Source organism: Methylocapsa sp. S129 (assembly GCF_009765995.1).
In the GTDB taxonomy this organism is placed as follows: domain Bacteria; phylum Pseudomonadota; class Alphaproteobacteria; order Rhizobiales; family Beijerinckiaceae; genus Roseiarcus.
This window is the reverse complement of sequence record NZ_LMUI01000046.1, coordinates 1-112,207: the sequence shown is the minus strand read 5'-3', so window position 1 is coordinate 112,207 and position 112,207 is coordinate 1. Positions and strand designations below refer to the sequence as shown.

General features: G+C 60.8%; 112 protein-coding genes and 4 pseudogenes (1 of these 116 cut by a window edge). 56 read left to right on the top strand and 60 right to left on the bottom strand.

What is annotated here, in order from left to right; all coding sequences use genetic code 11:
- On the top strand, positions 1-370 hold the 3' portion of the coding sequence (locus tag GSQ90_RS23945; RefSeq protein ID WP_158817483.1) for an SDR family oxidoreductase. The gene continues 362 nt to the left of window position 1, outside the view; 370 of the gene's 732 nt are visible here — the last part of the coding sequence; the start codon falls outside the window, past its left edge; its stop codon occupies positions 368-370.
- An 89-nt stretch (positions 371-459) separates the two neighbouring features.
- The gene (locus GSQ90_RS23940; protein ID WP_158817482.1) at positions 460-1,452 is read left to right on the top strand and encodes a zinc-dependent alcohol dehydrogenase family protein; all 993 of its coding nucleotides are present in this window, start codon (positions 460-462) and stop codon (positions 1,450-1,452) included.
- On the opposite strand, the gene GSQ90_RS32730 is transcribed toward GSQ90_RS23940, so the two are convergent.
- Positions 1,370-1,948 (bottom strand): AMP-binding protein, encoded by a 579-nt coding sequence (locus tag GSQ90_RS32730; protein WP_158817541.1) that lies wholly within the window; start codon positions 1,946-1,948, stop codon positions 1,370-1,372. The genes GSQ90_RS23940 and GSQ90_RS32730 overlap by 83 nt on opposite strands.
- Before the next feature lie 37 nt (positions 1,949-1,985).
- Positions 1,986-2,282, bottom strand: a complete 297-nt coding sequence (locus GSQ90_RS32725) for an AMP-binding protein (protein ID WP_158817481.1) — start codon at positions 2,280-2,282, stop codon at positions 1,986-1,988.
- Between the two features lie 208 nt (positions 2,283-2,490).
- Here GSQ90_RS32725 and GSQ90_RS23925 point away from each other — a divergent pair, with 208 nt between their 5' ends.
- Positions 2,491-3,489: a nitronate monooxygenase family protein gene (locus GSQ90_RS23925; RefSeq protein ID WP_158817480.1), complete on the top strand. Its 999-nt coding sequence runs from the start codon at positions 2,491-2,493 to the stop codon at positions 3,487-3,489.
- 231 nt (positions 3,490-3,720) lie between these two features.
- Complete coding sequence (locus GSQ90_RS23920; RefSeq protein ID WP_158817479.1) at positions 3,721-4,284, top strand: helix-turn-helix domain-containing protein; 564 nt, start codon at positions 3,721-3,723, stop codon at positions 4,282-4,284.
- 276 nt (positions 4,285-4,560) lie between these two features.
- Here the strand turns inward: GSQ90_RS23920 and GSQ90_RS23915 are convergent, their stop codons facing one another.
- Both GSQ90_RS23915 and GSQ90_RS23910 read right to left on the bottom strand, forming a co-directional pair.
- Positions 4,561-4,932, bottom strand: a complete 372-nt coding sequence (locus tag GSQ90_RS23915) for a tautomerase family protein (protein WP_158817478.1) — start codon at positions 4,930-4,932, stop codon at positions 4,561-4,563.
- A gap of 182 nt (positions 4,933-5,114) precedes the next feature.
- Complete coding sequence (locus GSQ90_RS23910; protein WP_158817477.1) at positions 5,115-5,990, bottom strand: AraC family transcriptional regulator; 876 nt, start codon at positions 5,988-5,990, stop codon at positions 5,115-5,117.
- Positions 5,991-6,059: 69 nt separating this feature from the next.
- Here GSQ90_RS23910 and GSQ90_RS32515 point away from each other — a divergent pair.
- From GSQ90_RS32515 to GSQ90_RS23900, 4 genes and pseudogenes are all read left to right on the top strand, one after another.
- Positions 6,060-6,397, top strand: a pseudogene (locus GSQ90_RS32515) (DDE-type integrase/transposase/recombinase); the annotation flags it as partial.
- Positions 6,398-6,702: 305 nt separating this feature from the next.
- Positions 6,703-7,419: pseudogene (locus GSQ90_RS23905) on the top strand (aldehyde dehydrogenase family protein); the annotation flags it as partial.
- The gene (locus GSQ90_RS32920; RefSeq protein ID WP_371418439.1) at positions 7,385-7,783 is read left to right on the top strand and encodes an aldehyde dehydrogenase family protein; all 399 of its coding nucleotides are present in this window, start codon (positions 7,385-7,387) and stop codon (positions 7,781-7,783) included. The pseudogene GSQ90_RS23905 and the gene GSQ90_RS32920, both read left to right, overlap by 35 nt.
- Positions 7,784-7,904: 121 nt before the next feature.
- A complete protein-coding gene (locus GSQ90_RS23900; protein WP_210254960.1) occupies positions 7,905-8,816 on the top strand; it encodes an IclR family transcriptional regulator in 912 nt (303 codons plus the stop codon).
- 611 nt (positions 8,817-9,427) lie between these two features.
- Here the strand turns inward: GSQ90_RS23900 and GSQ90_RS23895 are convergent.
- From GSQ90_RS23895 to GSQ90_RS23855, 9 genes are all read right to left on the bottom strand, one after another.
- Positions 9,428-10,171 carry an amino acid ABC transporter ATP-binding protein gene (locus tag GSQ90_RS23895; protein WP_158817476.1) on the bottom strand — a complete coding sequence of 248 codons (744 nt, stop codon included), beginning with the start codon at positions 10,169-10,171 and terminating at the stop codon, positions 9,428-9,430.
- Positions 10,168-11,142, bottom strand: coding sequence for an amino acid ABC transporter permease (locus tag GSQ90_RS23890; RefSeq protein WP_158817475.1), 975 nt, complete (start codon positions 11,140-11,142; stop codon positions 10,168-10,170). Before GSQ90_RS23890 ends, GSQ90_RS23895 begins: the two co-directional genes overlap by 4 nt.
- A gap of 58 nt (positions 11,143-11,200) precedes the next feature.
- Entirely contained in the window at positions 11,201-12,034 is an 834-nt protein-coding gene (locus tag GSQ90_RS23885; protein ID WP_158817474.1) for a transporter substrate-binding domain-containing protein, read from the bottom strand.
- A gap of 239 nt (positions 12,035-12,273) precedes the next feature.
- A complete protein-coding gene (locus GSQ90_RS23880) occupies positions 12,274-12,663 on the bottom strand; it encodes a carboxymuconolactone decarboxylase family protein (RefSeq protein ID WP_158817473.1) in 390 nt (129 codons plus the stop codon).
- Complete coding sequence (locus GSQ90_RS23875; protein ID WP_158817472.1) at positions 12,656-13,468, bottom strand: alpha/beta fold hydrolase; 813 nt, start codon at positions 13,466-13,468, stop codon at positions 12,656-12,658. Before GSQ90_RS23875 ends, GSQ90_RS23880 begins: the two co-directional genes overlap by 8 nt.
- Positions 13,465-14,547, bottom strand: a complete 1,083-nt coding sequence (locus GSQ90_RS23870) for an LLM class flavin-dependent oxidoreductase (protein ID WP_158817471.1) — start codon at positions 14,545-14,547, stop codon at positions 13,465-13,467. The genes GSQ90_RS23875 and GSQ90_RS23870 overlap by 4 nt, the downstream gene beginning before the upstream one ends.
- 45 nt (positions 14,548-14,592) lie before the next feature.
- A complete protein-coding gene (locus GSQ90_RS23865; protein WP_158817470.1) occupies positions 14,593-16,104 on the bottom strand; it encodes an aldehyde dehydrogenase in 1,512 nt (503 codons plus the stop codon).
- Between the two features lie 21 nt (positions 16,105-16,125).
- Positions 16,126-17,106: a flavin reductase gene (locus GSQ90_RS23860; RefSeq protein WP_158817469.1), complete on the bottom strand. Its 981-nt coding sequence runs from the start codon at positions 17,104-17,106 to the stop codon at positions 16,126-16,128.
- Positions 17,107-17,441: 335 nt separating this feature from the next.
- Positions 17,442-19,232 carry a helix-turn-helix domain-containing protein gene (locus GSQ90_RS23855; protein WP_158817468.1) on the bottom strand — a complete coding sequence of 597 codons (1,791 nt, stop codon included), beginning with the start codon at positions 19,230-19,232 and terminating at the stop codon, positions 17,442-17,444.
- Between the two features lie 273 nt (positions 19,233-19,505).
- Between GSQ90_RS23855 and GSQ90_RS23850 the strand changes: the two genes are divergently transcribed.
- The 4 genes from GSQ90_RS23850 (at position 19,506) to GSQ90_RS23835 (ending at position 24,787) form a co-directional block, all read left to right on the top strand.
- Positions 19,506-20,108, top strand: coding sequence for an amino acid synthesis family protein (locus tag GSQ90_RS23850; protein ID WP_158817467.1), 603 nt, complete (start codon positions 19,506-19,508; stop codon positions 20,106-20,108).
- A 41-nt stretch (positions 20,109-20,149) separates the two neighbouring features.
- Entirely contained in the window at positions 20,150-21,643 is a 1,494-nt protein-coding gene (locus GSQ90_RS23845) for an NAD-dependent succinate-semialdehyde dehydrogenase (RefSeq protein ID WP_158817466.1), read from the top strand.
- A gap of 13 nt (positions 21,644-21,656) precedes the next feature.
- Positions 21,657-23,036 (top strand): aspartate aminotransferase family protein, encoded by a 1,380-nt coding sequence (locus tag GSQ90_RS23840; protein ID WP_158817465.1) that lies wholly within the window; start codon positions 21,657-21,659, stop codon positions 23,034-23,036.
- A 680-nt stretch (positions 23,037-23,716) separates the two neighbouring features.
- Complete coding sequence (locus GSQ90_RS23835) at positions 23,717-24,787, top strand: IS630 family transposase (protein WP_158817540.1); 1,071 nt, start codon at positions 23,717-23,719, stop codon at positions 24,785-24,787.
- A 151-nt stretch (positions 24,788-24,938) separates the two neighbouring features.
- Here GSQ90_RS23835 and GSQ90_RS23830 read toward each other — a convergent pair whose 3' ends face one another.
- Entirely contained in the window at positions 24,939-25,223 is a 285-nt protein-coding gene (locus GSQ90_RS23830) for a hypothetical protein (protein ID WP_158817464.1), read from the bottom strand.
- 174 nt (positions 25,224-25,397) lie between these two features.
- Complete coding sequence (locus tag GSQ90_RS23825; protein WP_158817463.1) at positions 25,398-26,147, bottom strand: DJ-1/PfpI family protein; 750 nt, start codon at positions 26,145-26,147, stop codon at positions 25,398-25,400.
- A 199-nt stretch (positions 26,148-26,346) separates the two neighbouring features.
- Between GSQ90_RS23825 and GSQ90_RS23820 the strand changes: the two genes are divergently transcribed.
- Positions 26,347-27,309 carry a GlxA family transcriptional regulator gene (locus GSQ90_RS23820; protein WP_158817462.1) on the top strand — a complete coding sequence of 321 codons (963 nt, stop codon included), beginning with the start codon at positions 26,347-26,349 and terminating at the stop codon, positions 27,307-27,309.
- 242 nt (positions 27,310-27,551) lie between these two features.
- Positions 27,552-28,337, top strand: a complete 786-nt coding sequence (locus tag GSQ90_RS23815) for an alpha/beta fold hydrolase (protein ID WP_158817461.1) — start codon at positions 27,552-27,554, stop codon at positions 28,335-28,337.
- 236 nt (positions 28,338-28,573) lie between these two features.
- On the opposite strand, the gene GSQ90_RS23810 is transcribed toward GSQ90_RS23815, so the two are convergent.
- Positions 28,574-29,509, bottom strand: a complete 936-nt coding sequence (locus GSQ90_RS23810) for a LysR family transcriptional regulator (RefSeq protein WP_158817460.1) — start codon at positions 29,507-29,509, stop codon at positions 28,574-28,576.
- A gap of 136 nt (positions 29,510-29,645) precedes the next feature.
- Here GSQ90_RS23810 and GSQ90_RS23805 point away from each other — a divergent pair, with 136 nt between their 5' ends.
- From GSQ90_RS23805 to GSQ90_RS23795, 3 genes are all read left to right on the top strand, one after another.
- Positions 29,646-30,824, top strand: a complete 1,179-nt coding sequence (locus GSQ90_RS23805; RefSeq protein ID WP_158817459.1) for an alpha/beta fold hydrolase — start codon at positions 29,646-29,648, stop codon at positions 30,822-30,824.
- 34 nt (positions 30,825-30,858) lie between these two features.
- The gene (locus GSQ90_RS23800) at positions 30,859-31,617 is read left to right on the top strand and encodes an SDR family oxidoreductase (protein ID WP_158817458.1); all 759 of its coding nucleotides are present in this window, start codon (positions 30,859-30,861) and stop codon (positions 31,615-31,617) included.
- 231 nt (positions 31,618-31,848) lie between these two features.
- The gene (locus tag GSQ90_RS23795; RefSeq protein WP_158817457.1) at positions 31,849-32,724 is read left to right on the top strand and encodes an MBL fold metallo-hydrolase; all 876 of its coding nucleotides are present in this window, start codon (positions 31,849-31,851) and stop codon (positions 32,722-32,724) included.
- Positions 32,725-33,024: 300 nt separating this feature from the next.
- On the opposite strand, the gene fahA is transcribed toward GSQ90_RS23795, so the two are convergent.
- On the bottom strand, positions 33,025-34,350 hold the full coding sequence (gene fahA / locus GSQ90_RS23790; RefSeq protein WP_210254959.1) for a fumarylacetoacetase: 1,326 nt from the start codon (positions 34,348-34,350) through the stop codon (positions 33,025-33,027).
- Positions 34,347-35,672 carry a homogentisate 1,2-dioxygenase gene (hmgA, locus tag GSQ90_RS23785; RefSeq protein ID WP_246731750.1) on the bottom strand — a complete coding sequence of 442 codons (1,326 nt, stop codon included), beginning with the start codon at positions 35,670-35,672 and terminating at the stop codon, positions 34,347-34,349. The genes fahA and hmgA overlap by 4 nt, the downstream gene beginning before the upstream one ends.
- Before the next feature lie 195 nt (positions 35,673-35,867).
- On the opposite strand from hmgA, the gene GSQ90_RS23780 reads away from it, so the two are divergent.
- The gene (locus GSQ90_RS23780; RefSeq protein ID WP_246731744.1) at positions 35,868-36,293 is read left to right on the top strand and encodes a MarR family winged helix-turn-helix transcriptional regulator; all 426 of its coding nucleotides are present in this window, start codon (positions 35,868-35,870) and stop codon (positions 36,291-36,293) included.
- Between the two features lie 154 nt (positions 36,294-36,447).
- On the opposite strand, the gene GSQ90_RS23775 is transcribed toward GSQ90_RS23780, so the two are convergent.
- Positions 36,448-37,284 carry an alpha/beta fold hydrolase gene (locus tag GSQ90_RS23775; protein WP_158817455.1) on the bottom strand — a complete coding sequence of 279 codons (837 nt, stop codon included), beginning with the start codon at positions 37,282-37,284 and terminating at the stop codon, positions 36,448-36,450.
- A 152-nt stretch (positions 37,285-37,436) separates the two neighbouring features.
- On the opposite strand from GSQ90_RS23775, the gene GSQ90_RS23770 reads away from it, so the two are divergent.
- Both GSQ90_RS23770 and GSQ90_RS23765 read left to right on the top strand, forming a co-directional pair.
- Positions 37,437-38,348: an AraC family transcriptional regulator gene (locus GSQ90_RS23770; RefSeq protein WP_210254958.1), complete on the top strand. Its 912-nt coding sequence runs from the start codon at positions 37,437-37,439 to the stop codon at positions 38,346-38,348.
- Between the two features lie 108 nt (positions 38,349-38,456).
- Positions 38,457-38,909 carry a hypothetical protein gene (locus tag GSQ90_RS23765; RefSeq protein ID WP_371418438.1) on the top strand — a complete coding sequence of 151 codons (453 nt, stop codon included), beginning with the start codon at positions 38,457-38,459 and terminating at the stop codon, positions 38,907-38,909.
- A 271-nt stretch (positions 38,910-39,180) separates the two neighbouring features.
- Here GSQ90_RS23765 and istB read toward each other — a convergent pair whose 3' ends face one another.
- Positions 39,181-39,915 (bottom strand): IS21-like element helper ATPase IstB, encoded by a 735-nt coding sequence (gene istB / locus GSQ90_RS23760; RefSeq protein WP_158817453.1) that lies wholly within the window; start codon positions 39,913-39,915, stop codon positions 39,181-39,183.
- Between the two features lie 13 nt (positions 39,916-39,928).
- Positions 39,929-41,446 carry an IS21 family transposase gene (istA, locus tag GSQ90_RS23755; protein ID WP_174247530.1) on the bottom strand — a complete coding sequence of 506 codons (1,518 nt, stop codon included), beginning with the start codon at positions 41,444-41,446 and terminating at the stop codon, positions 39,929-39,931.
- Positions 41,447-41,503: 57 nt separating this feature from the next.
- On the opposite strand from istA, the gene GSQ90_RS23750 reads away from it, so the two are divergent.
- The 4 genes from GSQ90_RS23750 to GSQ90_RS23735 all read left to right on the top strand — a co-directional run bounded on the left by GSQ90_RS23750 (position 41,504) and on the right by GSQ90_RS23735 (position 44,723).
- Positions 41,504-42,349, top strand: a complete 846-nt coding sequence (locus GSQ90_RS23750) for an NADP-dependent oxidoreductase (RefSeq protein ID WP_158817451.1) — start codon at positions 41,504-41,506, stop codon at positions 42,347-42,349.
- Positions 42,346-43,089: an SDR family NAD(P)-dependent oxidoreductase gene (locus GSQ90_RS23745; RefSeq protein ID WP_158817450.1), complete on the top strand. Its 744-nt coding sequence runs from the start codon at positions 42,346-42,348 to the stop codon at positions 43,087-43,089. Before GSQ90_RS23750 ends, GSQ90_RS23745 begins: the two co-directional genes overlap by 4 nt.
- 43 nt (positions 43,090-43,132) lie before the next feature.
- Positions 43,133-43,936, top strand: coding sequence for a glutathione S-transferase (locus GSQ90_RS23740; RefSeq protein WP_158817449.1), 804 nt, complete (start codon positions 43,133-43,135; stop codon positions 43,934-43,936).
- A 421-nt stretch (positions 43,937-44,357) separates the two neighbouring features.
- Positions 44,358-44,723 (top strand): nuclear transport factor 2 family protein, encoded by a 366-nt coding sequence (locus GSQ90_RS23735; RefSeq protein WP_210254957.1) that lies wholly within the window; start codon positions 44,358-44,360, stop codon positions 44,721-44,723.
- A gap of 410 nt (positions 44,724-45,133) precedes the next feature.
- Here GSQ90_RS23735 and GSQ90_RS23730 read toward each other — a convergent pair whose 3' ends face one another.
- Positions 45,134-45,418: a hypothetical protein gene (locus GSQ90_RS23730; protein WP_158817448.1), complete on the bottom strand. Its 285-nt coding sequence runs from the start codon at positions 45,416-45,418 to the stop codon at positions 45,134-45,136.
- A 177-nt stretch (positions 45,419-45,595) separates the two neighbouring features.
- On the opposite strand from GSQ90_RS23730, the gene GSQ90_RS23725 reads away from it, so the two are divergent.
- The gene (locus GSQ90_RS23725) at positions 45,596-46,561 is read left to right on the top strand and encodes a GlxA family transcriptional regulator (RefSeq protein ID WP_158817447.1); all 966 of its coding nucleotides are present in this window, start codon (positions 45,596-45,598) and stop codon (positions 46,559-46,561) included.
- 115 nt (positions 46,562-46,676) lie between these two features.
- Here GSQ90_RS23725 and GSQ90_RS23720 read toward each other — a convergent pair whose 3' ends face one another.
- Positions 46,677-47,789, bottom strand: a complete 1,113-nt coding sequence (locus GSQ90_RS23720) for an alkene reductase (protein ID WP_158817446.1) — start codon at positions 47,787-47,789, stop codon at positions 46,677-46,679.
- Between the two features lie 173 nt (positions 47,790-47,962).
- Here GSQ90_RS23720 and GSQ90_RS23715 point away from each other — a divergent pair, with 173 nt between their 5' ends.
- The 6 genes from GSQ90_RS23715 (at position 47,963) to GSQ90_RS23690 (ending at position 53,204) form a co-directional block, all read left to right on the top strand.
- A complete protein-coding gene (locus tag GSQ90_RS23715) occupies positions 47,963-48,175 on the top strand; it encodes a hypothetical protein (protein WP_158817445.1) in 213 nt (70 codons plus the stop codon).
- Between the two features lie 208 nt (positions 48,176-48,383).
- Positions 48,384-48,998: a nitrile hydratase subunit alpha gene (gene nthA, locus GSQ90_RS23710; RefSeq protein WP_246731743.1), complete on the top strand. Its 615-nt coding sequence runs from the start codon at positions 48,384-48,386 to the stop codon at positions 48,996-48,998.
- Between the two features lie 17 nt (positions 48,999-49,015).
- Positions 49,016-49,639 carry a nitrile hydratase subunit beta gene (gene nthB, locus GSQ90_RS23705; protein WP_158817443.1) on the top strand — a complete coding sequence of 208 codons (624 nt, stop codon included), beginning with the start codon at positions 49,016-49,018 and terminating at the stop codon, positions 49,637-49,639.
- Positions 49,640-49,697: 58 nt separating this feature from the next.
- Complete coding sequence (locus GSQ90_RS23700; protein ID WP_158817442.1) at positions 49,698-50,885, top strand: GTP-binding protein; 1,188 nt, start codon at positions 49,698-49,700, stop codon at positions 50,883-50,885.
- Positions 50,886-50,932: 47 nt separating this feature from the next.
- Positions 50,933-52,021: a GlxA family transcriptional regulator gene (locus GSQ90_RS23695; protein WP_158817441.1), complete on the top strand. Its 1,089-nt coding sequence runs from the start codon at positions 50,933-50,935 to the stop codon at positions 52,019-52,021.
- 400 nt (positions 52,022-52,421) lie between these two features.
- Positions 52,422-53,204, top strand: coding sequence for a hypothetical protein (locus tag GSQ90_RS23690; RefSeq protein WP_158817440.1), 783 nt, complete (start codon positions 52,422-52,424; stop codon positions 53,202-53,204).
- A 559-nt stretch (positions 53,205-53,763) separates the two neighbouring features.
- On the opposite strand, the gene GSQ90_RS23685 is transcribed toward GSQ90_RS23690, so the two are convergent.
- A complete protein-coding gene (locus GSQ90_RS23685; RefSeq protein WP_158817439.1) occupies positions 53,764-54,513 on the bottom strand; it encodes an SDR family NAD(P)-dependent oxidoreductase in 750 nt (249 codons plus the stop codon).
- 141 nt (positions 54,514-54,654) lie between these two features.
- Between GSQ90_RS23685 and GSQ90_RS23680 the strand changes: the two genes are divergently transcribed.
- The 6 genes and pseudogenes from GSQ90_RS23680 to yghU all read left to right on the top strand — a co-directional run bounded on the left by GSQ90_RS23680 (position 54,655) and on the right by yghU (position 59,058).
- Positions 54,655-54,906 (top strand): hypothetical protein, encoded by a 252-nt coding sequence (locus tag GSQ90_RS23680; protein ID WP_158817438.1) that lies wholly within the window; start codon positions 54,655-54,657, stop codon positions 54,904-54,906.
- Positions 54,907-55,164: 258 nt separating this feature from the next.
- A complete protein-coding gene (locus tag GSQ90_RS23675; RefSeq protein ID WP_158817437.1) occupies positions 55,165-55,653 on the top strand; it encodes a carboxymuconolactone decarboxylase family protein in 489 nt (162 codons plus the stop codon).
- 172 nt (positions 55,654-55,825) lie between these two features.
- A complete protein-coding gene (locus GSQ90_RS23670; protein WP_158817436.1) occupies positions 55,826-56,245 on the top strand; it encodes an EthD family reductase in 420 nt (139 codons plus the stop codon).
- Positions 56,246-56,310: 65 nt separating this feature from the next.
- Positions 56,311-57,072, top strand: coding sequence for an SDR family NAD(P)-dependent oxidoreductase (locus GSQ90_RS23665; RefSeq protein ID WP_158817435.1), 762 nt, complete (start codon positions 56,311-56,313; stop codon positions 57,070-57,072).
- Between the two features lie 292 nt (positions 57,073-57,364).
- Positions 57,365-58,126 (top strand): glutathione S-transferase family protein, encoded by a 762-nt coding sequence (locus GSQ90_RS23660; protein ID WP_158817434.1) that lies wholly within the window; start codon positions 57,365-57,367, stop codon positions 58,124-58,126.
- Between the two features lie 7 nt (positions 58,127-58,133).
- Positions 58,134-59,058 (top strand): annotated as a pseudogene (gene yghU / locus GSQ90_RS23655) (glutathione-dependent disulfide-bond oxidoreductase).
- Between the two features lie 338 nt (positions 59,059-59,396).
- On the opposite strand, the gene GSQ90_RS23650 reads toward yghU, so the two are convergent.
- The 6 genes from GSQ90_RS23650 to GSQ90_RS23625 form a co-directional block, all read right to left on the bottom strand.
- Entirely contained in the window at positions 59,397-60,788 is a 1,392-nt protein-coding gene (locus GSQ90_RS23650; RefSeq protein WP_158817433.1) for an amidase, read from the bottom strand.
- Between the two features lie 84 nt (positions 60,789-60,872).
- Positions 60,873-61,256 (bottom strand): nitrile hydratase accessory protein, encoded by a 384-nt coding sequence (locus GSQ90_RS23645; RefSeq protein ID WP_158817432.1) that lies wholly within the window; start codon positions 61,254-61,256, stop codon positions 60,873-60,875.
- Complete coding sequence (gene nthB / locus GSQ90_RS23640) at positions 61,253-61,939, bottom strand: nitrile hydratase subunit beta (RefSeq protein WP_158817431.1); 687 nt, start codon at positions 61,937-61,939, stop codon at positions 61,253-61,255. Before nthB (GSQ90_RS23640) ends, GSQ90_RS23645 begins: the two co-directional genes overlap by 4 nt.
- 9 nt (positions 61,940-61,948) lie before the next feature.
- Positions 61,949-62,590: a nitrile hydratase subunit alpha gene (nthA, locus tag GSQ90_RS23635; protein ID WP_158817430.1), complete on the bottom strand. Its 642-nt coding sequence runs from the start codon at positions 62,588-62,590 to the stop codon at positions 61,949-61,951.
- A 284-nt stretch (positions 62,591-62,874) separates the two neighbouring features.
- Entirely contained in the window at positions 62,875-63,696 is an 822-nt protein-coding gene (locus GSQ90_RS23630) for an IclR family transcriptional regulator (RefSeq protein WP_210254955.1), read from the bottom strand.
- A gap of 232 nt (positions 63,697-63,928) precedes the next feature.
- Positions 63,929-64,690 (bottom strand): IclR family transcriptional regulator, encoded by a 762-nt coding sequence (locus tag GSQ90_RS23625; RefSeq protein WP_158817429.1) that lies wholly within the window; start codon positions 64,688-64,690, stop codon positions 63,929-63,931.
- 300 nt (positions 64,691-64,990) lie between these two features.
- Between GSQ90_RS23625 and GSQ90_RS23620 the strand changes: the two genes are divergently transcribed.
- From GSQ90_RS23620 to maiA, 6 genes are all read left to right on the top strand, one after another.
- Complete coding sequence (locus GSQ90_RS23620; RefSeq protein ID WP_158817428.1) at positions 64,991-66,103, top strand: substrate-binding domain-containing protein; 1,113 nt, start codon at positions 64,991-64,993, stop codon at positions 66,101-66,103.
- Positions 66,104-66,117: 14 nt separating this feature from the next.
- Entirely contained in the window at positions 66,118-68,592 is a 2,475-nt protein-coding gene (locus tag GSQ90_RS23615; RefSeq protein ID WP_158817427.1) for an ATP-binding cassette domain-containing protein, read from the top strand.
- On the top strand, positions 68,589-69,590 hold the full coding sequence (locus GSQ90_RS23610; protein WP_246731741.1) for an ABC transporter permease: 1,002 nt from the start codon (positions 68,589-68,591) through the stop codon (positions 69,588-69,590). Before GSQ90_RS23615 ends, GSQ90_RS23610 begins: the two co-directional genes overlap by 4 nt.
- 77 nt (positions 69,591-69,667) lie before the next feature.
- The gene (locus GSQ90_RS32915; RefSeq protein WP_158817426.1) at positions 69,668-69,892 is read left to right on the top strand and encodes a hypothetical protein; all 225 of its coding nucleotides are present in this window, start codon (positions 69,668-69,670) and stop codon (positions 69,890-69,892) included.
- A gap of 306 nt (positions 69,893-70,198) precedes the next feature.
- Entirely contained in the window at positions 70,199-71,149 is a 951-nt protein-coding gene (locus GSQ90_RS23600) for an MBL fold metallo-hydrolase (protein WP_158817425.1), read from the top strand.
- A 12-nt stretch (positions 71,150-71,161) separates the two neighbouring features.
- The gene (gene maiA, locus GSQ90_RS23595) at positions 71,162-71,806 is read left to right on the top strand and encodes a maleylacetoacetate isomerase (protein ID WP_158817424.1); all 645 of its coding nucleotides are present in this window, start codon (positions 71,162-71,164) and stop codon (positions 71,804-71,806) included.
- Positions 71,807-72,338: 532 nt separating this feature from the next.
- On the opposite strand, the gene GSQ90_RS23590 is transcribed toward maiA, so the two are convergent.
- From GSQ90_RS23590 to GSQ90_RS23580, 3 genes are all read right to left on the bottom strand, one after another.
- Positions 72,339-72,503, bottom strand: coding sequence for an ATP-binding cassette domain-containing protein (locus tag GSQ90_RS23590; RefSeq protein ID WP_158817423.1), 165 nt, complete (start codon positions 72,501-72,503; stop codon positions 72,339-72,341).
- A gap of 202 nt (positions 72,504-72,705) precedes the next feature.
- A complete protein-coding gene (locus GSQ90_RS23585) occupies positions 72,706-73,605 on the bottom strand; it encodes an alpha/beta fold hydrolase (protein ID WP_210254954.1) in 900 nt (299 codons plus the stop codon).
- A 695-nt stretch (positions 73,606-74,300) separates the two neighbouring features.
- Positions 74,301-74,768, bottom strand: coding sequence for a nuclear transport factor 2 family protein (locus GSQ90_RS23580; RefSeq protein ID WP_158817422.1), 468 nt, complete (start codon positions 74,766-74,768; stop codon positions 74,301-74,303).
- Between the two features lie 310 nt (positions 74,769-75,078).
- Here GSQ90_RS23580 and GSQ90_RS23575 point away from each other — a divergent pair, with 310 nt between their 5' ends.
- From GSQ90_RS23575 to GSQ90_RS23560, 4 genes are all read left to right on the top strand, one after another.
- The gene (locus GSQ90_RS23575) at positions 75,079-76,800 is read left to right on the top strand and encodes an FAD-dependent oxidoreductase (protein WP_158817421.1); all 1,722 of its coding nucleotides are present in this window, start codon (positions 75,079-75,081) and stop codon (positions 76,798-76,800) included.
- A 498-nt stretch (positions 76,801-77,298) separates the two neighbouring features.
- Entirely contained in the window at positions 77,299-78,300 is a 1,002-nt protein-coding gene (locus GSQ90_RS23570; protein ID WP_158817420.1) for a GlxA family transcriptional regulator, read from the top strand.
- Positions 78,301-78,432: 132 nt separating this feature from the next.
- The gene (locus GSQ90_RS23565) at positions 78,433-79,074 is read left to right on the top strand and encodes an HD domain-containing protein (RefSeq protein ID WP_158817419.1); all 642 of its coding nucleotides are present in this window, start codon (positions 78,433-78,435) and stop codon (positions 79,072-79,074) included.
- A gap of 518 nt (positions 79,075-79,592) precedes the next feature.
- Entirely contained in the window at positions 79,593-80,552 is a 960-nt protein-coding gene (locus GSQ90_RS23560; RefSeq protein ID WP_158817418.1) for a LysR family transcriptional regulator, read from the top strand.
- On the opposite strand, the gene GSQ90_RS23555 is transcribed toward GSQ90_RS23560, so the two are convergent.
- From GSQ90_RS23555 to GSQ90_RS23495, 13 genes are all read right to left on the bottom strand, one after another.
- Positions 80,525-80,773, bottom strand: coding sequence for a DUF2274 domain-containing protein (locus GSQ90_RS23555; RefSeq protein ID WP_158817417.1), 249 nt, complete (start codon positions 80,771-80,773; stop codon positions 80,525-80,527). The two genes, GSQ90_RS23560 and GSQ90_RS23555, sit on opposite strands and share 28 nt — an antisense overlap.
- A gap of 4 nt (positions 80,774-80,777) precedes the next feature.
- Complete coding sequence (locus GSQ90_RS23550) at positions 80,778-81,944, bottom strand: TrbI/VirB10 family protein (protein ID WP_246731739.1); 1,167 nt, start codon at positions 81,942-81,944, stop codon at positions 80,778-80,780.
- Positions 81,941-82,930, bottom strand: a complete 990-nt coding sequence (gene trbG, locus GSQ90_RS23545; RefSeq protein ID WP_158817416.1) for a P-type conjugative transfer protein TrbG — start codon at positions 82,928-82,930, stop codon at positions 81,941-81,943. Before trbG ends, GSQ90_RS23550 begins: the two co-directional genes overlap by 4 nt.
- Positions 82,930-83,610, bottom strand: coding sequence for a conjugal transfer protein TrbF (gene trbF, locus GSQ90_RS23540; RefSeq protein WP_158817415.1), 681 nt, complete (start codon positions 83,608-83,610; stop codon positions 82,930-82,932). Before trbF ends, trbG begins: the two co-directional genes overlap by 1 nt.
- A gap of 3 nt (positions 83,611-83,613) precedes the next feature.
- Entirely contained in the window at positions 83,614-84,876 is a 1,263-nt protein-coding gene (trbL, locus tag GSQ90_RS23535; RefSeq protein ID WP_158817414.1) for a P-type conjugative transfer protein TrbL, read from the bottom strand.
- Between the two features lie 2 nt (positions 84,877-84,878).
- Positions 84,879-85,208: a putative entry exclusion protein TrbK-alt gene (gene trbK-alt, locus GSQ90_RS23530; RefSeq protein ID WP_158817413.1), complete on the bottom strand. Its 330-nt coding sequence runs from the start codon at positions 85,206-85,208 to the stop codon at positions 84,879-84,881.
- Positions 85,208-85,948: a P-type conjugative transfer protein TrbJ gene (gene trbJ / locus GSQ90_RS23525; protein ID WP_158817412.1), complete on the bottom strand. Its 741-nt coding sequence runs from the start codon at positions 85,946-85,948 to the stop codon at positions 85,208-85,210. The genes trbK-alt and trbJ overlap by 1 nt, the downstream gene beginning before the upstream one ends.
- Entirely contained in the window at positions 85,945-88,380 is a 2,436-nt protein-coding gene (gene trbE / locus GSQ90_RS23520) for a conjugal transfer protein TrbE (protein WP_158817411.1), read from the bottom strand. Before trbE ends, trbJ begins: the two co-directional genes overlap by 4 nt.
- Positions 88,381-88,389: 9 nt before the next feature.
- A complete protein-coding gene (locus tag GSQ90_RS23515) occupies positions 88,390-88,659 on the bottom strand; it encodes a VirB3 family type IV secretion system protein (RefSeq protein ID WP_158817410.1) in 270 nt (89 codons plus the stop codon).
- Complete coding sequence (locus tag GSQ90_RS23510; protein WP_246731748.1) at positions 88,659-88,955, bottom strand: TrbC/VirB2 family protein; 297 nt, start codon at positions 88,953-88,955, stop codon at positions 88,659-88,661. The genes GSQ90_RS23515 and GSQ90_RS23510 overlap by 1 nt, the downstream gene beginning before the upstream one ends.
- Before the next feature lie 29 nt (positions 88,956-88,984).
- Complete coding sequence (gene trbB, locus GSQ90_RS23505) at positions 88,985-89,902, bottom strand: P-type conjugative transfer ATPase TrbB (protein WP_158817408.1); 918 nt, start codon at positions 89,900-89,902, stop codon at positions 88,985-88,987.
- A gap of 186 nt (positions 89,903-90,088) precedes the next feature.
- Complete coding sequence (locus GSQ90_RS23500) at positions 90,089-90,529, bottom strand: CopG family transcriptional regulator (protein WP_158817407.1); 441 nt, start codon at positions 90,527-90,529, stop codon at positions 90,089-90,091.
- A 6-nt stretch (positions 90,530-90,535) separates the two neighbouring features.
- A complete protein-coding gene (locus tag GSQ90_RS23495; RefSeq protein ID WP_158817406.1) occupies positions 90,536-92,521 on the bottom strand; it encodes a conjugal transfer protein TraG in 1,986 nt (661 codons plus the stop codon).
- Positions 92,522-92,775: 254 nt separating this feature from the next.
- Between GSQ90_RS23495 and GSQ90_RS23490 the strand changes: the two genes are divergently transcribed.
- Positions 92,776-93,165 (top strand): HU family DNA-binding protein, encoded by a 390-nt coding sequence (locus GSQ90_RS23490; protein WP_158817405.1) that lies wholly within the window; start codon positions 92,776-92,778, stop codon positions 93,163-93,165.
- Positions 93,166-93,360: 195 nt separating this feature from the next.
- On the opposite strand, the gene GSQ90_RS23485 is transcribed toward GSQ90_RS23490, so the two are convergent.
- The 9 genes from GSQ90_RS23485 to GSQ90_RS23445 form a co-directional block, all read right to left on the bottom strand.
- The gene (locus GSQ90_RS23485; protein WP_158817404.1) at positions 93,361-95,109 is read right to left on the bottom strand and encodes a DUF3363 domain-containing protein; all 1,749 of its coding nucleotides are present in this window, start codon (positions 95,107-95,109) and stop codon (positions 93,361-93,363) included.
- A 247-nt stretch (positions 95,110-95,356) separates the two neighbouring features.
- Complete coding sequence (locus GSQ90_RS23480; protein ID WP_246731738.1) at positions 95,357-96,265, bottom strand: lytic transglycosylase domain-containing protein; 909 nt, start codon at positions 96,263-96,265, stop codon at positions 95,357-95,359.
- Between the two features lie 2 nt (positions 96,266-96,267).
- Positions 96,268-96,780 carry a S26 family signal peptidase gene (locus GSQ90_RS23475; RefSeq protein WP_158817403.1) on the bottom strand — a complete coding sequence of 171 codons (513 nt, stop codon included), beginning with the start codon at positions 96,778-96,780 and terminating at the stop codon, positions 96,268-96,270.
- Positions 96,777-97,259 (bottom strand): DUF2840 domain-containing protein, encoded by a 483-nt coding sequence (locus GSQ90_RS23470; protein ID WP_158817402.1) that lies wholly within the window; start codon positions 97,257-97,259, stop codon positions 96,777-96,779. The genes GSQ90_RS23475 and GSQ90_RS23470 overlap by 4 nt, the downstream gene beginning before the upstream one ends.
- A complete protein-coding gene (locus tag GSQ90_RS32165; protein ID WP_158817401.1) occupies positions 97,256-97,510 on the bottom strand; it encodes a hypothetical protein in 255 nt (84 codons plus the stop codon). The genes GSQ90_RS23470 and GSQ90_RS32165 overlap by 4 nt, the downstream gene beginning before the upstream one ends.
- Positions 97,507-98,145: a ParA family partition ATPase gene (gene parA, locus GSQ90_RS23460; protein WP_158817400.1), complete on the bottom strand. Its 639-nt coding sequence runs from the start codon at positions 98,143-98,145 to the stop codon at positions 97,507-97,509. Before parA ends, GSQ90_RS32165 begins: the two co-directional genes overlap by 4 nt.
- Positions 98,146-98,356: 211 nt before the next feature.
- Positions 98,357-99,259: a replication initiator protein A gene (locus GSQ90_RS23455; RefSeq protein ID WP_158817399.1), complete on the bottom strand. Its 903-nt coding sequence runs from the start codon at positions 99,257-99,259 to the stop codon at positions 98,357-98,359.
- Between the two features lie 5 nt (positions 99,260-99,264).
- On the bottom strand, positions 99,265-99,543 hold the full coding sequence (locus tag GSQ90_RS23450) for an AlpA family transcriptional regulator (RefSeq protein WP_158817398.1): 279 nt from the start codon (positions 99,541-99,543) through the stop codon (positions 99,265-99,267).
- A gap of 139 nt (positions 99,544-99,682) precedes the next feature.
- A complete protein-coding gene (locus GSQ90_RS23445) occupies positions 99,683-99,808 on the bottom strand; it encodes a DNA -binding domain-containing protein (protein ID WP_371418440.1) in 126 nt (41 codons plus the stop codon).
- Between the two features lie 55 nt (positions 99,809-99,863).
- Here GSQ90_RS23445 and GSQ90_RS23440 point away from each other — a divergent pair, with 55 nt between their 5' ends.
- From GSQ90_RS23440 to GSQ90_RS32035, 3 genes and pseudogenes are all read left to right on the top strand, one after another.
- The gene (locus tag GSQ90_RS23440) at positions 99,864-100,724 is read left to right on the top strand and encodes a tyrosine-type recombinase/integrase (RefSeq protein WP_246731737.1); all 861 of its coding nucleotides are present in this window, start codon (positions 99,864-99,866) and stop codon (positions 100,722-100,724) included.
- A 27-nt stretch (positions 100,725-100,751) separates the two neighbouring features.
- Positions 100,752-101,531 (top strand): transposase, encoded by a 780-nt coding sequence (locus tag GSQ90_RS23435; protein WP_371418437.1) that lies wholly within the window; start codon positions 100,752-100,754, stop codon positions 101,529-101,531.
- A 413-nt stretch (positions 101,532-101,944) separates the two neighbouring features.
- A pseudogene (locus tag GSQ90_RS32035) lies at positions 101,945-102,079 on the top strand (IS630 family transposase); the annotation flags it as partial.
- A gap of 303 nt (positions 102,080-102,382) precedes the next feature.
- On the opposite strand, the gene GSQ90_RS23430 reads toward GSQ90_RS32035, so the two are convergent.
- Positions 102,383-104,425 carry an SIR2 family protein gene (locus GSQ90_RS23430; protein ID WP_158817395.1) on the bottom strand — a complete coding sequence of 681 codons (2,043 nt, stop codon included), beginning with the start codon at positions 104,423-104,425 and terminating at the stop codon, positions 102,383-102,385.
- A gap of 573 nt (positions 104,426-104,998) precedes the next feature.
- Between GSQ90_RS23430 and yhhA the strand changes: the two genes are divergently transcribed.
- The 4 genes from yhhA to GSQ90_RS23410 are packed head-to-tail and all read left to right on the top strand — an operon-like array spanning position 104,999 to position 107,772.
- Positions 104,999-105,178: a YhhA family cyclophane-containing RiPP gene (gene yhhA, locus GSQ90_RS23425; protein WP_158817394.1), complete on the top strand. Its 180-nt coding sequence runs from the start codon at positions 104,999-105,001 to the stop codon at positions 105,176-105,178.
- A 22-nt stretch (positions 105,179-105,200) separates the two neighbouring features.
- Positions 105,201-106,334, top strand: coding sequence for a cyclophane-forming radical SAM/SPASM peptide maturase YhhB (gene yhhB / locus GSQ90_RS23420; RefSeq protein WP_158817393.1), 1,134 nt, complete (start codon positions 105,201-105,203; stop codon positions 106,332-106,334).
- Positions 106,334-106,921 carry a cyclophane-containing peptide 2OG-Fe(II) oxygenase YhhC gene (gene yhhC / locus GSQ90_RS23415; protein WP_158817392.1) on the top strand — a complete coding sequence of 196 codons (588 nt, stop codon included), beginning with the start codon at positions 106,334-106,336 and terminating at the stop codon, positions 106,919-106,921. Before yhhB ends, yhhC begins: the two co-directional genes overlap by 1 nt.
- Positions 106,918-107,772 carry an HEXXH motif-containing putative peptide modification protein gene (locus tag GSQ90_RS23410; protein ID WP_158817391.1) on the top strand — a complete coding sequence of 285 codons (855 nt, stop codon included), beginning with the start codon at positions 106,918-106,920 and terminating at the stop codon, positions 107,770-107,772. The genes yhhC and GSQ90_RS23410 overlap by 4 nt, the downstream gene beginning before the upstream one ends.
- 381 nt (positions 107,773-108,153) lie before the next feature.
- Here the strand turns inward: GSQ90_RS23410 and GSQ90_RS23405 are convergent, their stop codons facing one another.
- Both GSQ90_RS23405 and GSQ90_RS23400 read right to left on the bottom strand, forming a co-directional pair.
- Positions 108,154-108,477 carry a DUF736 domain-containing protein gene (locus GSQ90_RS23405; protein WP_158817390.1) on the bottom strand — a complete coding sequence of 108 codons (324 nt, stop codon included), beginning with the start codon at positions 108,475-108,477 and terminating at the stop codon, positions 108,154-108,156.
- Positions 108,478-109,022: 545 nt separating this feature from the next.
- Complete coding sequence (locus tag GSQ90_RS23400) at positions 109,023-109,511, bottom strand: hypothetical protein (RefSeq protein WP_158817389.1); 489 nt, start codon at positions 109,509-109,511, stop codon at positions 109,023-109,025.
- Between the two features lie 169 nt (positions 109,512-109,680).
- On the opposite strand from GSQ90_RS23400, the gene GSQ90_RS23395 reads away from it, so the two are divergent.
- Positions 109,681-109,890, top strand: a complete 210-nt coding sequence (locus GSQ90_RS23395; RefSeq protein WP_158817388.1) for a hypothetical protein — start codon at positions 109,681-109,683, stop codon at positions 109,888-109,890.
- A 74-nt stretch (positions 109,891-109,964) separates the two neighbouring features.
- Here GSQ90_RS23395 and GSQ90_RS23390 read toward each other — a convergent pair whose 3' ends face one another.
- Together GSQ90_RS23390 and GSQ90_RS23385 are read right to left on the bottom strand one after the other, a co-directional pair.
- Positions 109,965-110,903 carry a DUF2493 domain-containing protein gene (locus tag GSQ90_RS23390; RefSeq protein ID WP_158817387.1) on the bottom strand — a complete coding sequence of 313 codons (939 nt, stop codon included), beginning with the start codon at positions 110,901-110,903 and terminating at the stop codon, positions 109,965-109,967.
- Between the two features lie 332 nt (positions 110,904-111,235).
- The coding region (locus tag GSQ90_RS23385) for a toprim domain-containing protein (RefSeq protein WP_158817386.1) at positions 111,236-112,207 on the bottom strand (972 nt) is incomplete at its 5' end.

Sequence of the window (112,207 nt, the reverse complement as noted above, 5' to 3'; positions counted from 1 at the left end):
GGTTCTAGCTCATATGCTGCAACGCGGCGATGGTCATATCGTGTCGATCTCTTCCATCGCCGGACACGTCGTGTCGCCCGGCGGCGCCGTCTATTCCGGCACCAAGTTCGCCGTGCGCGCGATCATGGAAGGCCTGCGACAGGAAACGGTTGGAAAGATTCGAACCACAATCATTTGCCCTGGCGCCGTAGCGACCGAGTTGATCGACAGCATCACAGATCCAAACGTGAAACAGCGCGTCGCCGCAGGTCTCTTCACGTTGGCGATTCCCCCCGACGTCATTGCTGGCGCGATCGCGTGCGCGCTGGGCCAGCCAAAAGAGGTCGCGGTGAACGAGATTATCGTTCGGCCGACGGCGCAGTCCATTTAGTCAATGCAATCGTGCTGTCTTTTGGAGTGAGTGTCAGCTTTTCAGCAGATCGGGCCCGCGACAAAGTGGCTGAAAGATTGGGGTAAGACATGGTCCGCAGCATTCGTATCCATACCTTCGGGGGTCCGGAAGCGCTCGAAATCGAAGACATTCCCAATCCGGAGCCTGGGCCCGGCGAAGTGCGTCTTCGAATACGTGCGATCGGCTTGAACCGGACGGAAGCAACGTTCAGATCTGGCCGCATTCCGCTCAGGCCAGCCCTTCCGACTCAACTGGGCTTTGAGGCGGCCGGAGAGATAGAAAAGCTCGGCCCGGGTGTCATAGGATTTGCCGTGGGCGACCGCGTAAGCGTAATCCCATCCTTTGCTATCACTGAGTACGGTCTCTACGGCGAGGTGTCGCTTGCGCCGGCGCGGGCGTTGGCGAAGGTCGCGGACGATCTGAGTTGGGAGGACGCCGCGGCCATCTGGTCTGCCTTCGGCACAGCTTGGTGTGGCCTGATCGACATTGCTCAGATAGCTCAAGAACAGGTGGTGCTCATTTCAGCTGCGTCAAGCAGCGTGGGCCTTGCCGCAATTCAGACGGCCCGGGCGGTCGGAGCCGTGCCGGTGGCGCTCACGAGAACCGCGGCGAAGGCCGACTCACTTCGCGGGGCCGGCGCGGCCCATATCATCATCACCCAAGAGCAGAACATCACCTCTGAAGTGATGAAGTTGACCGCAGGCAAGGGCGCTGACGTCATTTTCGACGCAGTCGCGGGCCCTGCCTTCGAGCAACTAGCTATGGCAGCTACTTCTGGGGCAATCGCTGTTGTCTATGGAGCGATGAGCCCTGAGATAACGCCGCTGCCGATCTTGGCTCTGTTAACCCGTCAGTTGACGATCCGCGGTTTCGCGATCAACGCGGTGACGAAAGATGACGCCAAGCTAAAGTCTCTCGCGCACTTTATTGAGATGAGAATTGCCTCAGGCGTCCTGAAGCCGACGATCGCTAAGACGTTTACATTCTCTGAAATTGTTGCTGCCCACCGATTTCTTGAATCTGGTAAGCAAGTCGGCAAAGTCGTCGTAACCGTGCCATGATGTAGCGCAACCGACCCCGCGCCAGTTTCGTCTTGCCCGTGGCCTTCATGTGCTCCAGCAGACGCTGATAGGTCGCCGGCACGCCATAGAGGACGGACACACCGTCCTCGACGAGGGCGCGCTCGAGGTCTTCCGGCGCATAGCGCGGGGCAACCTGGATTGAAGCGCCGAACATCAGCGCGCCGATGAGAATATTGGACAGCCCGACGATATGCGACATCGGCAGCACGCCGTAGAGACGGTCGTCGCTCGAAATTCGACGCATCCGGCCCGACACGGCGGCGTTGTAGAGAAGGTTTTGATGCGTAAGCATAACGCCCTTCGGATTGCCGGTCGTTCCCGACGTGTACATGAGCGCAGCGACTTGATGCGCGCCTTCGGCCTGCGCCGGTTCGGGCGTAGCCGCCGCATTGAGGGGGCCGACGGCAAGCCTTCCCACTTGCCCGAGGGATGTCGCCTCGGCGCCATGCCGGGCGGCGTGCTCCGCGGCGGCCATGGAGCCCTGCGTTACGAAGAAGACCCGTCGCGCGCCGCTATGGTCGCGTATTTTGATCGACTTCCCGCGCCGATAGTCGGGGATTCACCACCACCGCCCAGGCGTCGATCTCGCTCGCCGCGAGAACCAACCCGGCCAGGGGGAGGCTGTTCTCGCTGACGATCATCACGCGATCGCCCGCGCAGACGCCGAGACTGCGTAGCGCCGCCGCCAATTCTGCGACGACGGCCGCGAGGTCGCCGTAGGTCCAGAGATTCGTTGCATCGACCAGCGCGGGAAGCTGCGGTCGGCGCTGGGCTGTAGCGCGGATCACATGGCTGATGCGCTCTGGCAAGCCGGAAAATCTCCGCCGCTTCCGCCCTGATCGCTCCAGCGTCCATAGGCCTCCCCAAATCTCTTCGTCAGCACGATAGGTTCTATTATAGAACTCGTCAAGCTGATGGAGCGAGGATCGACGTCGCCCGGTCGACTTGACGAATTCCAAAACAGAACTCACTGTCCCATAAGGGAGCGTCGCATGCTTCCGTCACAGGAGGTCGCAATTGAACCTGGCCGCCAATCTTCGAGAACGGCTTTCGGTTCCCATCATCGCGGCGCCGCTGTTCATCATTTCGAATCCTGACCTGGTCCTCGCGCAATGCAAGGCGGGCGTGGTCGGCAGTTTCCCGGCGCTCAACGCCCGGCCGGCGACCATGCTCGACGAATGGCTCGCGCGCATTCGTGAGGAGATCGACGCGCACGATCGCGCCCATCCGGACCGTCCGGCGGCGCCTTTCGCCGTCAACCAGATCGTGCACCGAACGAACGCTCGACTGGAGCGCGACCTGGAGCTTTGCGTGAAGCATCGGGCGCCGATCGTCATCACCTCGCTTGGCGCGCGTGAAGACGTGAACCAGGCGGTGCATTCCTACGGCGGCATCGTTCTGCACGATGTGATCAACGACCGGTTCGCGCGAAAGGCGATCGAGAAAGGCGCCGACGGACCGATCGCCGTCGCCGCGGGCGGGCACGCTGGCGGCTTATCGCCGTTCGCTTTCGTCCAACAATTGCGGACCTGGTGGGACGGGCCGCTCGCGCTGTCCGGCGCCATCGCCACTGGCGCCAACGTCCTCGCCGCCCAGATCATGGGCGCCGATTTCGCCTATATCGGCTCGCCCTTCATCGCGACTGAAGAAGCCAACGCGCACGCCGATTATAAGAAAATGATCGTGGACAGCGACGCGGACGATATCGTTTACACCAACCTGTTTACAGGCGTGCACGGTAATGATCTCAGACCCTCTGTCGTACGTTCCGGATTGGATCCGGACAATCTGCCAACTTCCGATCCGTCGGCGATGAATTTCGCAGAGCCGCGCGAAGGGGCCAACGTGAAGCCCTGGCGCGACATTTGGGGATCTGGTCAAGGCATTGGTGCGGTAACGCATATCACGCCGACTGCCGATTTGGTCGCCCGCCTGGTTGCTGAATATGGCGCTGCGGGTGCGCGAACCGTCCAATTTTCCAGCTCGCGCGCCGCGCCGTCGGAAACACGGGCGTAGGCATGGCCTGACGCGCCGGGGGGAGACCGTGCGCTCTCCCGGTCGCGGATGAGCGGCGTTATCTTTCGGACCTCCGGATGATGGAGAGCCCGCCATCGGCAGCCCCGGCCGCGGGTCGCGTACACGGGGTCCTCCAGCGTTGCCGGTTCGCCATTCGTCCTGCTGACTAGCCCCAATTATGACGGCTCGATATGATTCAGAGCGATTTTTGCAATTTCCAATGAGGCGTCAATGCGCTGGAGTGAGTTGGCGAGTGAGCGATGCTCCATATCTCGCACTGTTTCGGTGATCGGGGATCGGTGGACGCTGTTGATTCTCCGAGACTGCTTTCTTCGTATCCGTCGATTCGATGAATTTCAGGCACGGCTTGGCGTCACGCGGCACATTCTCGCGGATCGGTTGAAGAAGCTGGTCGATGAAGGCGTGCTCGCGAAGACGCCATATCAGGTCCGTCAGACACGCTACGAATACAGGTTGACCAAAAAAGGGCTCGACCTCTACCCCGTATTGATGGGTCTGGTGCATTGGGGCGACACTTACAGCGCGGGCAAGGCCGGTCGCCCCATGCTGCATCGGCACCTCGGTTGCGGCCATTTGTTTGACCCGGTGTTGACCTGTTCCGAGTGCGGCGAACAGCTCGATCCTCGACAAGTGCGCGTGATGCCGGGACCCGGTGCGGGCAAGAGGCAGTCCCGGATCAAAGCGGCGTTGGGGCGCGCGCACGTCGACGCTGCCCCTGCGGCTTCCGCGACGCGCATGGCAGGGCGCGCTCGACCGCGTCAGAACTCCGTCTAAAATGGGCTAAAAAAGGATGGTCGTACTCGTGGTTGTGACCGTGGCCCGTTCCGGTTGGTCGCCGTGCTGACGTGAATATCGCCGGCTCTGGTCCTGGGCGAAAATTCAGGAGACAACACCACGCAATCCGGCATGGCCTCTTGACCGATGCGGTCGTCGAAAACGTGGTCGCTTGCATCTTCGTTGACGTCATGTGTCTGGTTCGCACTGAGGTCACGTAAACTCGCCGACAATGGATGCGCGCTGAGAGATCTCGATCCTCATCAATTCGCCTGTTCAGACGTACGGAGGCTCCGGCAGTCTTTCGCCCCCACGGAAGGTGAATTTAGCAGGATACTCCTCGATGGCGATTTCGATCTCGCTTTCGGGGACGCCGGTAATGCGGCTCCAGGTCTCGCTGATGGCGAGTCCGAGTTTCTGTATCGTAGCGTCCGTTCTGCCCTGGCGGATGTGACCGAAGATCAGCGTGTCCATCGTCCGATCGCCCGCCCGATAAGTGTCTTCCGCTCGAAGATCGTGGAAAACGACGCTGATGAGATCGAAGGGGGACTGTATGATGTCGTTAACGACGTCGGTGATCGCCCTGGCAAGCGTGGCCTTGGTGTTCGGATTGAGTCCGGCTCGGGTCTCGCAAATGAAAGCCGGCATGGAGCACTCCCGTTGTAGCTGATGTGGTTATCGGCAGTCATCTTGGCCGTAGGTCGGGCCTGCGACTTCCAAAGAAGCGACGAGACATGCGGAGAAACGCCACAATCGAATCTGCGACGCCGCGGTCCGAAAAGGGGCGCACGCCGGCGACCGATGGGGGCTTGGTCTGCCGAGGGATCAAATCAGGAAAGCAGCAGCCGACGGAACGCCGAAGGCGTAACCCCGGTCGCCGCCCGGAAGCTTGTCGCGAAATGTTGTGCGTGCCTGAAGCCGCACTCGATCGCCACTTGCGTAATGCTCGAGCGGCGATCGGACAGGCGCTGCTTGGCCTCGTCGATCCTCATGGCGCGGACGTGGCCCAGCAGCGTCGCGCCGACGCTGTCCTGAAAGGCGCGCAGGAAGTGCCGAGGGCTGAGTCCTGCGATTTCCGACAAATCGGTCAGAGTGACGGTATTGGACAGATTGGCGCGGATATAGTCCTCGACGCGGCGCAAGCTGATCGGCGGCAATCCGCCACGCGCCTCGGCATGTTTCGGACTGGTCGTCCGGCTGATCTGAGCCAATTGCGCGAGCGTCTGCAGCGCCCATCCTTCCGCGAAGAGATCGAAGAGATTGTCCGGCTCGGTCGCCTCGCGGCACAATCCAGCAAAGCCCTGCTTAATAGGATCGTGGCTGAAAGCAACGAGCGGACGTTGAAATTCCAATTCGCACCGGGCCGCGAGGACGCCCCAGTCCAAGAAAGCGACGGCGTATTCGCAGCACCGATCGACTTCGAACTCGCCGGTTATTCCCACATCGGCGGGAAACAGTCCAAGGCTAGACGTTGGCGAGATTTGGGCGCGGATCGGGGAGCCGTCGATCTCCAACCGAAATCGCCCCAAGCCATGACGAAACCAGAAGAGCGCCAATCGCGGCTGGCGAAATCGCCACGCTATCCGGCCGCTAGAACGGCGACGAAGCATTTCGACGCGCACGCTCATCGTCTGCGCAACGATTGACGAGACAAGCTCCCCGCCGACCAGACGGCAATAGTCTGCGGCGACCCGATCCTCCTTCATCTTCCTTCCTTCCGAGCATGCGCGAGCGTTTCCGGTGTCCCCACTCGTAGCGTCCCGATGATTTATCGTGTCATGCGGCTCTTGCGGAAGCAAGGACGTCCGCCGAAGCGGATCATAACCGACAAACTCTGCTCTCATACCGCCGCCGAGCGAGGTCATGCCGGAGGTCGAACACCGCTCCCAGCAGGGACTCGAAAGTGGGGCGCAGAATTCTCATGCCCATCCGAAAACGAGAGAGGATGATGCGAGGATTTCGATCCCGGCCTGAGTTGCAGCGATTCGTTTCAATCTTCTCCGCCGTCCGCAATCATTTCGTTTCGCGCCGTTCCCATCGGTCCGCCCCATCTACACACCTTCACCGCCTGAGTGCCATGGCGAAACGGAAATCCGTCACTCCTGCGGCCTGAAACTTGACCGCGTCGGGACCCTTTCGTCCGTTGCGACCTAGCATAACATGCTGAGGCCGCTCTCCCTCGGGTGGAGCGCTCGTGACGACGACCCACGATCCTCGAAGCCAGCGTGCGGCGATCATTCGCAGATACGCCAGGTTTTCTCTATCACATATGTGCTAATTGCCGCTGCCGGCTCGACACCCAAAGTTGCGACTTTTACAACAGATCATACTTGGTCGGCGGTAGGTGCGTGTGATGCAATCACTTCGCATCGCGATATCTGAGTTCTGATTTACCTGCATCATGGCGTCTTCGCGTGAATGGTACTCTGTAGCAGCGTCGCGAGAATGATCGGAAAGCAATCGATCAGGAAACAATCAGTAGGGAACGTCAAGGCAGTGGCAGAGAATCAACTGGATCACTTCATCAACGGGCGAACCGCATTGCCCAGCAATGGGCTTTATCTCGATGGAAGCAACCCGAAAAACGGTCGGGTCATTTCTCGGGTGGCGCGTGGGAATGCCGCCGATGTCGATGCGGCCGTCAGAGCCGCCGAATTCGCGCTTACCGCATGGCGAAATATGCGACCGAGTGCGCGGGGTCGAATCCTCAACGAGATAGCGCGGAAGATCAGGGAACGCATCAACGATTTCACTGTGATCGAATGTCGTGAAACGGGGAAATCGGCCTCAATGGCAAAAGCCGAAATCGAGGCAACCGCCCAGTATTTTGAGTTCTATGGCGGTCTGGTCAACGCGATTCAGGGAAATACGATCGATATCGGTGTTGGTTATCATTCGTACACCCGCCGCGAGCCGTTTGGGGTCGTGGGCGCAATCCTCCCGTGGAACGCACCGCTCAATCAGGCGGGTCGGGCCTGCGCTCCGGCCCTTGCCGCAGGCAATACGGTTGTGGCCAAGCCGTCGGAGGCCACCTCCGGGTCCCTGTTGGAATTGGCGCGGATGGCTGTGGAGGAGTGCGGTCTGGAGGCCGGCGTATTCAATGTGGTCACAGGACTTGGGAAGGAAGCTGGAGAGAGCATGGTTCAGGGGCGTGCGCAAGCTGACCTTCACCGGTTCTCTACGCGCTGGCCGAGAGATCGGCCGAATCGCCGCCGAACGGATTTTACCACTGACCTTGGAACTCGGCGGGAAATCGCCGGACATCGTATTTGCCGATGCGGATCTGGCGGCGGCGGTGCCGGGGGTCCTAAAAGGCTTTCTCCTTCACGCCGGACAAATCTGCCTGACGGGCGCCCAGGGTCTCGGCGCGATCACCTATGATGGAACGATGATCGACGTGGCCACGGTTCGATTGTTGCGCAATGGTATCCTTCAGCGCGGTGACTTGTACGGGATGGCCGCTCCGGACTCCGATCCAACGCATTCGCCCATGGGGTAGCGATCTATTCGAAGAGCTGGTCCGGGCTCACTCGCGCTCGGTAGTCCGAACGGGCGCCATAGCGAGTTGCTTCCCCCAACGAACGAACGAGGATATCAAAGTGGCGGACTTACCTACGACGATGAACGAAGTGGGAGCGGCCGGCGAGAAGCGGAGACTATATATGCTTGATCGGAGCGCGAGGGATGTGGGGTCCGCCAAGAACCCGTACGGGGCGGAAGTCGCCGGTGCGATCAAATCGGCAAAGCGCGTTCTTGAATTGCTCGAGTATCTCGCCGAACGCCGTCGTCCTCTCGGGGTCAGCGATATCGTGCGGGGGCTCAATTACCCTCAATCGAGCGTCTCGGCTCTCCTGACGAGCCTCGTGAAGCTCGGTTACCTGGATCACGACCGTCACAAGCGACAATTCATGCCTACCATGCGGGTCGCCCTGCTCGGGGGTTGGGTGCAGGACGAACTCTACAGCGAGGCCAGCCTGTCACGCGTTGTGGACGAACTCCACGCGATCACAGGTCAAACCGTGATCCTGGGCATGCAGAATGGCATCCACGTTCAATATGTTCATCTTGTTCAGGCTCTCAAGCCGCAAGTCCCACACTGGTACATCAAGAACGGCTCGTTGCGTCCCCTGTGCCGCTCTGCCGTCGGCAAGGTCTTGCTCAGCCTGAAGAGCGACACGGAAGTCGTGCATTTGCTGCGACGAATCAATGCGGAAGAGCCCGATCCGAGTAAGCGGGTCACCAGCACGGCATTACTGCGTGAACTCGATCATATTCGAACGTGTGGCTACGCGGTCACGGAAGGCTCCGTCAATCCCCATGCGGGCGTCGTCGCAATTGAAATGCAGACGTCGAACAGACAAACGCCGATGGCGATAGGAATCGGCGCGACCGTCGCGGAAATCCGGGCTCATCGAGATTCCTTTCTGAAAGCTGAGGGCAGCCGTGGAACCCTTCAAGGGCGGCAGGCGCAAATAGTCGACGGCGGCCGTGCTGATATTTCCGATTTCGCTGGCATAACTCAACTCTTGTGAACTTGGGCAACTGCTTGGGAGACCCCGGTATCGATTTTCTTGGGCCCCCTCGTCCATATCGGCAAAGTCGGCCTTATCAGAGCAAACTCCGCCGTCGCTCAGAAGATATTGACCGCCGTCGTAGCCACGACCTAGTTCAAGTCCCCGAGGCGGTGAACGCGGCCGGATGAATGGGATCGGCGGACGGTCGGTCGCTTTCGCTGCTGAGCGGCAGCGAGATCGAGTCTTTAGGCACGCGCTCATGGAACGTCGAAAGCACAAGCGGATAGTGACCGATCCAGCCTCTGTATTTGAGCTCATCTCGACCTTCACGACCCTCCAGTGGAAGGGTGCCGCTCGGGACGAGATTCCTCGTCGTCGCGAAGCTGAGCGGTCAATGACGTCCGCCAGCAGCACACTTCTTTCATGCATCGCGGTGGGCACGTTCGCGGCGTACAACTCTCGATCAAGCAGAGGCAGGCAGGAGACGGCGCGTGATTGGGTGCGTCCGGACCTATCGGCATGAGTAAGCCGCCATCGTCCTGAACGCGTATTGAACGAAGAGCGTGGGACTGGAGCGTAGTCTAAGATCGGGAAACTCGCCAAGAAAAGTGTCCAGACCCACGTTCGCTTCAATGTTTGAGAATTTGGCTGAGGAACAGCTTCGTACGCTCGTGTTGTGGATTGGTGAAGAAGTCGTGCGGCTTGCCTTCCTCGATGATCTGACCCGAATTCATGAAGATCACCCTGTCGGCGACCGCGCGGGCGAAACCCATTTCGTGGGTGACGCAGACCATGGTCATTCCGTCGCGGGCCAGACTCGTCATCGTCTCCAGAACTTCCGACACCATCTCCGGATCGAGCGCCGAGGTTGGTTCGTCGAACAGCATCACGGCCGGCTGCATGCAGAGGCTGCGGGCGATGGCGACGCGCTGCTGCTGGCCGCCCGAGAGCTGCACCGGGAACTTGTTAGCTTGATCGGGAATGCGCACGCGCTCCAAGAACTGCAGCGCCGTCTTCTTTGCCGCCTCGGGCTTGATCCCTTTGATCCACATCGGGCCAACCATGCAGTTCATCAATACAGTCATATGCGGAAAGAGGTTGAAGTGCTGGAACACCATGCCGACGTTGCGGCGTACGGAGGCGACGTTTCTCATCTTGTCGTGAAGGACGACGCCGGTGACGGTGATGTCGCCCTCCTGATGCGCTTCGAGCCGATTGAAGCAGCGGATCAGGGTCGACTTGCCCGAGCCGGAGGGTCCACATATGACGATGCGCTCGCCCTTGCGAACGGTGAGGTTGATGTCCTTGAGCACCTGGAAGGCGCCGTACCATTTGGCGACATTCGTGGCCTGGATGATCGTGTCAGGACTCATCGCACTTTGCTCCTGGCATAATGGTGTTCGATGCGGGATTGGATGAGTTCGAGACAGATCGACATGATCCAGTAGAGCATGGCGGCGGAGATCAGCATTTCCATATGCTGGAAGGTTTTCTGCCCCAGCGTACGGGCAAGAAACATCAATTCCCACACGCCGATCACCGAGACGAGCGAAGAATCCTTCAGCATCGAGATGAACTGGTTGCCGGTGGGCGGGATAATCACCGGCAGGGCTTGGGGCAGGATGACCTTGCGCATGGTGAGGCCGAAGCCGAAGCCCATCGAGCGCGAGGCCTCCCACTGCCCGCGATCGATGCTCTGGATGCCCGAGCGGAAGATCTCGGTCATGTAGGCGCCGTAGCACAGCGACAGCGCCAAGATGCCTGCAGGCACCGCGTCGATGACGAAGCCGAGTTGCGGCAGGCCGAGATAGATCAAGTAGACCTGCATCAGCAAAGGCAGGCCGCGGAAGAAGGAGGTGTAGAAGGTTGCGATCGCATAGGCGAAGCCGTTGGTCGAGAGCTTGGCCACAGCGCCGAGAATGGCGATGGCCGAGGCGATGACGATCGAAATCGCCGAGACATAGAGCGTGGTCACCACGCCCTGCGTGATCATGAACGGCAGCTTTTCCCGAATGAAGGGCAGGCTGAGATGGAAGGTCTCGAAGAAGGCGAGGAACAGCAGCAGCAATTCGAGCCAGACGATAGCGATCTGCAGTTTCAGCGGGGCAAAGCCGATCAGCACGACATTTAGGCAGAAGATCACCGCAATAGTGAAGGCGATGGCGAAGCGACCGTAGAACCCGCTCTGCACGGGATCGCCGATGACGGGGCGCATCAATTCGCCCATCGTCGTGCCGGTCAGGTTCAAAGCCAGAAAACACGCCAAGATCGCGGCAAACATCGCCGTGATGAACCACGGCTTGTGGACAATGACTTCAGATTCCACCGTATCGGGATAGAGCATTTGTGGTTCCCCTCGAACGGCAAAGCGGCCCTGCATGCAGGGCCGCCAGGGACGTGAACTATTTCACCACGGTGTAGTCGGTCCCGTACCATTTCACGGAGAGCTTGCTCAGCGTGCCATCCGTTTTCATGCCCTGTACAGCATCGGCGATCTTGGCCTTGAACTCCGGATCGCCACGCTCGACGGCGACGGCGAGGGGTTCGTAGAATACGGGCTCGCCGAGCTGCTTAATAGGATAGCCGGCCTTTTTTGCATCGTTGATGCTCGGCTGGGAGGACACCACCGCGTCGAGGCGGACGCCAGCCCCCAGGCGCAGATCATCGAAGGCGGTGGTCGAATTGGAATAGGACTTCACCACCTTCGGCTTGAACTCATATTTGAATGGCGGCGCGCCGGCGGCGTCGAGCACCAGGTCCTGGTTGGCATAGGCTTCAAAAGTCGAGGTCGTGGTGGCGCCAACCACCTTGCCGTCGAGATCGGACAGCTTGGTGGCCTTGCTGTCATTGTGCACGGCGACGGCGGCGGGCGTGTAGTAATAGACGGCCGGGAAATCGAAGATCTCGGCGCGCTTCTTGGTCGGGGTCATCGACCCCGCATGCATGTCCCAGCGGCCTGCCCAATTGCCGGCGGTGATGATGTCCCAGCCGGGCGTGACGAAAACGACCTTCACGCCCATGCGCTTGCCGATTTCCTTGGCGACATCGACGTCGAAGCCGTCAAGTTCGTTCTTGTCGTTCATGAAGGATTGCGGCGCCCAATTGGCGTCGGTGGCGACCTTGAGCGCGCCGGCCGCCGTCACGCGGTCGAGCACGGCGCCAGCCTGCGCCGGGACCACGGCGAGCGCCATGGCGAGCGAAGCCGCCAGGGCCGTCAGTTTCGAGAAATGTCTCATGCGATCAGTCCCCCTCTGTTGTCTGAGCTGCTGGCGCTGCCTTTTTTATTGCATTCAGCGACGGCATCCGGATGTCGATGGATCGTGCGGACAGTGCTTTCTGGAGCATTGCCGATGCTCATGATTTAGAAGACAGAGGGTCGTTCTCGTCTTCCCGCGAAAAAGCGCAGGATTGCGAGGCCTTTTCCTCGATTCGGCGGAAGCCGAGCACCGGAAATCGGCCCCAACGACTGGCCCCATCAGATCTCGCCCTTCTGTTTCATCTCGTCCCGCACGTTGCGCGCCACCCGGAGGGCCTCAACGCCGGCGGGAATACCGCAATAGACGGCGATCTGGGTGAGCACCGCGCGAAGTTCGTCCTCCGTCAGCCCGTTACGTACGGCGCCGCGGAAATGGATGCCGAACTCATGCATGCGATCGAGGGCCGCCAGCATGCCGAGATTGAGAAGGCTGCGTTGCTTGAGGTCGAGGCTCTTGTCTGTCCAGGCTGTGCCCCAGCAATATTCGTTGAGAATATCCTGGAAGGGGCGAGAGAAATCATCGGCATTGGTGAAAGCGCGATCGACATAGTCGTTGCCGAGAACCTGGCGGCGGACTGCTTCTCCTGCCTGCTGCAGCGTCTTATCCATGGGCTTCTACCTTTTCGGCGAGGAAATCTCGCATCAGCGTCGCCACGACATCGGGCGCCTCGATCAGGATGGAATGCCGCAGACCAGCCAGGATCGCTAGTCTGGAGCCGGGAATTCGCTCGTGCATGTAGACGGCCATGCGCGGGCTCGAGCCGAGGTCTTCCGCGCCCGTCGCGATTAGGGTCGGGCAACGGATTTGGTCGAGGAAGCCGCCAAAATCGGTCTCTGCGAGCACCCGATAGGCAGACGCATAGCAATCCCGGTCGTTTTCGGCGTCGCGGGCGCGCAACCTGGCGATCACCTCTGGATTTGCCCTTTGGAACGCCTCGGTGAGCCAACGCGAGAGCGAGGCCTCGTGGTGGGCGGCAGGCGTGCCCAGGCGCAGCGCCGCGAGGCGGCCGAGGACTTGTTCGCGCTCTTCCGGCGTGCGGCCGGCCACCGTCGAGAGCAGCACCAGCCTGCGTAGACGGCGCTGATGCGTCAGAGCCAGACGCTGAGCAATTAGGCCACCAAGCGAAAAGCCGGCGAGGTTGAAGGCGTCGAAGCCAACATGATCGGCGAGCGCGAGGGTCTCGTTGACGAAATCGTCGATCTCGTAACGGCCCTTGATTCGGCTGGATCGGCCATGGCCGCGCAGGTCGAAGGAGAGGATGGTGAAGCGATCCTTAAGTCGCTCGACCAAGCCGCTCCAAGCTTCCAGATAGGAGCCGACGCCGTGGATGCAGACCAATGGCTCGGGCCCGCTGCCATCGATGCGATAGTTGAGCGTCGTCTCGCCGACGGTATGGCTCAGCGCCGCCGTCATGCCAGCGCTCTCGCGGCGACGCTCCCGGCTTTCTTCTCGCGAGCGGCGAAGACGGGCATCACCTCGTCCACGAAGAGGCGGATCGTCTTCTTCTGCAATTCGAAGGGCAGGTTGAAAGTCAGGCCAAGGCAATATTGGTCGACCCCGGCTGCCTCATAGGCGATCAGCTTCTCGATCACCTCGTCCGGCGTGCCGAACATCAGATTCCGGCGCACGCTTTCGGGGTTGTAGTTGTCCTTGCCCTTAACTGCCTCATAGGGCACGGCCTCGGGAAAGCCGTTGCTGACGGCGCCGATGTTCTGGAACAGGTTCTCGAAGGCGCGGCCATAATCGATACTGTGCTGCACGGCGAGTTGCCAGTCCTCCGGCCGATCGTAGACGCAAGTGCGGCGCTGCATCATGAAACGCGGCCGCGGCACCTCGGGATGATCGGCCACCGCCTTGTGGAACTTGTCGGAGAGCACCTGGATCTCGGCGGGAGGCGCCGACAGCGGCGTGGAGAGAATGTTGGCGCCCAGGGCGATGGCCCAGTCGAAGGTGCCGGGATCGCGTGCCGCCACCCAGATCGGCGGATGCGGCTGCTGCAGGGGCTTGGGCACTGACGTGGCGACGGGAAACTTCCAGTAGTGGCCGTCATGGGCATAGTCACCTTGCCATAGCCGCTTCACCGCCGGTGCCAGCTCCTTTAGATAGGCGACGCCCTCCTGCTGCGGCATGCCGCCGGCCATACGGTCGAACTCATATTGGTACGAGCCTCGCGCAATGCCGAATTCGAGACGTCCATCGGTGAGATGGTCGCATAGCGCCGCCTCGCCAGCGAGGCGAATAGGGCTCCAGTAGGGCGCAACCAGGGTTGAAGTGCCGAGGCGGATCCGCTGCGTATGTTGGGCGAGCCAGGTCAGTGTCTGGAACGGGTTCGGCGAGATCGTGCATTCGATAGTGTGATGCTCGGCCGTCCATAAGGTCTCAAACCCACCCTCGTCGGCCAGCCGGGCAAGCTCGAGCAGATTACTCTTCGCCCGCGACATCGGCACATCTGCCGAGAAACGCTCCATGGTGAGCGAGACCGCGAATTTCATGGCTTTTCCTCCCTTTCGGGCCTTGGTTTTTCGATTTTGAATGGATCACTTCAGGCGGATGACAAAGGGGTCCTGCATGGCGCCGGAGTAATCGAGGATGATGTTTTTCAGTCGCGAGAATTCCCGCATCACCTCGAAGCCGCCGCGCCGGCCGTAGCCACTTTCCTTGAAGCCGCCATTCGCCGACATAAAGGAGGAGGAGCGGTAGGTGTTGATCCAAACTGTGCCGGCCTCGATCTGATTTGCGAAGCGCATGGCGCGGTCGATATTCTGGGTCCAGATACCGGAAGCCAGGCCGTAGCGCGTGTCGTTGGCCAGCGAAATCATCTCCTCTTCCGAGGAGAAGGGCATAATGCCGACGACCGGGCCGAAGAGCTCGTCGCGCATGAAGGCCATGTCGTTCTGGGCTTCCACCATCACGGTCGGCTCGAAATACCAGCCGCGCGAGAGTTCATCCGTCTGCGGCCGCTTGCCGCCCGCCGCGATCCTGGCGCCTTCGCGCAAGCCGGAAGCAACATAAGATTCCACCTTGGTGAGCTGCGCCGACAGAGCGAGCGGACCGATATCGGTATCGTCAAGCATCGGATGGCCAACCTTGATGCGGCCGGTGCGGGCAACCAGCGCCTCGACGAATCGGTCATGGATACTGGCTTCGACAAAGCAGCGCGAACCAGCCACGCAAGTCTGTCCCGCAGCGGCGAAGACGCCGGAGACAACGCCGTTCACCGCACGTTCGATATCTACATCGGCGAACACGACATGGGGCGACTTGCCGCCGAGTTCCATCGAGCATGGCGTTAGGTTGGAAGCGGCATTGGCTGCGATGCGCCGGCCCGTCTCGGTGCTGCCGGTGAAAACATATTTGGCGACGCCCGGATGGCGTGTCAGCGCCTCACCGGCGCTACGGCCGGCGCCGGTGACGACATTGACGACGCCGGCGGGAAAGCCGGCTTCCGTGATCAACTCGGCCAGGGCCAGGGTCGAGGCTGTGGCGTGCTCGGACGGCTTGATCACCACGGTGTTGCCGATGGCGAGGCAAGGCGCCAGCGTGCCGGTGAGCAGCATCAGCGGCGAGTTCCACGGCGTGATCATGCCGACGACGCCGAGCGGCTCGCGGACGTTGAAGTTCAGCATGTCGAGTTTGTTGACCGGGATGGTGTCGCCCTGCAGCTTGTCGGCCATGCCGGCAAAGTAATGATAGGAGTCCGGCATGGCGCGCATCTGCGCCCGCATCTCCTTGATCAGCTTACCATTGTCGCGTGTCTCGATCGCTGCGAGTTCGTCGGCACGCTCCAGCGCGAGATCGGCAAGCTTGCGGACCAGGCGGCCACGGTCGGTCTGCGTCATGCGCCGCCAGGCCGGATTGCGGAAGGCGCTATTGGCGGCCGCAACAGCGGCGTCGACATCGGCGGCCTCGGCCTCGGCGAATTCGTACCAACTCTCGCCAGTCGTGGGATCGTAGCTGGCTGAGTAATTGCCGCTCTTCGGTTCGACGAAGCGGCCGCCAATGAAGAGATTCTGGCGCGAGCGTTCGAGGGATTTCACAGTCGTCTTCATCATCGCGGTCCTGGTGTCGGATTAATCGTGGCTGGCCTGCATCCAGGCCTGGGCTTGGCCTTCAATCATGGCGACGCGGCCGCCATCGCCGGTGTCCATGTAGATGCCGAAGCGTTTCTCCCGCCGCTCGCGCATATAGCGGCGCAGCATGGAGCGCAGTTCGTGGGTGGGGATTTGGTCGTAGGGCAGGTCATCGACCGGAAAGAATTTGAGATCGGCCGGCAGCGCCATGGCCGAGCCTTCGTCCGAGAGACGGGCGCGGTAGATCAGGTAACCGGGATCGCTGTCGGCAACGTCGAAGACCGAATAGAGGAAGGTGTCTTCAGGCACGAGGCTGAGCTCGCCGCCATCCAACATCAGCCGCTTGTCGGCCTTGCGGCGTCTGGCGGTGGGCAGCACCCAGCCGTCCTTGCCGTCGGCGCGAAACAGCAGACGGTCCTCGGCCTCGATGAGGTAGCCGATGACTATGCCATGCGAGGCGAGCCAGCCGGCGGGCAGCGGGTCGTTTACGCTGGCATAACGGCCGCGGCAAAAGCCGAGCGGCGCCGAGGGGCTGGCGCCGAAGGCGCGAACCTGGCCGATCAGGATGACGTGATCGCCGGCTTCGATCCGGTTGTGGACCGAGCAATCGAACCAGGTCATGCTGTCGGTGAGGATAGGCGCGCCGGTGTGGATGCGGTCATGGCTGACCGACTGGAACTTGTCCGGCGACTTCGAGGCGAAAATCGCGGAGATGTCGATCTGGCCTTCATGCAGGAAATTGACCGCGAAACTGTCGGCGCCGTTGAAAGCCTGGAAGCTCGATGCCGACTTGCCGACACAGACCAGCAGCAAGGGCGGGTCGAGCGAAACCGAGGCGAAGGAATTAGCCGTCATGCCACGCGGCGTGCCGTCCTCGTCGCGCGTGGTGACCACGGTGACGCCGGTAACGAAGGTGCCGAAAGCCCGACGCAGCGCGATGGGGTCGATCGAGGCGTCTGCCTGCGCCACTGTATCCACCATGGCCTTGCCGCCTCCTCTCCGTCTTCGGTTAGAAGAAGGTTAGCGGGAGGATAGGGGGGCTTCTTCCTCCGGTTGGCAGGAGAGGTAAGGGAAGTTCTGCTGCGATCCGGAGAGATGCGCAGCAATCGATGCCGGACTTCGGGGCAGGTTGCTCACAAGCCATGTGAGTCGGGGCGGGCGGATGCGAGGTTGGGTGGGGGCAGGGTGGCGCGACTGGGCAGAAAGTGAGCTCCCCACAGGGCTTTCCCTCTTCTGTCATCTCTGCGAAATGCCCGGCTTCTCCAGGTAAGAATTCGGTGCGTTCGCGCTTGCTCGCAATGTGAAGGAGCTCCCGCTCACCGACTGTCGATCACGCCGTGCAAGCGGATCGCCAATTCCACGGCAAACCGCTTCTCCGGCGTTTCCACGTCGACGCCGAACAGCTCCTGAATGCGAGTGAGCCGGTAGCGCAACGTGGTGACGTGCAGGCCCATGGTGTCGGCGCAGGCTTGGCTGCGGCAGCCTTCGCGCAGATAGGCCGACAGTGTCTCCAGATAGGGCGTGTTGTGCTCGCGGTCATGGTCGGCAATGGCGCCGACGCTGTCCTGCACGAAGCTCCTGACATCGCTGACCTCCGAGGCGGCGACCAACATCGGCAGTGGGCCAAAATCCCGGCCTGATAGCGCGCCCGTGCGTCCGAAGGAACGGCCGATGCGGATCATGCGGTTGCAGCGATCCCAGGCGTCGGGGTAGTCGGCGAGGGCGGTGCAGCGATTGCCGGCGACAACGATAGGTTCCTCGTCGAAATAGCGGCCGAGTTCCTCGGCGATGCGGCGCATCAGGCGGCCAAGCTTTTCCTGCCGCTTGCTCGTATCGAACGGCGCCAGGCAGACCAGCCCGCCTTCGGTGGCGATGATGTTTGCGGCGACATCCGCCTGCTGGGTGATACGGGCGAGGTTGTGTTCAAGGTCGATGGACACGCCGCCGAGATTCTTGGTGCGTTCAGGAAAATCGATGACGATCATCTGTTGCGCCGCGCCGAAGTTGAGGCCAAGGCGCTGCGCCCGTTGCAGCACGTCATTGGCATTACGCCAGCGCCGCTCGACGATTTCGAAGAAAAGCTCTGTCTGCGTGCGCGTCTCGAAGCGGAAGCGGATGAAGCTGCGCATCATTTGCACGCTGAGGGCGTATTTGGCGCTGTCGAGCATGAGATGGTCGAGATCGCTGAATTCGCGCACCGTCGGGAAGATGATGAGCGCGCCGATGAGTTGGCGGTCGACCGTCAAAGGTTCGAAGCGGACGCTCACCCTGAAGCGGCGCGCGCCGTCGTCGAGGAAGAGGCTCATGCTCTCGCTGTTGCCACGGTCGACGGCGTCCCGCGCCGCTTTCATCAGCGACCGACTAAGCGTCCCGGCGGCTGCCTCCAGCCAGGCGGCGTCAGTGTAGAAGTCGGGGTTGGGGGAATGGCCAGCAATCACCTGGTTGGCCGTGAAGTCGATCACGACGACGGGATTGGGTAGGAGGGCGCCGACCATGCTGGAGAGCGCGGAGACCGAGCCATCGGTCAAGACCTGCTCCAGTAGTGAGGTGTGGGCCTTCAAGGCCCGCTGCAGCCGCTCCGCCGCGCGTTTCTCGGCTTGCAGCCGGTGCTCGCGTTCCACCGCGATGGCGCCCAGATGTACGATCATGCCGAGAAAGGCGAGTTCCTCGTCCGAGACATCGGTAATCTGCCGGGCAATGACGCTCAGTACCATGGGCCCGCCCTCGGCATCCGAGCAGTTCATCGGCATGACCAGTACGGTGCGATAGTCGCGCTCGAAGGCCTCGCGACGGTAGCCGGGAAATTCCTCGGATTCGCGGGCGTCGCGGATATAAACCGGTTCGTTACGCTGCAACGCGATCAAGGAGGGACTGGTGGCCAACTCCCATTTGTCGGGGAGCGAACGCTGCAGCAGGGTCGGGTCGTGACGGACGATGACATGAGCATAGCCATGAGCGGCATCGATCGCCATGATCGAGCCGAGCGCCCAATGGGCGTGGTGGCAAGCAGCCTCGATCAAGTGGCGCAGCACAGTCGCGAGGTCGCCACCGCTGTTGATCTGGCTGGCGATATCGCGCAGAGCCAAAATCTGCGATTTCTGATCCACGCTGCGTTCTACTCCTGATTAGAATCAGCGGTTGAGATGCGGCTTGGAGTGACGGTCTCCCACCGCCATCTTCCCTCCCGCGTAGCGGTGGTTGCGAGAATGGCGGCCGGAGACCGTCATTCTAAGCCGCTCTCATCCTGCATCCCCTCGCGCCGATAATCCTACCCCGTTTCGACGCACGGAGCAGCCACCAATTCCTGCGAACCTTAGGAAGACTTCACGGGTCCGGCATCACTAGGTTTCCCGGCCTCAACCACTCGGGAATTCGTCGTTATGGATATCGGCGTCAGGAAGATCGCCACTTTTATCGAGGAGATCTTCATCGAAGGCGGCAAGCCTGCGGAGCGGCCAATCACCATGGTGGTGGTGGCGGCGATCCTGAGAAATCCCTGGGCCGGGCAGGGATTCGTCGCCAATCTGCGTCCCGAGATTCTGCGCGTAGCGCCAGTGCTGGGCGAGGAGATGACGCGCCGTATCCTGGCCCATATGCCCGCCGCAAAGGTCGAAGCCTTCGGCAAGGCCGCTGCAGTGGGCGTCAATGGCGAAATCGAGCACGCTTCGGCGCTGATCCATACGCTGCGCTTCGGGAATGTATTCCGCGAGGCGGTAGGCGGCACAGCATATCTGGAATTTACCAACACCAGGGTGGCGCCCGGCGCTCTTCTCTCCTTGCCGATGACCCATAAGACCGAGTCCGGCAAGCGTTCGCACTTCCTCACTGCCACGTTCCAGATCGCAGACGCGCCGGGGCCAGACGAAATCGTAGTCGCTATCGGCGCCGCTGATAGTGGGCGCCCGCATGCTCGCATCGCGGACCGCTTCCAGGACATGGCAGAGATGGAAGCCGAAAAAGCGCGGTTACCATTTGGCGTCTAAGCGGGTCGGAACACACCTTGTCAAAAACCGAAGTTGTCTCGATGACCGCTATGACTGCTCTCAAACGCGACATCCACCCCGCTCTCGGCTATCTCTCGGATGGCAGGCTTCTGCGCGAGTTCGCCTATATCGACGGGCGCTGGACGCAAGCGCTCGATGCAGCAAGCTTTGAAGTGCGCGATCCCTTCTCCGGCCAGGTTCTAGCCCATGTCGCCAGCCTCGGCGCAGATGACGCTACGCGTGCGGTCGATGCCGCCGCCCGCGCCCTGTGCGCCTGGCAAACGCTGGCCCCACAGGAGCGGGCCGCCCGCTTGCGCGCCTGGTACGATCTTGTCTGCGCTGCCCGTGAGGACCTGGCTCTGCTGATGACGCTGGAGCAGGGCAAGCCGCTCGATGAGAGCCGTGGCGAGATCGACTACGCAGCGTCCTTCATCGAGTGGTATGCGGAGGAGGCCAAGCGTCTGAACGCCGAGGGCGTGACCAGCCATCTTCCCGGAGCGCAGATGCTGGTGTCGCGCGAGCCGCTCGGCGTCGCCGGATTGCTGACGCCATGGAACTTCCCCTCCGCTATGGTGACGCGCAAGGCCGCCGCCGCCCTGGCGGCCGGCTGCACCGTCGTGATCCACCCTTCCTCCTATACGCCGCTTTCCGCCCTCGCTCTGGCCGAACTCGCCGAGCGGGCGGGCATACCAGCAGGCGTGTTCAACGTCGTCACAGGCCAGGCCCAGCCGATCGCCCAGCGTTTATGCGAAGACAGTCGCGTGCGCGTGATGAGCTTCACAGGCTCCACCGAGATCGGGCGCTTGATCGCACAACAGTGTTCATCGACAGTGAAGCGCCTGATCATGGAGCTTGGCGGCAATGCGCCGCTGATCGTGTTCGACGATGCCGACCTCGACCGCGCTGTCGGGATCGCCATGGACGCCAAATTCGCCACCTCCGGGCAGGATTGCCTGGCCGCCAACCGCATCTATGTGCAGCGCGCCCTCTATCCCGCCTTCTGCGAGGCCCTCGCCAGGCGCGTCGCGGCGCTGAAGGTTGGCTGCGGGCTCGAGCCCGGCGTGCAGATCGGTCCCCTGATGCACGAGCATGCCGTTGCCCGCACCGAAGCGCGCATTGAGGACGCGCTCCTCCGCGGCGCCCGGCGGCTCGCTGGCGGCGCGCCCGCACCCGGCCCGCGCTTCGTCATGCCGACCCTGCTCGCCGACGTGCCGGACGATGCCGCTATCATGCAAGAGGAGGCGTTCGCGCCCGTCGCCTGCATCACGCCATTCGACGGCGAGGAAGAAGTGGTGGCGCGGGCCAATGCCACTGAATACGGCCTCGTCGCCTATGTCATCACCGACAATTGTGCGCGGGCGCTGCGCATGAGCCGCGCGCTCGAATACGGGATGGTCGCGGTCAACCGCGTCAAGCTCACCGGCGCGCCTATTCCCTTCGGCGGTGTCAAGCAATCAGGCATGGGCCGCGAGGGTTCGCGCCAAGGGCTCGAAGCTTTCACCGACCTCAAATACACGTGCCTCGATCTCGCTTAAGATAGGATGCCCTATGGACCGCGCCGTATCCGACAATGAATTGACCGCATGGGATCGCGATCACTTCTTCCATCCCTCGACCCATATGGCCCAGCATGCGCGCGGCGAGACGCCCAACCGCATCATCACCGCAGCCGAGGGCGTCTACATCACCGATCGCACCGGTAGGCGTAGCCTCGATGCCTTTGCCGGGCTCTATTGCGTCAATGTCGGCTATGGCCGCACCAAGATCACCGACGCCATCGCCGCCCAGGCGGCGGCGCTGCCCTATTACCACGCCTATGTCGGCCATGGCTCCGAGCCCTCGATCCGGCTCGCCAAGATGATCATCGACCGCGCCCCCGCGAACATGAGCCGGGTCTTCTTCGGCCTCAGCGGCTCCGATGCCAATGAGACCAACATCAAGCTGGTGTGGTACGTCAACAATGTGCTCGGGCGGCCTGAGAAGAAGAAGATCATCTCGCGCTGGCGCGGCTATCACGGCTCGGGCTTGATGACAGGTAGCCTCACCGGTCTCGCCGCCTTCCACACTCTGTTCGACCTGCCCAAGGCGCCGATCCTACATACGGAAGCGCCCTACTATTTCCGCCGGCCGGACCGCTCACAGAGCGAGGAGCAATTCGCGGGCTTCTGCGCCGACAAGCTTGAGGAGATGATCCTCGCCGAGGGGCCCGAGACGGTTGCGGCCTTTATCGCCGAACCGGTGCTTGGCACCGGCGGCATCGTGCCGCCACCTCGGACTTATTGGGCCAAGATCCAGGCGGTGCTCGCCAAATATGACATCATGCTAATCGCCGATGAGGTCATCACCGGCTTCGGGCGCCTCGGCTCGATGTTCGGCTCTGTCCATTACGGCGTCAAGCCCGACTTGATCACGATCGCCAAGGGGTTGACCTCGGCCTATGCGCCGCTGTCGGGCGTGATCGTGTCCGAAAGGGTCTGGCGCATCCTGGAGCAAGGATCCGACGAGTTCGGCGCCATCGGTCATGGCTGGACCTATTCCTCGCACCCATTGTGCGCGGCGGCCGGCGCCGCCAATCTGGAAGTCGTTGACGAGATGGGCCTCGTCGCCAATGCCGGCGAGGTCGGCGCCTATTTCAGGCAGAAGCTGCACGACGCGGTCGGCGGTCACAGGCATGTCGGCGAGGTGCGCGGAGAGGGTATGCTGGCGGCGGTGGAATTTGTGAGGGATCGGGATGATCGTGCCTTCTTCGATGCCTCGGAGAAGGTGGGCGTCCGCGTAGCTGCCGCCCTGGTTGCCCATGGCGTCATCGGTCGCGCGATGCCACAGGGCGACATACTCGGTTTCGCACCGCCACTCTGCCTGACGCGCGAGGAAGCCGATATTGTCGTCGACGCGACCGCGAAGGCGGTCCGCGAGGTGCTCGGCTGAAGGCTGACGCCGCCGGCGCGGTGAGGGTCTTTCACTATCCCGTCCCGCACTGCGGCTTAGTCGGAATCTGCAACCTAAGTCGCCTCGCGATGGGACCGCTTTCCGATCAACGGGATTGGGAGGTTGGCGGGCGATTTATGACGACTGAACCGCCGCTACTTGCTCGGATTCCAGCTCCAACCAGCGATCTTCCAGCCTGCCGACGTGCGCCGCAGCGCAAAGGCGATTGTCGCGGCGTCGCGCGTAGAAACCCCCTTCGCTCTGTAAGACCAAACGGCAGGAAAGACGGCATAGGCGCGGTCGCCGACGGCGAGTTGCACGATCGGGACGTCGTAGACGATGCTTCCGTCCGCGATGCCTCGCTCCTCCGCATATTCGTGCCGCTTCTGGCACCCCGTTGCGCCCAGTAAGGTGGTGTGGATTCCCGCCCTGGAGTCGCTGGTTCGAAAGCGTGAAGACGCTTAGAGTGCTGAAACCAAAAACAGTGATCGCCGGGCATAAGAAGCTCGACGTCGGCGCTGAGGCAGGAGCCTTCGTGGACGGAACGGAGGCGTACCTACGCGACTTCGCTCACGCGGCCGCTTCATCAACTACGGCCGAAGAAATTGTTTCTAGTGTTGTGTCTCTAACGTAAGATTCCAAAATCTTGTCGGGTGTGCGAATCTTGGCGCACGGGCAAGATCGAACGCATTGATGTGTCGGCAGATGACCGGGAGCGGCTGAGCCGTTTGACGCGGGACCGCAACACACCGCAGAAAGTGGTTTGGCGCGCGCGCATCGTGTTGTTGGCGGGCGAAGGGATGGGCGCGGTTGACGTTGGACGCGAAGTCGGCGTGAGCGTTCTTACCGTTCGCCGCTGGCGACGACGCTACCGCGACATGGGGGTTGAAGGGCTCCTGAAAGATGAGTCGCGTCCCCCGCGCAGGAAGCCGCTTTCGGCGGCGGCGATCAACAAAGTCGTGGACCTGACGCTTCACGCCAAGCCGCCGGCGGCGACGCATTGGAGCGTGCGCTCCATGGCGAAGGCTTCCGGTCTTTCGCCCAGTTCCGTGCAACGCATCTGGAAAGCGCACGGGCTCAAGCCGCATCTGACGCGAACCTTCAAGCTCTCGCGCGATCCGCTGTTTGAGCAGAAGGTCGCCGATGTCGTCGGCCTCTATTTGGACCCGCCAGAAAGAGCGCTGGTTCTGTCGGTCGACGAGAAAAGCCAAATCCAGGCGCTCGATCGAACGCAACCCGGCCTGCCGATGAAGAAAGGCCGCGCCGGGACAATGACGCATGACTACAAACGGCACGGGACCACGACGCTGTTGGCCGCGCTTGACGTGGCGAGCGGCAAGGTCATCGGCGAATGCATGAACCGGCATAGGCATCAGGAATTCCTGCGCTTCTTGCGCACCATCGACCGCGGCACGCCGAAGAACCTCGATCTGCATCTCGTCTGCGATAATTACGCAACGCACAAACATCCCAAGGTCAAAGCGTGGCTCGCGCGCCACACGCGCTGTCATCTGCATTTCACGCCGACCTCGGCCTCATGGCTCAATCAGGTCGAGCGCTTCTTCGGTCTCATCACCGAGGACGCCATCCGACGCGGTGTCTTCCACAGCGTCGCCGAACTCGAACAATGTATCAATCGTTACCTGGACAACCACAACGCAGACCCCAAGCCGTTCGTCTGGACCGCAACAACCAGTAAAATCCTCGATAAAGTTGCAAAAGCGAAACAAGCGTTGGAATCACAACACTAGGATGCGCGACAGCTATCCCAATTACGAGAATGCTGCGATATTGGCGACGTCGGCAGAAGCATTCGTCAACCGGCCCGGCGCTTCACGTGCGGGCGTTTTGAGGTTGGTTCTCTCACCGAGCCCCCTCGACGCGTGGCGACGGCGACCGCGCCTAGGCCGCTGGGATCAGTTGACCCAGGGGAACGAGCGGGATTAATGGCAAGACGTCGTAGGCGACCAGGTTTGCAGCAGTAAAAGGCAGTGTCGAGAGCGCGGCTCGCGCGGCTTCTTCTGACTCGGCATTCAACAGGAAAACTGGACCCTTCTTGTCGACGTACCAGAACTGTTCGAGGATGCCGTCGACATAGAGCTTGAGGGTAGCAGCGGGTTCTTTGGCCATGAGCGGGGCGAGTTGCTCCTGCGGCACCAGACGCTTTCCAATAGCTAAAAACTTCATTTTCCTTCTCCTTTGAGTTTGTTCAACACTGCGCAACGTAGGCGGCTTGTTGGGAGGCGATTTCGTCGGAAATGACAGTTTTGGCGTCATTTACGCCAATCGTTCTGGTGATTCGCGATCTGAAGGTTAAGCGCGCTAAAGTTCGCTTGAGAGCTGCCTTCCCGAATGCCGCCGTCAAACCAACGCGGCGGCCTTCAAAGCTTCGGCACGATAGAGGGAAATCATGTCAGCCATCATTCCCTCAAACTTGGCTACCACCCCGGGTCCGGCGCTTGCCGCGGTTCCGGTGCCGAACGGCGGATGCGGATCATATTCGATGATAAACTCGGCCAATTGCGCCGCTTGTCGCCCGAACGCCTGTTCCGCCACGAGGAGGGCAGCTTCGAAACTGCCCACACTGGGTCCGGCGGTATAGACATTGCCATCGGCGACCACACCGCTCTTAACGACCTCCGTCACTCCGTAATGCGGTAGAATCGCGTGGGAGTTATAGCTGATCGTCGCGCGCTTGCCGCGTAGCAGGCCGGCGGCGCCGAGCGTCAAGACGCCATTGCAAACACCGATGACGTAGCGCGCCGTTCGGCCTCGGGCCGCAACGAACTCAACGACTTCGGCATCGTTCTGCACCTCCGGAGGCATCATCGGCACTGCGACGACATCGAGGTTGGGGCAGTCGGAAAAGGTCGCCGTGGGGATTGTCCACCAGCCTCGGAAGCCTTCCACCGGCTCAAGCGTCTTCCAGACCATGTAAATTTCCGCGCCGGGCATCGTCCCCAAGACAGCCTGAACGCCAACCATATCCAACGGAAAATAACCGGGGCCGATAACGATGCCGACCCGAAACGGAGGCGCGCCCGCTTTTGCGGTCGCTGCGCGGAGCCTATTGAGAGACGGAATGTCGGTGCTCATGTTGCTATTGGTCATCGTTTCGCTCTCTTTCTGTCGACGCCAGCGGCACCCAATTGCGACTTGATCCATCCCGTTTTGATCGAAGGCGTCACCCCACTTCGCAGCTTGTCATAGGAACGCGCTTGGCAGAAACGACATAAATGCCTTAAATACGGACACACCCGCGCGACTCGCGCAAAAGCTGCAGCGCGCAGCCGCCAAGCAGGAAAGGACCATGCGCAGGATTGTCTTTCTAGTTTGCCCGGGGTTCGGCCCACTCGACCTCACCGGGCCGATGTCCGCTTTCTCGGTGGCGCGCAGCATCTACGATGCGCCCTACGAGGTTGGCATCATCTCGGCCGCCGGCGGGATGGTCACTGGCAATGCCGGGCTAATGGTCGCCACCGACACAGCCAGCGAAGTCGTCGGTCATGGCGATACGGTGGTCGCCGTTGGTGGACCGCAGGCCATTGTTCCCGATAATCATCCCGAGACGAGCGCGACGCTACAACGGCTCGCCTCATCAACCCGGCGAATTGCCAGCGTCTGCACCGGCGCTTTCTATCTCGCCGAGGCTGGCATTTTGAATGGCCGCCGTGCCACCACCCATTGGCGTTACGCGCCGCTGCTTCAGTCCCGTTTCCCGAGCGTCTCGGTCGAGGTCGACCGGATCTTCGTAAAAGATCGCAGCGTCTGGACCTCGGCGGGCATTTCCGCCGGTATCGATTTGGCCCTTGCGATGATCGAGGCCGACTTCGGACCCGAGCTTGCAAGATCGGTCGCGCGGGAACTCGTTGTCTACCACCGCCGCCCGGGCGGCCAGTCGCAGTTCTCGGCGCTTCTGGAACTGGAGCCTGCATCCGGCCGAGTTCGCGATGCGCTCGCCTATGCGCGTAACCACCTCAACGAGGCCCTGACGGTCGAGCGGCTGGCCGAGGCAGCTTTTGTCAGCAGCCGGCAGTTCGCTCGCATATTTTTGAAGGAAACCGGGGAGACTCCGGCGCGCGCGATCGAGCGCCTTCGCGCGGAGGCGGCGAGGCCGCGGGTCGAGGACGGACTTGAACCGATTGAGTTCATCGCCCGGGATGTTGGGTTCGGTGACGTCGAGCGCATGCGACGCACGTTTGTGAAGCTGTTCGGACATTCGCCGCAGACCGTTCGTCGGCTGGCCCGCGCCCATGCGGAGGGCTTGCACTGACCGATCCACTCATCTGCAGGCGAGCGGTCGCAGGACGCCGATTGGGCATCGTCGCGATTTGTGTTCAAGCAAGCGCACGCCGGAGCGCGACCTAATTTGAGGCTATTTTGTCGTTTCGGCCATCGGCGCCCTGTGGGAGAAACAGTCGATCGACTGAGCGCTGAATGCGCCAAGCTGCAGTCAGAACCGCTTTCTGGTTGCGATCGCCCAGTCAAGACACTGCCAAAATTGGAGAGATATATATGGCTGGGCACCGGCGCGTCATCCGTGTGAACGAGGTCGATATCAACGTCGTCGAGTCAGGCGTTGGCGGTCCGACGCTCGTCTTTCTCCACTATTGGGGCGGCACCAGTCGCACCTGGACTCCTACGATCGAGCGGCTGTCTCAGACGCACCGTTGTGTGGCAATCGACTTTCGCGGCTGGGGCCTGTCAGACAGGAGCGCCACGGACTACGCGCTAGAGACGCTTGCCGACGACGTTGTCGGCGTCATCCACCACCTCGGTCTGAAGTCCTTCGTCGTCGTGGGCCACTCGATGGGCGCCAAGGTCGCATTGCTTCTCGCAGCGCGCCGGCCGGAAGGTCTTGCGAGCCTCGTGCTGATCGCACCGGCCCCGCCGGTGTCGCCAGGCGCACCGCAAGAGCGGCGCCAGGTCATGCTGGCGGCGTACCAGTCGCGTGAAGGCGTTGAGGCTGCGCTCGGTAGACTGGCTGCGATGCCTCTCTCCCAGGCCCACCGCGAGCAGGTGATCGAGGATTCGCTCTCGGGGACGGCCGAGGCCAAGCGCGTCTGGCCGGAACGCGACATGATTAGGAACATCGGCGCCGAGGCGACCAAGATCCTCGTACCAGTACACGTGTTCGTCGGTGACGCCGACAATGTCGAAACCGAAAGCAGCCTTCGCGCCGGCTTCAGCGGGGTACTTCCGGGAACAGAGATCGGCGTCCTGTCTGGCGTCGGCCATCTGGCGCCGTTGGAGGCACCTGCAGAGGTTGCTGGCGTTATACTGGCTACACTCACCGCCTGACTCCGTGCCTGCGGCGGGCAGCCGCGCCGTCCAGGCTGCGGGCAGGGCGGGGCGAGATGTTACGTCGATATGGCGCAGCCTTGAGGGGCTGGACGAAGTGACTGTTTTTGGCGTTAGTGGCCCGGAGCGGTAGACGGCCGCCGTTTGGCGCGGCGGCCGAACCTCCCACCGGCCGCTGACACAGCGGACCGGCCTTGAAAGCAGCAAGCCGGCTTTGCCGGGGGATACTAAGAAGTTCACGCCCGCTTTCGCACAGATCGTACGAGCGCTCGATCCCATGGCGGCTCGCCTCCGAAGCTTCCGACCAGGTGATCGATGAAGCGACGCGCCTTCAGCGAGATGTTGTGCGCGCTCGGATACAGCGCGTGGATTGCGAGGTCGGAGGTGCGATGGTCGGGGAGCAAAGCGATCAGATCGCCGGCCGTGATACGCTCCCCAAAGACGAAGGTCGGGCCATAGGCGACACCCGACCCGGCGAGCGCGGCCGCAAGAAGCATTTGCGTGCTGTTTGCCGCTAGGCGAGCGGGCCCATCAATCAGATGAGTCTGGCCCTTTGGGTCGGTGAGCGTCCAATCGCCGGCCGAGACCGCCTCGCTGAACGCGAGCCGGGGGGCGCTACGCAACTCCTCGATTGTCCGTGGCGTACCGAACCGCCTGAGAAAAACAGGCGATGCGCAGAACACCATACGACAAGGCGCGAGACGCCGTGCGACGAGATCAGAGTTGAGCAGCCTGCCGATGCGGATCGCGACGTCGATTCCTTCGCTGAGAAGATCGACATAGCGATCGCTGAGCGTGACCTCCACGGCAACGGCAGGGTGCTCGTCGAGAAAGCGACCCAGGACATCACCCAAATGCATGGCGCCGAAGGTCAGAGGCACCGCGATACGCAGCACGCCGCGAACGGTCTGTTGCGCGTCGCTGGCTTCGCGGTTCGCGTCGTCGACCTCCTCAAGGATGCGTTTGCAGCGGGCGTAATAGGCCCGGCCTGCGTCGGTCAGGCTGAGGCGGCGTGTACTACGCTGCATGAGGCGAATGCGCAGATCGGCTTCGATTGCGGACACATGCTTGCCGGCCATCGAGGCCGAGAGACCGAAACGCCGGGCCGCCTTGCTCAAGCTTCCGTCGTCAGCGGCTGCAACAAAGACGGCCATGCCGGTAAGACGATCCATTCCAACCCCCTATTCGATAACGCTATTATCATATCCTAATAAGAATATGGCGATTATCGATGAATTTTACTCGTTCTACCTTTGACCACAAGCCGACCTGGAAACTATTCGGCCGAGCAAAGGCACGGGAGACGTTATGAAGATCGCCTCAAACGGCATCCAGATTCACATTGAGGAGCGAGGCGGCGGCGACTTGTCCCTCGTCTTCCTGCACTATTGGGGAGGCTCGTCGCGCACGTGGGACAAAGTCATCGCGGCTTTGCCGAAATCGTACCGGAGCATCGCGACCGATCACCGCGGTTGGGGCGAATCCGATGCGCCCGCCAATGGCTATGGTTTGGCAGATCTGGCGGCCGACGCACAGGGCGTGATCGAGGCGCTGGACCTCAAGCGGTATGTCCTGGTTGGCCATTCGATGGGCGGCAAGGTCGCTCAACTCATGGCGTCGCGCCGCCCGAAGGGCCTGGCCGGGCTTGTCCTCGTCGCGCCCTCGCCACCTCAGCCCTTGGCCATCCCTCCTGAGGCAAGGGAGACCATGGCGGGCGCCTATTCAACCCGTGAGAGCGTCGGCGCGGCGATCGATCAAATGCTGAGCGCAAGAGTTCTGAGTCTGAAGGACCGGGACCAAGTGATCGAAGACAGTCTCCGCGGTGCGCCGCAGGCAAAGGCGGCATGGCCCCGTTCCACCAGCCTCGAGGATATCACTCGCGATGTGGCTGCGATCAATGTGCCCACCATTGTCATTGCGGGCGAACTCGACCGAGTCGACAGCGTCGATTTGATCAAAACCGAGCTGTTATCGCGCATTCCGCATGCCACCCTCCATGTACTATCTGGCACCGGGCATCTATCGCCTCTGGAGTCGCCGCAAGAGATCGCGCGGCTGATCGGCGAATTCGTCAAAGCGCGCGCGGCGAGTGAGGCGACACCTGAACGGAACAAGGCGCTCGTTCTCGAAGCCTTCGACACGCTCTTCAACAAGCGAGACTACGCGGCCGCGGAACGTTACTGGTCTGATCATTACATTCAGCACAGCGCCCATATCTCACCCGGCCGCGACGGACTTTTCAATCTCGTCCGGACGGCGCCTAGCACGCTGAAATACGAAAACCACGTCATCGCTGCCGATGGTGATTACGTGATTGCGCACGGGCGGTTCTCCGGCAATGGGCGGCCCGTTGCCTGGGTCGCCGCCGACATCGTCCGCATCGAAGACGGCAAGCTCGCCGAGCATTGGGATGTGCTCCAGGACGAAGTGACCAGGGCCCAATCCCTCAGCGGCCGGCCGATGTTCGGTGACCGCTTCGCGGACTGACATCCATAACAACACACCGCCAGGGAGTGGCGCAATGAAACTCAAAGGCAACACAATCTTCATCACCGGCGGCGGCTCGGGCATTGGCCGCGGACTCGCCGAATCGTTTCACAAGCTCGGCAACAAAGTGATCATCTCGGGGCGCCGCCGCGCTAATCTCGATGAGGTCGTCGCCGCCAATCCCGGAATGTCCGCAGTCGAACTCGACATTGCCAATTCCGAGAGCATCAATCGCGTGGCGGCCCGACTGATCGCCGACTATCCAGATATCAATGTCCTGTTCAACAATGCCGGCATCATGCTGCAAGACCAAGCCGCCTGCCGGATCGACGACAAGGTGCTGGTCGACGTCATCACGACGGATTTCATTGGACCGATCCGCATGACGTCGGCGCTCGTCGAGCACCTAAAAGGCAAAAAAGACGCTGTCATCATCTACACGAGTTCGGTCCTCGCCTTCGTGCCGATGGCGGTCACAGCAGTGTATTCGGCGGCGAAGGCCGCGCTTCATTCCTATGCGCTCTCGCAACGCTTCCTTCTGAAGGATTCGGGCGTCCGGGTGCTCGAACTGGCGCCGCCCTGGGTACGCACCGACCTCATGAATAGCCGCGAGGCCCAGGAGGCGATGCCGCTCGACCAGTTCATAGTGGAAACCATGGCGGCGTTCGGCGCCGATGCCGACGAAATTCTGGTCGAGGGCGCGAGGGACTTTCGCGCCAATGTCGGTCCGAACGAGCACACGCTCGTCAACAGATTCAATGAGTTCGCCACTGCCCGCTTTGCGGGCCGCTGAGGGCTCTGACGACCACATACATGATCGACAACCAACCTAACACGCTCCTCCCTCTCACCGGCTGACGCATGGGTGGGACCTTCCGCGACAACGTCTCGGAGGCATTGATCGCAACGGGCCTTTGCCGTTGCGATCGTTGCGGACGCAATTAGCCGCCGCTTTCTCGACACACGGCGTTTAGCTTCGCTAACAGACTAGCAGCGACGATAGCTCGCTTAAAGAGGGACGATCATGAACAGTGTGCTGCAGCAGCCAGCTCTTGGCAAACCGGGCCTATCGCGGTTGCAAGCTTATGTCTTTGTTAGCTCCGCGCATCCGCTAAAGGGACCTAAAGGAGGAACGTTTTCTCCTACGACAGCGACTCTTATATGCGGAAAGACGGAAGCCATCCTAATCGATACACTCATCGCAATAGAAGACGTTGACGTTCTCGCTGATTGTATCGCACGACATGGTCAACGGCTGACGAGCATATTGATCACACACGGACACCCTGATCACTATTTCGGTATGGATCGCTTGTTGTCCCGTTTTCCAACTGCCCGAGTTATGGCCGCCCAAGGTGTGGTTGACTATATTCGTGCAAATCGCGCGCAAGAGCTGGAATTGTTCGAAAACATGATGGCCGTCGATATTGCCAAGCCGAGTTCTCTTCCTGAACCGCTTGCGTCGGACGTGATGGCTCTCGAGGGAGAGCAACTTCGCATTGTTGACGTTAGCCAAGGAGACATAGCGCCCAGCACGGTGGTATGGGTTCCCGCCCTGGAGATGGTTGTCTCAGGTGACGTCGCCTACAACTCGAATCACCTTATGCTTGGCCTCTCTGGCCCTGAGGAATGGAAGCGCTGGATCGAAAGCGTGAACACGCTTAGAGCGCTGAAGCCAAAGACAGTGATCGCCGGGCATAAGAAGCCGGGGGTCAGCGATGAGGCAGGAGCCATATTGGACGGGACGGAGGCGTATATACGCGACTTTGCTCAGGCGGCCGCTTCATCAACTACGGCCGAAGAAATTGTTTCTAGGATGCGCGACAGCTACCCCGAATACGGGAATGTTACGGTACTGGTTATGTCGGCGGAAGCATTCGTTAACCGGCCCAGCGCTTGAAGTGTGGACGTTTTGAGGTCGGTCTCTCACCGAGCATTGGTCGGTGGCGTTGCGAAGTAATATCAATTGGATTGCTTTTCCTGCGCCGACGCCAGCTGCTGGGATGTTCAACTTCCTGTGCGGACGCTTCATAGGTCAGCCTTTCGATTGCACTTCCCGTCCAGCGAGCCAAGTCCGCGCGCGTCCTCAATAGGAAGGTGATATGAAAGAGGCCCGCATCGCGTGGCGTAAGCCACCGCGCCGACGGGTCGAAGCGCAACTTCAACAGCACCTAGGCGCCGATCGTCGGATCGTCGCGCGTCAGGCACAGATGCGATTTGCTCCAAAGGAGGCTGCGAAGTCGGCGGGGGCGGGCCGCACCACGCCTGCGCATTCGCCGAAGCCGATGCGATGGCCGGAGCCTTGCGCCCAGCCCGCCAGGACGAGTTCATCGCCATCTTCTATGAAGGTGCGCGCTCCGCCATCAGGAAAGTTGAGCGGCTCAGCGCCGCCCCAGGTCAATTCGAGCAACGAACCGCGGCTCGCTTTGTCCGCTCCAGAAATCGTGCCGGAGCCGAGGAGATCGCCCGTCTCCATTTGGCACCCGCAGACCGCGTGGTGGGCCAACTGCTGCGCGAACGAGTAGTAAAGCTCGCGGCTGTTCGTGCGCGAGATAGTCATGGCTTCGGCGGCGCCTGCCGGACGCATGCGCACCTCAAGCTCGATGTCATAGAGCATCGGCTCTGGCTCGTGCAAATAGGGTAGGAGTTCGCGATCGCGCGGCGGAGCGGCGACGCGGAAGGGCTCAAGCGCCGCTTTGGGCACGATCCATGCGCTTATCGTCGTCGCGAAAGCCTTGGCTTGGAACGGACCCAGCGGCTGATATTCCCAGGCTTGGATGTCGCGCGCGGACCAATCGTTGAGCAGGACATAACCGAAGATCATCGCGTCGGCCTCGGACACGGTGATCGGCTCGCCGAGGTGGGACGGCGTCCCAACCACGGCGCCCAACTCGAGCTCGATGTCGAGACGGCGGCTCGGTCCGAAGACCGGCAGTTCTGCGCCTGGAGGTTTCGTCTGGCCAAGCGGCCGACGAATCGGCGTTCCCGAAATGACAACGGTCGAGGCGCGGCCATTGTAGCCGATCGGAATGCTGAGCCAGTTCGGCGGCAACGCGTTCTCCGGACCTCGAAACATAGTCCCAACGTTCATCGCGTGGTGGCGTCCGGCATAGAAATCCGTATAGCCGGCGACCTTGAACGGCAGATGCATCCTCGCGCTCGCGCGCGGGACAAGCGCCTGAGCGCGGAGATCCGCGCGCTCGCGCAGCGCGGGATCGCCGTCCTTCGCGAGAAGCTCGGTGAGCCGCGTGCGGACGGAACTCCATGCCTCGGGCCCGAGTGCCATAAAGGTATTGAGTCCGGGCTCCCTGAACGCCGCGCCGCCTCCGATTTGCAAGAGCCCAACCGTTTCTATCGCCTGCAGATCGAGTACGAAGTCGCCGATCGCCGTTGCGCATCTCGGTGTGGAACCGGCGGCGCTGAAGACGCCATAGGGGAGATTTTCGAGGGGAAAGTGCGATAGCAGCTCGTTTGCGCTCTCGACCCAGCTCCCGCGCCGCACTGCAGGTTTGGAACTGCTGCTCACAAGCCTTCTCGCGAGCTGTCGAAGGCCTTATCAAGACCGGCCCAGCAATCGGCGTAGTCATCTTGCAGGCCGGGCAGCGTCGCTGCGTATTGCGTGAGCTGCTGTGAGAATCGCGTCTCGAACATGAATGCCAGCGTGTTCTCGAATTTGACTGGCTTAAGTTCCGTTGTGCTCGCCTTGTCGAAGGCGGTTTTGTCCGGTCCGTGCGGCAGCATCATGTTGTGCAGGGAGAAGCCGCCAGGTGTAAAGCCACGCTCCTTGGCGTCGTACTGGCCGTAGATCAGCCCCATGAACTCGCTCATGATGTTCATGTGGTACCACGGCGGTCTGAAGGAATGCTCCGCCACGCTCCAGCGCTCTGGGAAGATCACAAAATCCACGTTCGCCGTGCCGGCCTCGCCTGACGGCGACGTCAACACCGTGAAAATCGAAGGGTCGGGATGATCGAAGAGGGTCGCTCCGACAGGTGAAAACGTTCGCAGATCGTATTTGTAGGGCGCGTAATTGCCGTGCCACGCAACGACATCAAGCGGAGAATGACCTATCTCCGCGACATGGAACTGCCCGCACCATTTGACGTGGAGCCGGCAGGGCGTGTCTTTCTCTTCATAGGCCGCAACGGGAGTCTTGAAGTCTCGCGAATTTGCGAGGCAGTTGGCGCCAATCGGGCCGCGCTCGGGCAACGCAAATTTCGCGCCGTAGTTCTCGCAGACATAACCGCGCGCCGGCCCCTCCAGCATTTCGACCTTGAACTTCATGCCGCGCGGCACAAGTGCGATATCGCCAGGGCCGACTTCGATGCGGCCGAGTTCGGTGAAGATCAGCAACCGTCCCATCTCGGGCAGGATCAGCAACTCGCCGTCGGCGTCGTAAAAGTAGTCGTCATCCATCGATGCGTTGACGAAGAATACGTGCGACGCCATGCCGACCTGTGTGAACACGTCGCCGGCCGTCGTGAGCGTGCGCAGGCCCGTCAAGAATGTCGTCGGCTCGGTTGGAACCGGGATCGGGTCCCACCGCAGGGGACCAAGCGAGAGACCATGATCGACGATGTGCGGCGCCGTTTTCCAATAGGGCAGGTCTTCGCGGCGGAAGCGGCCGACATGGCGGACCGACGGGCGCATTCGGTAGAGCCATGACCGTTCGTTCGCGCCGCGCGGCGCTGTAAAAGGCGACCCCGACAGTTGCTCCGCATAGAGGCCGTAGGCGCAGCGCTGCGGAGAATTTTGCCCCTGTGGCAAAGCGCCGGGCAGCGCCTCGGTCTCGAAATCATTGCCAAAGCCCGGCATATAACCGAATTTCGGGGTCGAGGCGGGAATCATTGCGGCGGAAGACGGGGCGATCTGACTGTCGAGCGTCATCGGTTTTCCTCCTCGAGCCGCCGCAGCATCGGGCTGCAAATATCATTTCATTTGAAACGAAAGGAAAGTCAAGCCTTGTCCGATACCCTCTCCAAGATTCTCGATGTCGACGAATTCCTTCCCTATCTCGTCACGGTTTTGGCCCGCCGTCTCAGCGTGGATCTCGCCAAAGTCTATCAGTCGCGTTTCGGCATCGGCATTCCCGAGTGGCGCGTGTTGGCGCACCTTGCAAACAACGAGAGGGTCTCGGTGCGCGACATCTACGAGCGGGTGTCTATGGATAAGGTCAAGGTATCGCGCGCGGCGGCGCTGTTGGAAGGGCGCGGCCACATCATCAAAAACGTCAATCTCGAGGATGGCCGACTTGTTGAACTGCAATTGTCGCCCAGCGGTCGCGAGCTGATGCGCAAGATCGCTCCTCATGCCATTGCGTACCAGGAAAAAGTGCTAAGCCGGCTTTCAAGCAGCGAACGCGAGGCGTTCCTGAGTGCGATCCGGAAATTGATCGCCGATCCCCCACTGGAGGGGCAACCCCTTTTGCGGCCGGTCATGACGCCGAGGCGACCGCGTCGAAAGAAATGAACGGAATTGCGACGCGAAAGATGCGCATGTCCTGTTCTCCGCGGACCTAACGCGTGGGGCCGAGACCGAGTATCGCTGCAAAACTAAAACAGTGCCTCGACATTTATGCTGCTGCCACCTCGTTCCGCTATCGCGTAGCGTCCGCGGTCAATTGTCAGACGGCTCGATAATCACGCGCAAGCCAAAGTTCGATCTCTGCGGCATAGGCCTCGGGTATATCTTCCCAGAGAAGGTGGCCGCCGTCCAACTCGACATAGCGGTTACGGGGGAGACGAGCTGCGAGGAATCGACCGTTCTCCGGCGGCACGATTGGATCGTCTCGGCCGACCAGGATTAGAATCGGCGTTTCGATTTCACCCAAGACCCGCTCAAGGCGCGGTAAATCGCGACGATAGGCGCGGACGAAATTGGTGGCGTCCTCGAAACGCCGTCCCGCTGATGCCTGTCGGTAATCCTCAAGGACTGCTGGAGGGGGTTCTACCCGCGCCGATTGCGAGACGAATCCAGCACCGATCGGGGCACCATCTATCTCGGCGAACGCTCCGAGTTCAGAAGCGATTAAATCCTTCAACTGTCCGGCGACGAGGTCTGTGTTGGCGGCGCCGCCGCCAACCACAAGGCTCTCAAACAGCTCAGGCTTCCGCGCCGCCGCGAGTAGGAAGGAAGATGTACCAACATCGGGGCCTATCGCATGCATACGACTGATGCCGAAATATGCGGCCGTCTGGAGGATGAAATCAGCCATACCTTCAGGGGATAACACCTCACGGCGACTTTCAGAGACTCCGAAGCCCGGAAGATCAAGCGCGATCAACGGATTCCCACGCCCTAGCACGGGAAGCACGTCACGAAAGGCGTAGATGCTTTCAGGCCATGGACTGGTGAGTAATACAGGTGTGCCCTGGTTCACCCCCGATCGAGCATACCGAATGCGTAGGCCGTCAATCACGGCGAACTCTACTGCCCCAATATCGGGAAGATCGTGATTCATGTCTGTTTCTCGCGTGAAAATGCTCGTTACCGCTTCTCGCCCTGACTTGCTCATTAGGCTTCGCGGCAACCGATACGAGCACCACCAGGAAAGATTGACCATACGCATATGAGGCAATATCATAACGGATCGTCTCACTTGAGTTGTAACCTGTGGACCCGTTGAACGATTGGATAAGAGCAATTCGGGCCGAGGGCGTGGTATTGGTGCGCACGCGCGTTCCGGACCCATGGGGATTCTCAGTTCCACCACGCAATGCCGTGGTGTTTCATTTCGTTGCGCAGGGACACGCCTTCGTGCGCCGGCCTGGCGCCGAGACGGTGGAATTGCGTTCCGGTGAGCTAGTCTTGTTTCCGCGCGGTAGCGCACATGAAGTGGCGCATTCCGCGCGTGGCAAAGCGATGCCGCTGGATACGTTTTTGGCTAGGTGGGACGGCGTTGTTGATAGCGATGCGAAAGCAAGCACGCTGATCTGCGGTCAATACAATCTGGATCAGCACCTCGCACTTCCGGCCCTGCGCGCGATGCCTCCAGCGATATCGCTCCACGCCGGTATCGAGCCTGGACACTCACCATTGAGAAACACGCTGCGCATGCTTAGCGACGAAGTTGAGGCGCCCAATTTCGGCAATCAGATCGTGGTTCGCAACCTCATTTCGTCCTTGTTCGTCTACTTCGTACGCGAGTGGAGTGAGGCATCATCATCCAGAACAGGTGACTGGTTCTCGGCCATGCGTTCGCCTTCACTTGCGCGAGCCCTCGCGCGCATGCATGAATCGCCCAATTACGCTTGGACGTTGGAAGAGCTCGCACGGGAAGCCGGCTTGTCACGTGCTGCTTTTGCCCGTCATTTCAGTACCTTAATAGGCGAGCCTCCACACACTTACCTAACACGATGGCGCATGGGTATCGCCGCGCAGTTGCTCGAGGAAACTAATCTACGGCTGGCCGAGATCGCTTCGCGTGTCGGCTATCAGTCAGAATTTTCGTTCAGTCGCGCTTTCAAATCGGTTCGTGGTGTTTCGCCGATTCATCATCGTCGGGCCGCATCAAATCCAGGTTGAATGTGAACGGAGCGCCAAGCGCCAGCAAAATGAGACGAATTGCGATGTAATCGCGCCTTTTGCGTATGGATATCCTTCCGGTGACGGCTTCAGTGTTTCGCTAAGTCGGTGCCTGATTCCAAGAGGCAACCGTCACAATGCGCACCCGGCTGGAGACAAGTGTTGTCAAAGATCAAGGGACGCCAGATTGTGCTCGCGGCGCGGCCGCAAGGAGCGCCTCGGCTGACCGACTTCCGGCTAGAGGAGGTCGACCTGCGAGAGCCGAGCGAAGGCAAAGTCCTCCTAGCGACTGAATTTCTCTCGCTCGACCCGTATATGCGTGGGAGGATGGATGATCGCAAATCCTATTCCTCGCCGACTTCTATCGGGAGTGTGATGGAAGGTGAGGTCGTCGCGCAGATCGTGCAATCCCGCCATTCGGAGTATCGCGTCGGCGACCACGTGGCGGCGCGACTAGGCTGGTGCACTCATGCGATTTCGGATGGCTCCGGCCTGACCTGCGGATTCCGACGAAGCCGGCCACGCATTCCAATAGGAAGCCGGCCACCGATTCCGATTTGAAGCCGGCCGGGGTTCCGATTTGATGTCGGCCACCTGGCGTCTGCTCCCGCGGATCGAAGTGATGATGTTTTGCTTGGCCGGATTGGTCAAGCGGACATGGATTTGGGCCCATAAAATGAGGAGAAGGTTCGGTGCGTGAGGACCGGATCGGGTGGCGGTGGGCAACGACGGGCGGAGCGCGCTTTCCAATGCGCCGTAGCGTAGCCCGTCGTTGTCCACGGCCTTGTCGCGCCGAGGGTGGCGCCAGGCGGCGTTGGTCGCGCACATCGATTCATGTCGATGATCCGCGCTTGCGCAAGCTCTCACCGGCCAGGTCGATGCGATAGGCGTTGTGAATGACGCGGTCGAGAATCGCATCAGCGAGGGTCGGGATTCCAATCATTTCGTGCCAGCGGTCGACGGGAACCTGGCTGGTGATGATGATCGAGCCTTTGTCGTAGCGATCCTCGACGATTTCGAGGAGATCGCGCGCCTGTTCAGGCGTGAGGGCTTCCGGCCCCCAATCGTCCAGAATGAGTAATTTGACGCGTGCGATGGAGCGCAACAGCCGGGCGTAACGAGGATCGCCATGCGCGATCGCCAGATCGGCGAAGAGCCTCGGAATGCGCGTGTAGAGAACGGAGATGTTTTCTCGACAGGCCTTGTGCCCGAGCGCACAGGCGAGCCAACTTTTCCCCAAGCCTGATGCCCCGGTCACCAGCAAATTGCGGCGTTCGGCGATCCAATCGCAGGCGGCGAGTTTGAGGAACAGGGCGCGATCGAGCCCGCGTGGACTTTGATAATTGACGTCCTCGACACTGGCGGGATGACGTAGGCGCGCCGCTCTGGCGCGCGCTTCGAACTGTTTCTGCCGGCGTAGCGTCATTTCGTATTCGAGCAGCAGGCCAAGCCATTCAGCGTGATCGAGACCGTGCGCCTCGGCTCTGTGTTCCAGTTCCCTAAACCCTTTGGCCAAGCCGTGGAGACCGAGGGCGTGCAATTGGTCGAGCGTGGGATGAGCGAGCATGAAGAGTTTTCCTTTAATGGTAGTAGCCGGGACCGCGCAGATTGGTGTGGTCAAAGAGCGTCGCCTGGCGGCTGTCCTTCGACGCCGCCTTGTCGCGCTTCTGGGCCAGGAGAGAGGCGACGCTCTTGCAATTGAGCGCGCCGAGTTCGAGGGCTCGGGCCGAGACCGCCTCGACGTGAGCCGGATCGACGCCCCGATAAGAGCGCAGGATGCCGAGGCAGGTCCGGAAGCCTTGTTCGGGATGCGGCCGACTTGCGAGCACGGCGACGATCAACCCCTCGGTGCTCGGTCCGATTTTGCTGGCCCATCGGCGGAATCGATCTGGCGTCCATTCGGCGTAGCGCCGATGCGAGCTGGGCATGTGGTCTGGGTCTGTCCCGTGCTTTCGGCCCAGGTAACGGCGCTGGTGGGCGCCGACGCGCTGGCCGCGGTGGAATATCTCGACGGTGCGGGCCGTAATCCGCACGTCGACCTCAGCGCGCAGGAGCGTGTGCGGGACCGAATAGAGGAAGTCATGGACCTCGATGTGGTAGTCGAGATTGACCCTTGCGCGACGCCATTCCGCGAACTCCCAATCGTCGGCGGGCAAAGCGGTGAGGGTCTGACGTTCAATCTTTTCGAACAGCTCGCGGCGACTGACGCCGAGTTTGCGCATGGGGCGCTCGTTCATGCGTTGCATGACCAGCGCGATCGCTTCATTACACTCGGCGAGCGAGAAGAAAGTCAGCTGACGCAAGCGACCCAGAATGTAGCTCTGGGCAAATCTCACCCCGGATTCGACTTTCGCTTTATCTCGCGGTTTTGCCGGGCGTGCTGGGAGGATTCCGACGGAATAATACGTCGCCATCGCGCCGTAGGTGCGATTGATCTCGGGGTCGTAGAACGAGGCCTTCTGGACGCCGCTCTTCAGATTGTCGGGGACCAGCAGTCTCGGCGAACCTCCAAAGAAGCGGAACATGCGCACGTGCGCGCCGATCCAGTCTGGCAGTTGCTGCGTCCACGTCGCTTCAGCATAGGTCAGGTTCGACGCGCCGAGCACGGCAACAAAAATCTCCGCCTCCCGGATTTCGCCCGTCGTCGGGTCGGCAATCCCGATCCGCTTGCCCGAATAATCCACGAACGCCTTGTCGCCGGCGACATGGTGCTGGCGCATCACCGGCGTCAGCCGCCTTTCGAACCCGCGCAGCAAATCGCAGAACCGGCTGTACCCGTAGCCTCCTGGATGGGTTTCCCGGTATTCCTCCCAGAGAATGGTCATGGTGACGCCGGGACGTTTCAACTCGCGCGCCAATGCCGCCCAATCCGGCTCGGCGCGCCGCCTCTGGCCCGGCGCTGCTCCGGCCCTGCCAAACAGCTGGCGCTCGAGAGCGTCATCGGTGGCGTCGTCCGGCAACGGCCATTTCAATTCAGCCGCCGTCGCCCGTTTCAAGCTGTCCTGGATCGTGCTGCGCGCTACCCCCAGAAGGCGCCCGATCTCGCGCGCGCTCACTCCATCGTGGTGAAGCCGCAATAGATATCGCATTTGCCGCATGCTCAGTTCCCGCCTCGCCGGCATCCCGTTCTCCTCATCGACATCGATGAGACGGGCATGCCGCAGTTGCTGATCTGCGGGGAGCAAACAAAGAGGACGGAAAACCGTCTCAGGTGGCCGGCTTCATTTCGGAACGGTGGCCGGGATCAAATCGGAATCCCTGGCCGGATTGAATCGGAATTCGCACTGACCCGGCTAGACGCGCGGTTTAATCCGATTACGACAGCTCTTGGGGTGCTCGGCATGCCGGGGCTCACCGCCTATGCCGGTTTGCTCACCGTAGGCAAGCCCCAACCCGACGAGACGGTCGTAGTGGCAGCGGCGAGCGGTCCGGTTGGCTCGCTTGTTGGGCAAATCGCGAAGATCAAAGGCGCAAGGGCGATTGGGATTGCCGGTGGCGCCGCCAAATGCGCTTTCGTGAAAGATGAACTCGGTTTTGACGCTGCGATTGACCATCGATCACCCGGCTTTGCTGAGGACCTGGCTGCCGCTTGTCCCAATGGGATTGATGTCTATTTTGAGCTTGTCGGAGGCGTTGTCTGGCAAGCGGTGTTGCCGCTGCTCAACGAACACGCCCGGGTGCCCCTGTGCGGGTTGACCGCCCAGTACAATAATCCTGTAAGCGATGACGGCGTGGATCACCTTCCCGCGACGTTCATGGAAATCTTATCCCGCAGCGTGACACTGCGCGGCTTCATTGTACGTGAGTTCTGGGATCAACGCCCCACTTTCTTGGACAAAGTGAGCGGGTGGATCTCGCAGGGTCGCGTCCATTTCCGGGAGGATATTGTCCAGGGTTTCACCAACGCTCCCGAGGCGTTCATAGGGCTGCTTGAGGGTAGAAATTTCGGAAAGCTGATCGTCAAGGTAGAGAGCGCCGATCATAAATGGAAAACCGCATGACCAAGAAACCATCGGCGATCGTTGTCGGCGTTGGCGCAGAGCAGGGGTTGGGCGCCGCACTCTGTCGCAAGTTCGCAGCGGAACGATACCACGTGTTCGTCGCTGGGCGAACGGCAGCCAAGCTCAAGCAAGTCGTCGATAGAATTGCGGCGGCCGGCGGCACCGCTGAGTTTGTCGAGCTTGACGCGACGCGAGAGGAAGACATTATCGCACTTTTCGATCGAGCTTACGTTGAGTCGGCTGACCGCGCGCTGCCCGATCTGGTCGTCTTCAATGCTGGCAATAACCAGCGCCTCGACTTTCGCGAACTGTCCGCAGAGCTATTCGAAGATTTTTGGCGGGTGGGTTGCTTTGCCGGCTTCTTGACCGGGCGAGAGGCAGCCCGTCGGCTAGTGCCATTGGGGCGAGGCACAGTAATCTTTACCGGAGCTTCCGGCAGCCTCCGGGGCAAGCCGGCTTACGCCCACTTCGCCGCCGCGAAGGCGGGTCTCCGGATGATCAGCCAGAGCATGGCGCGCGAATACGGACCGCTCGGAATCCATATCGCGCATGTGGTGATCGACGGCGGCATCAATGGCGATCGTCTGCGTGTCTTGCAGCCTGCGCGTGTTGCCGAGAAGGGGGAGACTGGTTTGCTTGGGCTGGATGCCATCGCCGAGGCTTACTGGTTCATCCACCGGCAACCTGCGACGGCTTGGACACAAGAAATCGATCTGCGTCCATCCGAAGAGATATTCTAGCCCGGCGACGGGTAGTCAGTCATTGGGAGATGAGGTACCCGCGATGGGTGGCCCAGTTCGAATTTTTTCTTACTTGCCGAATCCACGCCTTTGGAAGGCAACTATTGCCGGCAGGCTGTGCGACGTGGAGGTGGAGGTGCGTGGTGCATCTCCCGACGAATTGAAAAACTGGCTCTGGGATTTTGATGCCAGGCCGATCACCGATATGGATCTGGAAAATCTAAAAGGCCTCGCTCGCCGCAGCCGCAAGGGCTTCGGCGAGAGCTTCCTCTACAAGACTGACCGGTTTCTCGAAGCTCAGCCCTTCGGAAACGTTCCCGCTGCTTTCAGTGCAGACGGGAAGATCGGTGTTTTCGAGTCCAATAGCATTATGCGACTGGTCGCCCGGCTGGGCGCGAACCGGGCTTCCCTGATGGGAAACGGGCCTTTCGACTCTTCTCGCATCGACAGTTTTCTTGATGCCGGGCTGATGTTTGGGCACGACACACAGCGCTATCTCCTTGCGCTCCGCTCTGACGAGATTTCGGCAAGTGCTCACAGCGCGGCGCAACTGGCGCTGGCCAACTATCTCACCGGACTCGAACGGGCGCTGACGCGCAACCCTCATGGCCTCGTCGGCGCGGGTATTACGCTGGCCGATATCTGTTTTGTCTGCGAGCTTGCTCTGCTCACGAACGAGCAACAATTCGCCGAAACGTTGCGAAGCTCCGGACTTGCTCCGGTCCTTGCAGGTGAGCAATGGGCTGTCTTCCCAAGAACTTTGCTTCATTTCGATTCGTTGGTGCGGCACCCGGCCTTCTCGCCTGATCTCGAAGCCTACCGCGAACGCTTTGCCCTCATGCGTTGACCGCCTGCCGAAGGGGGGGCCGCGTGACCCAACCCGACACCAATATTTGCGTCGCGGCGATACAATTCGCTCGCGATCATCCGCCTCCGTTTCTGTGCATCAAGCCGTCAAGCAGGATCGCTGCAGCGAGTGCGATATTACGAGGAGGTGCTGGATTCGTTCTGGCGCCAGTGGTCTTCGACAGAAAAACACCAGTGTTGTTTGCCAATACTCAGCGAGCAGGGGCGCCCAACCTGCGCCCCTATTTCCCGATTCCGCGGACGCGATGAGTACCGCTGGCAAGTCGCCCTCGACGTGAGACGAATAGATATGAAATAGCGATCAATCGGCATTCATCGTTGAGCCGATTGGCGGTTCAGTGATCACGAAGAGTTGGCTCGCTCGGCGGGCCAATGAGACGCCACACGAAGGAGTAAACTTCATGCAACGTGACAAGATGAAAGCCGCCGTCGACACCATTTACGGCAAAGTCTTCAACGAGGGTCGAGGTGACTTGCTGCCCGGTCTAGTGGCCGGCCCGTACATCCAGCACAACCCGATGTTCCCGGACGGCACCGATTTCATCGTCAACTTCCTCAAACAGGTTAAAAAGGTACCTTGCGAGGTAAAGCGCATCGCCATCGACGGCGATTTGGCTTTCATCCATGTGCGGTATCTGGATTGGGGCGGCAAGGAAACTGCGGGTGTCGATATCTTCCGCTTCGACGCTGACGGTAAGATTCTTGAACACTGGGATGTGCTGCAGCCGGTGCCCGAGAGCGCGAACAATCAAAACGGCATGTTTTGAGCTGGTCACAGATGTTTGCGCACTGCTTTGTCGGTTCTGTGTCGGTAGGTCGAGTTCTGGGAGGATGGAACCAGCTGTGGCGTCCAGGCGCGTCCCAGTGCAGAGACTGCTCAGTGTCGGGTCCTGACGGCTGACCTCATCGGCCGTACGCTTCGGCTCAAGCTGCGGCGGGCAGGGGGGCCTCTTGCGTTGGACGTCGTTCTAGGTCAGAGGCCGCCCCCGCTAAGCTGACCGGCATCCCTGCCGCCGAGCGGATTAACAACCGCGTATCACCTTACATAAGCTGGACCGCAGCGCACTGGATGCGCGCTCGCGTTGCGAAGCGGCCGAGGGAGGATTGCGGGGCGCCTAAGGCCCTTGGGCCTGTACGGGTGAACCAGCGGCTCACCCGTATGACGATGGCTACCGCGCTACGCCGCCGGGATCAGTCGGCCCAGGGGAACGAGGGGGCCGAGCGGCAGGAGGTCGTAGAGAACCAGGTTTGCCGCGGTAAGGGGCAGCGTCCTCAGCGCGGCTTGCGCCGCTTCTTCCGAGTCAGCATTCAACAGGAAAACCGGACCTTTGTTCTCGACATACCAGAACTGCTCGAGCACGCCGTCGACGTAAAGCTTGAGAGTGGCGGCGGGCTCTTTGGGCATGTGGGGGGCAAGTTGTTCTCGCGGTACTTGAAGCTTTGCAATGGCTAAAAACTTCATCATCTTTCTCCTATGAGTTTGTTCGACATCGCGGAAAATAGAAAGTCTGCGGGTTGGACAATATCGTCGTAAATGACATTTTTGTGGTCATTTACGCCAATCCGAATACGCGGTTTCTATTGATTGTCACGGCCAGAGCCGTTAGCGCTGAATGACCTTAATGAGGTCAATTACGCCATGCGCATCGCAGTGCTCGCCCTTGAAGGGGTTTGGGATACAGCTCTCGCATTAACCATCGACGCATTGGGCGCAGCAAACGGCCTTTCCAATCGCCTGATGGGGGGAACGCCTCGCTTTGACGTGTCGGTTGTCGGCGTCCGGCGAACGGTGCGTTCTGGCCGCGGGATGGACGTTCCCGTCAAGCCGATCACGCCCGATCTGAGGCCGGACTGGGTAATTGTGCCTGGCCTCAACACCATCATGCCTGGCGTCCTCCTGGCTGCTCTGGCGCGTCCGGACACGTCCAAGGCAGTGGCGCAGTTGCTTCAATGGCGTCAGGCAGGGGTACAACTCGCGGCGGCGTGTGTCGGCACCTTCCTATTGGCGGAGGCCGGACTGCTTGATGACCTGGAAGCGACGACCAACTGGTCGCTCGCACCTCTGTTCCGGCAGCGCTATCCCAAAGTGCGCCTCAAAGAGTCCCGTATGCTGATAGCGGCCGATGGCATCGTGACCGCCGGCGCGGCCATGGGACATCTCGATCTCGCCTTATGGCTCGTTCGCCAGGCGAGCCCCGAACTCTCGAACACTGTCTCGCGCTACCTCTTGGCCGACCTTCGCTCGACCCAGGCAGCGTACATCATACCCAGTCATCTGGCCCATGCCGACCCTTTGATCACGCACTTCGAGCGTTGGGCGAGAGGCCATCTTAAGGAAGGTTTCTCCCTCGAGGCCGCCGCCGGCGCACTTTCGACGACTTCGCGGACGTTGCAGCGTCGTTGCAATGAAATCCTTGGCAAGTCGCCTTTGGCGTACTTTCAGGATCTGCGCGTCGAGCACGCCCAATCGTTGCTGCGCGGCAGCGGCCTTGACATTCATGCCATTGCAGCCGAAGTCGGCTACGTCGACGGAGCAACCCTACGAACGCTCCTGCGCGAGCGGCTGGGTCGTGGGGTGCGTGAGCTTCGAGCCGAACTTCTATAGCGCTGATTGTGGCCTAGCCGCTTGCGCGAAGCGACAACGACGCAAACCAAAGGTCTGTGCGCCATATATCATTCCGCGCAGCGGTTCCGGATCCTATCCGGGAGGAGAGCAGCGATTAGGCCACTTCCTCCTCGATGGTCTCGTCATAGACCGGATAGTCCGAATAGCCTTTAGCGCCGCCGTAATAGAAGGTCTCGCGGTCATATTTTTTGAGCGGCAATTCCTCCTTCAGGCGACGAACGAGATCGGGATTGGCGATGAAATGGCGGCCAAAGGCCACCAAATCGGCGCCGCCGTTTGCGACGATTGCGGCCGCGTCGGTGGCGTTGAAACCGCCGGCGGCGATGACCGGACCTCCGAAGATCGGCTTGAGGTTCTCCGCGGCCGCAGGAGGCAACTCGTCGATCTCCGCATTGCCCTTCACGCGCGGCTCGATGACATGGAGATAGGCGATGCCACGATCCCCGAGTCCTTTTGCGACATAGGCGAACAGAGCCCCGGGATCGCTGTCGTGCATCTCGTTGAAGCTGTTGCTCGGTCCGATGCGAACGCCGACGCGATCAGGCGACCAGACTGTGGTCACGGAGCCCACTACCTCGAAGAGGAAGCGGACCCGGCTCTCGATGCTGCCGCCGTAGATGTCAGTGCGCCGGTTCGAACCGTCCTGCAGGAACTGGTCGATCAGATAGCCATTGGCGCCGTGGATCTCGACGCCGTCGAACCCGGCTTGCTTCGCGCGCCCGGCGGCGGCGCGATACTGTTCGACGATCGTCGGGATCTCTTCCGTTCCGAGCGCCCGTGGCGGCGTCGCCGGGCCGGGCCGGGCCTCGAGAAGAACGCCCAGGCCGGCGTCGCCTTCAGACGGAGCGACCGGCGCGCCGCCATCGGGCTGCAGGCTGACATGCGAGGCGCGGCCGACATGCCAGAGCTGGAGCACGATGGTCGCGCCCTTGGCATGCACGGCGTCGACGACCTTCTTCCAGCCGGCCGCCTGCTCGTCGGTCTCGATGCCGGGCGAGCCGAAACCGCCATTGCCCTGACGGGCGATGTACGTCGCTTCGGCGATCAACAAGCCGCCTGCTGTGGCGCGGGCCGCGTAGTAACCCGCCATGGCCTGACCGGGGACGTTGCCCGGCATCTCGGCACGCATGCGGGTGAGCGGAGCGAGTACGACGCGATGCGACAGATCGAACGCACCGACGCGGATCGGGCCGAACAAATTGGACATATCCACGCATCCTTTGCGACGCTGGCAGCGTAGTCTGTGAGCGAGCCGGATTCCGATTATTTCCACCCAGCGCAGAGTCGAATTATCGTAGTTTTCCTTTCCACCGGAAAGGACATACTCCCCTCAAATCCTGCCAGTCGTTCCCATCAGGGGGCAGGCGCGGATGCCGAACGTTGTTCGATCTGATCGTTGACCACCTTCTTCGGCGCCTCGGCCAAGTTCATGTGTTGGACGAACGGGATAAGCCGATCCAACGACTCTGCGCCGCGGGCAACGATGCGGCGAGCATCATGGGCGGCAACTATCCGGGTGGCGCCTTTGCGCTCGGACCGGCGATCACATTCGGCAATATTGCGGGGATACACCTCGCTGGTGCGAACGCCTGATAGCGCGTTGCAGGCATGAATGTTGGCACGGTTTGAAATGTGGAGCCCATGATCCAAAACTGGAAGCACGCCCCCGCGTTTCCGGGAGTACACTCTGGCAGAGTTAGAGGTGCTCCTCATTTTTGTTGACATTCGATAATCGCAACATAATATGTAATAGACAAATCCGCTACAGAGGCCACTACCCATGGGAAATCTACATCACAATATGCCGCTGGCTGACGTTGAGGTCCGCGCCAGGGCGCTCAAAGAAGCGCTTGAGGACAAGGGCCTGATCTCGGCGGAATACATCGAGAAGTGGAAGGACACCTTTGACAGCTGGGTACCCGAGAACGGGGCCAAGATGGTGGCGCGGGCCTGGACCGATCCAGAGTATAGGGCGCGTCTTCTCAGCGATGCGGCGTCGGCAGGCGCCGAGCTGGGTTTCGGCGGCGTCGAAGGCGGCTTCATTGTCGCGCTCGAGAATACAAAGGAACTCCAGAACGTGATCGTGTGCTCGCTCTGCTCCTGCACCGCATGGCCGATCCTTGGCTTGCCGCCGGAGTGGTACAAGAGCTTCGAATATCGCTCCCGCATCGTTCGCGAGCCGAGGCGAGTCCTGAGCGAACTCGGCTTCGACGTTCCGGAAGGCGTCAAGATCAGGGTTTGGGACACGACTGCCGAGACCCGCTACATGGTGCTTCCAGTGCGTCCGGAGGGCACCGAAAACTGGACGCGGGAGCAACTCGAGCGGATTGTGACAAAGGAGACGCTCATTGGCACCGTCAATCCCGATCCCAACAGCGTCACTGAACTGACGCCTGCCAGCGCCCAAGCGCACTGAGAAATTCGGGGGTAAGCATGGACGGAATCGCTGATATTGGCGGCAAGCAGGGCTTCGGCCGTATGCCGGAGCAACGCGATAACCTCCCCTTTCATCATGACTGGGAGCCATTTACCTATGTTGCGGCACTCCTGGCCGCAGAAAAGGGCTGGTGGACTTTCGACAGCGGTCGGCACGCGATCGAACGAATTTCGCCCAGGGACTACATGCGGGCCGGCTATTTCGAGCGCGTACTGATCGGAATGGCGACCCTGTACGTCGAGCACGAGCTCCTTAGACACGACGAGCTTGAAGAACGTGCCGGAGGCGAGGGAAGCTTTCCGCTATCCCCCGCGATCGGTCCTGGACAGGCGAGCCGTCGCCACCGACCGGAATTCAAAGTTGGCGACAAAGTCGTCGTGAGGAATGAGTCACCGACCGGTCACAGCCGTGCACCGAGATATTGCCATGGCAAACGCGGCGAGATCGTCGGGATCGCGCCGAAGGCTCATTTTCCTGGCGAAATGGCCCACAAGGTTGATGCGGCTCACGAGCATACCTATCATGTTCGGTTCGAAGGTTCCGAACTCTGGAGCGAAGTCAAGGACGGGTCGTCCGTCGTCGTGGATCTGTTCGCGAGCTATCTGGATCCGCCGAATTGATCGCTTGGCGGTCTCTGTTCAAGGGACCGCCGGTTCGACCACAACGAGAGTTGCGACGATGGACCCCGTCGAATCGCGACAGGAAACTGTGCTTCCTGTCACAGTCTTGTCTGGCTTTCTCGGTGCTGGAAAAAGCACATTGCTGAACCACATCCTGCGCAATCGACAGGGGATGAGGGTTGCGGTCATTGTCAACGACATGAGCGAGATAAACATAGACGCTCACGAAGTGAGAAGTTCGGCTGTCCTGCATCGAACACAGGAGAAACTGGTCGAACTGACGAACGGCTGCATTTGCTGCACCCTGCGCGAGGACCTGCTGGAGGCCGTCGCTGATCTCGCAGGCGAGCACAAATACGACCACCTCGTGATCGAATCGTCCGGAATTTCCGAGCCGATCCACGTCGCGGAGACCTTCTCGTTTGTCGGCAGCGCGTTTCGCCCTCTTTCCGACCTCGCACAAATCAGCTCGATGGTAACCGTCGTCGACGCCGAGCGCTTCCTGCCTGACTATCTGGCAGAAAAAACGCTGACGGCTTTGGGGCAGGCTCGCGACGATGAAGACCGGCGGACGCTGGGCAAATTGCTTGCGGAGCAAATAGAATTCGCGGACCTCGTGCTTATCAACAAGTGCGACCTCGCCGACGGAACTACGATAGACGAAGTCAAGTCCGTTATCCGCGCCCTGAATCCCGAAGCCGAGATCATTGAAGTGGTCAAGGGAGATATCCCGGTCGACGAGCTCCTGTCGAAGCGTCGGTTCAATTTCGAGCAGGCTACGCGAGCGTCCAGTTGGATGCGCGAAATGCGGGGACAAGAGACATCGGAGACCGAGGAATACGGCGTTTCGTCTGCCGCGTACAAAGCGCGGGTGCCGTTTCATCATCGTCGCTTCCTAAGCTTTCTCGGACGGAGGTGGACGAATGGCCGATTGCTGCGCTCCAAGGGCTACTTCTGGCTCGCGAGCGAGATCACGGACACGTACACCCTGGCGCAGACCGGTGGCGCGTTTTCATTCGAAAAGACGGGGCGTTGGTGGCGGTTCGTTGCACCCGAGCTATGGCCGGATGATTATCGCAAGGACCATATTCAAAGCCAGTGGGACGAGAACAGCGGCGATTGCAGGCAGGAGATCGTGTTCATTGGACAGGGCATCGACTTTGCTGCCCTTTTTTCGGAGCTGGACAGCTGCCTTCTGACGACGGACGAGGTGCAGTTGGGTGTCAAAAGCTGGCGAAGCCTTTGATCAATGGCGGCGGGTCCATCATTCGCCTGGCGACGTACAGGTAAACCATGCCCTCAACGATATGCAAAGCTGACTCCGGAGTTCCGCGCCATGTCGTCCTGGTGATGTACGAGCAGGCCAAATTGCTCGACATCACGGGGCCCTTCCAGGTTTTCAATGATGCTTGCACTGCCGATGGGACGCCCGCCTATTCGGTTACGTTGGCTTCGGAGAATGGCGGGCAAATCCGAACCGACGCTGGAGTGGCGCTTTCGACGAAAACGATTCACGAAGCGTTGGCCGCAGACGTCGATACTTTGCTCGTTGTGGGTGGCGCCCCGGCAGAAACGGCAATCGCGACCGCGTCCCTGCGAGCATGTCTTAGCGGTTATCTCGACAAGCCCCGCCGCGTGGGCTCGATTTGCACAGGCGCCTTCATTCTTGCGGAATTGGGAGTTCTGAATGGGCTCGAGGCGACAACGCATTGGGCCAGATGTGAGAAATTCGAGACTTTGTACCCAGAGGTAAAGCTCAAACCTGACGCCATTTTTGTCTCATCGGGCGGTGTCTGGACCTCCGCCGGCGTCGCGGCCGGGATCGACATGGCCCTAGCGATTGTTGAACACGATCTCGGCAACGATATTGCGCTTAGGCTCGCACGCGAACTGGTGCTCTTTCTCAAGCGGCCAGGTGGACAGTCGCAGTTCAGCGTGGAGTTACAGCGCCAGTTCCGTGACGCTCGAGGGAAGTTCGATAATCTGCACAACTGGATCCGTTCGAATCTACCTGGAGACCTGTCGGTCCCGGCTTTGGCTGCTGCCGCCAATATGAGCCCTCGAAATTTCGCTCGCGTCTATCTCCGTGAGACGGGTGAGAGTCCGGCGAAGGCTGTCGAGCAAATTCGCGTCGAGGCGGCCAGAAGGCTGCTGGAGACGGCGACAGACACCATCCAAAACATTGCCGATCGGATCGGCTTCGGCGACGACGAACGCATGCGTCGTGCGTTCCTCAAGACTTACGGCGTGTCGCCGCAAGACTTTCGCAGCCGGTTTGGCCGCACGCTTCGTTGGCAGCCTCCCAAGAAATCTTTTCGGATCGTGGACCTTGTTGGCAGTCGTCGCGGTGACGGAAGCGGTCAGTCGCCAGATGCGTCTTAGGCACTTCAAGGATCGCAGATCCATCCGGATTTGAATCGGTGCCTTGCGCGATTCAGACGGCCCAACTCGGCACTACTGTTTTGGGCAGAAAAGGAGGGATGATTGTCATTGGAGCCAAAGGGCCTGCCTCATATTCTGCCAGCAAGACATGTCTCGTACGTATCGCAATTAACAATGCTCCTACCCCTAGTCGGAATTGATTGAAGACGGGGTGGGCTCTTCTGAATCACATGGGACCCTTCGGGAGGTTGATTTGTCAAGCCAAGCTCAAATGACTGGCACAAGAAGGAACTTCTTGCGGACGATCGGGATGTGCGCATGCGGCTGCAGTGTCCTTTTGGGTCAAACTAGGAATCTCCTGGCGGCAGACTGCATCCCGTCTGTTGATGGGGGAATAAAATTGTCCGACAAGAGAATTGGCACCTGGGCGTGGGCCAAGGAAACGGGCGGCCGTCTCCATCCGAGCCAGCGTGACGCGGTGCTGCGCGAGATGCTGAAGGCGCAGGCTAGGTGTGCCGCTGATTTGAGCAGACCGGCACGCGATGCAATCGCGAAAATGGATATTGACTTGATCCGTGTTCCTGACAGCGCCCTCGCCAAGAAAGTCGAAAGCCATGTCAGCAAGCTGTCTCCTGCTTCCCTGACAAACCACGTTCATAGAACTTACTACTGGGGCTCTCTCTTGGCACAAGCCGATGGGGCTCGGATTGACGACGAAGAACTCTTCTACGTTGCGGCATTGTTGCACGACCTCGGCATAACCGATCAGCATAGGTGCGCGCATGAGCACATTGGCGACTTCTCCGTCGATGGCGGGGTTGCGGCTCATGATTTTCTTGTGGGCGAAGGTGTGACGCAAGAGCGAGCCGACGCTGCAGCAGAAGCTATTGTTTTGCACGTGCAGATCGTGGGGGAAGAGTTTGGAGCGATGGCGAAATATCTTCAAGACGGGGCCTGGACTGACCTATCCTGTCTCCGCGCCAGCGAAATTCCGGTCGACCAGGCAAGAAAGGTCTTCAAGCAACATCCCGCTCTCGACATTCGCAAAATGTTCGGAGAATTCGCGATCGAGGAAATCACGAAACGACCGGATACGCGGTTTGCCGTCGCAGCTCAGGCAGGGCAGCAAGTCGGCGCCCCACAGCTTTTCCCATGGCCCGACAGGCCGGAGAAAATCGGCTAACATCGGTGGTACGTGCGGTAGTTTCCCTCTGGTGGCTGTTTGGTCGAACGTGGGGCATGCATCCGCTGATCTCTAGCTGATTGAGTGCTGCCGCGGGTTCGTCCCGCAGCTGCAGATCGGGTTCGGTCGCCGACGAGCCCCTTCGGTAGAAATAGAGCGCAAACAGCACCAACGCGCCGTTGACGAAATGTTCGATCCGGAGCGAGTGCGTGAGCGCGGCGCTGAGGATGACAAGCGTCACCGATCCGAGCAACGAGCCATAGATCGAATCGCTGCATCCGAACGCCACCAGCGGCGGGATGAAAAGCGGCAGGACGAAAACCGACAGGTTGTGAGTGATGAAGTCGGAATTGCTATTGCAAGGCGGAGCCATGCATTGAGAGATACCGCAACTATGCCGGATGCGCCTCGTTTCCCTCCGCCGATCGTTTTTCGGACTTTTTGTATTTCTCCTGAGAACGGCAGTTTGCAGCAGATTGACTTTGCAATAGACGGATTCACGCGGCGGTAGGGCACGCGGTCAGGGTGCGCAAACGAGATAATGCGCTCGCGCACGGTGTCAGAGAGCGCGATAGCCACCGTCGACGACAAGGGTCGTTCCGGTAACATAACTCGACATGTCGGATGCGAGAAACACCACGGGGCCTGCAAGTTCCTCTGGTTCGCCGAAGCGCCCGAGCGGTGTGCGCGCGACGAAGCGCGCCATCCGCACGGGATCGTTCCGGGTCTCATTGGTCAGCGGCGTCGAGAAGGCGCCCGGTGCGATTGCGTTGACGCGCACGCCGTCCTTGGCAAGTTCGTGCGCGAGTGTCACGGTCAGCATGCTGACGCCGCCCTTCGACGCGGAATAACTAACGGATGTTCCGGTGGAAATGAAAGCCGCAATCGACGAGATGTTCACAACGCTGCCTTTAGTCTCACGCAGCGCGGGCACGAACGCCAAGGTAACGTTGAGGGTGCCCTCGAGATTGACGGCGATCGCGGCATCCCATGACCGGCGCAAATCGGAGCTGTCGATATCATGCCGCGGGCAGATGCCGGCGTTATTGACCAGTATCGAGACCGGCCCGACGGTTTTGCCGATCTCATCGGCCAGAGTCTGACAGGCTGCGGCGTCGGTAACATCGAGACGGCGGGCCAGCGCATCGCCACCCGCAGCGCGAATCGCTACCACCGTCATCTCGGCTGTCGTCGCATCGATATCGGTCACGACGACGCGCGCGCCTTCCTTAGCAAGCCCCTTTGCAATCGCCGCCCCGTTTCCCTGTCCGGCGCCGGTGACGAGGGCGATACGTCTTGCGAGCATCATGTTGCTACTCCCGCTGCTTTTCGTTGTGACGTTTGCCGAGATCGACGATTATGTTCGTCACGATCTTCCGGACCCAGCTACGCTCTCCTGTTCGGCGCGAATGACATTCAGCAACGGCGCTCGCTGGGCGAGCCATGGTGCATGACGAACCGGCCATTGAGCGAACACTGGATCCCAAGCAAGATCGGCGGCAGCGTGATGCGCCCAATGGGGATTTCGCAAAGCCTCTCGCCCCCTGACGACGAAATTGGCGCGCCCTTGTGCGAGAACCGCTTCTGCTTGCTGCGCATCGACGATCATGAATCATGCTGCCTTGTGGGTCTTGTTCTCGACGTCGGCGACCGGGCCACGACCGCTTCTACTGGGCTGAATAAATTTGTAAATCACGAGTGAATTTGTCTTTTACATATCTGTAATTCATTTTACTGGCAACCGGATTGCGCCGCGGGTTGACTACAACAACCCTCACCTCGCGCGATATCCGTGCCAAATCAGTACCACAATGCGCTTTGCATCAACGAATGACTTCGCTATTTACAAATCTATTATTTTCGTGCTTAAGGTGAGCTAAGGCTGGATGTGAGCGCGCATCGACGGTGCGCGGGGCAAAGAAGCGCAACCAGCATGGCGATTTTTTGGAGGAAGGAAGACATGCCGCGTCTCGAAGGAAGAGCAAACGCTCCAGGCAGCCATTGGCGCAAGATCATGAGCATGCGGCCAGAGATCGTCAAATCATGGAGTGCGCTGGACGAGGAAATGCGCTTCACCGGCGTGCTGCATCCGGCCTTGAAGGAAGAGGTGCGACGCATGGTGGCGCAGCATAGCGGCTGTGCCTTTTGCGCCTCGCTGGGCAAGCCGGCCGCGACGTACGACGATCCCCGCCTCGCCGCGGCCGTCGCTTACGGACGTGCGCTGGCAGAACATCCGACGTCGGTTGATGACGCCGTCTGGGACGAGGTCACGGCACATTTCTCTGAAGAGGAGATTGTCGAGTTGACCGCCTGGATCGCCTTCATGTTCGCAAGCGAGATGATTGGCGGAATCATGAAGCTCGATCCCGCCACTCCCGAACTCTTCACCATGTACACGAAATGGATTCAGACCGGCATCGACCGCTACTCGTTATCCGCAGCAGAATAATGGGCAGCGGCGGCTGATCTCAGCATGCCCGCCAAGGAGCGCCCACGCGGTGTTGTGGACAGCGCGGCAGGCGGGCACGACGGGCGGGCCAAAGCTGCGCCAGGCGCTGTCGGCGCCCGACTACAAATAGGCGCATTGGCAAGACGGCAAGTTCGCGACCTACGAGGACACGGTGACAAAAGCCTTGAAGCCCTCTGACTTAGGTGATGACCCGCTCATTCGCCGCGGCCCTGCGTGGGACGCGGCTCATCTCATTCATCCGGAGACCAGTATGATCAAGCGCATATCTCTGCTCGCCCGCAAAAGCGGCATCGATGCCGACGAATTCGAACGCCGATGGTTCGGACAGCATGCGGCCATGGTCAGGCAGGTCGACGGTGTGAAGGGCTATGTCCAGAACAAGGTCGAATCCGCGACGGGTAGCATTCAGTCGATCGACGGGATTGCGGAGGTCTGGTTTGCCGATGCGGCGTCCATGACTAGCGTTCTCGCATCGCCGCAATGGCAAGCGGTGGTTGCCGACGCTCGCGAATTTCTGGGTGACGTCACCGCGCTGTCGATCGACGAACGCACGGTCGTGCCAGTGCGGTAAGCCGCACTGGTCGGGACTCTTGCACCGCCCTCGTCGCCAGCCACTGCTTTTCATTAGATGCTTGCATGTATGACTTGCTGATTGGACAGATTGCACTCGTCACAGGAGCCGGCCAGGGCAACGGTCGCGGTCTGGCTGTCGGTCTGGCGCGCTGGGGCGCCGACGTCGTTGTCACCGACGTCAACGCGGGTGCGGCCGCGGAAACCGCCGCGCTGATCCGCGACGCCGGGCGGCAGGCATGGTCGTTCACCTGGGACGTCTCGGATCGCGCCGCCGGCGAAGCCATCGCCACCAGAATCGCAGCCGAGGTGGGCGACGTATCGATCCTCATCAATAACGCGGGCATCATCTTCCGTGGCGACAGTGACAGCGATGAGGCTCTCAATGCATGGAAACGCGTGCTCGGCGTCAACCTCGACGGCACCTACTATGCCACCATGAGCCTGCTGCCCGCGCTCAAGCGCACACGCGGCTCGGTGATCAATATCGGCTCCGTGCAATCCTTCCTGGGTCTCGCGACCAAGGGCGCCGCTTACGCCTCGAGCAAGGGCGCAGTGCTGCTGCTGACCAAACAACTCGCCGTCGAGCTCGCACCGTTTGGCGTTCGCGTCAACGGCATCGCGCCTGGCGTCATTCGCACCCCGATCAATCCGTGGATCGATACCGATCTGCAGAAGCGCGACATGCTGTTGAAACGCGTCCCGCTCGGCCGCGTCGGGGAGCCCGACGATCTGGTGGGAGCCGCGGTGTTCCTTAGCGCCGACGCGCTCGGCAGCTATGTCACCGGCATCATGGTGCCGGTCGACGGCGGCTTCCTCGCCATGTGACGGCGCTGGCATCAACATCGTGGGTAGGCCGGAAGCCCGCACTCATGAGGTTTCGGCGTGATCGCCTGTTTGGAATACATGGAAAAGCGCGAGCACCCACTTTCTGGACGAGAAGCTTTGCTGATCGGCACAGCGCGCAGGCCCGATGCCCTTCGTTCAAAGTCGCAGTCCGATCGAGCCCGCCTAACAGAGCGCGCACCTATGAACGCGTGCGTCCGATTTAGCGAGACGTACTTCGATAATTGGCTCCAGGATAAACCGACGCTTGGCTGTCGATAAGAGGAGACGCAACGTGATTGAACTGTACGCCATGGTAAGTCCGAACGTTCAAAAGATCTATCTTATGCTAGAGGAGTGTGATCTCGACTATCGTGCCCATCAGGTGAACATCTGGAAGGGCGAACAGTTCGCTTCGGACTTTCGCGCACTTAATCCGAACTCCAAGGTTCCGGTGATAGTGGACCATACGCCATTCGGCGGCGGTACGCAGACCATTTTTGAATCAGGAGCCATCCTGATTTACCTCTCGGAAAAGACGAGTCGCTTCCTGCCTTCGTCGGGCTCGACTCGCTATGAGGTTTTGCAATGGCTGATGATCCAGCTGACGGGCATTGGCCCGATGTTCGGCCAATTCAACCATTTCCGGCGCTTCGCCAGTGACAACGCTTATGGCGTCTCACGCTACACGACCCAAGCGGCCACGCTTTATCGACTGATTGATGATCGCCTAAGTCAACACAATTTTCTGGGAGGAGATGACTATTCCATCGCGGACATCGCGACCTTCCCATGGCTACGAAACCAGGCAAGCCGATTCAATGAGGCCCAGTCATTCATGCGGGCGGGAAATCCAGACTATCCTCATCTTTGGCGTTGGTTTGACGGCATTGCGGCTCGAGCCGCGGTGCAACGGGCATTGCAAGTAATAGATTCACATCCGTCGACGCTTCCGACCTCCACGCCAGACGAGATGGATCGCGTCTTCGGTCGCGGTCGGTATGCCGCAAGTCCCGATGCGTGGGGGATGAACGTTACGTCTACAAGTTCATTGTGAGGACACGATGACCGACACGGAACCGCCGGAGAGGGGCGTGCCAACGGGTTATATTCCTCCAAAAGTTTGGAAATGGGAGAGCAAGAGCGGTGGCGCTTTTGCTACGATCAATCGTCCGATTGCTGGCGCGACACATGAGAGGAGCTTGCCGGTCGGTAAACACCCGCTACAGCTTTATTCGCAAGGCACCCCTAACGGAGTGAAGGTCACTGTCTTGCTGGAAGAGCTCTTGGCTGCCGGCCACTCGGGTGCTGAATACGATGCCTGGCTTATCAATATCAATAAGTTAGACCAATTTGGCTCAGGCTTCGTCGGGGTGAACCCTAACTCCAAGATACCCGCTTTGGTCGATCGCGCGCCGAAATGTGGCGGACTACCGATCCACATTTTCGAATCTGGCTCGATCCTTGTCTACCTTGCAGACAAGTTCGGGGCCTCTCTCCCCACCGCACTACGCGCGCGGACCGAGACGCTCAACTGGCTCTTCTGGCAGATGGGCTCAGCACCGTTTCTTGGTGGCGGCTTCGGTCACTTCTATGCGTACGCCCCAACGAATGAAGATCGAATACGCCATCAACCGCTATGCAATGGAGGTGAAGCGGCAGATGGACGTCCTCGACCGCCACCTCACCGATCACGAATACATGGCCGGAGGCGAGTACACTATCGCCGACATCGCAATCTGGCCTTGGTACGGGCGGCTTGCCGCAAACGCCATTTACGAAGATGCTGGCAGGTTTCTCTCGGTGGAGGAATATAAGAGCGTCCAACGATGGACGAAGCAGATCAGCGAGCGGCCAGCTGCTCAGCGCGGCGCGATGGTCAACCGGATTTCCGGAGAGGCTTCGATGCAACTCCACGAGCGGCATGACGGTTCTGATTTTGACGTGATGACGCAGAGCAAGCTCGCCCCGATCGGATCTTCAACGTAATCCGGTCAAAGCAATTTCGACGCAGGCCGAGGGACTCCGCATTGATCTGCGGCTTACGATCGATAACCAAAGCTGGCGCCGACGGCCGCCATCTCGCAACTTGTCAGCTTCCTTGTGGTCCGACATTTGCGATAGTGTCCACCATCTCCTTAGTGGACACGATCATCGAGCCACACCAACGCACTATCGTCGTTCATCGGTCTTCGCCAGACGGCCTTCACCCGAGGAAGATGGCGCTCCGGCGCGGGGCTTTGGAGAAGATTTGCTTTGCTCATTATACAATTCCTCCTCCCCGCGTTCGGGCAGAACGCTGGTCAAACTATGCGAAGATTGTTCAGTTAGCCAGCTGGATGCTGAAGGTGCCAGTTGGTAGCCGATTGGAATGCGTGGCCCGCTCGCACCAGCAATTCTTCTTGGAAGTGCGGCGCGACGAACTGGACCGCAATCGGCATGCCGTCTGTCGTCATGCCACCAGGCATGGTGATCGTCGGGTTCCTCGACATTGTGAACGAGCAGGTGAACCTATGAAGACCGGATATCATGTCGTCGTCCACCCGGGACATTTGCTCGAGCGTGGGCACCGGGAATCCGAGAACCGGACACGCGATAAGATCAACGTTGAGGAACACCGCCTGGACCGACCCGGCGAATTCCTCGCGCCTGAGTATGACCTTCTGGTAATCGAGCGCCGACATGCGGTTGCCAAGTTCAAGAAGGTTTGCGAGCGCGGTACCATATTCGGTTTTGCGGGACGGGAAGGTTTCCGTATGCGCCAACGCTGTCTGAGCCGCGCAGACGTCGAACCAGTCAAAGACGATCTGCGAGGGATCCGGGAATTTGATATCGACGATCTCGGCGCCGAGCGAGCGCAACGTTTCGAGCGTTTGCATGAGTGCGGCCATTGTCGCCTGATCGGTACCGTGGGCGGTCCAATCGCGATCCAGGCCGATCCGCAAGTCGGAGAGGTCGTTGTTCAGGTCCAGAATGTAGTCGGGAACCGGCAACGAAGACGAGGTCGGATCAGCCGAGTCGAAACCAGCCATCACGCCAAGCATGAGTCCCGCGTCGACCGCACTTCGCGTGATGGGGCCGACATGATCGAGGGTGGCCGCTAATTCATAGACGCCATGTCGGCTTACGCGGCCCCAGGTTGGTTTGAGACCAGTAACGCCGTTGACCGCGCTCGGGAGTCGTATCGATCCACCGGTGTCCGACGAGACCGCTCCGTAGCAAAGTCCCGCGGCAACCGCGACGCCGCTTCCGCTCGATGAGGCTCCTGGCCAACGGTCGTTGTGCCATGGATTCAACGGTGGTCCGTATGGCGCAAGATGCTCCGCGTACACACCCTCGGTCAGGTTGAGCTTGCCTAGGATGACTGCACCTGCCTCTTCAAGACGTTGCACGACCGACGCGTTGCCATTGGCGACAGCTTCCCGGCGGAGCGGCATTCCGGCCGTGGTCGGGAAGCCCTTCATATCTACGATGTCCTTCACCGCAATCGGAACGCCGTGCATCGGTCCGCGAACTCGGCCAGCGGCGAGCTCGCTGTCCGCGCGACGTGCCTGCTGAAGCGCAAGGTCCGCCGTCTGGGTGATGAACGCGTTCAGATTAGAACGCTTACCGACCCGGTCTAGAAGAGCCTCAGTCACTTCAATCGATGTCGCATGGCGAAGTCTTATGAGACCGGCGACTTCTGCCAGGCCGAGATAGTGGATGTTGTCGGCTACCATAAATCCTCCGTGGTTGCCGAAAGAACCGCGCAGCAACCTCAAACGCGTTCAATAATCGCATTGGAGCACGGTCGATCCGCTTCCTCAGGCCCCAGTCTTCGCAGGATCTCGGGCTATCGGTTCGCGTTTGACGACGTGATCCGGATGCGGCCAATTCTCCAGCGTGCGCTGGATTTCCTCCTCGAGGCTCTCATCGGTCATGAGGCCTTGCAGCTTGAGGAGCTTCTCCATCGCTGCCAGCCAGCATTCGTAATAGTCATCGGTGTAGCCCTCCCTGATGTGCTCGACATTCTCAGCGCGCGCCACCTCCGCGCTGAACGTCTCCACCCACTGCTTCCAGGAGAAGTGGCCGGCATCGTGGAGCTTGACCACCAGGGCAAAAGCCCTTGCTTCCCACGGTGCCGAGAAAATCACATCGCCGTTGTCTTTCGGGATGTGCGGGGCATTGAGGCAGAGCTGAAGGCTCACTTGCTCGTCCCCTCCGCTGCGAAGTCCATGTGTTCGTCCCAGAGATCAAGGCAAAGCGTGTCTTTTGGGCTGACGTTTTCGCCCCACACTTCCAGAGCGGTGAAGCGAACAGAGTAGACATGCTGCGGCCGCTCTTCGCCCTCGTTGGCGGCGCTGTCATTGAAGGAGAACACGCCTCTGTCCACGACGATGATGCCGATCTTGTCTCGCGCGTAACGGGGAAGACGAGTGTGACCCTTGATGTTGATGTTGCGAGTTCGCACTCGGTCGCCAGCGACAAATCGAGGCGCGGCCGCTTCATCGCGTCTGTAAGAGAACCCGTCGCGAACGATCACGGGCACCTTCTCTACGCTCATTGCGGGCTGGGCGCCTGCCGGAAGGCTCTGCGTGTCGAGAGCCCCGGCGGCCAGAAGATCCTCGCGCGTAAATACCCCCTTCTCGACGAGCAACCGCTCGATGCCGAAAAGCCACTTTTCGTAATAAGTGTCGCGCATGTAGTCCATCATGGGACGGTCCTCCATGGCGTGCCGGTATTCATCCTGGTTCCACCAACCGTTCATACCTATGGCCCAGTTCAAACCGAAGATGCGTCGTTCCCAATCGTCGTGGAAGACACGTTCGTTCTTCTCGACGGTGACGTGCCCCAGACCATCGATGCCACCGCAGTCGTGTATGCCGTTCATCGCGTCGCCTCACGCCGCTGCGGTTTTGGGCTGGCCGACGCCGAGCATCGAGTCTCTGGTAACCAGCTCGGCTAGCTGCTCCTCCGTCAGGCTCTCGGTGCCAACCGGGCGCTGGGGCAGAACCATGTATCGCAATTCGGCGTTCGCATCCCAGATACGCACTTCCTTGCTGTCTGGAACCGCGACCCCGAAGTCGTCCCTGAGAACGGCACGAGGTTCTTTGACGATACGAGAGCGATAAGGGGTGGACTTGTACCAGACGGGCGGCAGGCCGAGCACGTTCCATGGATAGCAGGAGCAGAGCGTGCAAACGAGGATGTTGTGCACTTCGTCGGTGTTCTCGACAACGACCATGTCTTCGCCCTGGAGACGCGACACACCCATTTCTGCGAGGGCGCCATTCGGATTGTCGAGCAGTCGTTGCTTGAAGGCTTCGTCCGACCATGCCCGCGCGACGACTTTCGCTCCGACATGAGGGCCGATGCGGTTCTCATAATGATCGACGATTTCGTCGATGGCGGCGGGGTCGACAAGGCCCTTCGAAACCATCAAGTTCTCAAGCGCCTTCACCCGGACAACGACCTCTTCGGGCGGTGCGTGATGGTGGTCGTGGCCGTCGTCTGCGTGAATATGATCGTGTTCGCGGGTCATTCTGTGTTTTCCCATTCTGTGCGACCGTGGCTCTTCATGCTTTCTTTGGGTCGCATATGTGAGTGGCACGAAACTCCCAGTGTATGGATTTGTAAATACCGAACCGCTAGCCTCGTGCGCTAATCTGCCAGACCCTCCGTCGATGAAGGGTGTCGACCCGGTCACTTAGCTCGACATTGACGATTCGAGGAGCACGGCGGGCCCAACTAACTCGTCCGGTTCGCCTTCCAGACAATCATGAATTGGAAGGACTATTATCTCAAGGAAAATGGATTAGCAAATGACTAATCGCGATTTATCGCGCCAATTGCCGTTCCGCCGGGTTTGGTATGCCGAGCATCGAAGCCAAGCTGATAGGAGAGAGCGTTCGTCGCCGACAGCAACGCCTCGACGAACGGGCTTCCAACCGAGGTGTCGAGAACTTTCTCCGGGCCAATGAGGGTGATTGCCAGCTGCATCTGGCCGACGTGATCAAAGACCGGCGCGGAAATCGCCCCAAGGCTCGGCACCGGGCGATCTTCGATGGTGGCGAAGCCGTTTCGCCTAATTTCTGCAATCGTTGTCTTGGACAGAAACTGGGACTTGCCGATCCGCTGGCTCATGTTGTCTTCCTTGCGTTCGTTCTTGACGGACTCGCGAATCAAGCCTTCCGGCATGAAGGCAGCGAACACCCGGCCGCTGGCGGTGCCGCTGACGGAACAAACCGTCCCTGCACGAGTATTCATGTTGATCTGATCGCCCCTTTCGTGAACCTGGATGACCGTTGGGCCGAATGAACCCCAGGTGACGACGGCAACCGTCATCCCTGTTTCTGTGGCGAGGTTGATTGCCCCTTCAGTCGCCATGCGCAGGGGATCGAAGCTGCGCATCCGCGTAATGCCGAGCTCGAGTGCGAATGGTCCCAGCCGGTATTGACCGGCCTGGGCTTCTTGCTCGATCAAACCTTGCTTCCGGAAGCTGACGAGGTAGGCATGAGCCTGTGCCGGGGCTATCCCCGCCTGCTTGGCGAGGTCCTTGAGCATCATCGGCTCGCCCTCGGTCACAAGGGCATTGAGAAGGCGCGCTCCGACTTCGATTGATTGCACACCACGTCCGTCAGGTTTCATATCCATATCCGCTTGCGGCACCTCCGCATTTCTTTAGCTTTGTATCATTTGTTTTGGACGAAACAATTCGCTCGTATCGTGATTCCGAGGTTCCGGCGATTTTGGCCTGTTGGTAAGCGGTTTTGAGGATTGCAAGGCAGAATCGCTCGATTGAGGCGAGAAGGTCGGTGGCGGACTTTGTCCATCTGAAGGGCTTCGGGCGATCAAGACACCAGCTGCGAGGTCGCCTAATTCATTTACTCAGGGTTTTCGCGATCGCAAGAACGCGCTGTATGGCAGGATTGCTGCCGTTCAGATCCATAGTTTCGCTGGTCCCGATCATTGTTATTACCGCTGCCAGTTCGCCAGCACCGTCGAATACCGGTACCGAAACGGCATTGATGTTTGGAATCGCGCCACCCGCTATCTCCCCATAACCTCGCTCCCGGGTCGCCTTCACTGCCTTCTCGAAAATCGCTTTTGCTTCCGAGGGCTTCGCCAATAGCGTCTTGTTGGAACTTCTCAGTTCGAATTTGAGGCGTTTTATGACGTCATCGCCTTTCTTGAACGCAGCGAAGGTCCAGCCAGTCGCCGTCCCAACAAGCGAGAACAATGTGCCCATGCGGATATTGAGGTTCAGCGACGTGGAGCCTTCCTGGGTTTGAACGACTGTCGGCCCTTGCGGCCCCCACACTGCCATGACCGTCATCAGGCCGGTCTCGGCCGAGAGCGGGGCAAGTACCTTGCTAACCTCATCGAGGGTGGGATGGCTGTGGATTCGCCCCAAACCCAACCTCAATGCAAACGGCCCTATTGAATACAGGCCTGTTTGAGCATCCTGCTCCACCAGGTCGATTCGCCGGAGGCTCGTAAGATATGCGTGCACCTGAGCCGGAGCCATGTTGGCCATGACGGCGAGGTCCCTAAGGGTGACCGGCTTTTGCGTCACCACTAAGGCTTCCAGAATCGCTCCTCCAACCTCGATCGATTGAATCCCCCGCGCTCCAGATGCCATCGGCGTGCCTCCCGAACCCTCTAATAATCCCGTTCTGTACGCCACAAGAGCTGCTGACAAGCGCCGAAGGGGGCAGGAGGAGCAAGTGCGTAATCTTAAATTTTTTATTGACATATCGATTTGCTAATGGTGAATTGCATACACCAACATCAGGTTGGGGAACTTTAGCTATGGGACGCAGAAACCCACGAACTGGCGCAGGGATTTCAGAGAGCAGCTAATGCCGACGCCACGATGGCACACCGGCAACCTCTGTCAGCGCTCCCGGCATGTGAGGTTTTCGGGCCCGCGGAGGATCAAATGGCAGACGAAAATTTCACGACCAACAAGATTCGTCGCAGCGCGACGGCAGTCCTTTGCGCCATGGCTGCTTTCGCCTTGTCGGCAATCGGTGCCTACGCCGACGATGTCGTGTCGATGGATAAGCGAGCCGACATAGCGCCGCTCTGCGGCACGAAACCGATGAAGGTTGCTCTGATTGACGGCTTCGGGGCTGATACCTGGCGCAAGATTGCCCGCGCCGAGTTCGAGGACGAGATCAAGAAGTGCCCGAACGTCACCGCGACGAAGTATTCCGACGCAGGCGGCGACCAGCAAAAATACAACGGCGACATCAACAGCTTTGTCGCCCAAGGCATGAATATCATTATTGCCCTCACCGACTTCGGCGATGCAGCCATCCCTGCATATCGGAAGGCATTCAAGGACGGCGTTACGATGGAGCCGTACTTCTCCCACCTCTCGGGAAAGGTTGGCACGGACTACGCCGCCAATACCTATCAGGATCAACACTACACGGGCGGCATTTGGGCGGATTGGCTTGGCAAGACCCTGAATGGCAAGGGCAATGTCGTCCTGCTTGGCGGCACTGCCGGCGCCGCGTCCTCGAAGGTCTTCATGAACGGCTTTAAAGAACGCCTAAAGAACTATCCGGAGATGAAGCTGCTCGACGAAAACTACATCGTCACCGACTGGAACCCGGCTACGGCGCAGAAGGCTGTTACGGGCCTTATCGCCAAATATCCGCAGATCGATGGCATCGCGTCGGACTACGGAGTGACGACGCTCGCGGCCATCAAGGCGTTCGAGCAGGCTGGCCTTCCGGTCCCAGCCCAAGCAACGTTGGCAAGCAACAACGAACTCAACTGCAAATACGTGAGCGCCAAGAAAGACGGCAAAGCCTGGAAATATTTAACGCTTGACGGTACGACCAACACCGTTCGCTTTGCTGTCCGGTCCGCAGTTGCCGCCTTCCAGGGCATCGAAAACAAGGAACCGTCGGCTGTTGTCCCATTCATCTATGCTAACAGCGAAACCGGCCTCGACCCGAAGTGCGATACCAACGCGCCTCCGGATGCCGACCTGTCGTCGGGCCTGCCGGAGGCAACGCTCCACGCTCTCTTCAACAAGTAGCGGCACGGATTGAGATGAGCAGCTCCACTCTCCTGGCAGTCTCGGAGATATCGAAGACCTTTCCTGGGGTGAAGGCCCTGGACAACGTGACGTTCGATGTCCTGGCGGGCGAAGTCCACGGACTGGTCGGCGAGAACGGAGCTGGGAAGTCTACTCTTATGGCAGTGGCTTCGGGAGCGCTCCGCGCCGACGAAGGCACTGTCACGATCGACGGCGAAGTGATGAGTGGCGATCCAGAAAGGGCGCGAGCGCTGGGGATCGCCATCGTCAGGCAGGAGCCGGCTCTCATGCCGGATCTCACCGTCGCCGAGAACCTTTATCTGGGCGTGCGCGAAGGCGCACGCCCAGCCATCGGCGATCTTTCGCGCTGGTCGGCTCAGGTTCTATGCCGATGGAACGAGAACATCACCGTCAAGCCTTCCGACCGCGTCGACACGCTCAACCCCGAGCAGCGGTTCATCGTCGAAATCGTCAAGGCCCTTGCCGGTGAACCGAAAGTCCTGATCCTTGACGAGCCGACCGAACATCTCGCCGCCGAAGACATGGAGCGCCTGTTCGCCCGCATCAAGGATGTGACCGCCCGCAACGCCGCTGTCGTCTACATCTCTCACCGAATTCGAGAGGTGCAGCTTGTCGCCGATCGCCTTACGGTGCTCCGGGACGGGCAGAGCCAAGGCACGTATTCCGCTAGGTCTCTGAGCGAGGACGCCATCATCCACCTCATCGTGGGCACCGACCTCGAGCGAGAGTTCCCGGAGAAGGAGACCGTATTCGAAGGTGAGGTTTTCTCCGTCAGGGAACTGGCCGGCAAGGGTTTCAACAGCGTCACGCTAAGCTTGCGGCGCGGCGAGATTCTCGGCCTTGCAGGTATCAGCGACAACGGCCAGCATGAGTTCATCCGTGCCTTAGCCGGTCTGAACAAGATCAAATCCGGCGATGTCTTGGTGGATGGGCGGGCCGTCCGGGTGACGTCACCGATCGCCGCCATGGGTAACGGCATCAGCTATCTGCCCGGCGACCGCCATCGGGAAGGCATTTTCGCGGACCTTACGTGCCGCGAGAATTTCTCCTCGCGCAGCGCGTGGAAAGATACCTATTCCATGGTGGTCAACACGGGACACGAAACGAACCGCACCGCGCAGGCGATCCGCCAGTTCGCGATCAAGACGCCCAGCACCGAAACGCCGATTGCGTCGCTCTCCGGCGGCAATCAGCAGAAGCTCGCACTTGCCAGCGTGCTCGCCAGTGATCCGACCGTTCTGCTCGTCGATGAGCCGACACAGGGCGTCGATGTCGGGGCCCGCGCTGAAATCTACAAGATATTGCGGGAGAACGCGAAGAAGGGGATGGCGATCATCGTCATGTCCTCGGACGCCGCGGAGATCGCAGGTCTCTGTGACCGCGTGGTCGTTTTCTCACGGGGCAGCGTCGTCAAGACGCTGAGCGGTGATGAAGTCGTCGAAAACGCCATTACGGGCGCTGCACTGAAGTCGACCTCGGTCAGAACAAGGTCGGAACGCATGGCGAGCGGTTTCTGGCGATGGGCCGCAGGAGACGCCGCGCCACTCGTGATGATCGGCCTCGCTATCCTTCTGATGGGCGCAGTCGCCGCCTCGCAGAATGAGTTCTACCTCTCGATGAGAAACATATCGGGCATGCTGGTTCTGGTCGGCACTCTTGCGCTGGCCGCCTATGCCCAGCAAATCCTTCTGCTCGTCGGTGGTATCGATCTTTCAATTGGTCCGGCTATGGGCTTGGTCCAGGTTGTGGGGTCATTCTATCTCGTCCAGGACGCCGGGTTAGAGGTCCATGCGATGGGCTGGGTCTTCATGCTAGCGGCGGCGCTGTCGATCGGGGTCCTGAACTGGCTCCTCGTAGAACCGTTTAAGCTCCATCCGATGATTGCGACGCTCGCGACCTTCATGGGAGTTCAGGCGGTGTCGCTGATCCTGCGTCCTGCTCCCGATGGCAGCATCGATGGGGAAATTCTCAGCCTGATCGGCGAGCGCTTTGGCGGCATTCCGCTGACCTTCGTAACCGCAGTGCTGGTCGGCTTCGTCCTCGAATTCATTCTCTTCCGCCATCGGCTCGGCTTCACGTTCCGTGGCCTCGGGTCTCGGCAGGAAGCCGCGCGCGTAGCTGGTATTGTTCCCGCCAAAACCAGACTGGTCGCCTACCTCGGATGCTCGCTTCTCGCGTTCATGGCAGCCGTCGCAATGATCGAGCAGGTCGGAATCGGTGATCCGCGCGCCGGCCTGAATTACACCCTCGGTAGCATCGCTGCTGTCGTCATCGGTGGAACGAGCCTATTCGGCGGGCGAGGGTCCTTCATCGGCGCTCTCCTGGGGGCAATCTTCATCATCCAGGTCAACACGGTCACAACGTTCCTCGGCCTTGATCAAGCTTGGCAATCGTATCTGCTTGGCACGATGATCATCATCGCGGTGTCCCTCTATTCCAAGAGCAGACAGATGGCGGTGGCAGCATGAGCGACGTTTTAGCCAATCAAGCCGTGCCAACCTCTGCAGAAAGCGGTGTAGCAAAAATGAAAGGGCGGTTGTCAACAGGGGAGTTCGGCTGGATTTGGATCGCCACCAGTGCTCTTTTCGGGATCAGCGCCATAGTGGCCCCCGGGACCGTCCGCTTTACGTCGATCGTCGCCATGCTTCCTTTTGCCGCGATGCTGGCCATCGTTGCGATCGGACAGACAATTGTCATCCAGCAGCGCGGCCTCGACCTGTCGAGCGCGGGCCTCATGAGCCTCAGCGGCATCCTTGTCGCCCAGCTGGGCTTTTCGACAGGTTCCATCTTCCTGGCAGTCGTCCTGACGCTGATTGTCTGTGCGATTTGTGGCGCCGTGAATGGTCTATTGATAGCTCGCCTGAACATCATGCCGATAGTGGCCACTCTGGCGACCAACGCTCTTCTTCTTGGAGCTATCCAGACACTGTCCGGAGGTAGTCCGATGACCGTGCCTAAGGCGCTGGAGGACTTCTCTCACGAGCGGCTGTTTGGCGTGCCGTATACACTTTTTCTGTCCCTCGTGTTCGTCGCCTTCGCCGCTTTCGTCTCCACACGCACCCTCATCGGCCGCCAGTTCATCGCCGTTGGAGCAAATCAGAGAAGCGCGCGCGCCGCCGGCATCGGCGTCCTGCGGTATCAGGTTGGGACATATGCCGCCGCTGCGCTCTGCTTCGCTGTCGCGGGGATGCTCTACGCGGGCTTCATTGGCTCGGCTTCGCAGGTTGCGGGCAACGACTATCTCCTGCCAGGCATCGCCGCGGTCGTGGTAGGAGGCACGCCCTTCACTGGCGGCCGTGGAAGCGTCATCGCTTCTGGTGTCGCCGCGATCTTCATGACGCAACTAGGCATGATGGTGCTGGCGCTTGGGGCTGGGACCGCCTTCCAACTGCTCGTCCAGGCCGGCGTCATCGTCCTCGCGACGACCATCCGCCATATCCCTGGTCTCCTGCGGGTGCCGCGCTAATCGGCTTCCGACTCAGTAGCGCGCCGTCGCGGTGCTCACAGTCCAAAAGGTACGGATGCAGTCGTGAAACAGCGTAGTTGGATCAATCGACCAACGAACGGGGCTGCCATTTCCCGGTCCAGAATCTGCCGTACAACATCTTCAGCGTCAGTAATTCCCCCTTTCGATGCGTGGCCGCCATCGGAGACCAGATGATCGACACGGTAAAATACCAGGTTTTCGGAAGCGAATCCCTAGATGCGTTCATGGCCTTTGGTCCGGAAGCTTGGAGCAGATTCGCACCAGGCTCACGTCCCCGCTAATGGAGGGCGGTGACGATGCACTGGGCTCTAACGATGCGCTACGAAGGTATGCGCTCGTCCCGGCGCACCGGGCGCAGTTGCATCTGCCGTTCGATGTCGCCGGCTATGCGAACTTCTCCGCCTTGCGCCAGCATGCGTTCAGCGTGGGCACAGAGTTCCGTTGGGCTGAGGGCGGCAGTTACCGCGTCGGGTCTGGCGAGTGCGTGGGCAGAATTCTCCCCGCGCCGGCCGAACGGCGCTGGTAGCAAGAAGTAGACGAAACATCTGGAAACGCTGCAATCGCTGTCTCAGCGAGAAGGAGAACCCGTGGCCAAAGCTTTCGCATCTCAGGGCGACCTGACCGAAAAAAAATGTTCCTTCACCGAGATCGGACGGGACCTATGGGCGTTCACAGCCGAGGGCGATCCCAACACTGGCGTCATCATCGGCGACAACTCCGTGATGATTGTCGACGCCCAGGCGACACCCCGTCTCGCAAGTCTCGTCGTCGAGAAAATTCGCTCTGTCACTGACAGACCGATCAAGTATGTCGTCCTGACACACTATCACGCTGTGCGGGTGCTCGGCGCGTCCGCGTTCAACGCCTCCGAGGTGATTTCCTCCGAGAAGTGCCGGTCCATGATCGTCGAACGGGGTCAAGAAGACTGGGATTCCGAGTTCGGCCGGTTCCCCCGTCTTTTCCAAGGCCACGCATCCATTCCAGGCCTGACTTGGCCGACTCTGACCTTCAGTGATCGCATGATTCTCTACCTCGGCAAGCGCCGTGTCGACCTGCGCTCTCTCGGGCGCGCTCACACGGCTGGGGACATTGTCGCTCATGTGCCTGACGAAAACGTCCTGTTCACTGGCGATATCGTCGAATACCATTCTGCCTGCTACTGTGGCGACGCGCATTTCGGGGATTGGCCCCAGACCCTGGCCGCTATCCGTGAGATCCAGCCGACCGCGATCGCGCCAGGCCGTGGCAGCGCTCTTGTGGGCGCCGAGCAAGTGAACTCTGCACTCGACAACACGGCTGACTTTGTAACGTCGACCTATCGTCCGGTCTCGCGAGTTGCTCGTGGCGGTGGCTCGTTGAAGGAAGCGTGGGACGCGTGCCGTGCGGAATGCGATCCGAAATTCGCGTCCTACGCGATATACGAACATTGCCTCCCGTTCAACGTCGCACGTGCTTATGACGAGGCGCTCGGACTCGACACGCCCAGGATATGGACGGCGCAGCGTGATCGGGAAATGTGGGACCGGCTTCAAGGATGAAAAGGAGCGCATATGAGTGAGTCGGTTTTGTTCGACTACTGGCGGTCGTCTTCAAGCTTTAGGGTGCGGATCGCCCTGAATCTGCTTCGACTGCCACACACAATCGTGTCCGTAAACTTACTAGCACACGAGCAGCGGACGCCGGAGAATCTTGCGCGGAATCCGCAAGGGTTGGTTCCGACGCTCCGGATAGACGGACATGATCTCACTCAGTCGCTTGCGATCATCGAATACCTCCACGAGATCACTCCTGGCAGTACGTTGCTGCCAAAAGATCCGTTCTCGCGATCACAGGTCCGTGCCGTGGCTCACGCTATCGCGATGGAGATCCATCCGATCTGCAATCTCTCCGTCGTGGCCCACGTCCAATCGATCACTGGTGGGGACGACAGGGCCAGAATTGCATGGATGCGGAAGTTTATCCGGGATGGATTGGTCGCAGTCGAGGGAATGCTGAACCGGCTTCCATCGGACGCCTTCTGTTATGGGCCGACACCCACCATTGCTGACATCTGCCTGGTTCCTCAGATGTACAACGCCGATCGATGGGGAGTGGAAACAGCCGACCTGCCAAGGGTCCGGTCGACTAAAGCAGTCTGCGAAGCGCTTCCCGCGTTCAGCACTGCATACCCTCAAAACCCCTGCGAAGCCGTATAGCAGTCGCGATGGCTAGTTCCGGCAAAGATGCCGATGATGCCACGGAGATGGCGACGGCGCAGGTAAATGCAGGCGGGAAGAGCTGGAGCCGGTCAGAGGCCTCTAGCGAGGTAGGTTCCTTGCAATTGGCCATCGCGCAACACGCTGAGACGGCCGGCAATCGCGCGTACTTCGCGGATGCGCTGGGAAATGTATATGACGGCCGCTCCACGAGCCGTGATTCGCCCGATGCGAACGTTGCTACTTCACCGATCTGTGGAGCTGCAGGCTCATCAAGCACGAGTATCTCTGGGTCACAGGCCAGAGCTTGTGCAATTTGGACATTAAAGCGCAGCTCTGGATTGACTGACGCGACTCGATCCTTGGTACCAAATCCCAGGTCTTCCTCGACCCATACTTGAAGCGTCCGAATGTGGGGACGTCGAGATGCAGGTAATCCAAGAATGAGAGTTTCCGCAACAGTAAGGGCGGGCATAAGGGCCCTTGACGGACGGTTGCCAGTCCAAGCTCTTGGGCCTGATCCGGATCGCCATCAACAAAATTGCGAGGCAATTTTCATTGAGCCAGAATCCGGCCGAAGGGCGCCAGAAGCGATCGCGATAAGAGTTGACTTGCCCGCGCCGTTCCCGCCGATCAGCCCGTGGACCTCTCCGGCTCGTAGATCGAAATCAATGCTCTTAAAGGCTTTGCCTCCCAAGACCTTTGCAGATCGGTTTCATCGTGAGGATCGACCGCCACGACTCGCCTTCGACGAAGTCATGCGAACCCGCGTCCTTCCGACAAAGCATCGCGGATTTCCCGTTTCGTTGGTTAGGCCCTGATCAACGCCCCCGACAATCAATAGTCCCGCCGGCGGCATTCGCGCATCGCGGCGCAGATGCCGCGATGCGCGTCCCGTGCTATGGCGTCCTCGCGATCGCCGTCGTGATAGCGGCCGCCAGTTCGTCCGGCGCCTCTAGTGGCGACAAATGCCCAACGCCCGGCAGGATGATGAATTCGGTCCCTTTAATGCGGCTCCCGAGCTCGCGTCGCAACCCAGGTTCGTTCTCGACCTTATCGGCGTCTCCGACGATGACCGTGGTAGGAACGTTGATGTTGGCCACTAGATCTCGGATATCGAGCGACATACCTTTGTCAAACCAAGCGCGTTTTGCTGCGACCGCGCCCCGAAGGGTATCGTCGATCACCTGTTGTCGCAATTCTGCGGAAAGCTGCCGATGAGTAAGAACCGTAAGTGCGGTCTCAAGTCCTTCCGCACTCAGATAGCTTTTCAAGTAAGCGTCCTTCTGCTCTTGCGGGACTTCCATCGGGGTCGGAGGAGCCGGCGCAACTAGGACGAGGCCCTTAAGGCCTGACGGCCTGCGCGCTCCGAGGATTTGCGCGATCTTTCCACCCATCGATTGACCGACGAGGATGTATTGCGAAATCCCAAGCGATTGAATGATGGCGGCGATGTCATCGGCTTGAGTATTCAGGTCATAGTTGGTCGCGTTCTTGTCCGATTCACCCCAACCGCGAAGGTCCGGGGCAACACAGCGGTGGCGCTCAGACAGTCGCTCTGCAACCAGGTCCCACGTTCGTCCCGCCCCGCCCATGTAGTGAATGAACACTAAGGCGGGCTCCTTGACTCCAATATCTCGTACGTTGAACTCGAGTCCGTCGACGTGCAGTTTTCGATTGAGGAAAGCCATGGTGTTGTCCGTATTCCGTGAGGATTGCGCCATTGCGATCGAGAGAGGTTGCAGGATCGCGAGTGTGAGAGCTTGAGCGAGTAGGTTCCGGCGATTGACAGAAAACATGGTCGTGTCCGATCTCCGCTTGGGCTGGCTTGGGATTGAGAGAGCTTGGGGGAGTAGGCCTCGACCTACTGGGCGCCAAAGATGACGCGCCTCCAAGAAAGAGCCGTACGAAGAGTGCTAGATGGTAGGCTTGTCCGCGGAAGTTACTCGGGCATCGCCCGTCTCTATCGATGTCGGCGTCTACTAGGCTAGAGGGAGTCGCTCACGGAGGGAATGACATATTGACCTCGATTTCTGCCATATCGCATTGGCGTTCTTCTTCGTGTCGATGAAGATACTTTCGTGGGAAAGGGGAAAACGATGGTCTAGGATTTCCGTGGATCCGCTTTGGATGATCGTTTTTCCGGGGTGCGGGCCGCTCGATCTAGGACCGTTGTTTGCTTTGAATCTGGCGAGTGGGTCAAACAGGGGCTCTTATCGTCAATGTGTTGAAGGTCTTGCCAGTCGGTTTCGTCCGGTTGGCGTTCCGGTCGCCTTGCGACGCACCTCGATTTGGTCGCCGAGCAGCCGGATATCCTCGATCGTACAGCATAGGCCGGGACAGCCAAATCGATCGACTCAAATGCCTCGCCTAGCCCGTCGCGCGGGAGCCACTCTTCGTTTGTACGATAAGAGTTGTGATCAGGATTCGTCGCTTTGGCTAACAAGGCCGCGACGTCTTTCTCGGGGGGCGTTGAGCGCTTCATGCGGCCGCGTCACGATCCCTTGCTTTCTTCAATCGCCAGCGACAATCCCACTGCGGTGGGTGCAGGCTGGCGATCAAGTGCAGCGAATGAATTGCCGAACATCGGCAGGCCGCTTTTCGATTCCGCCGCAGTCGCTTCGTCCTGGAACACATCCCAATGTTCCGCCAGTCGTCCTTCCTCGATCCGCAAGACGTTGGCTGCGACCGATGCCCGAGAGCGGCCCATCCCGCTAAATCGTCCATGCAGTATTACATAGCTGCCCTCAACGACGATGAGCTGGTTCTCGTATTTCATCGTTTCTGGGAGACTGCGGACCAAGTTGAGTAGACCGTCTCGCCCAGGCTCGACCTGTGGGCTGTGCTGGATATAGGTCTCAGACCAGAACTCCGCCGCTTCGGCATAATCCCGCTTGTTGAAGAGAGTGTCGAAGGCTCGGAGAACAAACGCCTTGGTTTCTTCAGATGTCATCATGGCCATGAGTCCTTGTTGATCCGGTCAATTTTCATATGAACTCAAAGATACTGGCGTCGGGATTGATCATCGCGGATCTGGATGACCAACGTCCCACGAGCGACATAAAGCTGATCCTTCCGGATTGACTGAGCTGCCTGAAATTGCGAGCGCGCAGAGTCCTCAATGAGCTTGGCTTTTGCAAAAGCCGCCCCGCTTGAAAGTGGCGAGCAATTCTCTTATAACAAATGAATTCGTCAATCGCAAATGGCACGAATCGGCCGTACCGTCGTTTCGTCGTTGTCGGTTGGGCTTTGAGAAATGGCGGTGAGATTAGATGACGGAAGCACAAATACAGTCGGATGACATGGGCGTCTATGACGTGATCGTCGTTGGCGCCGGCGCAGGGGGACTGTCGGCCGCGATCACCGCTCGCTCGCTAGGTCTGAGCGTCGCGATCGTGGAGAAGGAGCCCGTATATGGTGGGACGACCGCCAGGTCTGGCGGATGGCTTTGGATTCCATGTAATTCGTTAGCCAAGGAGGAGGGAATCAAGGACACTCGAGAGGCCGCTTACACCTATTTGCGCCACGAGGCGGGAAACTATTTTGACGAGAGTCGCGTCAACGCGTTCCTCGACAACGGTCCAAAGATGGTCGACTTCTTCCACAAAGAGACCGCAGTTAAGTTCTATCTCGGACCAACTTTCGCAGACTACCACGCTGAGGCACCAGGGGGCGTTGTTGGTGGCCGGTCGATTTGCGCCCAACCATTCGACGGACGAGAGCTCGGTGGACGGATAAAGACACTCCGTCCGCCACTTCCGGAAATCACATTGCTGGGGATGATGCTGGGTTCGAACAAGGAAATCCGGCACTTTCTCAACGCGACGCGCTCTATCAAGTCGATTTTCATCGTAGCGGGTCTTCTGCTGAAATATGCGCGCGACTTGGCGTTCCATGGCCGCGGTATGCGATTGACAAACGGAAATGCGTTGGCGGGAAGATTGGCTAAAGCTGTCTTCGATTTGAATATTCCTATCTGGCTGTCGTCACCAGTTAAGGAGCTTCAAGAGGACGGCCAAAGAACGGTCACTGGCGTCGTGGTGGAACGCGAGGGAAAGAGGGTTTCGCTGACTGCTCGTCGCGGCGTTGTTCTCGCCGCCGGCGGTTTCCCACATGATATGGCGCGCCGAGCGAAACTATATCCGCACCTTCTGAATGGCTCCGAACACTGGTCGCCGACGTCACCGGCGAGCACTGGCGATGGTATTCGACTGGGAGAGGCGGCTGGCGGGGAGATTAATTCGGCCGTCGGCAGTCCCGCCGCTTGGGCCGTTGTATCAAAGGTTCCTCATCGCGACGGAACGACGGGCCTGTTTCCCCATTTCATCGACCGTCAAAAGCCGGGGATTATCGCAGTGACCAGGAAGGGACTTCGCTTTGTTAACGAAGGGAATTCCTATTTCGATTTCATCTCCGCGATGATTCATGTGTGTCAGGATACAGCAGACTGCTCGGCATTCCTGATTTGCGATCATGCAGCTTTGAGGCGTTATGGGATGGGGTTCGTAAAGCCCTACCCATTGCCCTACTCGCACCACGTGCGTTCGGGCTATCTCTTGAAGGGCAAAACTCTTGATGACCTGGCCACTGCGGCCGGCATCGATGTCGCGAACTTTAAGAAGACGGTGGTTGACTACAACGTGCACGCACGCGCTGGGCAGGATCCGCAATTCGGTAAGGGCACCACGGCGTATAACCGCTATTTGGGTGATCCCGACCACAAACCTAACCCGTGCGTTGCGCCAGTCGAGCAGGGACCTTTCTATGCGATTAGGGTCTTCCCGGGCGATCTCGGAACATTCATCGGTTTGAAGACCGATCGATATTCTCGGGTCTTGAACTCCGATGGTGAGCCCGTGCTTGGTCTTTATGCCGTTGGTAACGACAACGCGAGTGTGTTTGGCGGAAACTACGTCGGCGGTGGGACCACTCTCGGACCAGCGATGACATTTGGCTACATCGCTGCTCGGCACTTAGCCGAGGCGCGCGCGTAGCAGTTGTTCGGCGCCCTGCCAAGGACTGTGAGCCTTGAGCGACGAACACCAATAGATATCGGCAGATGGCCGCGACTATAGCACCCGACCAACGATCAGAGCGACGGCCTCTGTTTGTGCCAGTCGGTGACTGCTTGAAAGGCAGAAGCTGCCCGAATAAAGGCAGCTTCATCGAAATGCCTTCCGACGAATTGGAATGCGATCGGCGCGCGCGGCTGTGTCCGAGGATTTGGAGTGATCGAACCAGGGTCGCGTTCTAACGTTCTAACCTCGAATTGACCGCGGTTTCGAAGTGCCTCCAAGCGGTTGTCGAAGTCAGCTTAGAAGATCAGATGTGCACCCCGGCCACCCAGAGGTGCGGGACAGCCGCGTGCGCCTGCGCTACGAAGCGACCCGACGGACTCTGGGCGGTCGACGTCGACGGTAGGGGCAACGCAAAATGCGAGGTCGCCCTCAATTTCCACTCGACGCGTTGGGCCTGGCGGCTTAAAAAGAGGTATGTCCATTAAAGCTGCCAAATCGGACCGGCAAATACCGCGCAAGGTTGTGATCGTCGCTTACGAGGCAGCCAACTTGATGGACATTTCCGGGCCGCTACAGGCCTTCAGCGACGCTCGCTTCGAAAATGGTCGTCCCGCCTATCAGGTCGTGCTGGCGTCGGAGGCGGGCGGCTCCGTCGTCACCGACACTGGCGTGAAGCTGGAGACTGTGCGCCTAGATAGAACAGTTCTTAGCTCCGTCGACACGCTGCTCGTTGCGGGCGGCGATCTAGAAATTGTGCCCATCGCGACCGTATCGCTCCGAGCCAAGCTGGCCAAATATCTCGACCGACCGCGTCGATTGGGCTCTATCTGCACAGGGGCGTTTGTTCTCGCCGAGCTTGGGGTTCTGGATCGCCGCGAGGCGACAACGCACTGGGCCTTCTGCAGCCGCCTCGAGGCCCAGTATCCGACCATAAAGGTTAAGCCCGACGCGATTTTTGTCACCTCGGATCATATCTGGACATCTGCCGGGGTCTCTGCAGGGATCGACATGGCGCTGGCGATGATCGAGGATGATCTGGACCATTTGGCCGCGCTCAATGTCGCCCGAGGAATGGTGCTTTTTCTGAAGCGGCCAGGCGGCCAGTCGCAATTTAGCGCCGAACTGCGCGGGCAGATGCGTGACGCACACGGCAGATTCGGTGATCTCCATGATTGGATCCGCGGCAATCTCAACGCAGACCTGTCAGTTCCCGCGCTGGCGGAAGCGGCAAAGATGAGCCCGCGGAACTTTGCTCGTGTCTATACCCGCGAGACCGGGGAAAGCCCGGCGCGGGCGGCTGAGAAGCTCCGCACTGAAGCGGCCAGACGCCTTCTCGAGTCGGCGCACGCCCCTATACATGTCGTCGCACATTGCGCCGGTTTTGGCGACGATGAACGCCTGCGCCGCGCATTCGTGAGAACTTATAGGGTGTCTCCTCAGGACTATCGCAGTCGTTTTGGGCCCCTGCGCGCTTGAGACGCAGTCCAAATTGACGCTGGAACACTCGCGAATTCAGTTGTCCTAAAACGAGGGGTATTTGTCATTGCTGCCACAAGTGGGCGGAAATATCATTTTTGCAGAAATGAGCCAGATGTTCGAGGACAACACGTGAGCGCCCCAGTTACTATCAGAGGCATTGTCGCGCCGGACTCGGGACTCGCGCGAAAAACCGCTGCGCTTGCTGCGCAAGCCCATTCGGACGCGATCCTAAATCACGTCCACCGGACATGGTGGTTCGGGGAGTTCATTGGCAAGAAGCGGGAGATGAAATACGATCGTGAGCTGGTGTATGTTGCGTCATTGCTTCACGACCTGGGCCTTTCGGAGCATCACGCCGCCGACAAGCGCTTCGAAGTTGACGGTGCCGACGCTGCGAGCAAGTTCCTGCACGCCCACGATTATCCAAAAGCTAAAACCGACATCGTCTGGGATGCTATTGCTCTTCACTCTGCCGCTGATATTGCCGAACTTAGGGAGCCTGAGGTCGCGCTTGTCCACTTCGGCGCCTTTGTCGACGTCATGGGATTTCGGATGGAAGAAATCTCACCTCAACTGATCGACGATACGATCGCGCTCTACCCGCGGCTCGGCTTCAAGAAAGCGTTTTCGGAGGCGCTGGCCGAGGTCGCCAGGAAGAAGCCGCATACTGCAATCGGTACGGGTTTGGCCGACCTCGGGCGCCGCCTAGTGCCGGGTCTTGAGATCCCGAACGTGTGCGACATTATCCTCGGGGCGCCATTCGAGAGCTGATGCGTGAGCAGCCCGGTCTGGCGGGCCTTGTGGTGGGTCATGGCCGGTGACCGCGGGAGCGTGAATGTACGCTTAAGAGGTCGATCGTCGCCTTTTGCGCTCCAGCATCTCCAATATGTGATAACTGCGGCGGACCAGGGCAGCTTTCGACGAGCCGCGATTTGCAATTCGTCATCGCCACCGGGCTACGACGATACGTGCACGAAGGCTTTGGCATCGGCGGCCAGGTAGTCGGTCGCCTTTTGGGGGCGGTGGTTGATCTCCCACCGACTGCCGCCCCTTCCTAGGCTCCCGCTAGGGCTTAGGATGATAAAGCCGGCCTCTATCGGCTGTTCAGAGGACTAGCCGCGATGTCTGCCCGCGAGATCAACGACCCATTGCAGTTGAGGGAATCCGAAGACGAGGGTGGAGGCATCGATTTCCGCTCGGCGTGTAGTTGTTTTCAAAGCGTCGAGAATTATGGCCCGCCGGCTCAATATTCTGTCGCGTCTCGCTGAGCGATTGGCTGCATATTGATCATGGCCGATGACCTCAAAAGCACAAATTCGTTACTCACAGGTCGATCACCGGCTTTCACGCTCCAGCATCTTCGATACGCGATTTCGGCGGCGGATCACGGCAGTTTCCGGCGGGCCGCGGATGCATTGCTCCTTCGACAATCCACGCTTAGCCGCCGTATTCGTCAGCTTGAAGATTCGGTTGGCATGGTCGTATTCGAGCGATCGAGTGGAGGGGTAAGCGCGACGACCTCCGGGCGGGAATTCCTCCGGGTTGCGCGGTCGATCCTCGAGCAGCTGGACGCATTGCTAGCGACGACGCATAGCGCGGGCCGAGGCGAGGCGGGCCAGCTCGCGATCGGTTTCTACACGTCACTGTCGGCTGGAAACTTTCGCGCTTCGCTCATGGATTTTCGACAACGATTTCCTCAGATCGAAATCGAGATGATCGAAAAGTCGAGGCGTCGTCTCGTCACAGCGCTTCGTAACGGCGTCGTCGACATCGCGATCGTTACCGGCGCCGCTCCATTGCCCGAATGCCTCAGCGTTTCGCTTTGGAGTGAGCGAATTATGGTCGCGCTTTTGGAAAACCATCCGCTCGCCAAGAAGGAGCTCATCTACTGGACGGACCTCAAAGCGGAGAGGGTCCTTCTGAGCCGCCGAGATCCAGGTCCAGAACTTGAGGATCTGATCACGGCGAAATTGGCGTCGCCCGTAGATCGACCAAGAATCTTTTTCCACGATGTGTCTCGCGGCAGTCTTTGGAACCTCGTTGGAGCCGGATTCGGCATCACGTTGCTAACCGAAGCCACCGTTGGCACCAATTTCGTTGGCGTCGTCTACAAAGATATTCGGGACACCACGGAGCCAACGCGGATCGGCTATTCCGCTCATTGGAGAGCGGACAACGAAAACCCGGCCTTGGCGAGTTTCCTCAAGATTCTTTCGGAGCGCTATCCCTTGCCGACCATCGGTGCTTGATTGGCGCGCCGCATCTTCGCGAACGTCCGATCCGTCGCCATGAACCGCGCCAGCATCGGCGCGATCAGCTTTGCGGGTTCGGCAATCGACAGTCCCGTTTCCCGTCCAAGCGCCTGGGCGTAGGCGATGAGATCGCGATGCAGAGCCGCAGGGATTTCGATGGCGAGTCTCACGGGCTTGTCGTCGGCGATCGCGCCGAGCTTCAGCTTGGGCGTCTTCATAGGCTCATCCTGGATAGGGTTCGAGCACCAGATCGCGGTTGACGATCACCCGCACGGGAAAGCCGGGCCGGATCGTAATCGTCGGCTGGATATTCAAGGAACGGCTTACGACCTGCTGGCCAACTTGGTTCACGCCTTGCGAGCCGCCTTGCTGGATTGCCTGAACGAGCGAATTCCCATTGTTGCTCATGCCGACCTCGGAGCCGACGCTCAGCACGGTCGAAAGGATGGCCGCCTTGAACAGCATGCCCCAATGGTAATCGACCTGATCTTCGAGGCCGGCATAACCTTCCGTGTCAGCGCCGGGCTGGCGTTCGAGGACGATCGAACGGCCGTTGGGCATGATCAGCCGGTTCCAGACCAGGAGAGCACGCGACTGGCCGAAGGCCACCTGCGCATCGTACTGGCCGATCAGCCGCGCCCCCTGCGGGATCAGCAGAAACTTCCCCGTCGGCGAATCGTAAACGTCCTCCGTCACCTGCGCGGTGACTTGGCCGGGCAAATCGGAACGAAGGCCGGTGAGCAATGCCCCCGGAATCACAGCGCCTGCCTGCAGCACATAGGGACTGGCCGGCGCCTCGACGCGGTCTGGGCTGACGGTCCGGCGGTCAACGTTTCCGTTCAGGAAGGCGAGCTTGTGATCCTGCGAGGTCAGATCGTTTGAGGCGGCCGCAGCCGCCGCGGCGACGGCCTGTGCGGGCGCCGGGAGAGACGCCGGGATGATCGGTCCGACATTGGTCGTCGCGAAGAGATGGCTCGTCAGCGCCGCCTCCGCTTCCTGCGCCTCGCGCTGCTGGGTTGGATCCGAAGCCATGCTGGGCGCTGGAGCGCCGGCGTTGAGGATCGGCCTGCCGAGATCGCCTGGCAGCGGTGGCCCTAGCTTGGGCGTTCCGTGCGGCAGCCCCGAATAATCTTGGGGCAGATTGGCGAGCCCGTCCGGCGTATTCCGATTGTCGGTGCTGTAGAGTTCTGAGCCCACCGGCTTCCGCTGCGGCTGCAGAGCGAGAAAGAGAGCGCCGCCGATGCCAACCGCCACGACCGCGCCAAGGCCTATGACCACTCTTCTCGAGAGCCGTGTCACCGGAGATCGGTGGGAGCGCAGGCGCATCTCCTGCGGCGGCCGCTCGCCTCTGACGGGCGGCGGCGCTTCTTCGCGCGGGGCATCCGTCACTGCTGCGGCCTCCCGTCGGTGCGCACGATCCGCACCTTCTTCTGATGCTCGCCGCCGAGCCTGAGCTCAGCTGCGGCGAACAGGCGATCGACGATCATATGATGGTCTTGCACGCGATAGTTCACGAGTTCGGCGCCGCCCTCCGCGCCGATCACCCAGAGCGGGGGCATTTCTCCGCGGCGGATTCCGGTAGGAAACTCGATGAACACCTGCCGCCCGTCGTCGAAAGCGCGGAGCGGTCGCCAGGGAGGCGTGTCGCCTTCGATTTCGTAGCGGAAGTTCAGCGCATTGACGTCGACGCCGGTCGCGACCGGGGCGGCAGCATCGGCGACGACGTTCTGCTGGCGCAGCGCGATCAACTGGTCCTGCGAATAGGTCCAGGACACTGAGGCCATGTAGGTCTTATCGTCCGACCGCAGCTCGAGATGGTAGGTGCGCCGATCCGTGTTGACGATGAGATTGCTCATCAAGTCCGGCCGCGTCGGTTTGACCAGGATGTGGACGCGCTTGGCGGCGCCCGTTCCGCTCTCGGTGTCACCGACGATCCAGCGCACGGTGTCGCCGGCGGCGACGGGACCTGAACCGACAAGCTGCTCGCCGGGTTCAAGCGTGATGTCCGTGATCTCGCCCGGCGCGGCATAGACCTGATAGAGCGCGCCTTCGGAGAACGGATAAACCTGGATCGCATTGAGATAGCCCGCGCGCGTCGGCTGAATACGCGCCTCGTCATTGGCGTGGTCGACCCGGGCGCGGGGATCGGCGGCCTCGGGCGGCTCTGTCTTCGCGCCCGGCAGCGGCTTCAACTGGCCAGGCAGGGGAAGAAGCTTGGGAACCTCGACGACCTTCACGGGCTTCGGCGGATTGGGCTGCAGCACCGCTGAGCGCGGCGTGTCGTCGTAAGCGATCTCCGGCGGCTTCCACGCCGTCGTGCAGGCGCCGAGCGAGAGCCCAGACGTCAGAAGGATCGTGAGAGAGAGGATACGCATCAGCCAAGCTCCTTGGACCAGTTGAGGGCGTGGACGTAGACGCCGAGCGGGTTCTTCTTCAGCCGGTCTGCGTCGGTCGGTGGCTGCACGACGATGGTCACAATCGCGCTCCAGCGTTCGGTGGCGGTCAGCGCGTCGTCGACATAGCGCCGCTCGGTCCAGGCGACGCGGAAGCTGTCGCTCGAGGCGCGGATGACGCTGGCCACGTCAATCGACACCTGCGTCTTGTCGATCTTGGAGAAGGGGTCGTTGGTGCGCGCGTAGTCGTTGAGCGTGAGCGCGCCCTTGTCGGTGACGTAATTGTAGGCCTCTAGCCAGTTCTGCCGCAGCACGACCGGATCGGCGGGAATGCCGCGCACCTCCTGGACGAAACGGGCGAGATGCCAGGCGATCTGCGGATCGGTCGGCCGATAGTCGGCGATCGCCGGCGCGACGGCCTGCGACTGGCCGAGCTTGTCGACCTGCACCACCCACGGCGTCACCGTTCCGCGCGCGGATTGCCAGACGAGGCCCGCGGTGAGCCCACCGCTGAGGAACAGCATGCCGAAGAAGGCGAGCCGCCAGTTCCTGGCCTGGACGCGCGCGGAGCCGATGCGCTCATCCCAGACCTGGCCGGCTCTTTGATAGGGCGTCTCGGGTTCGGGGGTCCGGCCATAACGCACGGTCGGTCGCTGGAACATTCTTCAGTCTCCTTCAGAGAGATCGACGCCGCCGCCGCTGCTCGGATGATCGCCTGAGCGAAGGGCATGCTCGACGGCGCTGACGCCACGGCTGATGGCTTGATTGCGTTTCATGCGCCGCACCCACGCCGGCGGGCCGGAGCCCTCGGCTTGGCCGGGAGCGCTCGAAGCTTGTGAGCTTGCTCCTCCCGTCGCGGCCTGGCTTTCGGCAGCAGGGTCTCCGCCGACGCTGGACGCAGCCGCCCGAAGCGGACTGGTGGCGGAGGACGCGTCGGCCTCGGCGCCTGCGGCAACGCTGCCACCGCGAAAGGCGGTCGCGGCTCCGCCGATTACGGATGCGCCCGATCGCGCGCCGCTCGCGATCGCGCTGCCGGCTGCGCCGATGCCGCCCGCCGCCAGGCTCGCTCCGGCAAAGCCAACGCCGGCGACCGCCATACCCGTTCCGACGGCCGCGCCGGCTCCAAGCTGCGGGCCGCCGGCGATCAGGCCGTTCGCAATGCCGGGTCCGAAGATCGTGAGGCCAAGCATCGACAGAGCCGCGAGGATCAATGTCAGGGCGTCGGTGATCGTCGGCGGGTTATTCAGGACGCTGGTGAACTGGCCAAAGATCGTCGAACCGATGCCGACGATCACAGCGAGCACGAGAATCTTCACGCCCGACGAGACGACATTGCCCAACACCCTCTCCGCCAGAAAGGCAGTACGCCCGAAAAGACCGAAGGGTACGAGGACGAAGCCAGCCAGCGTCGTCAGCTTGAACTCGATCAGGCTGACGAAGAGCTGAATCGCCATGACGAAGAAGCTGATGACCAGGATGGCCCAGGCGAGCAGCAGGATGACGATCTGGACGAAATTGTCGAAGAAGCTGGCGAAGCCCATCAACCCGGATATCGAGGTAAGGATCGGCTGGCCCGCGGTTACGCCAACCTGGGCGATGCGGCCCGGCTGAAGAAGCTGCGCCTGGCTCATAGTGCCGCCGCTGGCTTCGATGCCGAGGCCGGCCAAGGAGTTGTAGATGATCTGCGCCAGATTGTTGTAGTTGCCGATGATGAAGGCGAAGACGCCGATATAGAGGGTCTTCTTGATCAGCCGGGCGAGCACGTCCTCGTCAGGCGCCATCGCCCAGAGCAGGCCGGCCAACGTGATGTCGATGCCGATCAGCACGCCGGCCAGCCAGCGCACATCGCCCTGCACGAGGCCGAAGCCGGAATCGATATATTGGGTGAAGACCCCCAGGAAATTGTCGATGACGCCTGTGCCGCCCATCGTCAGCGATCCTCGACCCTGGTGGTGGCCTTATGTTCGGTCGTTGGATCGATCGAGTTCGCGTCCGTAGGAGGAGCCGCGAAGAAGCGTCGACGATTCTCAGCCCAGGCGGCTTTACAGGCGGGGTCGTCCTCCGCGGCCATGCCGATGCCCTGACAGCGCGCGAGCTCTCGCACGAGCGGATCACTTGGCGCCGAAGCAGGAGGCATAGGCGCAGGCGCGACCTCATCGCCGCGCCGCAAATGGACGGCGAACACCACAACGATCGCCGCGACAGCGACGAAACCGAGTGCGCGGCCGAACGGGCCGATATTTGGAATCGGGCGGCGCATCAGTGGAACATCTGCGCGGAGCCGGCTTGATAGCCCCCGCCGTAATTGAGAAAGTTGGTAAGCTGCTGCTGCGCCTGCGCCTGGTTCGCGACGACGCGCGCGCCTTCCAGGCTCTGTGCGTGCGCGATCGCCGCCATGACCGCGGTCAGATCGGCGAGCTGCGTCGTTTGCAGCGCGATCAGTTGGTTGCCGGACTGGGCGGCCTGCAGCGCGCCTGCGGCCGACTGGCTCGACGAGGTCAGCGCGCTGATCTGTGTGCGCGTCGTGTCGAGGTTCTGCACGACGCCCGCCTGCACCTGCATCGCGTTCTGAAAGCCGGTGAGCGAGTTCTGCCATCGGGTTTGCGCAGCGGCCAGGAGCTGCTGTGAGGATGTGGAACTGGAGTAGGTTTGGGGATAGGCCTGCGTGAAGGCCTGGTTGATGGTGGTGACGCTGTAGGCGATGCCCTGGGCCTGGGCGAGAAGCTGCTCGGTTCTCGTGATCGACTGCTGGAGCTGGGCGAGCGAGGAATAGGGCAGGCTAGCCAGGTTCTTCGCCTGATTGATCAGCGACGTCGCTTGATTCTCGAGGCTCTGAATCTCGTTGTTGACCTGCTGTAGTTCGCGCGCGGCGGTGAGCACGTTCTGCGAGAAGTTCGTCGGATCGTAGACGATCAATTGCGCCCGCGCGGGGAGGATCGCGGTGGCAACCGAGAGAAGCGCGGCGCCGGCGAGGAGCGCAGCGCGCAGACGATTGATCATTGGGATATCTCCTGAACGTCGTTGACGAGCATGTCCGCCGCCCAGCCAAGGCCCTTGCCGCGAAGCCATGCGGCGGCGAATCCTGCGCGGCCATGCGCGGCGAGCGCCTCCGCAATGGCGGTCTGGTCGGTCTTGGAAGAGGCGGCTGCGAAGGCGAGCGCGACCTCGCTCAAGCCGAGATCGAACAGGCGATTGCCGCGGCGGGACTGGCAGTAATAATCGCGCTTCGGCGTCGCGAGGCTGAGGATCTCGATCTGACGATCATTGAGGCCAAAGCGGCGATAAATGGTCGCGATTTGCGGCTCGAGCGCGCGTTCGTTAGGAAGGAATATGCGCGTCGGGCAGCTCTCGATAATCGCCGGCGCGATCGCCGAACCGTCGATGTCGGCGAGCGACTGAGTGGCGAAGATGACCGAGGCGTTCTTCTTCCGAAGCGTCTTCAGCCATTCGCGGAGCTGGCCGGCAAAGCCCTTGTCGTCGAGCGCCAACCATCCCTCGTCGATCATCAGCAAGGTGGGGCGGCCGTCGAAGCGATCCTCGATGCGATGAAAGAGATAGGATAGGACGGTCGGCGCCGCGCCGGAACCGATGAGGCCCTCCGTCTCGAAGGCCTGGACCTCGGCTTCACCGAGGCGCTCGGTCTCCGCATCGAGCAGGCGACCCCAGGGACCGGCCACGGTGTAGGGCTGCAAAGCCTGCTTCAGCGCGTTCGACTGCAGGAGAACCGACAGGCCGGTGATGGTCCGTTCCGCAATCGGCGCGGAGCTCAGCGAAGTCAGCGCCGACCACAGATGCTCCTTGAGCTCGGGCGTGATCGCCACCGTTTCGCGGGCGAGCAGCGTCGCAATCCAATCGGCCGCCCAGGCGCGTTCGCCGGGCTCATCAATGCGGGCGAGCGGCTGCAAGGCGACGGGCTCGGTGACGTCGTCTGCCAGCGCACCGCCGAGATCGTGCCAATCGCCGCCCATGGCGAGCGCCGCCGCGCGGATCGAGCCACCGAAGTCGAAGGCGAAGATTTGCGATCGGGGATAGCGGCGAAACTGCAGAGCCATCAGCGCCAGCAGCACGCTTTTGCCGGCGCCGGTCGGGCCGACGATCAGGGTATGGCCGACGTCGCCGACATGGAGCGAAAATCGGAACGGCGTCGCCCCTTCGGTCTTCGCAAGGAGGAGCGGCGGCTCCTGAAAATGCTCATCCCTTTCCGGCCCCGCCCAGACCGCCGAGAAGGGCATCATATGGGCGAGATTCAAGGTCGAGATCGGCGGCTGGCGGACATTGGCGTAGACGTGGCCAGGCAGGCTGCCGAGCCAGCCCTCGATCGCGTTGACCGTCTCGCGCATGCAGGTGAAGTCGCGACCCTGCACGGTCTTCTCGATCAGACGCAGCCGATCGTCGGCGATTCCGGCATTCTCGTCCCAGACCGTCACGGTCGCGGTGACGTAGGCCTCGCCGACGAGATCGGAGCCGAGCTCCTGCAAGGCCATGTCGGCGTCGAGGGCCTTGTTGGCGGCGTCCGAGTCCATCAGCACCGAGGCCTCGTTGGTCATTACCTCCTTCAGGATCGCCATGATCGACTTGCGCTTGGCGAACCACTGCCGGCGGATGCGGGCGAGCACCCTGGTGGCGTCGGTCTTGTCGAGGCAGATGGCGCGCGTCGCCCAGCGATAAGGGAAGGCCAGCCGGTTGAGATCATCGAGCAGACCGGGCCAGGTCTGCGACGGGAATCCCATGATGGTCAGCGTGCGCAGATTGGCGCGGCCGAGCCGCGGCTCGAGGCCTCCGATCAGATCCTCATCGGCTAGGAAGGCGTCGAGATGCATCGGGGTCTCAGGCACCCGCACACGCTGCCGGCGCGTCGAGATGCAGGAATGGAGATAGGTCAGCGTCTCCTCGTCATCGAGCCATTCGGCCTCTGGCATGAACCCCTCGATCAGCGCCAGCACGCGGTCGCTGCGGTCGATGAATCCAGCGAGGGCTCCGCGCCAGTCGGCGCCGCCACCGGCGCGGTTCTCGTAGAGCCACGCCTCGGCGCGCGCGGCATCTTCGGCAGGCGGCAGCCAGACCAGCGTCAGGAAATACTGGCTTTCGAAATGTGCGCTTTCTTCCTCGAACTGCGCTCGGCGCTCGGCGTCCACCAGTCTCGATGCGGCATCAGGAAAGACGCTTTCGGGATAGCGATTGCCTGGCAGGCGCTGCGCCTCGACGAAGATCGCCCAGCCCGAGCCTAAGCGACGAAGCGCGTTGTTGAGGCGGCCGGTGATCGCGACAAGCTCGGCTGATGTCGCGGAATCGAGATCGGGGCCTCGAAACCGCGCGCTGCGCTGGAACGAGCCGTCCTTGTTGAGGATGACGCCCTTCTCGACCAGCGCCGCCCAGGGCAGGAAGTCGGCGAGCGTCTGAGAGCGGCGGTGGTATTCGGCGAGGTTCATCATCGCTGCGCCTCACGCGGTCATATGCTGGGGGTAGCGCAGATGGCGGCGAACCACGTCGACGAAGGCGGGATCGCGCTTGGCGGCCCAGACTGCGGCGAGATGCCCGATCAGCCAGATCGCTGCGCCGACGATCCAGAGGCGGAGGCCAAGACCGACCGCTGCGGCGAGGGTGCCGTTGATGATGGCGACCGCGCGTGGCGCGCCGCCGAGGAGGATCGGCTCGGTGAGCGCGCGATGGACGGGCGCGTAGAAGCCGGCGATTGCGTCGGACTGCTCCATCAGATCAGCGCTCCGCCGCCGAACTGGAAGAAGGACAGAAAGAACGAACTCGCGGCGAAGGCGATCGACAGGCCGAACACGATCTGGATGAGGCGGCGAAACCCACCCGAGCTCTCGCCGAACGCCAGCGTCAAGCCGGTCATAATAATGACGATCACCGACATGACTTTCGCGACCGGCCCTTGAATCGATTCCAGGATCTGATTGAGCGGCTGCTCCCACGGCATGTTCGAGCCGGCCGCGAAGGCGGGTCCCGTGACAAACATCACGGCGGCGAAGGCGGAGACCGCCAGCATCCGGCGGTGCAGACTTTGGAATGGCGGCATCATGGTTCTCCTGCGGGCTTGAGCACGTAATCGCCGTTGGAGCTCAGCCCCTTCACCGCGGCGAGCTCGACGAGCCTGCGGGCGGAGCCGCGGCCGGCGAGGACAGCGATCAAATCGATGGTTTCGGCGATGAGGGCGCGTGGAACAGTGACGACCGCCTCCTGGATGAGTTGCTCCAGCCGGCGCAGCGCGCCGATCGCCGAGCCCGCGTGCAGCGTGCCGACCCCGCCGGGATGGCCCGTGCCCCAGGCTTTGAGAAGATCGAGCGCCTCGGCGCCGCGCACTTCGCCGACCGGGATGCGGTCCGGCCGCAACCGGAGTGCGGAGCGCACGAGGTCGGAGAGCGAGGCCGCGCCGTCCTTGGTTCGCAGCGCGACCAAGTTCGGCGCGGCGCATTGCAGTTCTCTTGTGTCCTCGATCAGCACCACGCGATCATTGGTCTTGGCGACCTCGGCGAGGAGCGCATTGACCAAGGTGGTCTTTCCGGTCGACGTGCCGCCTGCGACGAGGATGTTCTTGCGTTCGCGAACGCCGTCGCGGAGCAGCTCCGCCTGGGCGTCGGTCATAATGCCGGCCGCGACATAGTCAGAAAGCGTGAACACCGCGACCGCCGGACGGCGGATCGCAAAGCACGGCGCGGCCGCCACAGGCGGGACCAGGCCCTCGAAGCGCTCCCCGCTTTCCGGCAGTTCCGCCGAGACCCGCGGCGATCCCGCATGGACCTCGACGCCGACATGATGGGCGACAAGGCGAAGGATCCGCTCGGCGTCCGCCGGCGCGACGCGGCAACCGGTGTCCTCCAATCCCCCCGACAGTCGATCGATCCAGAGCCGGCCATCGGGATTGAGCATCACCTCGACGACACTGGCGTCTTCGAGATAGCCTGATATCGCGGGCCCGAGCGCCGTGCGCAACATGCGCGCGCCACGAGCAAAGGCCTCGGATCGAAAGGGAACGGCAGTCAATTGAACCCCGCAATCTCGCCTCATCGAGGCGATGGATCAGCGGGTCGACTAAAGAGAGGCGAAAGCGGGGAAGCGCAACAAGAGCGAGAGGAGGGTAGGGCCGTGGCGTAGAAAGACAGGAGGATGGCGGATTCGATGTTATGTCGTCTCGCCTGGCTTGGCGTTCACCGATCGAGCGGGATCGACATCCATCACGACCTCTTCGGCGAGCGTACGCCCTCGCGCCAATCGCCGACCCAAGGCCTCCACAAAGCCCTCATAGCGCTCCCTGCCCTTGGCTTGCGCGGCGGGCAGGGCGGTGTCGGGCAGGGGCGGCGTGCTCGTCAGCCAGAAGCGGACGAACACCGCTAGCGCCTCGTTCGAAATCGTGACGTGGCGTTCGAGCCGCTCGAGATGCCGCGTCATCCGATCGAGCCGCCGCGCCAGCGCCGCCTCGAGCCGATCGGCGCCGTCGGGCGAAAGATGCGAGGCGAGGGCGGCCTCGACCACCAGCGCCTGCGGCACGCGTTTCCTCGCGGCGTAGTCAGCGAGCTTGAGGGCGAGATCAGGTGGCAGGCGAAATGTGTGCTTGGTGCGCATCGACCGTCACATCCGCAAGTCGTCGCCGGGATCGAGCGGGACCTGCCTGACCGCGTTCCCGAAATTGCGCTGCATGACGCGGAGGCGCTGCGCCTCGTCGTCCGGTTCATCGTCTACCGGCTCGAACTCGTGGATCGGGCTTTTCGGCGCCGGCGCGACCTCCTCATGCTCCGGTAGTTCCGGCTCACGACGAATGCCAGCGTTGGCCGGATCCTCGGCCGCTGAACCCTTCGGCGCGGCGACAACCGCGCCGGTCCAATCGCCCTGGTCCAGGTCCCTTGGTTTGCTCGGAGTGATTGAACCCTCGGGAGCCTTCAGAACCGGCGGCGGCAGGATGCGCGCCTTCATCTCCATGTCTTCGAAATAGCGCGCCTTCTTCGCCCGGATCGGATGACAGCCCGAGACCAGCACCAGTTCATCGTCCGGCGGGAGCTGCATCACTTCACCCGGCGTCAACAGCGGCCGCGCCGTCTCCTGGCGCGACACCATCAGATGGGCGAGCCACGGGCTGAGCCGATGGCCCGCATAGTTCTTCATGGCGCGCATCTCGGTCGCCGTGCCGAGCGCGTCGGACACGCGCTTGGCGGTCCGCTCGTCGTTGGTCGCAAAACTCACGCGCACATGGCAATTGTCGAGGATCGAATTGTTCTGGCCGTACGCCTTCTCGATCTGGTTCAAGGACTGGGCGATTAGGAAGCTCTTCAGGCCATAGCCAGCCATGAAGGCGAGCGCGCTTTCGAAGAAGTCGAGCCGTCCGAGCGCCGGGAACTCGTCCAGCATCAGCAGGAGCCGGTGGCGGCGACCCTTCGATTCCAGCTCTTCGGTCAGACGGCGGCCGATCTGGTTGAGGATCAGGCGGACGAGCGGCTTGGTCCGGCTGATATCGGACGGCGGGACCACCAGGTAGAGGCTGGCTGGCGCCTTGTCTTCCACGAGGTCGCGGATGCGCCAATCGCATCGCCGTGTGACCGTCGCAACGACAGGATCGCGATAGAGCCCGAGGAACGACATCGCGGTCGAGAGGACGCCGGAACGCTCGTTGTCACTTTTGTTGAGGAGTTCGCGTGCCGAACTGGCGACGACGGGATGCGCGCCCTGCTTGCCTAGATGCGGCGTCGTCATCATCGCACGAAGGGTCGTCTCGATCGGGCGGCGCGGATCCGACAGGAAATTGGCGACGCCGGCGAGCGTTTTGTCCGCCTCGGCGTAGAGAACGTGGAGAATTGTCCCGACCAGCAGCGAATGGCTGGTCTTCTCCCAATGATTTCGGCGCTCGAGCGCGCCTTCGGGATCGACCAGAACGTCGGCGATGTTCTGGACATCGCGGACCTCCCATTCGCCGCGGCGAACCTCCAGCAGGGGATTGTAGGCGGCGCTCAGCACATTGGTTGGATCGAACAGCAGCACGCGGCCGAAGCGCGCGCGCCATCCAGCGGTCAAAGACCAGTTTTCGCCCTTGATGTCGTGGACGATGGCGGAGCCGGGCCAGGTCAGCAATGTCGGCACGACGAGACCGACGCCTTTGCCTGATCTCGTCGGGGCAAAGCACATCACATGCTCAGGGCCGTCATGCCTGAGGTATTCGTCGCGCCAGCGGCCGATCAGCACGCCGTCGTTTCCCAGAAGGCCGACCTTGTGAACCTCTGGAGCTTCGGCCCAGCGCGCCGATCCGTAGGTCGTGACGCGCTTGGCCTCCCGCGCACGCCACACCGACATCGCAATCGCAATGATAATGGCGGCGAACCCGCCCGAAGCTGCGATATAGGCGCCCTCGACGAAGATATCGCGCGCATAGGCGTCGTAAGCGAACCACCACCAGAAGAAAGCGGTAGGCTGATAGACCGCCCAGCCTAGAATTTCGAACCATGGGTGCCCGAGCTGCGGCTGGAAGGCCAAGCGCCACGCGACCCACTCCGTCGCGCCCCAGACGAAGGTGAGCACAACGGCGCTGACGAGGAGAACCTGACTCCAGAGGATTTTGGTCGCATTCATCGCGGCGAGAGACCAGCCGGGATTGGTCGACGCAGAGCAAGCCCGTATCTGTGGCGGGGGAGAATTAGGCGGGCGTCGGCGGCAAATCGGACGGAGTCGACTCGCAACGCCGAATGGAGGTCGGCGGTCTGATCGCCGAGGCGCACGCAGTTAGGCTGGCCGGATTGCGAATCAGTCTCGAAATCGCTAGCGGACTAGGTCTATTGGAGCGAGCGTGAGTCACGCGCAAGTTTTGTCGGGACAAGGAGATTTTTATGGCAAGGGCGAAAACAAGCAAACCGGCAACTACCAAAACGACGAAAAAGCCTGAGACTGCCTCCATCCGTCCGATAAAGGAGGCTCTGACCAAGGCGGCGCTGATCAATCACCTTGCCGAACAGAACGACATCCCTCGTAAGACCGCCGCGGCAATCTATGCCACATTGGAAGCCCTGTTCCTGGGTTCGGTGCATCCGCGCGGTGTAGGCGAATTTTCTTTGCCCGGCCTTCTGAAGGTGTCGCTGCGCAAGGTCCCAGCCCGCAAGGCTGGAACCTTGGTTCGTAATCCCGCCAATGGCGAGATGATGAAGGCGGCGGCAAAACCGGCGAGCATTCGCGTGAAAATCCGCGCGTTGTCAAAATTGAAGACGGCTGCTTCCCCCTAAGTGGTTTTCGCTTGGAGCCTGCGAGAATCGTGTTGGCTCTGTTGTGAAGAATGACTGAATGCAGGTCCAGATGGCGCGCCGGCGATCGCAGACGGATCGGCCCCGGTCCCGCGCCGGCCGGGGGCGCCGTCACCCAGGATGCTGGGAGAATACGACGGCGTCGCGCATCGACCCGCGGCGGGTGCTAGGCGCACTTCATGTGCCCAGGTCTCGGTTGCGCCCGAAATTCCAGTCGACACCTCTTCCGGTCATGGTGCCTGAGATTTGTTGCCCCAGCCTTTGCTCCAGCGCCGGCCGCCACGGCACGAGCTGAAAGCCGAGACCATCGTCGATGATGACGAATCGCCCTGATGCGAGCACGACGCGCTGACGATAGACGCCTGCGACGTGTTCGCCCTCTGCAGACGGCCGGTGCGGAAGGCCCGTTTCCGCCGCAAGTTTTGAGGAAATCTCGTCCAGTTCCCTGCGACGCAGCGTGTCGAGCAGATTCCGCGCGAAGACGACGCGCGGACCTTGCCGGCGCGCCAGGCCCTCTTCAACGAGATGAGCGACACGCTGGTCCATCGTCTCACGCACCTCGGCGCCGAACCCACTGCCGCTGGCTGCGGGCTCCCGCGCGAGAAGCTGACGATCGAGCCAGGTCGCGCCGCACGCCCTGACTTGCGCCTCGATCCCAAAATCCGAACGTATGGCAAGTGAGAGCCGCTTACGGCCGCTCGCATCTTCATAGGCACGCGCCTCGACGATCGCCCCGGATCTCGCGTCGCCAGTCATCTCGAGATCGGAGAACTGAAGGTGGTGGGTTCGGCCGTCGACGCCCTCGACGATCGCATAGGCCGAACCCTTCAGCTCATCGTGGAGACCGCGCGCGACGAGCCGTCCGAGAACGGGGGCGTCCGGTTCGTCACTGTGAAGGGCGAACCTGGAGACGTCTGGGTCGCGGCCGGCGCCGGTCATGGCACGATGCATGGTCTTGATGATGTCGTCACGGGTACCAAGATCGCGCAAGGTCTGCTCGAGGCCGGGCTTCAGCGTCCAGCGCGCCGATCCGACCTGTTCCGCTAGGCCGAGTCGCTCGAGCTTCGCCGCGCGGCCGAGCACCAGGCGGCGTAGCTCCAGGTCCTCGTCCGTTGAACCGGGCCGCAGATCAATAACGCCACCGCCGTCGTCAGCGATGTCCCGAAGAGACCGATCGAGGCTGGTCCAGCGCTCGGCGTCAACCTCCTTCACGAGTGCGGATCGGATTTCCTGCTCGTTGCGTGGTCCCAATTCCAGGGTGACACGCTGGGACGCGCGGTCGCGAAACCCCCGGCTAATGTAGTCGCGACTGATGACGAGGTCCTGGCCGTCGTCGGCGCGGCCGCGGACCAGGACATGGACATGCGGGTTGTCGGTGTTCCAGTGGTCGACGCCGACCCAGTCGAGATTCGTTCCGAGGTCCCGTTCAGCGTCCGCCATGAGCTCGCGCGTGAAGGTGCGGACATTCTCCAGTTCGGCGGCGTCTTCAGGCGAGATGATGAACCGGAAATGGTGCCGGTCATCCTCGCAGCGCTCGCCGAAGGTATTCACGTCGGCATCGTCAGAGGTCGCGTCGAACATCCCTGCGTTCGACCCATCCCGCGTCACGCCCTCCCGCTTGAGATAGGCCATGTGTTTTGTGAGCGGCGCCGAACGAAACGTTTTGCCCTGATGCCGAACGATGCGGGTCATGACGACGACGCGGCGTCCTCGCGATCGAGACGACATTGAAAGCGCCGCCCGCCGGCCGCGCCCGAACGTCGAGCGCCCCTGCGTCCGACCGCTGCGCCCGAAACCCTTGCCGGCGTGACCCGCCCTCTTCGCGGCGCGCATCACTTCGCCGACGAAGCTCTTCGGACGCTTCGCGCCTCGCGCGCCGTGCTGGATGCGGCCCGGCTGGACGTTGAGCTCATCGTCACGCGTCATGGAGATGAGATGGCCTTCAGACGCGTGCGATGGCGCTCGGAGGATTGAATTCGTAGAGGTTTCTGCGGCAACCGCCAGCAGGCGCGATGGCTCCAATGCCTCAAATACCTAACGCAACCAACCACATGCGCCCGACCGTGGTCGGCGCTTTTATCTTGCCGTCCCCGGTTGGTGCATCCGGGTCTCTCCCCTCTCGCGGCCGAACATACGACGACACCCGAGAAGGTTCGACGGAGCGCGATTTCGATCATTGCGGCTGAAACTCCGCGATGCGGCGCACGAACAGGTTGCCCGACTGTGGCGCAAGACCCGACAGATCGACAGGCCCACGGACGGCCGCTTGACGTTCGGGCGGCGGCGCGAATAGCAACTTGTCGCCGGCTGGTTTACCGCCGGGCTGCATGGGGAACAGCAACGAGCGCAGCCAAGCGCCGACGTCGGCAACGACAAAGGGCCGATCACCCGTCTGTCCACCGTCCACGATCGGCGCCAGCATCGCGACATAACGTTGCGTCTCCAGCGGCAACGGTCGACCCGTGCGCAGGTGCTCCTCGTACCGACGTGGGCCCGCATTGTAGGCTGCAAGAAAACCTGGCGCCCCGTAGCGGTCATGCATTTCATGAAGATAGGCCGCGCCCGCCAATATGTTGTCACGCGGATCATAGGGGTTCGCGCCGAGAGCGTAGCGGGCGCGCAATGCGGCGTAGGTTTCCGGCATGATCTGCATCAACCCCATGGCGCCCTTGGGCGATCGGGCTCGAACATCGCCGACGCTCTCGACGTGCATCACCGCGCGTATCCAAGGGCTCGGCACATCGAACCGGCGCGACGCCTCGGCGATGAAGGCGGTAAAGCGATCGATTGCGTGCATCGTCGCCGGTCTCGCGACCAGTAACGTCGATTCGGCATGTGCGATACCGCTGCGCGGGAGCGTCGACGCCGCCAGCATCACTGCGAGGCAGACGATTCTACTGAGCGACCGCAAGCACGCGCTCGCGCGCGCTCGTGTCCCAGATGCGTTGCCGCCGCGCTGGCTTAGCGCGCGTTTGACGCCGCCGTGGTTCGCAACAGCCGGCACGATCTCGGCCGGAAAGGAGGAGCAGCTCGTCTCCGGATCGAGCAAAGGAAAAGCGCGAACTTCGCACGTTGGCTGCATGGTCATTCCTCCCGTGCGATCCAAAGAGGTTCAGCGCGCCCAACGATCGTCGCGGCGGGCAGGGGTCCGAAATACCGACCGTCGAAGGAGTCGGCCGACCGGTTCATGAGGAAGACTTCGTCCTTGGCGAGGACGCGGCAGCCCTGCCAGACGGGCAGTGCGCGGCCACGGCTGTCGCGCTCACGGCTGTAGCCGATGGCAATGGCGTCGACGCTGACCGCGTTACCGAAACGGCAGACGGTTTGACCCGGGAGCGCCGGAATGTGCTTCAAGATCGGCACACCGCGCGGCAGGTATCCGCCTTCAGCAAGGAACGCCGCAACGTCTTCCGGCGGTCTCACGACGACCAGATCGTTGACCTGGAGTTGGTTCGCCGGCGTGATGGCATAGAGACCGATCGGCACGCTCGCGCTGGCGTTCCAGATCAACCGGGGAGACGCGCCGATCGCGAGCGGAAGCGCCGTGGCGGAGACGCCAAGCGCCATTGCGACGAGCGTTGCGCCGCCGCCGGTCATGCTTCCGTCCTCTGCCGGAGAAGCCACGCAGAGTGTCGAACAGCCGTGTATTGTCGCGGCTCCTCACCCGCAGTCAGGCGGTTGTGAATGTGTCGCCAATGGTCGGGCGCAGCGTCGACGGGATCGATGCCGGCGGCCTCCATGGCATCGATTGCGCGCAGCACCCGATCGACCTTGGGCCAGCCGGTGATGCGCAAGAGGATGTCGCCGCCAGGACGGACGAATGGCAGCGTCGAGAACGCTTCGCCAGGCACAACCGCGCGCACGATGTCGACGCGCGAAATGACGGTGCCATAATCGTTTCCCGCCCATCGGACGAAGGCGAAGATGCTGCCGGGGGCGAAGCTGACGATGCGCCGGCGGCGATCGAGGACCTTCTCGGCGGTGATCTTGCCGAACCTGATCCAGTGCTCTATCCGCTTCTCGCGCCACGTGAGTTCGACGTGAGTAAGCTCCGTGGTGATGTCGCTGACGGTCACGATACGTCTCCAGCTTTGTCGGGAAATTCGCGCGCGAGGAACTCGCGGAGCATGTCGGCGACGGTCAGCCCGCGCTGGAAGGCGACGACTTTGATGCGGCCGCGCAGTTCGGGGGTCACGTCGATGGTGAGCCTGGCGGTGAAAATGTCGCCCTTGCTTTCGCCGGCTGCGATGGGGTCGGGTCGTCGAACCCATGCCTCTGCGTCGCTTGGACGCGCCACAAAGGCCCGCCTGGAATCGCGACCGCTCATCGCGCGATCCTCGCCACTTCAGCGGTCAGCGCGATGATCTCGCGTGTCGCCGGTCCGGCTTCCTCAAGCTCGCCGGCCAGGCGACCGGTGCGCGCCGCGTCGGCGAAGATGACGCGCTGGCCGATACTGGAAGCGAGCACCGGCGGTTCATGATCGGCGAGCGCGGCGGCGATCTCGCGCGCGATCACGGTGCGTGCGGCGCAGCGGTTGAGGACGAAGCGCGCGGCGAGTTCGGGACGGAAGATGCGCGCCTCTTCGATCAGCTTCAGCGTCTCGCCCGAGGCCCAGCCATCGAAGGGTGACGGCTGCGCTGGGACCAGCGCCAAGTCCGCCGCGAGCAGGGCCGAACGCATCAACGATGCGACGCGCGGCGGACCGTCGATGACGACATGATCGACGTCGCGCGCGATTTCGGGCGCCTCGCGATGGAGCGTGTCGCGTGCGAGACCAATGATGCCAAACAAGCGTGGCAGGCGTTCTTTCGCACGCTGCTCGGACCAATCGAGCGCCGAACCTTGCGGGTCTGCGTCGATGAGCGTGACGCGCTTACCCAATCGAGCCCATTCGCCGGCGAGATGCAGCGCCAGCGTCGTCTTGCCGACGCCGCCCTTTTGATTGAGGAGCGCGACGATCATTGCGCGCTCCGTGCTGCCGGCGGACGGCTATCCTCAGAGGCGAAAAACAGGCTTTCCGTTAGAAGGAATCCGAAGGATTCCAAGTTAGAGAAGTTACGGGCGTCGCAAGCTATTGAGAGCCATGGTGTTTCGCCAGATTCTGGTCCCCGATAGCACGGGGACCGGGTCCCCGATGGCACGGGACCTGCGGTCCTCGATGGCACGAAGGGATTCACAGGTTATCCCCAGGGCAGGCCACGCGTCGGCAACGGCGCGGAGCTTGCGCCAGCGGATCGACGGATGATGGTTTGAAATCGAGCCGCTCTGTTCCTGAGGCGGTTCGTTCGATCGCGAGGCTGTAGCCGGGCAGGGGCTGCCGGCGGACAATGTCGCGCAGGTCGTAGGCGAAATGCTTGATCGGCGAGAGGCTGCCGGACTTGGTGTGGAGATAGGCGAAGTCGAAGCTCCAGCCATATTCCTGACGGCCGCCATGCTTGCGCACGAGGCGGTAGAGCCAGCGCTCGATGCCACCGGTCAGCGCGAAATAGGCTGGATCGATGGTGAGAACGAGCGCGTTATCGAGAACGCCAACGTAGAACCAGTCGGGCAGGATCAGCTCGATGCCGAGAGCCCGGCCGTGGGTGTCGGCCGTTTCCTTCCACTCGTTGATCCAGGAAAAGCGGTGGCGCCGTCGTTCGGCCGGTTGCCGGATCGAGGTCGCGACTGTCGTGGACTGGAGCCTATCGAGCGCGGCCTTGAGGCGCTGATAGTCGCGGGCGCTGACGCCCCGGCCTACGAAAGTCAGGATCTCATAGGGGGTCGCCGCCATTAGGCGGGAGGTCTTCAGGCCCGCATCACGGGCGTGAACGATCTGAGACGCGGCCCAGATCAGCACATCGGCGTCCCAGATCGTCGCCATGCCGTGTTCGGGGACCGCTTCGACACGGATGGCGATCGGCCCCGCCCTGAAATCGATCGGGGTCAGGCGCTTCGACTTGGCGAGGGAGAAGAACGGATAGGCCATGAGGTCCTGCGCATCGCGCGGAGCGAGGTCGCCGGGCAGCGCGCGGAACAGATCGAGCTGTTCCTGTGCTGGGCTTTCACGATGCCGCGGGGAGACGCCCTTGCTCGACATGGGGGTCACCGCCGAGGCCGGCCGGCATAGGCGATGGCGCCATGGCGTTTGGCGGGGAGCACGGTCCCGATGCCAGGATCCGAGGTTGAACTCTTGGCGCCGATATCGGCCCAAGCTTGCAGGTCCTCGAGCGCGTAGACGACGCGACCTCCGATCTTCCGATACTTCGGGCCTGTGCCGTAAGTCCGGTGTTTCTCCAGGGTGCGACCGGACAGGCCGAGGAATCTCGCAGCTTCGGGCGTGCGCAGAAAGCGTGGCGGCAAACCGGCCAGCGGATCGGGCATTCGAGGGCCTCCGTGATCTCTTGGCGCGCTATCGAGGTCGGTGGCGCGTCTGAGGTCACGTTGGCGGAGCCGACTGGCGAAGGGGGATGCCGATGATGAAGGTGGGGGTTTGCGATACCCCCTGCGGCAGGAGCGCTCGCTATTTCTTGCGACGCGACAGATGCAGCAACTCGCGATAGCCGCCGTGCATCAGCGCCAACCCCGATTTGACAAGGCGAATTGTCCGATTGCGCAGGTCATGGGTCTTCCAGGCTCGTTCGGGAATGCTTTTCGCCCCGAACAGACCCTCGGCGATCGTCCGATAGGTGGCGCCGTGCCACGTGGAGGTTGAGCAGCTTGATGTGCCGCTCGTTTTGGCGTTTCTTCAGCACATCGAGAACGAACGGGGTAACTCGGCTCGGACCCGCAACGCCAGGCTGGCCGCCATCCACTCCTTTTTTCGTTTTCTGGAATACCGGCTGGTATCGTGTCTGAACCAAGCGTGCCAGATCCACGCGATACCAATGAAGAAGGCCGACGAAGCACTGGTCGACTATTTAACCCGCGACGAACTGCTAGCGCTTCTCGACGCTCCGGACACGCACACAGCCCCGGGGATACGTGACCGGGCAATGCTGCACTTGACCTTTGCAGCGGGACTGCGCGTGTCCGAGTTGGTCACGCTTCGAATGGATCAGCTTGATCAACAAGCGGTCACCACCATTCACGTAATGGGGAAAGGGCGACGAGAGCGGGTACTGCCGTTGTGGAAAGAAACAGCCACGGCAATCAAGAGATGGCTCGCCGTCCGCGGCCAAAATGGCGACCCGGAACTCTTTCACAATGCCTCCGGCCGCGCCATGACGCGCTCTGGATTTGAATACATTCTCACCAAGCACGTCGCTACGGCCGCCGGCAAACAACCGTCCATCGGCAAGAAGCGCGTCACCCCGCATGTCCTGCGACATACCTGCGCCATGCACACGCTACTGGCCACAAAGGACATTCGGAAGGTCTCCCTATGGCTCGGTCATGCCAGCCTGCAAAGCACAGAGATCTATCTACGCGCAGATCCGACGGCAAAGTTGGAAGCCCTTGCCGCCATGGCGCCGCCGATGCTCAAGCCCGGCCACTTCAAGACGCCGGACAAGCTTTTGGCGATGCTGCAGCAGGCCGGCCGTCCCAAAAAATATGCGGAGTGATTTCGGCCCCTTCACGGCGGCGAGGCGGTGCTCTCGTCGCCGACTCCACATAATCCGGCGCGCCGCATAAATCCACACGTGCATTGCGTCGTGCCAGGCGGCGGTCTCTCGCCCGATGGGATGCGCTGGGTCGGCGGGCGGCCGAACTTCTTCCTCGCCGTCAAGCCGCTCGCAAAACTCTTCCGCCGCCTTTTCCTCGAACGCTTGCAAAAGGCCTTCGACGCCGGCGCCCTGAGGTTCTTTGGCGACCTCGTAAACCTCGCTGATCCCGCGAGCTTCCACGCCCTCGCCGCCCATATGCGCCGCGCCGCCTGGGTCGTCTACGCCAAGAAGCCGTTTGGCGGGCCTACGCGAGTCCTCGCCTATCTCGGGCGCTACACCCATCGCGTCGCCATCGCCAACAGCCGCATCCGAGCCTGCGACGACGATCATGTCGCCTTCGCCTGGAAGGACTATCGCGATGGCGACGCCATCAAGACCATGTGTTTGAAGCCCGACGAGTTCATCCGGCGCTTTCTGCTCCACGCCTTACCCGACGGCTTCCATCGCATTCGCCACTTCGGATTCCTCGCCAATGGCCACCGAACGCAAAAGCTCGCCCTCTGTCGCTCGCTCCTGATCGACAGGGGCGAATCGACGACGCGCGGAAAGACAGAATCGTCAACGTCCGCGCCAAGCGAAACCGCTGATCTTGATCCTCCGCCCTGTCCGGAATGCGGAGGAGTTATGAGGGTCATCGCCGACCTTCCCAGCGGCGGCCAACAGCCTCGGTCCAAGAGGCCGCCGTTTTGGTGCGATACTTCATGAGCGCGACCATGATGATCCCACCAACAATCTCGCTCCGCGTCTATCCCGTCGCGCCGCCAATTGGAGGCCGTCGAAGCGATTTGCGCCCTCGCGGCGGCGCGCCCTGCATCCTGCAACATTGGCGCGCGCCTTCCACGCGAGCGAACCCCGATTTGCTTCTCATCGTCCGTCAAAACCATCATGCTCGCCTCGGACCGCGGCAAGCCGAAGGGGCGACAATCCCAAGCTGCCCAACACAAAACCCATAGCGGCCCCAGCGCGAACCTCCCCGCGCCTTCGTTCAATCCGGCTTCAATGAGGTCCGCTACAAGGGCGCCCCCAGCCTCGCGCCGCAGACCTCACAGAAGCCTCTAGATTCCCAAGTCGGGCTTGATCTGATTCAAGGTGCGGGCTGCCGGGGAGGGCCAGCCTGCATGGCCAAGCCGCTTTCGTTTGATCTTCGCTCGCGCGTTCTGACCGCCACCGATGGCGGTTTGTCTTGTCGTCAGGCGGCCGAACGCTTCGGGGTGAGCGCATCGAGCGCGATCCGCTGGGCCGCGCTTCGTCGAGCGCCAATGCATAGCGCCACATCGACGGAGTCGCCGATGAGATCATATGGCGCGTCGCCGAGCCGGAATTCCATCTTCAGCTTAGGGTCTTGGTTCGTCGCTCACGATGACAACTGCCGGCTTGAGGAATTCAAAGCGGGCCTTACGTCCCAACAAGTTCTTGACAACGCCGGATCGTTTAACGCGCAGCCTCATGAGGCCTCCACCTCACTACGAGGCGCTTGCGAGACGAAAAAATCCCCCTCCGAATAGAACCGGTGAGAGGCCAAGACGATCGCGGCCGATTTCGCGAAATGCGGCGTTTCAGAACTTCGCACCGCCCGGCATTTCCGTATCAGGAGCGGCGGCTCTCGACACGTTCTCGAGCTTTGACTGCCTCATCGCCCCAAGCGAGTCCCGTACCCGTTCCGCCCCCTCTGAATCGTACGCCTCGTCGTATATCTGGAGGGCCTCTTTCAAAAGGCGCTCCTGCTCCAGCGCTGAATTGTGAATCTCTTCAGGAAAACGATGTCCCATAGTACGAAAGGCTGTGGCTAGGTTTTCCAGCGCCCCCGCACATGCGTCCGGAGTATTGAGCCGCTGCGAGTCAACTACTTCCTGGAACAGAGTGCGCGCTTCACGCAGATGACTGGCCGCATCGGGGTCGTCGCCCTCAGTCAGAGCGCTCAGCGCGCCCGCCAGGCCCTCTTTACATTCGATGGCTTTGGTAGGATCAGCTGAAGACAAGCAAGGGAGAGCCACTTTGTATCTCCCACACGCCTCCTCCAATAAGCGACGCCTCTCCGACGAATCTGCGGCATGAATTAAGTTGTCGTCCAAATCGCGCTTTTCGGCTTCGAGTTGAGCGGCCTCGGCCCGATAAAACTCCATAATGGCCCATCCCCTTCGATCGGAGGCGAGATCAACCTTTGCTTGAGCTGCGGTCGCAACTTTGGATATGTGACCGGGTATCGCGCTGAAATCGTCTTCGTTGGCCCGTAGGAATCTGCGCCACTCTCTTAGAGCCTCGATCAGCACCTGACTGTCCCGAATAATGTCTTCGTCAGTGCGGTCGAGTAACTCGCTCAGTTCCTCTATCGCGCGTTGTAGGTACGAAGAATCGATATCGTCACGCAGATTGTAGTGCTGATACAGACTTATGGCATGAATTCGCAGAAGGCCGTTATCTTGGCGGAAGTCCGGTCGAGCCTGCTCGATCTTTTCCGCGGCCTCTTGATATTTTTGAGCGGACCGCAGCTCCGTAGCGACATCTTCGAGTGTATCCTCACGAATTCCCTTGTCGGCTGCATATTCAATTCGTTTGGCATAGGCGCGCACCTGTTGCGCGACATCCACGGAGGCGTTCTTGTCGAAACGAATGGTTGCTTGAGCCTTCAGCACCCGGAGGGGATTTCTAATCCAATCCGGTGCTCCAATACGAAGCTCGCCGACGACCATATTGAAAAATTCGTCCGCATCCTGATTGAGGATAAAGAACTTATTTTCGCCGGTTTGGAGAAAGGTTTTCGCGCCAGGCGTAAGCATGGCGAAGTCCCCTACATAGGCAATCCAATAGACGACCATTCTCGGAAGAGCGTCCGCCGCGCGCTGGAGAAGAGTCATAATGCCCTCCTCTCCGCCAGCGTATCCCACGACGACAAGAACGCTTGCTTCCTTCAGCAGGTTCATCATCATGACCTGAAGACCGAGATCGCGTTCGGTCTCGCTCAATGCGGTGGCGCTATTCCGAAGTTCGTAGGTGTGCATCGAGCCGTGGAGGTGCACCACTTGCGGCAATCGAGGCGTGGGAGAAATGCGATTGAGAGATTCGAGGCCGTCGGCCACCACCGGGACAATCCCCGTTCGGATAACTCCCTGCAATGCAAGCTGATCGAAATTTGTGGTGAGAATTGTATGGACGAAGCGGTATTGGACCAACGCTCCGAGACAGGCGTGCGCCCAATTGAGCGGCGTTTCCGCACCTACGAGCCGGCTGATTAGTTCGCGCTGCTCATTGGGATGTTTGATGTGCTCGGTGAAAATATACCCATAGAGAGCCCCCCAAGGGGTTACGCCTTCGCTGACGCCATAGCGAGCAGGTATCTTGTCGGCCTCGATGAGCGACTTGAGCGCGGCGCTTGCATCGGCCGCACCGCCTACATTGTAGGATCGAGCTAGCTCTATGACAGCTTGCTGGGCGACGCCAGAGGCTACCGGAATTCCTGCGCTGGCAGAACAGCCTGCACCGATAAGGAATAAGGCGCGACCCTGCGCTCCGCTGTCCTTATCTGCACGAGCTCGGAGTAGATCGTGAACAAGATCATCGACGGCGCGTGGACGGGGGCCCGGACGCCTCCGGTTAGGCAAGCGCTTCTCCTGCGATTAAAACGAACCCTTGAAGCAGAGCGCAAGGGTGCGCGACGGGCGAAGAACCTTCTATCCGATAACGACACGGCAGTCACCGGGCTATCCGACGGCTGTTCCGCGCAGCGTATCTTGTTAGCAAACGGACCTGAGCTCTGGGAAGGTAGCGCTTTTACAGCAAATCGCGCCTGCGCAAGTCCTGTGGCGCGAATCGCACGCAGCGGCCGGACGCATCGGGGATCTCAAATGTCGGCGATCGGCCGATTTTTTTGCTGAGAAGCGCCAGTCATGCTAAATATATATCTTGCTTACCATGGGATATAAACACTAATGTCCTTACTTAACAAGTATCAAATAGACAAAAATATTTCTATATCAGAATACACTGAATATATTCCGATTATCACCTGTCAAAAAGCGAGTGATATCGAATCACGTGCAGCTCTACATTCATTTTTGGTTCGTTTAATCTTACAACTAAGAGTCACTCCCGTGGATTATACGGCGTCGAATAAATTCGACGGCGCGCTCTGGATGGTCTATTATAGCCGAATATCAGCCTAAAGGGGGTATCCTTTGGATCAGCCAGACCATTCCGAACTTCTCGCCTCCACTCCCGTCACGACCGACGATGTTCGTCGTGACGAGGTCGAGGTCGATAGTGTGACGCTCGCCCGCCTGCTTGCCGAAGTTCGCAACGGCGACGCATTCGCGCCCGGCGCTTACAACCGTCAACATAATCGCCACAATCGATAAGACGATTTGAAGGAACGGAACGGTGTCTACCAAAATTACTGTGGACACCGTCCTCCTTAAGCTCGCGAGCCGCTGCAATCTTGATTGCGGCTATTGCTACGTATACCATATGGGCGACGACGCTTGGCGGCGTCAGCCGAAGAGAATGTCGCCGCAAATTCTTGAGGCTGTGGCCGACAGGCTCGGAGAGCTTTACGCCAAGCAGGGCTCTGAATTCAGTGTGGTATTTCATGGAGGAGAGCCGCTGCTCGTAGGGCCGAAGCGCTTCGCCGAGATTTGCGTTGCTCTTCGCAACCGTATTCCACTCTCCTGCGGCCTACATCTGCAGACTAATGGCATCTTGCTGTCGAGTGACGTTCTCGACGCCTGCGCCGAACATGACGTCGGAATATCGATCAGTCTTGACGGACCCTCCGCAACGCATGATCGGAACAGAGTTGACCACAGGGGCGCTCCTTCTCATGCCAAGGTTTTAAGCGGCGTCGAGCGGCTTCTGGCCCACCCGGCGGGAGCAGAGCTATTTAGCGGAGTCCTGGCGGTTGTCGATCTAGATGCAGACCCGGGCGAGGTATACGCCTTCCTGAAGTCGATAGGCGCTCCCAGCATCGATTTTCTCTATCGAGACGGAAATCACGATCAGCTGCCCGTCGGCAAGGTCAGCTTAGTTTCCACGGAATACGGCGACTGGATGGGGCGGCTCCTCGACATCTATCTTGCTGACGCGACCCCAGTCCGCATCAGAGTGCTCGACGACATGCTCAAATTGCTGCTCGGAGGGAAAGCTCGCAAGGAAGGGATTGGACTTAACTCTTATGGCATCGTTGTAATCGATACAGATGGCGCCGTGAACAAAAACGATACTTTAAAGAGCTCTTTTGCAGCCGCCGACCGCTTCCGCGCCCAATGGAGCGTCCTTACCGACGATCTGTTTGATATAGTATGTAGCGACGAGTTCGAAGCCTATCACCGCTCTCAATTGCCGACTTCACCTGTTTGCCTGAGCTGCCAAGACCTAGCGGTTTGTGGTGGAGGCATGCCCGCGCATCGATGGAGTAGCCAGAACGGGTTCACCAACCCAAGTGTCTTTTGCGCTGATCAGCATCGGTTGATCGACTTGATGCGACGTCATCTGAATCGACGCAGGTTGGCTGCTTGATGCTCCCCAATTTCGACCAGGCTCAGGTATTGACGGATCCTTTTCCCCATATCCGCGTACCCGGCATTCTCACGTCACAGGCCGCGGATCAAGTTTTGCGGTGGCTTCAGACCAGCGCGCCTTGGACATTGCGCGTTGAAAGCTTCTACGAGCAGCACGAATTCTCGCTGCTTTCGGCCGATCTAGGTCAAGAAGTCGCGCACCTTGTAACGCCGGATTTTGTGGACAAGATCCGACGTGAGTTGCTAGCGCGCTTTTTAATCCCCGATGACCTCGCGCTCGTTGACATTGGGGCGCACCGACTGACATCAGGCCAAACGATCCGCATCCACAACGATTATCTGCAGGAGAAAGAAACTCATCGCTTGCTGATTCAGCTGAACGACGGATGGGGCGTCGATCGCGGCGGGTTATTGCTGCTCTTTGCTGGTGACGAGCCAGAAAGCCTCCAAAGTGTGGTCATGCCCACTCATGCAAGCGGCTTTGCTTTCGAGATTTCTCCCTCCTCCTACCATGCTGTTTCGTCAATTAGAGAGGGAGAGCGTTACACGCTAGTGTATACCTTCCGCAGGCAGCCCAGAGTATGATCGCCGACCTCGTTGAGGCGGCGATTGATAGCCCCTCCGGATGGTCCTATCCAGGTTTGGTAGGAAAACTGGCAAGCGCTCGCTGGCGCGCAATTCAGGCAACCATGGGTCTTACGCGCGCCGACTACGGGACGGTACGCTACCTCGTTCAGGATCCTCGGGCTCGGAGAGATGACCTCACGATCGTTCCGGTCGACATGACGTCTGACGCCGTGATCGTCGTGGAGGCTCTCGATGCGCCCAGGCGAGCGCAATACGCCGATCTTGGCCTAGACTTTTATGCGTCTGGAGAGATCGGTACCGGCCTGATCCGCCGTCAGTTGAGGGGTGCCCTGCGCCGATTGGCAGAAGTGCCTGAGGCGATTAAGGCCGTGGCGGAGCTTGCGGTGGTTCTCCATGTTCTCAAGCCCGCTGGCCCCAGCTATGATGTTAGCTATAGTGATCCTCTCTTGCCGTTTTCCGTTTTCATCGGGTTCGATTCGGAAGACCTGAGAGTTGGAGACCTGCGCCTTGCGGAGGGCATTCTGCACGAATGTATGCATCTTCAGCTTACACTTATCGAGGAGATCGTCCCGATCGTGATGGGTGCACAGGAGCGTCACCATTCCCCATGGCAGGGAACCATGCGCCCGTTGCAGGGCATTTTGCATGGACTTTACGTGTTTCGTGCAATTCAAGGCTTCTATCGCAAGCTTCTAGACCTCGATAGCTGTTCAGCAGACGAGCGGACATATCTCGCTAATCGTATTAAGAGCATCGCGGAAGAAATTGCGACCATCGGTGATCTATCGACTAGCGCTGACTTGACAGGCGCCGGGAAGCGTCTTGCTTTCTCTCTCCGAGGCGGATGAACTATATGATAGTGACAGCCTGCCTATACGGCTTGCCCACGATCACTTGATTTTCGGTAGTTTGATGAAGTTCACTTGGGCAGCGAAGCCCATCAGCACAGAAGGCTCTCAACGGCGAGGCGGCGATCGTTGCGGCCCACCATGCACGCCTCGCAGCGTGAATTCAGGTACTCGCTTCTCTCCCAGAGCAAGCACGTCATTGACGATACCGGCTGAGTATCTGCCGGTTCCGTAAGATGGCCGTAGTTGGAAAATGAATGGCAGGTTTCTCCGGCTTTCGTCAGAAGGCTGCTATTCCGCTCACGGCCAACTCCGGGCAAATTCACAATTGCGCAGAAAGCCCCGCCCGAGGAACCGGGCGGGGCGTCAGGAAGGTCTGGCTCAGTCTCCGTTTGACTTGCGGCTGCGGGACCAGATGAGCGTGTAGCCGTCGCCTTCCTCGTCGTCGAAGAGGTTGGCGTAGATTGGGGCGTTGAAGCTCGGATCGTCCAGCTTGACTGAGAGGTAGTCGCGGCCCTCGTTGGAGCGTTTCGACCAGGCGGCCCCGATCTCGGCGCTGCCGACATAGATCCGATGGCTCGGCGCGTTGTCGTTGGCCCGGTTGGCCTCGGGGACGATGCGGACGTTCTTGGTCTGGACGCTGAGGGTGACGATCTCGCCCTGGAACTCGCTGCCGGACTTCTTGAAGGAACCGATGTTGGCCATGTCACTTCTCCTTGCTGTTTCGAGCCCGCGAGCACCGCGGCCTCGATGGCGATCGGTGAGCCGGAGGCGATCGACGACGCACCCGCCAGGGCCGAAACGTCAGTGGAGGACGGCGACGGGGAGACTTTCTTGCCTCGCGAGGAATGCCGGCCCGGCCGGCAGGGGAAGAAAGTCCCCGCGTCGCCGTTGCGGCTTAGGCGATCGAGGCGCAGCCGGTCTTCGGCCAGATCAAGCCAAAGAGAGGACGCGTGGTCCGTGCTCAGACAGCACCTTCAGGAGAGGACATGACGAACTCGGAGCCAGCGAAGCAAGAGGCAGGAAAGATCAGGAGAGGAGAAGGAAACCGTGGCGCAGGAAAAGGACGAACTTGTTCCCCGTGAAACCGCTTTCGCCGCCGTGCGCACTACGCCGAGATCAGGTCATCGTCGTCTGCCAGATTTTGGCAAACACATCCGGCAGCGCTCCTGCCAAGACCGTCGTGCGTCTCAGCGGACGAGTCCGATGCAAACGCCCTTCAGCCACCAAGAAGATGGCGACGACCGACGTCAATCGCCTGTGGTCGAGGGCGCCAGCGGCGGTGACGGCGGCCGGGCCGAGATGAAAGCAACGCTCCGCTCATGCGAGATAGGGTCCGCCGTGCGCGCCAAACGAACGAAAGCCGTGCAGCCGACGATAACGCTGCCAACGACCGCGAATAGATCGCGCCAAATATCGGAGGAGGCGCCAATTTGCGCCAGTCCGAGTGTCACGTAAAACCCCGCGATGGTCGCTGGCGCCGCGAAGACAACGGCGATCGCGCCGCGAACGGCAGGCGATTTCGCAACGGCGAAGGCGATCCGGCAGGCGACGAGCGTAACCACGCTGGCGGCAAGCCCCACGATGAGTGCACCGATGACGCCGGCGTCGTGGTTGAATGCGGCGACTGCAGCGGTGACGCCGACGAAAAATGGCGTCGCGTAGACGGCTAGCGTGAACAGCAGCCAGCAGAGGAAGGCGACAGCGAAGAGACTGAGAGCGAGTCCGACGAGGATCATGGCGGTGGTCTCCGTGAGAAAAGAGTTCTTACGGTTGCGCCTTCCACCACCACCTCGGCGCAGGTACAATATAGTCGAAAGCGCTGACGCATGGCAGCGAAAATTTGGGTTATATTTGTTTGCAGGCTGCGATGCGCAGGTGTTCGAGCTTCTCGCGAGAGGTGACGGCATGGCTGAGTTCAGAGGACGCGATCTGCGTCCGGTGAAGGAGGCGCTCGCCATCGCAGTGCTGGCGATCGAACGTCAGCCGCGAGACTTCCAGCCGTTTTCGGATCAGACGGACATGAAGGCGCTGCTCGAGGTTCTGACCCAGAACGACGTCGAGTTGGAGCATTATGCGCGCTCGGCGAGGATGGCGGTAACGGGTGAGCCCTACTGACAGTCGGCTCTACGAAAAGGCGGATGCGCGCCTTTCCTGTTCTGCGGAATTCCGCCTTCGTGTGTAGGCGGCGCTTACGCGCCGCCCTTGCCGAATTTCCAGACTGGAATTCCGAGTTTCCTTGCCTTGTCGGCGAGATTGTCCTGGATGCCGGTGCCTGGGAAGACCATGACCCCGATCGGTAGGACCTCCAGCATCGCGTCGTTGCGCTTGAACGGCGCCGCCTTGGCGTGCTTCGTCCAATCAGGCTTGAAGGCGATCTGCGGAACCTTGCGATTGTCGGCCCATTTGGCGGCGATCAATTCGGCGCCCTTCGGCGATCCCCCGTGTAGAAGCACCATGTCGGGATGCTTGGCGTGAGCCTTGTCGAGCCGGTCCCAGATCAGCCGATGGTCATTGAAGTCGAGGCCTCCGGTGACCGCGATCTTCGGTCCCGCTGGCAAAAGCACTTCGTTCTCGGATCGACGTCGGGCGGCGAGGAAGTCGCGGCTGTCGATCATGGCCGAGGTCAAGTGGCGGTGGTTGACCTTCGATCCCGTACGTGGCCGCCAGGCCGAGTGAGTGTGGCGCTCGAATTGGTCGGCGGCCTGGTCGCGAAAGAACTCCATACTGTTCCTGCGCTCGATGAGCGTCTGCCCCTCTGCCGTGAGGCGCTCCAGTTCGACCGAGCGGATTTCCGAGCCATCCTGTTCCTTCTGGCTGCGCTTTTGGGTTTGCTCATTGTCGTCGAGTTCCCGCTCGATCCGGCCTGTGGCGCGATGGAAGATGTTGACGGTCGACCAGAGCAGATCTTCGAGGTCGGGTTCGAGACGGGTGTCGGCCAGCGTTACGACGAGGGCGTCGAAGATGTCGGCGACGGCGCCGGCGACGGCTTGCGCCACGGGCAGGGGTCTTGGGTCAGGTTCGTCCTGGAAGGGGCGATAGCCGTAGAGCTGGAGTTCTTCGAGGACGCGATCGGTCGGGGATGAGGCGTGCGGCGGCTCGTGTCGGTTGACTTCGTGGTCGGTCGTCATCGGTGCTTCCCTTTGTCGGATCGGCCGCGCCCATCGCGGCCTTCGTGGCGGCGAAAGGCGGCGGGCGGACCGGACCTGCACCCGGAGCGAAGCGCAGGGCCGAAGCAAAGCGGAGGATGGCGGGGGCCGGCTATTTTGCCTCGCGATGTAAAGCGCCCTTCAGGGTGCGACGGAAAATAGTCGGCCATCCGCCATTGCCGGACCGGGCCGTTTGCCGCATCGATCGCCCTCTCAGAAGGCCGTGGGCGCGGTCCTCTCCGACGAAGGAAAGCGGGGAAATCCGACACGATGTGAGACCGCCGCCGCCGCCAACTTCGCGCATCCGCTCCGGGTCAGGTCGTCAACTCCATGAAGCGCGCGACGTCCTGCGGCGCGATCTGGATTCTGAGTGCTGCCCGCAGTGCGTCGGCGCCAAGCATGCGGAGATCCTCGTTGAAGTCTCCGAGCTGCGGCGACAGAACGATCGCCTCGATTCCGACCTCCTGCGCTCGCCCGACCAACGTCGCCATCGCGCCGTCGCCTGCCGGATCGTCGTCACGGGCGATGTACAGCCTGCGCAGTGTTTCTGGGAACAGGATCGCGGCGAGATGAGCCGCCGAGAGAGCCGCCACCATGGGCATGATGGGCATGACGCATCGGAGCGACAGCATGGTTTCGATGCCTTCCCCGGCTGCCATGGTCTCGCTTGCGACACCAAAGCGGACCGCGTTGCCGAGGAGATCGCCCATCGATCGCCTCGGCGTGTCAATCGGCGCCTTGCCCAGCCTGACGGGATCGAATCCGTCGGGATCGAGCCAAGTGCGGTGCGCGCCGGTGAGCTTGCCGTCGAGATCGGTGACCGCCGCGATCATCGCCGGCCAAGTCTCGGTCGGCCTGTCTTCGTCGGGCCGATAGTAGCAGCGGGGATTAAAGCGCAGTGAGCCGGTTTCGTGCAAAGCCGTAATGTCGCGGTTCCGCAGATACGTTTCTACGAGAGTGCCGGAAATTGGCTGCGACATCGCGAAGAGCCGGCGCGCAGATTCCGACGAACCAACTGGCGCTGGCGGGCGATGGGGTGTGCGCCCTGGCTCGGCGTCCCTTTGTGGGAGGCTGAGGAAACGCCTGGCCTCGTCGGCGACGTCGTGGAAGTTCACCAGGCCGCAGCTCTCGCGGATGACGTCAAGGAGATCGCCATATTCTCCGGTGGCGCCGTCCGTCTTATGTGCAGTTGAACATAAGACCGAATATGTTGCGCGGAAAGTTATGTTGCGCATTTGCGCGTTGACGCTGTCCTGCGGGCGATTGGCAGCTTCTAGGCAACATAA

Excerpts from the sequence above, each read along its gene's own strand:
- GSQ90_RS23940 (WP_158817482.1), top strand. The coding sequence starts at position 460 with ATGGTCCGCAGCATTCGTATCCATACCTTCGGGGGTCCGGAAGCGCTC.
- GSQ90_RS32730 (WP_158817541.1), bottom strand. The coding sequence starts at position 1,948 with ATGGCCGCCGCGGAGCACGCCGCCCGGCATGGCGCCGAGGCGACATCC.
- GSQ90_RS23920 (WP_158817479.1), top strand. The coding sequence starts at position 3,721 with ATGCGCTGGAGTGAGTTGGCGAGTGAGCGATGCTCCATATCTCGCACT.
- GSQ90_RS23915 (WP_158817478.1), bottom strand. The coding sequence starts at position 4,932 with ATGCCGGCTTTCATTTGCGAGACCCGAGCCGGACTCAATCCGAACACC.
- GSQ90_RS23910 (WP_158817477.1), bottom strand. The coding sequence starts at position 5,990 with ATGAAGGAGGATCGGGTCGCCGCAGACTATTGCCGTCTGGTCGGCGGG.
- GSQ90_RS32920 (WP_371418439.1), top strand. The coding sequence starts at position 7,385 with ATGTGGTCACAGGACTTGGGAAGGAAGCTGGAGAGAGCATGGTTCAGG.
- GSQ90_RS23900 (WP_210254960.1), top strand. The coding sequence starts at position 7,905 with ATGAACGAAGTGGGAGCGGCCGGCGAGAAGCGGAGACTATATATGCTT.
- GSQ90_RS23895 (WP_158817476.1), bottom strand. The coding sequence starts at position 10,171 with ATGAGTCCTGACACGATCATCCAGGCCACGAATGTCGCCAAATGGTAC.
- GSQ90_RS23890 (WP_158817475.1), bottom strand. The coding sequence starts at position 11,142 with ATGCTCTATCCCGATACGGTGGAATCTGAAGTCATTGTCCACAAGCCG.
- GSQ90_RS23885 (WP_158817474.1), bottom strand. The coding sequence starts at position 12,034 with ATGAGACATTTCTCGAAACTGACGGCCCTGGCGGCTTCGCTCGCCATG.
- GSQ90_RS23880 (WP_158817473.1), bottom strand. The coding sequence starts at position 12,663 with ATGGATAAGACGCTGCAGCAGGCAGGAGAAGCAGTCCGCCGCCAGGTT.
- GSQ90_RS23875 (WP_158817472.1), bottom strand. The coding sequence starts at position 13,468 with ATGACGGCGGCGCTGAGCCATACCGTCGGCGAGACGACGCTCAACTAT.
- GSQ90_RS23870 (WP_158817471.1), bottom strand. The coding sequence starts at position 14,547 with ATGAAATTCGCGGTCTCGCTCACCATGGAGCGTTTCTCGGCAGATGTG.
- GSQ90_RS23865 (WP_158817470.1), bottom strand. The coding sequence starts at position 16,104 with ATGAAGACGACTGTGAAATCCCTCGAACGCTCGCGCCAGAATCTCTTC.
- GSQ90_RS23860 (WP_158817469.1), bottom strand. The coding sequence starts at position 17,106 with ATGGTGGATACAGTGGCGCAGGCAGACGCCTCGATCGACCCCATCGCG.
- GSQ90_RS23850 (WP_158817467.1), top strand. The coding sequence starts at position 19,506 with ATGGATATCGGCGTCAGGAAGATCGCCACTTTTATCGAGGAGATCTTC.
- GSQ90_RS23845 (WP_158817466.1), top strand. The coding sequence starts at position 20,150 with ATGACCGCTATGACTGCTCTCAAACGCGACATCCACCCCGCTCTCGGC.
- GSQ90_RS23840 (WP_158817465.1), top strand. The coding sequence starts at position 21,657 with ATGGACCGCGCCGTATCCGACAATGAATTGACCGCATGGGATCGCGAT.
- GSQ90_RS23830 (WP_158817464.1), bottom strand. The coding sequence starts at position 25,223 with ATGAAGTTTTTAGCTATTGGAAAGCGTCTGGTGCCGCAGGAGCAACTC.
- GSQ90_RS23825 (WP_158817463.1), bottom strand. The coding sequence starts at position 26,147 with ATGACCAATAGCAACATGAGCACCGACATTCCGTCTCTCAATAGGCTC.
- GSQ90_RS23820 (WP_158817462.1), top strand. The coding sequence starts at position 26,347 with ATGCGCAGGATTGTCTTTCTAGTTTGCCCGGGGTTCGGCCCACTCGAC.
- GSQ90_RS23815 (WP_158817461.1), top strand. The coding sequence starts at position 27,552 with ATGGCTGGGCACCGGCGCGTCATCCGTGTGAACGAGGTCGATATCAAC.
- GSQ90_RS23810 (WP_158817460.1), bottom strand. The coding sequence starts at position 29,509 with ATGGATCGTCTTACCGGCATGGCCGTCTTTGTTGCAGCCGCTGACGAC.
- GSQ90_RS23805 (WP_158817459.1), top strand. The coding sequence starts at position 29,646 with ATGAAGATCGCCTCAAACGGCATCCAGATTCACATTGAGGAGCGAGGC.
- GSQ90_RS23800 (WP_158817458.1), top strand. The coding sequence starts at position 30,859 with ATGAAACTCAAAGGCAACACAATCTTCATCACCGGCGGCGGCTCGGGC.
- GSQ90_RS23795 (WP_158817457.1), top strand. The coding sequence starts at position 31,849 with ATGAACAGTGTGCTGCAGCAGCCAGCTCTTGGCAAACCGGGCCTATCG.
- hmgA (WP_246731750.1), bottom strand. The coding sequence starts at position 35,672 with ATGATTCCCGCCTCGACCCCGAAATTCGGTTATATGCCGGGCTTTGGC.
- GSQ90_RS23775 (WP_158817455.1), bottom strand. The coding sequence starts at position 37,284 with ATGAATCACGATCTTCCCGATATTGGGGCAGTAGAGTTCGCCGTGATT.
- istB (WP_158817453.1), bottom strand. The coding sequence starts at position 39,915 with ATGCTCGCTCATCCCACGCTCGACCAATTGCACGCCCTCGGTCTCCAC.
- istA (WP_174247530.1), bottom strand. The coding sequence starts at position 41,446 with ATGCGGCAAATGCGATATCTATTGCGGCTTCACCACGATGGAGTGAGC.
- GSQ90_RS23750 (WP_158817451.1), top strand. The coding sequence starts at position 41,504 with ATGCCGCAGTTGCTGATCTGCGGGGAGCAAACAAAGAGGACGGAAAAC.
- GSQ90_RS23745 (WP_158817450.1), top strand. The coding sequence starts at position 42,346 with ATGACCAAGAAACCATCGGCGATCGTTGTCGGCGTTGGCGCAGAGCAG.
- GSQ90_RS23740 (WP_158817449.1), top strand. The coding sequence starts at position 43,133 with ATGGGTGGCCCAGTTCGAATTTTTTCTTACTTGCCGAATCCACGCCTT.
- GSQ90_RS23735 (WP_210254957.1), top strand. The coding sequence starts at position 44,358 with ATGCAACGTGACAAGATGAAAGCCGCCGTCGACACCATTTACGGCAAA.
- GSQ90_RS23730 (WP_158817448.1), bottom strand. The coding sequence starts at position 45,418 with ATGAAGTTTTTAGCCATTGCAAAGCTTCAAGTACCGCGAGAACAACTT.
- GSQ90_RS23725 (WP_158817447.1), top strand. The coding sequence starts at position 45,596 with ATGCGCATCGCAGTGCTCGCCCTTGAAGGGGTTTGGGATACAGCTCTC.
- GSQ90_RS23720 (WP_158817446.1), bottom strand. The coding sequence starts at position 47,789 with ATGTCCAATTTGTTCGGCCCGATCCGCGTCGGTGCGTTCGATCTGTCG.
- nthA (WP_246731743.1), top strand. The coding sequence starts at position 48,384 with ATGCCGCTGGCTGACGTTGAGGTCCGCGCCAGGGCGCTCAAAGAAGCG.
- nthB (WP_158817443.1), top strand. The coding sequence starts at position 49,016 with ATGGACGGAATCGCTGATATTGGCGGCAAGCAGGGCTTCGGCCGTATG.
- GSQ90_RS23700 (WP_158817442.1), top strand. The coding sequence starts at position 49,698 with ATGGACCCCGTCGAATCGCGACAGGAAACTGTGCTTCCTGTCACAGTC.
- GSQ90_RS23695 (WP_158817441.1), top strand. The coding sequence starts at position 50,933 with ATGCCCTCAACGATATGCAAAGCTGACTCCGGAGTTCCGCGCCATGTC.
- GSQ90_RS23685 (WP_158817439.1), bottom strand. The coding sequence starts at position 54,513 with ATGATGCTCGCAAGACGTATCGCCCTCGTCACCGGCGCCGGACAGGGA.
- GSQ90_RS23680 (WP_158817438.1), top strand. The coding sequence starts at position 54,655 with ATGACGAACCGGCCATTGAGCGAACACTGGATCCCAAGCAAGATCGGC.
- GSQ90_RS23675 (WP_158817437.1), top strand. The coding sequence starts at position 55,165 with ATGCCGCGTCTCGAAGGAAGAGCAAACGCTCCAGGCAGCCATTGGCGC.
- GSQ90_RS23665 (WP_158817435.1), top strand. The coding sequence starts at position 56,311 with ATGTATGACTTGCTGATTGGACAGATTGCACTCGTCACAGGAGCCGGC.
- GSQ90_RS23650 (WP_158817433.1), bottom strand. The coding sequence starts at position 60,788 with ATGGTAGCCGACAACATCCACTATCTCGGCCTGGCAGAAGTCGCCGGT.
- nthB (WP_158817431.1), bottom strand. The coding sequence starts at position 61,939 with ATGAACGGCATACACGACTGCGGTGGCATCGATGGTCTGGGGCACGTC.
- nthA (WP_158817430.1), bottom strand. The coding sequence starts at position 62,590 with ATGACCCGCGAACACGATCATATTCACGCAGACGACGGCCACGACCAC.
- GSQ90_RS23630 (WP_210254955.1), bottom strand. The coding sequence starts at position 63,696 with ATGAAACCTGACGGACGTGGTGTGCAATCAATCGAAGTCGGAGCGCGC.
- GSQ90_RS23625 (WP_158817429.1), bottom strand. The coding sequence starts at position 64,690 with ATGGCATCTGGAGCGCGGGGGATTCAATCGATCGAGGTTGGAGGAGCG.
- GSQ90_RS23620 (WP_158817428.1), top strand. The coding sequence starts at position 64,991 with ATGGCAGACGAAAATTTCACGACCAACAAGATTCGTCGCAGCGCGACG.
- GSQ90_RS23615 (WP_158817427.1), top strand. The coding sequence starts at position 66,118 with ATGAGCAGCTCCACTCTCCTGGCAGTCTCGGAGATATCGAAGACCTTT.
- GSQ90_RS23610 (WP_246731741.1), top strand. The coding sequence starts at position 68,589 with ATGAGCGACGTTTTAGCCAATCAAGCCGTGCCAACCTCTGCAGAAAGC.
- maiA (WP_158817424.1), top strand. The coding sequence starts at position 71,162 with ATGAGTGAGTCGGTTTTGTTCGACTACTGGCGGTCGTCTTCAAGCTTT.
- GSQ90_RS23585 (WP_210254954.1), bottom strand. The coding sequence starts at position 73,605 with ATGTTTTCTGTCAATCGCCGGAACCTACTCGCTCAAGCTCTCACACTC.
- GSQ90_RS23580 (WP_158817422.1), bottom strand. The coding sequence starts at position 74,768 with ATGGCCATGATGACATCTGAAGAAACCAAGGCGTTTGTTCTCCGAGCC.
- GSQ90_RS23575 (WP_158817421.1), top strand. The coding sequence starts at position 75,079 with ATGACGGAAGCACAAATACAGTCGGATGACATGGGCGTCTATGACGTG.
- GSQ90_RS23570 (WP_158817420.1), top strand. The coding sequence starts at position 77,299 with ATGTCCATTAAAGCTGCCAAATCGGACCGGCAAATACCGCGCAAGGTT.
- GSQ90_RS23560 (WP_158817418.1), top strand. The coding sequence starts at position 79,593 with ATGGCCGATGACCTCAAAAGCACAAATTCGTTACTCACAGGTCGATCA.
- GSQ90_RS23555 (WP_158817417.1), bottom strand. The coding sequence starts at position 80,773 with ATGAAGACGCCCAAGCTGAAGCTCGGCGCGATCGCCGACGACAAGCCC.
- trbG (WP_158817416.1), bottom strand. The coding sequence starts at position 82,930 with ATGCGTATCCTCTCTCTCACGATCCTTCTGACGTCTGGGCTCTCGCTC.
- trbF (WP_158817415.1), bottom strand. The coding sequence starts at position 83,610 with ATGTTCCAGCGACCGACCGTGCGTTATGGCCGGACCCCCGAACCCGAG.
- trbL (WP_158817414.1), bottom strand. The coding sequence starts at position 84,876 with ATGGGCGGCACAGGCGTCATCGACAATTTCCTGGGGGTCTTCACCCAA.
- trbK-alt (WP_158817413.1), bottom strand. The coding sequence starts at position 85,208 with ATGCGCCGCCCGATTCCAAATATCGGCCCGTTCGGCCGCGCACTCGGT.
- trbJ (WP_158817412.1), bottom strand. The coding sequence starts at position 85,948 with ATGATCAATCGTCTGCGCGCTGCGCTCCTCGCCGGCGCCGCGCTTCTC.
- trbE (WP_158817411.1), bottom strand. The coding sequence starts at position 88,380 with ATGATGAACCTCGCCGAATACCACCGCCGCTCTCAGACGCTCGCCGAC.
- GSQ90_RS23515 (WP_158817410.1), bottom strand. The coding sequence starts at position 88,659 with ATGGAGCAGTCCGACGCAATCGCCGGCTTCTACGCGCCCGTCCATCGC.
- GSQ90_RS23510 (WP_246731748.1), bottom strand. The coding sequence starts at position 88,955 with ATGCTGGCGGTCTCCGCCTTCGCCGCCGTGATGTTTGTCACGGGACCC.
- trbB (WP_158817408.1), bottom strand. The coding sequence starts at position 89,902 with ATGTTGCGCACGGCGCTCGGGCCCGCGATATCAGGCTATCTCGAAGAC.
- GSQ90_RS23500 (WP_158817407.1), bottom strand. The coding sequence starts at position 90,529 with ATGCGCACCAAGCACACATTTCGCCTGCCACCTGATCTCGCCCTCAAG.
- GSQ90_RS23495 (WP_158817406.1), bottom strand. The coding sequence starts at position 92,521 with ATGAATGCGACCAAAATCCTCTGGAGTCAGGTTCTCCTCGTCAGCGCC.
- GSQ90_RS23490 (WP_158817405.1), top strand. The coding sequence starts at position 92,776 with ATGGCAAGGGCGAAAACAAGCAAACCGGCAACTACCAAAACGACGAAA.
- GSQ90_RS23485 (WP_158817404.1), bottom strand. The coding sequence starts at position 95,109 with ATGACGCGTGACGATGAGCTCAACGTCCAGCCGGGCCGCATCCAGCAC.
- GSQ90_RS23480 (WP_246731738.1), bottom strand. The coding sequence starts at position 96,265 with ATGCAGCCAACGTGCGAAGTTCGCGCTTTTCCTTTGCTCGATCCGGAG.
- GSQ90_RS23475 (WP_158817403.1), bottom strand. The coding sequence starts at position 96,780 with ATGACCGGCGGCGGCGCAACGCTCGTCGCAATGGCGCTTGGCGTCTCC.
- GSQ90_RS32165 (WP_158817401.1), bottom strand. The coding sequence starts at position 97,510 with ATGAGCGGTCGCGATTCCAGGCGGGCCTTTGTGGCGCGTCCAAGCGAC.
- parA (WP_158817400.1), bottom strand. The coding sequence starts at position 98,145 with ATGATCGTCGCGCTCCTCAATCAAAAGGGCGGCGTCGGCAAGACGACG.
- GSQ90_RS23455 (WP_158817399.1), bottom strand. The coding sequence starts at position 99,259 with ATGTCGAGCAAGGGCGTCTCCCCGCGGCATCGTGAAAGCCCAGCACAG.
- GSQ90_RS23450 (WP_158817398.1), bottom strand. The coding sequence starts at position 99,543 with ATGCCCGATCCGCTGGCCGGTTTGCCGCCACGCTTTCTGCGCACGCCC.
- yhhC (WP_158817392.1), top strand. The coding sequence starts at position 106,334 with ATGCTCCCCAATTTCGACCAGGCTCAGGTATTGACGGATCCTTTTCCC.
- GSQ90_RS23410 (WP_158817391.1), top strand. The coding sequence starts at position 106,918 with ATGATCGCCGACCTCGTTGAGGCGGCGATTGATAGCCCCTCCGGATGG.
- GSQ90_RS23405 (WP_158817390.1), bottom strand. The coding sequence starts at position 108,477 with ATGGCCAACATCGGTTCCTTCAAGAAGTCCGGCAGCGAGTTCCAGGGC.
- GSQ90_RS23400 (WP_158817389.1), bottom strand. The coding sequence starts at position 109,511 with ATGATCCTCGTCGGACTCGCTCTCAGTCTCTTCGCTGTCGCCTTCCTC.
- GSQ90_RS23395 (WP_158817388.1), top strand. The coding sequence starts at position 109,681 with ATGGCTGAGTTCAGAGGACGCGATCTGCGTCCGGTGAAGGAGGCGCTC.
- GSQ90_RS23390 (WP_158817387.1), bottom strand. The coding sequence starts at position 110,903 with ATGACGACCGACCACGAAGTCAACCGACACGAGCCGCCGCACGCCTCA.